The organism is Pseudomonas sp. GW821-FHT04C07 (genome assembly GCF_059420325.1).
The window spans coordinates 281660-395227 of the sequence record NZ_JBWKTM010000003.1; the positions used below are offsets into that span (position 1 = coordinate 281660).

The 113568-nt window shown below is 58.8% G+C and carries 103 protein-coding genes and 4 pseudogenes (2 of these 107 only partly in view); 47 read left to right on the forward strand and 60 right to left on the reverse strand.

The window, feature by feature from the left end:
• Positions 1-1892 carry the 5' portion of a GGDEF/EAL domain-containing response regulator gene (locus AC07UI_RS08025; protein WP_494991976.1) on the reverse strand. Its footprint begins 415 nt before the window's first position, so only the first 1892 of its 2307 coding nucleotides appear in the window; it begins with the start codon at positions 1890-1892; its stop codon lies beyond the left edge, outside the window.
• Positions 1893-2157: 265 nt separating this feature from the next.
• Between AC07UI_RS08025 and nosR the strand changes: the two genes are divergently transcribed.
• The 4 genes from nosR (at position 2158) to AC07UI_RS08045 (ending at position 5364) form a co-directional block, all read left to right on the forward strand.
• Positions 2158-3513, forward strand: coding sequence for a response regulator c-di-GMP phosphodiesterase, NosR family (gene nosR, locus AC07UI_RS08030; protein ID WP_494991977.1), 1356 nt, complete (start codon positions 2158-2160; stop codon positions 3511-3513).
• A gap of 203 nt (positions 3514-3716) precedes the next feature.
• Positions 3717-4154 (forward strand): NUDIX hydrolase, encoded by a 438-nt coding sequence (locus AC07UI_RS08035; RefSeq protein WP_494991978.1) that lies wholly within the window; start codon positions 3717-3719, stop codon positions 4152-4154.
• A 25-nt stretch (positions 4155-4179) separates the two neighbouring features.
• Positions 4180-4818, forward strand: a complete 639-nt coding sequence (locus AC07UI_RS08040; RefSeq protein WP_494991979.1) for a LysE family translocator — start codon at positions 4180-4182, stop codon at positions 4816-4818.
• A gap of 42 nt (positions 4819-4860) precedes the next feature.
• Positions 4861-5364 (forward strand): GNAT family N-acetyltransferase, encoded by a 504-nt coding sequence (locus AC07UI_RS08045; protein ID WP_494991980.1) that lies wholly within the window; start codon positions 4861-4863, stop codon positions 5362-5364.
• Between the two features lie 141 nt (positions 5365-5505).
• Here the strand turns inward: AC07UI_RS08045 and metR are convergent, their stop codons facing one another.
• A complete protein-coding gene (gene metR / locus AC07UI_RS08050; protein WP_494991981.1) occupies positions 5506-6423 on the reverse strand; it encodes a transcriptional regulator MetR in 918 nt (305 codons plus the stop codon).
• A 106-nt stretch (positions 6424-6529) separates the two neighbouring features.
• Here metR and metE point away from each other — a divergent pair, with 106 nt between their 5' ends.
• Both metE and AC07UI_RS08060 read left to right on the forward strand, forming a co-directional pair.
• Positions 6530-8842, forward strand: coding sequence for a 5-methyltetrahydropteroyltriglutamate--homocysteine S-methyltransferase (gene metE / locus AC07UI_RS08055; RefSeq protein WP_494991982.1), 2313 nt, complete (start codon positions 6530-6532; stop codon positions 8840-8842).
• A 246-nt stretch (positions 8843-9088) separates the two neighbouring features.
• Positions 9089-10123: an alpha/beta fold hydrolase gene (locus AC07UI_RS08060; protein WP_494991983.1), complete on the forward strand. Its 1035-nt coding sequence runs from the start codon at positions 9089-9091 to the stop codon at positions 10121-10123.
• 74 nt (positions 10124-10197) lie between these two features.
• Here the strand turns inward: AC07UI_RS08060 and AC07UI_RS08065 are convergent, their stop codons facing one another.
• Genes AC07UI_RS08065 through AC07UI_RS08090 form a run of 6 tightly spaced genes read right to left on the reverse strand, consistent with a single transcriptional unit; the run spans position 10198 to position 17465 of the window.
• Positions 10198-11595, reverse strand: a complete 1398-nt coding sequence (locus AC07UI_RS08065) for a sigma-54-dependent transcriptional regulator (protein WP_494991984.1) — start codon at positions 11593-11595, stop codon at positions 10198-10200.
• Positions 11585-13357: a sensor histidine kinase gene (locus AC07UI_RS08070; protein WP_494991985.1), complete on the reverse strand. Its 1773-nt coding sequence runs from the start codon at positions 13355-13357 to the stop codon at positions 11585-11587. Before AC07UI_RS08070 ends, AC07UI_RS08065 begins: the two co-directional genes overlap by 11 nt.
• Positions 13357-14481 carry a GNAT family N-acetyltransferase gene (locus tag AC07UI_RS08075; RefSeq protein WP_494991986.1) on the reverse strand — a complete coding sequence of 375 codons (1125 nt, stop codon included), beginning with the start codon at positions 14479-14481 and terminating at the stop codon, positions 13357-13359. Before AC07UI_RS08075 ends, AC07UI_RS08070 begins: the two co-directional genes overlap by 1 nt.
• Positions 14482-14495: 14 nt before the next feature.
• Positions 14496-15371, reverse strand: a complete 876-nt coding sequence (locus AC07UI_RS08080; RefSeq protein WP_494991987.1) for an alpha/beta hydrolase — start codon at positions 15369-15371, stop codon at positions 14496-14498.
• Positions 15368-16762 (reverse strand): aspartate aminotransferase family protein, encoded by a 1395-nt coding sequence (locus AC07UI_RS08085; protein ID WP_494991988.1) that lies wholly within the window; start codon positions 16760-16762, stop codon positions 15368-15370. The genes AC07UI_RS08080 and AC07UI_RS08085 overlap by 4 nt, the downstream gene beginning before the upstream one ends.
• Entirely contained in the window at positions 16755-17465 is a 711-nt protein-coding gene (locus AC07UI_RS08090; RefSeq protein ID WP_494991989.1) for an HAD-IB family phosphatase, read from the reverse strand. Before AC07UI_RS08090 ends, AC07UI_RS08085 begins: the two co-directional genes overlap by 8 nt.
• A 216-nt stretch (positions 17466-17681) precedes the next feature.
• Here AC07UI_RS08090 and AC07UI_RS08095 point away from each other — a divergent pair, with 216 nt between their 5' ends.
• Positions 17682-18449 carry a MipA/OmpV family protein gene (locus tag AC07UI_RS08095; protein WP_494991990.1) on the forward strand — a complete coding sequence of 256 codons (768 nt, stop codon included), beginning with the start codon at positions 17682-17684 and terminating at the stop codon, positions 18447-18449.
• 163 nt (positions 18450-18612) lie between these two features.
• On the opposite strand, the gene AC07UI_RS08100 is transcribed toward AC07UI_RS08095, so the two are convergent.
• The 9 genes from AC07UI_RS08100 to glpD all read right to left on the reverse strand — a co-directional run bounded on the left by AC07UI_RS08100 (position 18613) and on the right by glpD (position 27576).
• Positions 18613-18942: a GlpM family protein gene (locus tag AC07UI_RS08100; RefSeq protein ID WP_494992145.1), complete on the reverse strand. Its 330-nt coding sequence runs from the start codon at positions 18940-18942 to the stop codon at positions 18613-18615.
• Between the two features lie 30 nt (positions 18943-18972).
• Positions 18973-20298 carry a two-component response regulator AauR gene (gene aauR / locus AC07UI_RS08105; protein ID WP_494991991.1) on the reverse strand — a complete coding sequence of 442 codons (1326 nt, stop codon included), beginning with the start codon at positions 20296-20298 and terminating at the stop codon, positions 18973-18975.
• Positions 20295-22196 (reverse strand): two-component sensor histidine kinase AauS, encoded by a 1902-nt coding sequence (aauS, locus tag AC07UI_RS08110; RefSeq protein WP_494991992.1) that lies wholly within the window; start codon positions 22194-22196, stop codon positions 20295-20297. The genes aauR and aauS overlap by 4 nt, the downstream gene beginning before the upstream one ends.
• A gap of 143 nt (positions 22197-22339) precedes the next feature.
• On the reverse strand, positions 22340-23074 hold the full coding sequence (locus tag AC07UI_RS08115) for an amino acid ABC transporter ATP-binding protein (protein WP_494991993.1): 735 nt from the start codon (positions 23072-23074) through the stop codon (positions 22340-22342).
• On the reverse strand, positions 23071-23739 hold the full coding sequence (locus tag AC07UI_RS08120; RefSeq protein WP_494992146.1) for an amino acid ABC transporter permease: 669 nt from the start codon (positions 23737-23739) through the stop codon (positions 23071-23073). The genes AC07UI_RS08115 and AC07UI_RS08120 overlap by 4 nt, the downstream gene beginning before the upstream one ends.
• Complete coding sequence (locus AC07UI_RS08125) at positions 23736-24482, reverse strand: amino acid ABC transporter permease (RefSeq protein ID WP_494991994.1); 747 nt, start codon at positions 24480-24482, stop codon at positions 23736-23738. The genes AC07UI_RS08120 and AC07UI_RS08125 overlap by 4 nt, the downstream gene beginning before the upstream one ends.
• 193 nt (positions 24483-24675) lie before the next feature.
• A complete protein-coding gene (locus AC07UI_RS08130; protein ID WP_494991995.1) occupies positions 24676-25590 on the reverse strand; it encodes a glutamate/aspartate ABC transporter substrate-binding protein in 915 nt (304 codons plus the stop codon).
• A 172-nt stretch (positions 25591-25762) separates the two neighbouring features.
• Entirely contained in the window at positions 25763-26023 is a 261-nt protein-coding gene (locus AC07UI_RS08135) for a hypothetical protein (RefSeq protein WP_494991996.1), read from the reverse strand.
• A gap of 14 nt (positions 26024-26037) precedes the next feature.
• Positions 26038-27576: a glycerol-3-phosphate dehydrogenase gene (glpD, locus tag AC07UI_RS08140; protein WP_494991997.1), complete on the reverse strand. Its 1539-nt coding sequence runs from the start codon at positions 27574-27576 to the stop codon at positions 26038-26040.
• 571 nt (positions 27577-28147) lie between these two features.
• Here glpD and AC07UI_RS08145 point away from each other — a divergent pair.
• Entirely contained in the window at positions 28148-28420 is a 273-nt protein-coding gene (locus AC07UI_RS08145) for a hypothetical protein (protein ID WP_494991998.1), read from the forward strand.
• 103 nt (positions 28421-28523) lie between these two features.
• On the opposite strand, the gene AC07UI_RS08150 is transcribed toward AC07UI_RS08145, so the two are convergent.
• The 3 genes from AC07UI_RS08150 to AC07UI_RS08160 all read right to left on the reverse strand — a co-directional run bounded on the left by AC07UI_RS08150 (position 28524) and on the right by AC07UI_RS08160 (position 31807).
• Entirely contained in the window at positions 28524-29279 is a 756-nt protein-coding gene (locus AC07UI_RS08150; RefSeq protein ID WP_494991999.1) for a DeoR/GlpR family transcriptional regulator, read from the reverse strand.
• Between the two features lie 94 nt (positions 29280-29373).
• Positions 29374-30879 (reverse strand): glycerol kinase GlpK, encoded by a 1506-nt coding sequence (gene glpK, locus AC07UI_RS08155; RefSeq protein WP_494992000.1) that lies wholly within the window; start codon positions 30877-30879, stop codon positions 29374-29376.
• Positions 30880-30967: 88 nt separating this feature from the next.
• Complete coding sequence (locus AC07UI_RS08160; RefSeq protein ID WP_494992001.1) at positions 30968-31807, reverse strand: MIP/aquaporin family protein; 840 nt, start codon at positions 31805-31807, stop codon at positions 30968-30970.
• A gap of 382 nt (positions 31808-32189) precedes the next feature.
• Between AC07UI_RS08160 and ybaK the strand changes: the two genes are divergently transcribed.
• Both ybaK and AC07UI_RS08170 read left to right on the forward strand, forming a co-directional pair.
• The gene (ybaK, locus tag AC07UI_RS08165) at positions 32190-32660 is read left to right on the forward strand and encodes a Cys-tRNA(Pro) deacylase (protein ID WP_494992002.1); all 471 of its coding nucleotides are present in this window, start codon (positions 32190-32192) and stop codon (positions 32658-32660) included.
• 119 nt (positions 32661-32779) lie between these two features.
• Positions 32780-33562 carry a PhzF family phenazine biosynthesis protein gene (locus tag AC07UI_RS08170; protein WP_494992003.1) on the forward strand — a complete coding sequence of 261 codons (783 nt, stop codon included), beginning with the start codon at positions 32780-32782 and terminating at the stop codon, positions 33560-33562.
• A gap of 120 nt (positions 33563-33682) precedes the next feature.
• Here the strand turns inward: AC07UI_RS08170 and AC07UI_RS08175 are convergent, their stop codons facing one another.
• Entirely contained in the window at positions 33683-34792 is a 1110-nt protein-coding gene (locus AC07UI_RS08175; protein WP_494992004.1) for an ABC transporter ATP-binding protein, read from the reverse strand.
• Positions 34789-35709 carry an ornithine carbamoyltransferase gene (gene argF, locus AC07UI_RS08180; RefSeq protein ID WP_494992005.1) on the reverse strand — a complete coding sequence of 307 codons (921 nt, stop codon included), beginning with the start codon at positions 35707-35709 and terminating at the stop codon, positions 34789-34791. Before argF ends, AC07UI_RS08175 begins: the two co-directional genes overlap by 4 nt.
• A gap of 554 nt (positions 35710-36263) precedes the next feature.
• Here argF and AC07UI_RS08185 point away from each other — a divergent pair.
• Together AC07UI_RS08185 and grxD are read left to right on the forward strand one after the other, a co-directional pair.
• Positions 36264-38372, forward strand: coding sequence for a molybdopterin oxidoreductase family protein (locus AC07UI_RS08185; RefSeq protein WP_494992006.1), 2109 nt, complete (start codon positions 36264-36266; stop codon positions 38370-38372).
• 124 nt (positions 38373-38496) lie between these two features.
• Entirely contained in the window at positions 38497-38838 is a 342-nt protein-coding gene (gene grxD / locus AC07UI_RS08190; RefSeq protein ID WP_150643657.1) for a Grx4 family monothiol glutaredoxin, read from the forward strand.
• A gap of 210 nt (positions 38839-39048) precedes the next feature.
• Here grxD and bfr read toward each other — a convergent pair whose 3' ends face one another.
• Together bfr and AC07UI_RS08200 are read right to left on the reverse strand one after the other, a co-directional pair.
• Positions 39049-39519, reverse strand: a complete 471-nt coding sequence (gene bfr, locus AC07UI_RS08195; protein WP_494992007.1) for a bacterioferritin — start codon at positions 39517-39519, stop codon at positions 39049-39051.
• Between the two features lie 200 nt (positions 39520-39719).
• Positions 39720-39938 carry a bacterioferritin-associated ferredoxin gene (locus AC07UI_RS08200; RefSeq protein ID WP_489071701.1) on the reverse strand — a complete coding sequence of 73 codons (219 nt, stop codon included), beginning with the start codon at positions 39936-39938 and terminating at the stop codon, positions 39720-39722.
• A 316-nt stretch (positions 39939-40254) separates the two neighbouring features.
• On the opposite strand from AC07UI_RS08200, the gene AC07UI_RS08205 reads away from it, so the two are divergent.
• Positions 40255-40857, forward strand: a complete 603-nt coding sequence (locus AC07UI_RS08205) for a peroxiredoxin (RefSeq protein WP_494992008.1) — start codon at positions 40255-40257, stop codon at positions 40855-40857.
• Positions 40858-40931: 74 nt separating this feature from the next.
• On the opposite strand, the gene rnt is transcribed toward AC07UI_RS08205, so the two are convergent.
• Together rnt and pyrC are read right to left on the reverse strand one after the other, a co-directional pair.
• Positions 40932-41609 carry a ribonuclease T gene (rnt, locus tag AC07UI_RS08210; RefSeq protein ID WP_494992009.1) on the reverse strand — a complete coding sequence of 226 codons (678 nt, stop codon included), beginning with the start codon at positions 41607-41609 and terminating at the stop codon, positions 40932-40934.
• A complete protein-coding gene (gene pyrC, locus AC07UI_RS08215; RefSeq protein ID WP_494992010.1) occupies positions 41606-42652 on the reverse strand; it encodes a dihydroorotase in 1047 nt (348 codons plus the stop codon). Before pyrC ends, rnt begins: the two co-directional genes overlap by 4 nt.
• 170 nt (positions 42653-42822) lie before the next feature.
• On the opposite strand from pyrC, the gene AC07UI_RS08220 reads away from it, so the two are divergent.
• Together AC07UI_RS08220 and AC07UI_RS08225 are read left to right on the forward strand one after the other, a co-directional pair.
• Positions 42823-43731: a flagellar protein MotY gene (locus AC07UI_RS08220; RefSeq protein WP_494992011.1), complete on the forward strand. Its 909-nt coding sequence runs from the start codon at positions 42823-42825 to the stop codon at positions 43729-43731.
• Between the two features lie 129 nt (positions 43732-43860).
• Positions 43861-45078 (forward strand): argininosuccinate synthase, encoded by a 1218-nt coding sequence (locus AC07UI_RS08225; protein WP_494992012.1) that lies wholly within the window; start codon positions 43861-43863, stop codon positions 45076-45078.
• 441 nt (positions 45079-45519) lie between these two features.
• Here AC07UI_RS08225 and AC07UI_RS08230 read toward each other — a convergent pair.
• A pseudogene (locus AC07UI_RS08230) lies at positions 45520-45792 on the reverse strand (hypothetical protein); the annotation flags it as partial.
• 804 nt (positions 45793-46596) lie between these two features.
• Between AC07UI_RS08230 and AC07UI_RS08235 the strand changes: the two are divergent.
• Entirely contained in the window at positions 46597-47223 is a 627-nt protein-coding gene (locus tag AC07UI_RS08235; RefSeq protein ID WP_494992013.1) for a response regulator, read from the forward strand.
• Between the two features lie 21 nt (positions 47224-47244).
• Positions 47245-47445 carry a hypothetical protein gene (locus AC07UI_RS08240; RefSeq protein ID WP_494992014.1) on the forward strand — a complete coding sequence of 67 codons (201 nt, stop codon included), beginning with the start codon at positions 47245-47247 and terminating at the stop codon, positions 47443-47445.
• A 32-nt stretch (positions 47446-47477) separates the two neighbouring features.
• Here AC07UI_RS08240 and AC07UI_RS08245 read toward each other — a convergent pair whose 3' ends face one another.
• The 8 genes from AC07UI_RS08245 to metG all read right to left on the reverse strand — a co-directional run bounded on the left by AC07UI_RS08245 (position 47478) and on the right by metG (position 54566).
• The gene (locus tag AC07UI_RS08245) at positions 47478-47657 is read right to left on the reverse strand and encodes a PA3496 family putative envelope integrity protein (RefSeq protein ID WP_494992015.1); all 180 of its coding nucleotides are present in this window, start codon (positions 47655-47657) and stop codon (positions 47478-47480) included.
• A 107-nt stretch (positions 47658-47764) separates the two neighbouring features.
• The gene (nth, locus tag AC07UI_RS08250; RefSeq protein WP_489071710.1) at positions 47765-48403 is read right to left on the reverse strand and encodes an endonuclease III; all 639 of its coding nucleotides are present in this window, start codon (positions 48401-48403) and stop codon (positions 47765-47767) included.
• 25 nt (positions 48404-48428) lie between these two features.
• Complete coding sequence (locus AC07UI_RS08255) at positions 48429-49019, reverse strand: Rnf-Nqr domain containing protein (RefSeq protein ID WP_494992016.1); 591 nt, start codon at positions 49017-49019, stop codon at positions 48429-48431.
• Positions 49012-49623, reverse strand: coding sequence for an RnfABCDGE type electron transport complex subunit G (locus tag AC07UI_RS08260; protein ID WP_494992017.1), 612 nt, complete (start codon positions 49621-49623; stop codon positions 49012-49014). The genes AC07UI_RS08255 and AC07UI_RS08260 overlap by 8 nt, the downstream gene beginning before the upstream one ends.
• On the reverse strand, positions 49620-50615 hold the full coding sequence (locus AC07UI_RS08265; RefSeq protein ID WP_494992018.1) for an RnfABCDGE type electron transport complex subunit D: 996 nt from the start codon (positions 50613-50615) through the stop codon (positions 49620-49622). Before AC07UI_RS08265 ends, AC07UI_RS08260 begins: the two co-directional genes overlap by 4 nt.
• On the reverse strand, positions 50602-51801 hold the full coding sequence (rsxB, locus tag AC07UI_RS08270; RefSeq protein ID WP_494992019.1) for an electron transport complex subunit RsxB: 1200 nt from the start codon (positions 51799-51801) through the stop codon (positions 50602-50604). Before rsxB ends, AC07UI_RS08265 begins: the two co-directional genes overlap by 14 nt.
• Positions 51798-52385, reverse strand: coding sequence for an Rnf-Nqr domain containing protein (locus tag AC07UI_RS08275; RefSeq protein ID WP_494992020.1), 588 nt, complete (start codon positions 52383-52385; stop codon positions 51798-51800). The genes rsxB and AC07UI_RS08275 overlap by 4 nt, the downstream gene beginning before the upstream one ends.
• Positions 52386-52520: 135 nt before the next feature.
• Positions 52521-54566 carry a methionine--tRNA ligase gene (gene metG, locus AC07UI_RS08280; protein WP_494992021.1) on the reverse strand — a complete coding sequence of 682 codons (2046 nt, stop codon included), beginning with the start codon at positions 54564-54566 and terminating at the stop codon, positions 52521-52523.
• A 332-nt stretch (positions 54567-54898) separates the two neighbouring features.
• Here metG and apbC point away from each other — a divergent pair, with 332 nt between their 5' ends.
• Positions 54899-55993: an iron-sulfur cluster carrier protein ApbC gene (apbC, locus tag AC07UI_RS08285; protein ID WP_494992022.1), complete on the forward strand. Its 1095-nt coding sequence runs from the start codon at positions 54899-54901 to the stop codon at positions 55991-55993.
• 92 nt (positions 55994-56085) lie between these two features.
• Here apbC and AC07UI_RS08290 read toward each other — a convergent pair whose 3' ends face one another.
• Positions 56086-56844 (reverse strand): SDR family oxidoreductase, encoded by a 759-nt coding sequence (locus AC07UI_RS08290; RefSeq protein WP_494992023.1) that lies wholly within the window; start codon positions 56842-56844, stop codon positions 56086-56088.
• 164 nt (positions 56845-57008) lie between these two features.
• On the opposite strand from AC07UI_RS08290, the gene AC07UI_RS08295 reads away from it, so the two are divergent.
• The 9 genes and pseudogenes from AC07UI_RS08295 to AC07UI_RS08335 all read left to right on the forward strand — a co-directional run bounded on the left by AC07UI_RS08295 (position 57009) and on the right by AC07UI_RS08335 (position 63548).
• Positions 57009-57740, forward strand: coding sequence for a HugZ family pyridoxamine 5'-phosphate oxidase (locus tag AC07UI_RS08295; RefSeq protein ID WP_494992024.1), 732 nt, complete (start codon positions 57009-57011; stop codon positions 57738-57740).
• 65 nt (positions 57741-57805) lie between these two features.
• Entirely contained in the window at positions 57806-58279 is a 474-nt protein-coding gene (locus AC07UI_RS08300) for an FxsA family protein (RefSeq protein WP_494992025.1), read from the forward strand.
• A 256-nt stretch (positions 58280-58535) separates the two neighbouring features.
• Complete coding sequence (locus AC07UI_RS08305) at positions 58536-58829, forward strand: co-chaperone GroES (protein ID WP_047532658.1); 294 nt, start codon at positions 58536-58538, stop codon at positions 58827-58829.
• A gap of 48 nt (positions 58830-58877) precedes the next feature.
• Positions 58878-60521 (forward strand): chaperonin GroEL, encoded by a 1644-nt coding sequence (groL, locus tag AC07UI_RS08310; protein ID WP_494992026.1) that lies wholly within the window; start codon positions 58878-58880, stop codon positions 60519-60521.
• A gap of 220 nt (positions 60522-60741) precedes the next feature.
• Positions 60742-61425 carry a two-component system response regulator ColR gene (gene colR, locus AC07UI_RS08315; protein WP_489071723.1) on the forward strand — a complete coding sequence of 228 codons (684 nt, stop codon included), beginning with the start codon at positions 60742-60744 and terminating at the stop codon, positions 61423-61425.
• Positions 61415-62695 carry a sensor histidine kinase gene (locus AC07UI_RS08320; RefSeq protein ID WP_494992027.1) on the forward strand — a complete coding sequence of 427 codons (1281 nt, stop codon included), beginning with the start codon at positions 61415-61417 and terminating at the stop codon, positions 62693-62695. Before colR ends, AC07UI_RS08320 begins: the two co-directional genes overlap by 11 nt.
• A gap of 80 nt (positions 62696-62775) precedes the next feature.
• Positions 62776-63047: pseudogene (locus AC07UI_RS08325) on the forward strand (SAM-dependent methyltransferase); the annotation flags it as partial.
• An 82-nt stretch (positions 63048-63129) separates the two neighbouring features.
• Positions 63130-63321: pseudogene (locus AC07UI_RS08330) on the forward strand (lipopolysaccharide kinase InaA family protein); the annotation flags it as partial.
• Positions 63321-63548, forward strand: coding sequence for a hypothetical protein (locus AC07UI_RS08335; RefSeq protein ID WP_494992028.1), 228 nt, complete (start codon positions 63321-63323; stop codon positions 63546-63548). The pseudogene AC07UI_RS08330 and the gene AC07UI_RS08335, both read left to right, overlap by 1 nt.
• 60 nt (positions 63549-63608) lie before the next feature.
• On the opposite strand, the gene AC07UI_RS08340 is transcribed toward AC07UI_RS08335, so the two are convergent.
• The 10 genes from AC07UI_RS08340 to AC07UI_RS08385 all read right to left on the reverse strand — a co-directional run bounded on the left by AC07UI_RS08340 (position 63609) and on the right by AC07UI_RS08385 (position 77825).
• Entirely contained in the window at positions 63609-66632 is a 3024-nt protein-coding gene (locus AC07UI_RS08340; protein WP_494992029.1) for a multidrug efflux RND transporter permease subunit, read from the reverse strand.
• 14 nt (positions 66633-66646) lie between these two features.
• Positions 66647-67798 carry an efflux RND transporter periplasmic adaptor subunit gene (locus AC07UI_RS08345; RefSeq protein ID WP_494992030.1) on the reverse strand — a complete coding sequence of 384 codons (1152 nt, stop codon included), beginning with the start codon at positions 67796-67798 and terminating at the stop codon, positions 66647-66649.
• A 112-nt stretch (positions 67799-67910) separates the two neighbouring features.
• On the reverse strand, positions 67911-69008 hold the full coding sequence (locus tag AC07UI_RS08350; RefSeq protein WP_494992031.1) for a DUF1513 domain-containing protein: 1098 nt from the start codon (positions 69006-69008) through the stop codon (positions 67911-67913).
• A 14-nt stretch (positions 69009-69022) separates the two neighbouring features.
• The gene (locus tag AC07UI_RS08355; protein WP_494992032.1) at positions 69023-70087 is read right to left on the reverse strand and encodes an imelysin family protein; all 1065 of its coding nucleotides are present in this window, start codon (positions 70085-70087) and stop codon (positions 69023-69025) included.
• A gap of 41 nt (positions 70088-70128) precedes the next feature.
• Positions 70129-71556, reverse strand: a complete 1428-nt coding sequence (locus AC07UI_RS08360; RefSeq protein WP_494992033.1) for a di-heme oxidoreductase family protein — start codon at positions 71554-71556, stop codon at positions 70129-70131.
• 296 nt (positions 71557-71852) lie between these two features.
• Positions 71853-73196, reverse strand: coding sequence for an imelysin family protein (locus tag AC07UI_RS08365; RefSeq protein ID WP_494992034.1), 1344 nt, complete (start codon positions 73194-73196; stop codon positions 71853-71855).
• A gap of 285 nt (positions 73197-73481) precedes the next feature.
• Positions 73482-75533 carry a putative bifunctional diguanylate cyclase/phosphodiesterase gene (locus AC07UI_RS08370; RefSeq protein ID WP_494992035.1) on the reverse strand — a complete coding sequence of 684 codons (2052 nt, stop codon included), beginning with the start codon at positions 75531-75533 and terminating at the stop codon, positions 73482-73484.
• A 498-nt stretch (positions 75534-76031) separates the two neighbouring features.
• The gene (locus tag AC07UI_RS08375) at positions 76032-76628 is read right to left on the reverse strand and encodes a superoxide dismutase (RefSeq protein ID WP_494992036.1); all 597 of its coding nucleotides are present in this window, start codon (positions 76626-76628) and stop codon (positions 76032-76034) included.
• 187 nt (positions 76629-76815) lie between these two features.
• Positions 76816-77418 (reverse strand): LysE/ArgO family amino acid transporter, encoded by a 603-nt coding sequence (locus AC07UI_RS08380; protein ID WP_494992037.1) that lies wholly within the window; start codon positions 77416-77418, stop codon positions 76816-76818.
• 5 nt (positions 77419-77423) lie between these two features.
• A complete protein-coding gene (locus AC07UI_RS08385) occupies positions 77424-77825 on the reverse strand; it encodes an ACT domain-containing protein (RefSeq protein WP_494992038.1) in 402 nt (133 codons plus the stop codon).
• A 96-nt stretch (positions 77826-77921) separates the two neighbouring features.
• Between AC07UI_RS08385 and AC07UI_RS08390 the strand changes: the two genes are divergently transcribed.
• The 3 genes from AC07UI_RS08390 (at position 77922) to AC07UI_RS08400 (ending at position 80824) form a co-directional block, all read left to right on the forward strand.
• Positions 77922-78815, forward strand: a complete 894-nt coding sequence (locus tag AC07UI_RS08390; RefSeq protein ID WP_494992039.1) for a LysR family transcriptional regulator ArgP — start codon at positions 77922-77924, stop codon at positions 78813-78815.
• A gap of 71 nt (positions 78816-78886) precedes the next feature.
• Positions 78887-79879: an NAD-dependent epimerase/dehydratase family protein gene (locus AC07UI_RS08395; protein WP_494992040.1), complete on the forward strand. Its 993-nt coding sequence runs from the start codon at positions 78887-78889 to the stop codon at positions 79877-79879.
• Between the two features lie 105 nt (positions 79880-79984).
• Positions 79985-80824 carry an ATPase gene (locus AC07UI_RS08400; protein ID WP_494992041.1) on the forward strand — a complete coding sequence of 280 codons (840 nt, stop codon included), beginning with the start codon at positions 79985-79987 and terminating at the stop codon, positions 80822-80824.
• Between the two features lie 45 nt (positions 80825-80869).
• Here AC07UI_RS08400 and AC07UI_RS08405 read toward each other — a convergent pair whose 3' ends face one another.
• Together AC07UI_RS08405 and pobA are read right to left on the reverse strand one after the other, a co-directional pair.
• Positions 80870-82381 carry an MDR family MFS transporter gene (locus AC07UI_RS08405; protein WP_494992042.1) on the reverse strand — a complete coding sequence of 504 codons (1512 nt, stop codon included), beginning with the start codon at positions 82379-82381 and terminating at the stop codon, positions 80870-80872.
• A 77-nt stretch (positions 82382-82458) separates the two neighbouring features.
• Positions 82459-83643, reverse strand: a complete 1185-nt coding sequence (pobA, locus tag AC07UI_RS08410; protein ID WP_494992147.1) for a 4-hydroxybenzoate 3-monooxygenase — start codon at positions 83641-83643, stop codon at positions 82459-82461.
• 178 nt (positions 83644-83821) lie between these two features.
• Between pobA and AC07UI_RS08415 the strand changes: the two genes are divergently transcribed.
• The gene (locus AC07UI_RS08415) at positions 83822-84718 is read left to right on the forward strand and encodes a helix-turn-helix domain-containing protein (protein WP_494992043.1); all 897 of its coding nucleotides are present in this window, start codon (positions 83822-83824) and stop codon (positions 84716-84718) included.
• A 7-nt stretch (positions 84719-84725) separates the two neighbouring features.
• Here the strand turns inward: AC07UI_RS08415 and AC07UI_RS08420 are convergent, their stop codons facing one another.
• Together AC07UI_RS08420 and AC07UI_RS08425 are read right to left on the reverse strand one after the other, a co-directional pair.
• Positions 84726-84905: a hypothetical protein gene (locus tag AC07UI_RS08420; protein WP_494992044.1), complete on the reverse strand. Its 180-nt coding sequence runs from the start codon at positions 84903-84905 to the stop codon at positions 84726-84728.
• 191 nt (positions 84906-85096) lie between these two features.
• Positions 85097-86002, reverse strand: coding sequence for a LysR family transcriptional regulator (locus tag AC07UI_RS08425; RefSeq protein WP_494992045.1), 906 nt, complete (start codon positions 86000-86002; stop codon positions 85097-85099).
• 114 nt (positions 86003-86116) lie between these two features.
• Here AC07UI_RS08425 and AC07UI_RS08430 point away from each other — a divergent pair.
• A pseudogene (locus AC07UI_RS08430) lies at positions 86117-86582 on the forward strand (hypothetical protein).
• 86 nt (positions 86583-86668) lie between these two features.
• Entirely contained in the window at positions 86669-87283 is a 615-nt protein-coding gene (locus tag AC07UI_RS08435; protein WP_494992046.1) for an NAD(P)-dependent oxidoreductase, read from the forward strand.
• Positions 87284-87452: 169 nt separating this feature from the next.
• Here the strand turns inward: AC07UI_RS08435 and AC07UI_RS08440 are convergent, their stop codons facing one another.
• Positions 87453-88337: a LysR substrate-binding domain-containing protein gene (locus AC07UI_RS08440; protein ID WP_494992047.1), complete on the reverse strand. Its 885-nt coding sequence runs from the start codon at positions 88335-88337 to the stop codon at positions 87453-87455.
• Positions 88338-88494: 157 nt separating this feature from the next.
• Here AC07UI_RS08440 and AC07UI_RS08445 point away from each other — a divergent pair, with 157 nt between their 5' ends.
• The 6 genes from AC07UI_RS08445 (at position 88495) to AC07UI_RS08470 (ending at position 95936) form a co-directional block, all read left to right on the forward strand.
• Positions 88495-90132 carry a 5-guanidino-2-oxopentanoate decarboxylase gene (locus AC07UI_RS08445; protein ID WP_494992148.1) on the forward strand — a complete coding sequence of 546 codons (1638 nt, stop codon included), beginning with the start codon at positions 88495-88497 and terminating at the stop codon, positions 90130-90132.
• The gene (locus tag AC07UI_RS08450) at positions 90129-91577 is read left to right on the forward strand and encodes an aldehyde dehydrogenase family protein (protein WP_494992048.1); all 1449 of its coding nucleotides are present in this window, start codon (positions 90129-90131) and stop codon (positions 91575-91577) included. The genes AC07UI_RS08445 and AC07UI_RS08450 overlap by 4 nt, the downstream gene beginning before the upstream one ends.
• Positions 91578-91805: 228 nt before the next feature.
• Positions 91806-92909: an ABC transporter substrate-binding protein gene (locus AC07UI_RS08455; protein ID WP_494992049.1), complete on the forward strand. Its 1104-nt coding sequence runs from the start codon at positions 91806-91808 to the stop codon at positions 92907-92909.
• Positions 92910-93113: 204 nt separating this feature from the next.
• Positions 93114-94022: an ABC transporter permease gene (locus tag AC07UI_RS08460; RefSeq protein WP_494992050.1), complete on the forward strand. Its 909-nt coding sequence runs from the start codon at positions 93114-93116 to the stop codon at positions 94020-94022.
• A complete protein-coding gene (locus tag AC07UI_RS08465) occupies positions 94019-94867 on the forward strand; it encodes an ABC transporter permease (protein WP_494992051.1) in 849 nt (282 codons plus the stop codon). The genes AC07UI_RS08460 and AC07UI_RS08465 overlap by 4 nt, the downstream gene beginning before the upstream one ends.
• A 13-nt stretch (positions 94868-94880) precedes the next feature.
• A complete protein-coding gene (locus AC07UI_RS08470; protein WP_494992052.1) occupies positions 94881-95936 on the forward strand; it encodes an ABC transporter ATP-binding protein in 1056 nt (351 codons plus the stop codon).
• 123 nt (positions 95937-96059) lie between these two features.
• On the opposite strand, the gene AC07UI_RS08475 is transcribed toward AC07UI_RS08470, so the two are convergent.
• On the reverse strand, positions 96060-96983 hold the full coding sequence (locus tag AC07UI_RS08475) for an AraC family transcriptional regulator (protein WP_494992053.1): 924 nt from the start codon (positions 96981-96983) through the stop codon (positions 96060-96062).
• A 337-nt stretch (positions 96984-97320) separates the two neighbouring features.
• Between AC07UI_RS08475 and AC07UI_RS08480 the strand changes: the two genes are divergently transcribed.
• The gene (locus tag AC07UI_RS08480; RefSeq protein ID WP_494992054.1) at positions 97321-97686 is read left to right on the forward strand and encodes a putative quinol monooxygenase; all 366 of its coding nucleotides are present in this window, start codon (positions 97321-97323) and stop codon (positions 97684-97686) included.
• A gap of 9 nt (positions 97687-97695) precedes the next feature.
• Positions 97696-97968 carry a hypothetical protein gene (locus AC07UI_RS08485; RefSeq protein ID WP_494992055.1) on the forward strand — a complete coding sequence of 91 codons (273 nt, stop codon included), beginning with the start codon at positions 97696-97698 and terminating at the stop codon, positions 97966-97968.
• Here the strand turns inward: AC07UI_RS08485 and AC07UI_RS08490 are convergent.
• Complete coding sequence (locus AC07UI_RS08490; RefSeq protein ID WP_494992056.1) at positions 97961-98590, reverse strand: flavin reductase family protein; 630 nt, start codon at positions 98588-98590, stop codon at positions 97961-97963. The two genes, AC07UI_RS08485 and AC07UI_RS08490, sit on opposite strands and share 8 nt — an antisense overlap.
• A gap of 182 nt (positions 98591-98772) precedes the next feature.
• Positions 98773-99069 carry a hypothetical protein gene (locus AC07UI_RS08495; protein WP_494992057.1) on the reverse strand — a complete coding sequence of 99 codons (297 nt, stop codon included), beginning with the start codon at positions 99067-99069 and terminating at the stop codon, positions 98773-98775.
• A 374-nt stretch (positions 99070-99443) separates the two neighbouring features.
• Here AC07UI_RS08495 and AC07UI_RS08500 point away from each other — a divergent pair, with 374 nt between their 5' ends.
• Positions 99444-100199 carry a COG4705 family protein gene (locus AC07UI_RS08500; RefSeq protein ID WP_494992058.1) on the forward strand — a complete coding sequence of 252 codons (756 nt, stop codon included), beginning with the start codon at positions 99444-99446 and terminating at the stop codon, positions 100197-100199.
• 155 nt (positions 100200-100354) lie between these two features.
• Here AC07UI_RS08500 and AC07UI_RS08505 read toward each other — a convergent pair whose 3' ends face one another.
• The 4 genes from AC07UI_RS08505 to AC07UI_RS08520 all read right to left on the reverse strand — a co-directional run bounded on the left by AC07UI_RS08505 (position 100355) and on the right by AC07UI_RS08520 (position 106882).
• Positions 100355-101674 carry an MFS transporter gene (locus AC07UI_RS08505; RefSeq protein ID WP_494992059.1) on the reverse strand — a complete coding sequence of 440 codons (1320 nt, stop codon included), beginning with the start codon at positions 101672-101674 and terminating at the stop codon, positions 100355-100357.
• A 292-nt stretch (positions 101675-101966) separates the two neighbouring features.
• The gene (locus AC07UI_RS08510) at positions 101967-103301 is read right to left on the reverse strand and encodes a sigma-54-dependent transcriptional regulator (RefSeq protein ID WP_494992060.1); all 1335 of its coding nucleotides are present in this window, start codon (positions 103299-103301) and stop codon (positions 101967-101969) included.
• A complete protein-coding gene (locus AC07UI_RS08515) occupies positions 103295-105061 on the reverse strand; it encodes a sensor histidine kinase (RefSeq protein WP_494992061.1) in 1767 nt (588 codons plus the stop codon). The genes AC07UI_RS08510 and AC07UI_RS08515 overlap by 7 nt, the downstream gene beginning before the upstream one ends.
• Positions 105062-105358: 297 nt before the next feature.
• Positions 105359-106882, reverse strand: a complete 1524-nt coding sequence (locus AC07UI_RS08520) for a fumarate hydratase (RefSeq protein WP_057960547.1) — start codon at positions 106880-106882, stop codon at positions 105359-105361.
• A 392-nt stretch (positions 106883-107274) separates the two neighbouring features.
• Here AC07UI_RS08520 and AC07UI_RS08525 point away from each other — a divergent pair, with 392 nt between their 5' ends.
• Together AC07UI_RS08525 and AC07UI_RS08530 are read left to right on the forward strand one after the other, a co-directional pair.
• A complete protein-coding gene (locus tag AC07UI_RS08525; protein WP_494992062.1) occupies positions 107275-108381 on the forward strand; it encodes a GGDEF domain-containing protein in 1107 nt (368 codons plus the stop codon).
• Positions 108374-109312, forward strand: coding sequence for an iron-sulfur-binding ferredoxin reductase (locus tag AC07UI_RS08530; RefSeq protein ID WP_494992063.1), 939 nt, complete (start codon positions 108374-108376; stop codon positions 109310-109312). Before AC07UI_RS08525 ends, AC07UI_RS08530 begins: the two co-directional genes overlap by 8 nt.
• An 89-nt stretch (positions 109313-109401) precedes the next feature.
• Here the strand turns inward: AC07UI_RS08530 and pyk are convergent, their stop codons facing one another.
• A complete protein-coding gene (gene pyk / locus AC07UI_RS08535; RefSeq protein WP_494992064.1) occupies positions 109402-110853 on the reverse strand; it encodes a pyruvate kinase in 1452 nt (483 codons plus the stop codon).
• Between the two features lie 156 nt (positions 110854-111009).
• On the opposite strand from pyk, the gene AC07UI_RS08540 reads away from it, so the two are divergent.
• Both AC07UI_RS08540 and AC07UI_RS08545 read left to right on the forward strand, forming a co-directional pair.
• Positions 111010-111381: a tetratricopeptide repeat protein gene (locus AC07UI_RS08540; protein WP_494992065.1), complete on the forward strand. Its 372-nt coding sequence runs from the start codon at positions 111010-111012 to the stop codon at positions 111379-111381.
• Positions 111382-111509: 128 nt separating this feature from the next.
• A complete protein-coding gene (locus AC07UI_RS08545; protein WP_494992149.1) occupies positions 111510-111869 on the forward strand; it encodes a PilZ domain-containing protein in 360 nt (119 codons plus the stop codon).
• Positions 111870-112092: 223 nt separating this feature from the next.
• Here AC07UI_RS08545 and AC07UI_RS08550 read toward each other — a convergent pair whose 3' ends face one another.
• Positions 112093-112464 (reverse strand): DUF6124 family protein, encoded by a 372-nt coding sequence (locus tag AC07UI_RS08550; protein ID WP_494992066.1) that lies wholly within the window; start codon positions 112462-112464, stop codon positions 112093-112095.
• Between the two features lie 445 nt (positions 112465-112909).
• On the opposite strand from AC07UI_RS08550, the gene sbcB reads away from it, so the two are divergent.
• Positions 112910-113568 carry the 5' end (the start) of an exodeoxyribonuclease I gene (gene sbcB / locus AC07UI_RS08555; protein WP_494992067.1) on the forward strand. It continues 769 nt past the right edge of the window, so 659 of the gene's 1428 nt are visible here — the first part of the coding sequence; it begins with the start codon at positions 112910-112912; the stop codon falls past the right edge of the window.

The following is a 113568-nucleotide window of genomic DNA, read 5'->3' on the forward strand; positions in this document are numbered from 1 at the left end:
AGCACATCATTGTGGGTCCATTTGGTCTGGGCCAGGGTCGCTTCGGTGACGTCGAACCGCAGATCCCAAGGGCACAGGGTCCAGCGGGCGGTGGTCCGCAGGACGTCATAGATCAGGTCCGGGCCGCTCTTGAGCTGGGCCAGAGAGAGCTTGATCGCAATCACTGGTGGCGCCATGCCCTGGTCGCGCCATAGGCGCATTTGCTGGCAGGCCTGATCCAGAAGCCAATGCCCAAGGGCAATGATGGTCCCGGTTTTTTCCGCCGCCGGGAGGAATACATCGGCCTCCAGCAGCCCGCGCTCGGGGTGGTTCCAGCGCACCTGGGCTTCCATACCGAGGATTTTCCCCGAACTCAGATCGACTTCAGGCAAATAGTGCAGTTCGAGCTCGCCTTGTTCGATGGCCGTTTTCAAGTCATTGGCCAGGGTAATCCGGTCGACCACCTCCTGATTGATCTCCTCTGAGTGGAAGTGGTACTGGTTGCGGCCCTCCTCCTTTGAACGGTACAGCGCCATATCGGCCTGGATCAGCAAGTTATCGGCGCTTGCGCTGTCTGGTGTGTAGGTGCTGATACCGATGCTGACCGACACCCGAACATCGTTGCCATCCAGCGAGTGGGGCAGAACCAGCGCATCACGGACCTTCGCCGCCAGGGCCGCAGAATGGGTCGGGTCGCCCACGTCCAGCTGCAATATCGCGAACTCGTCGCCGCCCAGGCGCGCCACTACATCGTTTTCGCGTACGCAAGCCTTGATGCGCCTGGAGACTTCTTGCAGCAATAGATCACCCACCGGGTGGCCGAGGGTGTCGTTGATCCGCTTGAAGTGATCCAGATCCAGATAGAACATCGCAAAGGGTGCAGCGCCGCGTCGGGCCGCGGCAAAGGCCTGGTGCAGGCGCTCGATCAGTGTGGCGCGGTTGACCAGACCGGTCAGCCCGTCGGTACGCGCCAGCAGGAAGATCTTCTCTTCGGCCACCTTGCGCTCGGTGATGTCGATGATGATGCCTTCGACTTCCAGCAACCGACCTTCGTTATCGCGCACCGGGATATAGCGGTTTTCGACCCAGCGCCAGGCACCGCCGCCGGTGCGCATGCGGAACTCGATGGATGCGCCTGCGGCGTGGCGGTCCAGCACCCGGGCCATGGCGGCGTCGACTTTCTCCTGATCGTCGACGTGAATCAGCTCCTTGGCCCAATTCGCCGACGCGACCAGTTGGGCCGCGACGTGACCGAACTTGGTGATGTTGTGGGAGATATACATCAGCGGGAACGACGGCTCACCGCGCAGGCGATAAAGGATGGTCGGACTGTTCTGCACAATGATATTGGCGTCGGACAGTTCCCGGGTGCGCTCCTCGACTGCCTGTTCCAGCAGGTTCATTTTCATTGAGGCGTTTTCGGTCATCTGCCATTTGACCGTCAGTGCACTGGCCATCTGGCGAATTTCGATGGCATCGAAGGGTTTTTTCAGGATCAGCAGCCGGTCACCCAGGTCAAGACGCTCGGTGATGTCCTCCCACGAGTAGTCGGAATACGCGGTGCAGAGTGCGATTTGCAGCCTGGGGTCGGCCTGCCAGAGTCGCTCGATGGTTTCCAGCCCATCCCAACCGGGCGGCATGCGCATATCGATGAAGGCCATGGCGTACGGCAAGTCGTTGGCCAGCGCCGACTCCACCTTGTTCAGGGCTTCGAGGCCTTGAAACGCCGAATCGAGCAAAAAGCTCTGGAGGGGAGCGGCCACCGGGGAGCCGAACAGTGCCTCTTCGACGCTGCTCAGTGCGTCCTCATCAAGCGCTTGCGGGCTGAGGATCTTGTAAAAGTCCTGATGGATCGATGCGGTATCATCGACGATCAGGATTCGTCGGTTTACCGGCTCCTGCAACGCCTTCATTGGAATACACCAAGGAATACGGCCATTGTGCGCGTTGAATTCATATGGCATCCCTTCCTGTCGCGGACTTATGCGGGAGCAGATATTGGATCCTATTTTCTTGAGCATAGTCCGGCTCCTTTGGGTTCGCCGGGCGCTTGAGCTCAAATTGCCATCGAATTAGCTGAAAATCGTCTAGCCTTTAGCTCAAACCCACGCAATAGCCGATGTTTACCTTTCATTTGCCCAAAGAATGAACGTCCCAGTGTTGAATTGAGGTACTGCCATGGATGAGCAATCTGCGATGGCTTCGGCCTACAGACCCAAGGTTCTGCTGGTCGATGATGAAGAGTCGATCCTCAACAGCCTGCGCCGTCTGCTGCGCAGCCAGCCTTACGACGTGGTATTGGCCAATAGTGGCGCTCAGGCCCTGGAGGTCATGGGGCAGCAACCGATCGATCTGGTGATGACCGATGCGCGCATGCCCAATATGGATGGCGCCACCTTGCTGATGGAAATTCATCGGCGTCACCCTTCGACCATGCGCATTTTGCTGACCGGTTATGCGGATCTGACGATGATCATCAAAGCGATCAACGAAGGGCAGATCCATCGGTACATCAGCAAACCCTGGAACGATGAGGAAATGCTGTTGACCTTGCGCCAATCCCTGGCGCATCAGCATTCCGAGCGCGAACGGCTGCGCCTGGTGCAGTTGACCTGGGAGCAGAACGAGCAATTGAAGTCGCTCAACGCGACGCTGGAAAAGCATGTCGCTGCACGCACTGCTGAACTGCAGCAAACGGCGGACATGCTCGACCTGGCCTACGAAGAGCTCAAACACAGCTATGTCACGGGTACCGAAGTGTTCTCGCTGTTGGCCAATCTGCGTTTACCGAAGGCCAAGCAAACCAACCGGCAGATCATCGAACTGGTGCGCGTCTACTGCAAATCCCATGGGCTGGATGAGGCCACCAGTCGCGACCTGACCATGGCCGCGGCACTCTACAACATCGGTAAGTTGAGCTGGAGCGACAGCATGATGACGGCCCCCGCCGACTTGCTGCACCACACCGAGCGTGAGCGTTACCGGGGGTATCCGAAACAGAGTGAGTCGCTGTTGATGACTCTGGACCCGATGAAGGATGCGGCCCGCTTGATTCTTCACCATCAGGAGCGTTGGGACGGCAGCGGCTTCCCCGATCACCTCAAGGGCGAGGCGATTCCTTTCGGTTCGCGGCTGCTGAAACTGGCGGTGGACTTTATCGAGTTGCAGCGCGGGCTGATCCTCGAGCGGCAGATGAACAGTGATGAAGCACTGGTATTCATCCGCAACTACGCCGGCAAGCTTTACGATCCGGAGCTGGTGGAAGATTTCGTTCAAGTCTGCGCAGCGTACCTGAGCGATGTCACTGTCGGTGATCCTTCGGTCAAAGTGCTGAGCACCCGTGAACTGGCGGCCGGCATGGTGCTGGCACGCAACCTCAATGCCGACAACGGCATGCTCCTGCTCAATGCCGGCAAGCAGCTCAATGGGCCGCTGGTGGCGAAACTGATCGCCTTCGAAGCCATGGAGGGGGGCAAATACAGCATTTTTGTCAAAGTGCCGGAGGAGGTGGGGGGCTTGCAGCAGGTTGGTTAGACGTTGTTTGAGGTGGAGCGAGGTTGTGTGGGGGCGGGAAATCGTTGCCTGTCTCGAAAGCCAGCTCTCTCCCTTTTGGGGAACGGACTGGCTGTCATGACCCGCTCGAAGTTCGAACGACTGCGATACCCGGCTCCTCAATTGCCGACAAACTGAAACTCATGGGATCCTTGCGCCTTTGCGTCCCAGGCCATTTCTCACCCATGACTCTTCCATCATCCGCAACATTTTCCTCCATCATCCGCATTGCCGCGGCGCTCTTGATTGGTCCAGACGGTCGAACCCTGCTGGTACGCAAGCGCGGCACTCAGGCGTTCATGCAGCCGGGCGGCAAGATCGAAGTTCATGAACAACCGGTGGCGGCGCTGGCGCGTGAGCTTGCAGAAGAACTCGGATTGCGTATCGATACGACGGCAGCCCGTTACCTGGGCAAGTTCTGCGCTCCAGCCGCCAACGAGCCGGGTTCTGTGGTGGAAGCCGAACTTTTCCAGTTGAACATCGCCTCTGATGTGACTGCGGCAGCGGAAATCGAAGAGGTGGTCTGGATCGATCCGGCCACCGACGGCGGTCTGGTGTTGGCGCCATTGACACGGGACCTGATCTTGCCGTTTTATCGGGCATCACAAACGACCCCTGCCTGATCTTCAACGGACAAAGGACTGCTCCATGATTCCCACTCAAGACTTATTGCTGTTCGCCGCTGCTGCACTGCTGATGGTGCTCACGCCAGGGCCGAACATGATCTACCTGATTTCCCGTTCGATCTGCCAGGGCCGCAAGGCCGGCGTGACTTCATTGCTGGGGGTGGTGGCGGGATTCTTTGTGCACCTGTTCGCGGCTGCGGCAGGTTTGACGGCGGTGTTTCTCGCCGTGCCGATGGCTTATGAAATGCTGAAATGGGCTGGCGCGCTGTACCTGCTGTGGCTGGCCTGGCAGGCACTCAAACCGGGAGCGCGCTCGCCGTTCGAGGCCCGGCAACTGCCGCCGGACTCTTCCAGAAAACTGATCCTGATGGGCTTTCTCACCAGTGCCCTGAACCCGAAAATCGCGGTGTTCTACCTGTCGGTGTTTCCGCAGTTCATCAACCCCGAGCACGGCTCGGTGTTCAGCCAGAGCATCATTCTCGGCCTGACCCAGATCAGCGTGAGCTTTTTAGTCAACTTGCTGATCGCATTGTTTGCCTCTGGAATTGCAGCGTGGTTCGCCCACAACCCGCTGTGGCTGGCGGTGCAGCGCTACTTCATGGGCTTTGTGCTGGCCGCGCTCGCGGTGCGTTTGATGCTCGAACAACGTCGGACTGCCTGATAATCCACATGAGCCATTTTTCATTGCCGGTTTGAACGCGCCATGAACATCCAACGCCTGAACCAACGACACGCCGCGCAGTATCGGGCGTTGATGCTTGAAGCCTACGGTCTGCATCCCGAGGCGTTTACCTCCAGCGTCGCCGAGCGCGCCACAATGCCATTGGCCTGGTGGGAGTCGCGCCTGACCAGCGATCTGGATCTGGTGCTCGGCGCGTTTGAAGGCGACAACCTGGTGGGCATCGTCGGTCTGGCCTTCGAACCGCAGGAAAAAGCCCGGCACAAGGCCACGCTGTTTGGCATGTATGTATCCGCTGCGTCTCGTCATATCGGGTTGGGCTACCAATTGGTACAAGCCGCACTCGCCGAGGCGCGAGCGCGTGAAGGGTTGAAACTGATTCAACTGACCGTCACCGCCGGCAATGACGCGGCGTTAACCCTGTACCAACGCTGCGGTTTCGTGCAGTTCGGGCTCGAGCCGTTGGCGGTGAGGGTGGGTGTGGAGTACTTCGACAAGATCCATATGTGGCGGGAGTTGGGGGTGTAACTACGTATGATCGTTCCCACGCTCCGCGTGGGAATGCCTCATTGGACGCTCCGCGTCCGCTTCTGCGGTGACGCAGAGCGTCACGGGCTGCATTCCCACGCAGAGCGTGGGAACGATCTGCGTGGGGTTGCGCGCAGCTCTTTAGCGCACCGCACTCACTCCATCCAGGGTCGAGAATGAGGTGTCTTTGGCCGTCAGCAAGAAGTCGCGCATGTACGGCGCGTCCAGCATGTCGGCGCGAATACCCGCATACAGCGTCGCAAACAAGCCTTTTTCGCCTAACCGCTTGGCCTTCACATAACCCCGTGAGCTGTACTCATGCAGAGCCCAGTGGGGCATGCCGCACACGCCACGGCCGCTGGCCACCAACTGCATCATCATCACCGTCAGCTCCGAGGTGCGCACCTGTGCCGGTTCGATATCCGCCGGCTCCAGGAAACGGGTGAAGATGTCCAGCCGGTCCCTTTCCACCGGGTAGGTGATCAAGGTTTCACTGAGTAAATCTTCCGCCACGATGTACGGCTTGTTCGCCAGCCGATGCTGGTTGGCCACGGCGAGCATTGCTTCGTAGGTGAATAACGGCACATAAGTAATGCCCGCCAGCTCCAGCGGGTCGGACGTCACCACCAAATCCAGGTCGCCACGGGCCAGGGCGGGCAGGGGAGCGAAAGAGAAACCTGAAGCCAGGTCCAGCTCAACCTCCGGCCAGGCATCGCGGAACTGGTCGATGGTCGGCATCAGCCACTGGAAGCAGCTGTGGCATTCGATGGCCATGTGCAAACGTCCGGCAGTGCCACCGGCCAACCGGGCGATATCCCGTTCGGCACCGCGCAGCAGCGGCAAAGTGGCATCGGCCAGCTGCAACAGGCGCAGCCCGGCGCTGGTGAAACGCACCGGCTTGGTCTTACGCACGAACAGTTGCATACCCATGCGCTCCTCCAGCTCTTTGAACTGGTGGGACAACGCGGACTGGGTCAGGTGCAAGCGCTCGGCGGCTTCAACCAGGCTGTCTGCTTCGCGCAAGGCGTGCAGGGTCTTCAGGTGACGGATTTCCAGCACTGAGGCCTCCATGAGGAAAACTTGTGATCAATACGAAAAGATTGAGTTTGTCTCATGTTGCCTTGGCTGTCGACAATAGAGCCATCTTTTATGGAGGAATGCCGTCATGGCCCTGGCCCACAATCTTGGTTTCCCGCGCATCGGCGCTGACCGCGAACTGAAAAAAGCCCTTGAATCCTATTGGAAGGGCGACCTCGAGCAGAGTGCGTTACAAGCCATTGGCCGTGAACTGCGGGCCAGACACTGGCAACTGCAAAAGGATGCGGGTATCGACTTGCTACCAGTTGGCGACTTCGCCTGGTACGACCAGGTGCTGAGCCACTCGCTGACCTTCGGGGTGATCCCCGAGCGATTCGACAGCGTCAAGGATGCCCGTGGCCTGCCGACCCTCGATACGCTGTTCGCCATGGCTCGTGGCGCCACTGCCTCCTGCTGCGGCGGGGAGCATGCCAACGCGCAATACGCTCAGGAATTGACCAAGTGGTTCGATACCAATTACCACTACCTGGTCCCGGAATTCAGCGCTGACCAGCGGTTCAAACTGAGCTGGGAGCAGCTGTTCGAAGAAGTCGATGAAGCGCTGGCGCTGGGGCACAAGATCAAACCTGTGATCATCGGTCCGCTGACCTACTTGTGGCTGGGCAAGGCCAAAGGCAACGACTTCGACAAACTCGACCTGTTGGAGCGTTTGCTGCCGATCTACGGTGAAATCCTCGGTCGGCTTGCGGCCCAAGGCGTGGAGTGGGTGCAGATCGACGAGCCGATCCTGACCCTCGACCTGCCCCAGGAATGGAAAAACGCCTTCGAGCGCGCCTACCACATCCTGCAATATTCACCGCTGAAAAAACTTGTGGCGACCTACTTCAGCGGTCTGGAAGACAACCTCGGGCTGGCCGTCGGCCTGCCAGTGGATGGCCTGCACATCGATGCGGTGCGCGCTCCGGAACAGTTGGCGGCGGTACTCGACCGCCTGCCGACTTACAAAGTCCTTTCGGTGGGCCTGGTCAATGGTCGCAACGTCTGGCGCTGCGAGCTGGAACAGGCGTTGGAGCAACTGCAAGCTGCCCAGCAGCGATTCGGCGACAACCTCTGGGTGGCCGGCTCCTGCTCTCTGCTGCACAGCCCGGTTGACCTGGGCCGCGAAGACAAACTGGATGCCGAACTGAAAAGCTGGCTGGCCTTCGCCGTGCAGAAGTGTGGCGAAATCTCTGTGCTGCGCGATGCCTTGAACGATCCGCAAGACCCTGCGGTGCAAACCGCGCTGGCTGAGAGCCGCGCCGTACAGGCCAGCCGTGCCCGGTCGCCGCGCATTCACAAGGCAGAGGTTCAGGCCCGTATCGCCGCCATCAGCGCGGCTGACAGCCAGCGCCAATCGCCGTTCGCCCAGCGCATCGAGGTGCAACGTGCTCGTCTGAACCTGCCGGCGTTCCCGACCACCACTATTGGCTCGTTTCCGCAGACCGCCTCGATTCGTCTGGCGCGTCAGGCGTTCAGGCAAGGCAAGCTGTCCGCCAATGACTACACCGACGCCATGCGTAGCGAGATCCGTCACGCCGTGCAAGTCCAGGAACGCCTGGGTCTCGATGTGCTGGTCCACGGTGAAGCCGAGCGCAACGACATGGTCGAGTACTTCGCCGAGCAACTCGACGGTTACCTATTCACCCGCTTCGGCTGGGTCCAGAGCTACGGTTCGCGTTGCGTGAAACCGGCAATCATCTACGGCGACCTGAACCGCCCGAATGCCATGACCGTGGACTGGATTCAGTACGCCCAGAGCCTGACCGACAACGTCATGAAGGGCATGCTGACAGGGCCGGTGACCATGCTGATGTGGTCCTTCCCGCGCGAAGATGTATCGCGCAAAGTCCAGGCGCAGCAATTGGCACTGGCCCTGCGTGATGAAGTGGTCGATCTGGAAAAGGCCGGAATCAAAATTGTCCAGATCGACGAAGCCGCCTTCCGTGAAGGCCTGCCGTTACGTCGTGCGCAATGGCAGGAGTATCTGGATTGGGCAGTGGAGGCCTTCCGTCTCACAGCTTCGGGGGTTCAGGACCAGACCCAGATCCACACCCACATGTGCTACAGCGAATTCAACGACGTGATCCAGTCCATCGCAGCCATGGATGCCGACGTGATCACCATCGAGACTTCGCGCTCGGACATGGAACTGCTGGACGCGTTCGAGGCGTTCGACTACCCGAACGATATCGGTCCGGGCGTCTACGATATCCACTCGCCACGGGTGCCGGACACTGCCGAGATGATCAAACTGATGAGCGAAGCGGTCAAACGCATCCCCGCCGAACGACTGTGGGTCAACCCCGACTGCGGCCTGAAAACCCGCGCCTGGCCGGAAACTGAAGCGGCACTGGTGAACATGGTCGCGGCGGCGCGGCAGTTGAGGAGTCAGTTGGCGTAAAAGCCTTTTTGTTTGATCGTTCCCACGCTCCCGCGTGGGAATGCCTCAATAGACGCTCTACGTCCGCTCTTGTGACGCAGAGCGTCACGGGCTGCATTCCCACGCAGAGCGTGGGAACGATCAGCTCCTCTGATATTAGCAACCGCTCGGCAATCTTCATCAAACTGTCACGTAACTGTGGCAGCGCGCTTGATCAAAGTTCATCAGACTCGCGCTCTACTGGGTTTCTGCGTTTCGGTGTTTTTCATGCGTGCATTTTTTTTAAAGTCGGCATTTTTTCTGGTCGCACTGGTGTTCGGCCTGCCGGCTTTTGCGGCGTCACGGTGCGATGTCAACGTACCGACCCAACAGGTCGAGCTCAATCAGGTCAATCTGGCCTATCAGAGCATTGGCCGTGCCTCGGATCCGGCGTTGCTGCTGGTGATGGGGCTGGGCGGGCAGTTGATTCATTGGCCGGACGAGGTGGTCGTCGCGCTGTGTCAGCAGGGCTTTCGGGTGATCCGCTACGACAATCGCGATGTCGGGCTCTCTACCTGGCGCGAGCCACCTGCCAGCGCCAACCTGGCCTTTGAAGTGCTGCGCTACAAGCTGGGGTTGCCGGTGTCGGCGCCGTATACGCTCACGGACATGGCTGACGATGCGTTGGGCCTGATGGATGCCTTGCATGTGCAGCAGTTCCACGTGCTGGGTGCGAGCATGGGCGGGATGATTGCCCAGCATATGGCGGCCATGGCGCCGCAACGGGTGGAAAGCCTGACCCTGATCATGACCAGTTCCGGTGCCGAAGGCTTGCCGGCGCCGAGCGCGGCGTTGGTGCAGTTGCTCTCTCGGCGCAGCGCGCCGAACCGCGAAGTGGCGCTCGAGCAACAGGCGGATTTACTGGCGGCACTGGGCAGCCCGCAGGTGGCGGATGATCGGCAGGCGCTGCTGCATCAGGCCGCGGTGTCGTATGACCGGGCGTTCAACCCCGAAGGCGTGAAGCGCCAGATCATGGCGATCCTGGCTGAACCAAGCCGGGTGGCATTGCTCAATCAGCTGCGGGTGCCGACGCTGGTGGTGCACGGCACCGCCGACCCGTTGCTGCCGGTGATGCATGGCGTGCATTTGGCGGCGCATATCCAGGGCAGTCAGTTGAAGCTGATTCCCGGGTTGGCTCATCGCTTTCAGGAGGCGTTCAAGGCGCCGCTGCTGGCGGCGGTGTTGCCGTATTTGCAGAGCCATCGCGAAGATACATCGCATTGGGCACAGATTGATCCGGTGCTGACGCCGAACCTGTTGTAACCCAGAGACTGCTGATCGTTCCCACGCAGGAGCGCAGGAACGATCAAGTTATCGCGACAGGCGCGGAATGCCGCTCAGCGCACGATCTTGTCCACATGAATCCCGAGCTTCTTCAACCGGTACCAGAAACTGCGCTCGGAGATGCCGATCAGCTGCGCAGCGGCGGCCTGTACGCCGTTGCTCTGTTGCAGGGCGGCGAGGATGTAGTTCTTTTCCACTTCGGCCAGCGCTGCGTCCAGATCCTCAGGCACGCCGGTACCCTCGCTGAGAATCGCGCTGGCGCCGCTGCTGGAGGGTTGTGAGGCGAACAGATAGGCCGGCAGATCGCTGTCTTCGATGATGCTGCCGCAGGCAACGATGGTCGCGCGCTCCACGCAGTTTTGCAGTTCGCGGATATTCCCAGGCCAGGCGTAATTGGTCATGACCTGCAGCGCGCGCGGGCTGAAGCCGGTGATGCGTTTGCCAGCGGTGGCACCCAGGGTGTGGGCGAAATGGCGGGCCAGCGGCGCGATATCTTCGACCCGTTCGCGCAGGGCGGGCAGCGGGATAGGGAACACGTTCAGACGGTAGTAGAGGTCTTCGCGAAACTCTTTATTGGCCACCGCTTCCAGCAGGTTTTTGTTGGTGGCGGCGATGACCCGCACATCGACCTTGCGCTCGCGCGGGTCGCCCACCGGCTCGATCACGCGCTCCTGCAAGGCCCGCAGGATTTTCGCTTGCAAGGCCAGGGGCATGTCGCCAACTTCATCGAGGAACAGCGTGCCCGTGTCGGCCTGCATGAAGCGCCCCACGCGATCGGTCACGGCGCCGGTAAAGGCGCCTTTGCGATGGCCGAACATTTCGCTTTCCAGCAGGCCTTCCGGGATGGCCGCGCAGTTGACCGCGACAAAGGGTCTGTCGGCACGGTTGCCGTGTTTATGGATGGCCCGGGCAACCATTTCCTTGCCGGTACCGCTTTCACCGGTCAGCAGGATCGTAGCGTTGCTTTCTCGCACAGAGTCCACTGCTTGCAGTACTCGGCGAAAGGTCGAGCTGTTACCCACCAGGCTGTCGATCTGCTGGTGTTCGTCGAGCTCGGCGCGCATGCGCTGGTTGTCTTTGAGGATGTCGCGAAACTGCAAGGCTTTGCTGACGGTGATGTCCAGTTCGTCTATGTCGAACGGTTTGGCGATGTAGTCGAAGGCGCCATTGCGCATCGACTGCACGGCGTTTTTTACCGTGCTGTAAGCGGTCATGACGATCACTGGCAGTTGCGGAAAGCGTACTTTGATTTCCGCCAGCAACTGCGGCCCGTCCATGCCGGGCATGCGCCAGTCGCTGATCACCAGGTCGATGTCCTCCTGTTCAAGCACAGCCAGGGCGTGCAGGCCGTTGCCAGCGGTGAACACTTGAATGCCGTTCTGGTTCAGGGCTGAAGACAACAGGTCACAGAGCTTGGGCTCGTCGTCGACCACCAGAATATTATGCGTCATCGTTGTCCTCACCGCTGTCTTCGCCGTTGGCCGGAATGTACAGGCTGAAGGTGGAGCCGGCATCTTTTTCGCTGACGCATTCGATACGGCCGTCGTGGTTTTCCATGATCGAGAAGACTTTTGCCAGGCCAAGGCCGGTGCCGGTGGCCTTGGTGGTCACAAACGGGGTGAAAATACGTTCGATCATATCCGGTTCGATGCCTTGGCCGGTATCGGCAACACTGATGATTGTCTCTTCCTTGTCTGTGGCAATGCCCAGGGTCAAACGACCGCCTGCGGGCATGGCGTCGATGGCGTTGAGGATCAGGTTCAGGCAGGCCTGTTTGAGTTGCCGTGCATCGGCGTAGACGGTCGCGCCGGGTGCCTGATCGTCGATCCGTGCATCGATGTTATGGGTCGCCAGTTCCGGCGCGCAAAAACCGATCAGATCTTCCACCAACGGCCGGGCCAGCAGGGTCGAGCGTATCGGTGCGCTGGGTTTGGCAAAGTCGAGAAACTCGGTGATCAGGTCGTTGATCCGGCTGACTTCGCTGACCACATATTCCAGATGACGTTTGTCGGTCTCGGGCAGGTCCGCGCGGCGGTGCAATAACTGGGTCGCGGTCTTGATGATACCCAGCGGGTTGCGAATTTCATGGGCCAGGCCCATCGCCACTTCGCCAAGGGCGTGCAGGCGATCACGGCGGCGCAGCTGCGCTTCCAGATGGTGAAGTTCTCCGAGGCGTTCGGTCATGTGGTTGAAGGTACTGCTCAGTTCGGCCAGTTCGTCGCTGCCAGTGACGGCTAACCGTTGGCGATAATCGCCAGCGGTTACTGCCCGAACCCCCTCGGAGAGGCCGCGTAGCGGTCGGGTCAGACGCTGTGATACCAGCCAGCCAGCGCCCAGTGACAGGGCGCTCGCAATCACGAAAATCAGGATGAAAAGGTTACTTTGATTGACCAGCCCGACCAGGCTGGTGTGGCGTAGCAACCCGCTGAAGATAACACCCTGCAGTTCGCCGTGGTCGTTGAGAATCGGCCAGTAAAGTCCACTGACGCGGCTGGTGAACTGTTCGCTGGGTAGTTTGGTTTGACGTATGTTCGCCTCGATGTTGCTCGGTACTTGAGAGGGGTGATCCTCGAAGCGTTGGGTCGAGAATATCTCGGAGAACCCGTTGGCGTTGGACAGGTACAAGCGCAGGTCGAGGGAGTGAACGTCCGCCACACTGTTCAGGAAGCTGCTGTCCAGATAGCTGGCAACCAGCAGTTGGTAGTCTGCGCCGTCCTGATTGGTGTGGAAAACAGAGACCACCGCGCCAAAGAGGTCGCCATTTACTTTGAGTGTTTGCAATACCGCATTGGGCTCGGTGCTGAGTTGCGCGGTGATCTCATCGGGAACGGTGGAAAATACCACTTTGTGATCGCTCTCGCGGATCAGTGCGACTACGTCGATACCCATGGCGTCGGCAATATCTACCGTCAATTTGTCATGTTTGGCCGCTGAGCGCGAAGACGGCGGTCTGGTATAGCGAAGGAACAGTTGGGCGACCCGCGCATTGCTTCGCAGGATTTCTCCTATTTCGTCCTTGACGATCTTGGTCGACTCCTGCAACCAGATCCGCACGTTGCTATCGAAAATCTCTGACAGGGTCGTCGCCGCGAGTTCGGCAGCGATCATCGTCGGTACCACGCTGACCAGCCAGAACGCCAGGACCAGTTTGCGCTGGACGCTCCAGCGTGAAATGGCAAAGGGGCGTGAGGTACGGCGGTTTTTTCTGGTCATCAGGTTTCGCTTATCGCAGCAGCCATGGCGGGGTCGGATCGATCCGGTCGGACAAACGGTTTCACCAGTTTCAGCATTGTGTTGAGCAGCCAGTTGCGATGGCGGAAGAACAGCATGTTGCCCTGAAACTCACAGCCAAGCCGCAGCTTATTGGCGTAAGCGGCCTGGCCGCACTCATACAGTGGGATATTGTGTTGAATACAGTAGCCGACATTGGCCAGCCAACTACGCAAATACAGGTTGTGCTCACGACTGGATTCGATGTCGTGGGCGAAAAGCTTGTCGATCAGGCGTTGCTGGTCAATCAGTATCAGGTTGAACGCCACTAACTGCTCGTCGACCCAATACAGCACACAGGCCGCACGATCTTCGAGTTGTTTGAGGATGCCAGTGAAGTAGCGCGCCGGTAACCGCTCGATCTGCTGATCGCTGCGCGCCAGTGTCGCTTCGTACAACTGCATTATGCTCGGCAGAACGTCGTCAATGGAGCGCCGCCATTCGATCCGTGGCCCGGGGGCGCGAAGCTTGCGCCGCAGGTCCTTGCGGGTGGATTTGCCCAGAGATCCCAGGTACGCGTCGATCGAGCCGTATGGCACCGGTAGAAGCGCTGTCGGAAGGCTTGGCATCGCTTGAAAACCTGCCGCAAGGCAACTGGCGGCCCATTGCTCATCGTGACTGGGTGCATCTTTCACGGCCAGCAGGCCGATACCGAAACTATCGGCATCGCGGCGGGCCGAGCTGAGTAATTGCTCCAGCAAGGCTTGACGTCGATGCGCTGCAACATGGCTGGCGGTCCCGGCATTGCACCGCTCGGCCACAGGCGAGCCGATGACATAGAGGCGCAATTGCAGAATGCCCGGCCATAGTTGTTCCAGGCGTTCGGTGAAACGCTTGCCCACCCCTTGAACTCTAGTGCCGAGTCGATACCTGGTCATGAACGCTGGCGCCACGGCCAGTAGCGTCGAGCCCTCGTACAGGGCCAGGTAGCGCCACTGAAAGTCCTCTATTCCGGCATTCTCTACGGCAGCGTAATAATCCCAACCCTCCAGAGCATCCGGAAAGCAATCATTCCAGGCACTGCGCTCGATGGCCTGGATGGTCGAGAAGGCTTGGGCGGTGATCACGTCTTTTCCTTAAGTTACGCCAGCTGCCGATACTCTTCGCGCTCGGTCGGTTTCATGGAAAGCTGTTGGACAAAATCCGCACTCAGATCCACAACGCGGCGGTACTCCAGGTCGACCGTGATCATGTGATAGCAGTTGTCCAGCAGGACCTTGGTGACCGGGCCGCCGAGATGGCGTTCGACGTAATCGGCGTTCCAGCGGCTGGTGATATCGTCCTCTATGGAGTGCAGCACCAGGGCCGGTGTTTTGATCGACGGCATGCGCTTCTTGACCACGGCATTCATCCGGTGCAATTCGCGCACGGTGACACCTTCCATGGTCAACAGCCCGGCATTGCTGCTTTCGCCGTCTTTCATCTGACGTTCGACGATCGCTCGTAGACGCTCGTTCTTGATGCCATAGGGCGGCTTCTCTTCGAAGCTGCAGATGTGCACGCCAAACGGAATCTTCATCAACAAGGGGGTCAGGAACGCCAGCTTGTGGATGCTCCAGCCGTCGTAGCGCAGGGTGGTTGAGTACATCAGCAGGCCGCTGACCTGCCCCGGATGCTCGGAGGCGACGTACATGGACATGACCGCGCCCATGGACAGACCACCGACGAACACCTTTTCATGCCGCTGGCGTATGCCCACGAACGTCTTGCGTACACCTTCGTACCAGTCCTGCCAGCCAGTGGCTTGCAGGTCGGCATTGTCACCGCAGTGCCCGGCCAGGGTTGGCACGTATACCGTGCAACCCGATTTGGCCAAGCCGATGGCAACCCGACGCAACTCCGTCGGGGTGCCGGTCAGGCCGTGGATCAACAACACCGCGACCTCACCACTGCCGAGAACGAAACCGGCGCTACCTTCGCCGAGATCGATCTCGTCTTTTGAAACAGCGGGATTCATCGTTTCATGGCTCGGGCAAGCAGGCGGTCGAGCAGAGCAATACCCAGATCGATTTCCTCGTAGCTGATTTCCAGCGACGGGGCCAGGGTGATGACGTTCTTGTAGTAGCCGCCCACATCGAGAATCAGGCCCAGACGTTTGCCGTCGATTTCGATGTCGCCCTTCATGCCTTCCTCAACCATGAAGTCCAGGGTGGCCTTGTCCGGAGTGAAGCCGTCCGGACCGCAGATTTCGCAGCGCAGTGCCAGGCCCAGGCCGTCGACGTCGCCGATGATCGGGTAGCGCTTCTGCAGGTCCTGCAGACCGTCCAGGAAGTATTTGCCCTTGGCCATGACCATCGCACCGTAGTCGACTTCGCTGGTCATCTTGAACATTTCCAGGCCCACCGCCGTACCCAGCGGGTTGGAGGCGAAGGTGGAGTGAGTCGAACCTGGCGGGAAAACCTTCGGGTTGATCAGCTCTTCGCGAGCCCAGATGCCGCCCAGTGGGTTGAGGCCGTTGGTCAGTGCCTTACCGAAGACGATCACGTCCGGTTTGACGTCGAAGTGCTCGATCGACCACAGCTTGCCGGTGCGCCAGAAACCCATCTGGATTTCGTCGACCACCATCAGGATGCCGTGCTGATCCAGCACTTGCTTGAGCTCGCTGTAGAAGTTCATCGGCGGGATCACGTAGCCGCCGGTGCCCTGGATCGGCTCGACGTAGAAGGCTGCGTATTCGCACTGGCCGGTTTTCGGGTCCCAGACGCCGTTGTATTCGGTTTCGAACAGACGGGCGAACTGCTGCACGCAGTGGCTGCCGTATTCTTCCTTGGTCATGCCTTTAGGACCACGGAAGTGGTACGGGAACGGGATGAAGTTGGCGCGCTCGCCGAAGTGACCGTAGCGGCGACGGTAGCGGAAGCTCGAGGTGATCGACGATGCACCCAGGGTACGGCCGTGGTAGCCGCCTTCGAAGGCGAACATCAGGCTCTTGCCGTTGCTGGCGTTACGCACGACTTTGAGCGAGTCCTCGATGGACTGCGAACCGCCGACGTTGAAGTGCACGCGACCGTCCAGGCCAAACTTGTTCTTGGCATCGACCGCGATCATTTCCGACAGCTCGATCTTGCCTTTGTGCAGGTATTGGCTGGCGATCTGCGGCAGGGTGTCGATCTGTTGTTTCAGGGCGTTGTTCAGGCGCGGGTTGGCGTAACCGAAGTTGACCGCCGAGTACCACATTTGCAGGTCGAGGTAGGCCTGGTCGCTGGTGTCCCACACGTAGGAACCTTCGCAACGGCTGAAGATGCGTGGCGGTTCGATGTAGTGAACGGTGTCGCCGTAGGAGCAGTACTTGGCTTCTTTTTCCAGAAGAATCTGGTCTTCTGCGGTCGCGATTCGAATATCAGACATGATGGAAGAGTTCCTGTGTTTCGGAAGAGTGTTCAAGTGTGAAGGTGGTGGCGTTGGCGGCGCTGGCCGCTGGCAGTTTGGCCAGCAATGCAGGCAGTTCGGCGAAGCTGTCAAAGCGGGCGTAGGCAATGCCGTTGCGCTCGCAGTGTTCGGCCAGACGATCCTTGGCGAAAACGAAGTCGGCGCTGGAGGCCACGCACATGTCGGACTGGCCGTCACCGATCACCAGCACGCGCTTGCTGCTGGGGGTGGATTTGCATTTGCAATTGCCGGAGGCGGCGCGGCAGGCGTCGCTCGAATACGGGAAGTCGATGCGCCAGCTGTTGTGGTCGACCTGGCGCAGACGGTTGGCCAGGATCGGCAACAGGCTGACGTAGTTGCGCGCCAGAATCCGTGCGATGCCTTGCTCAATGCCGTCGCTGACCACTTCGATGGACGCGCCGAGGCCGATCACGTGGTCGACGAAGTCCGGGAAGTCAGGGTCGATTTCGATCGTGTCGAAATACGCCAGCAGCTCGGCAGGCGTGGCCTTGACCAGCGCCAGTTGGCGGCTCAGACATTCGCGCGAGCCGATGTGACCGTCCAGCCATTCCTGCTCGATGCTTTCCCAGATCGGGTCGGCGAAGCGTTCAAGGATGTTGTCGATCGCGTCGGTGCGGGATATGGTCCCGTCGAAATCACACACGATATGCCAGTCAATCATCTGCATTACCTATTTGCCAAGGGCGCGCTGTTGCGCTTGCCGGGGATAGAGCAGGGACTGTGCCAAGTGACCCTGGCCCATGGCTGGCGGGCTTTGGCCGGTAACCGGCAAGCTTGAAGCTACAATTTTTGTAGGTCTCTACAAAAAACATGAGTGCTTGCGCGCCGATGCCGCTCTGGGGATTGATGCACGCATGTATAGATAAGGAATCGTTCCATGTTCAGGGTTTTCACTGCTTTATTGGCCTGCCTGCTATGTCTTGGCGGCTTTTCGGTCAGCGCTCAGGCTGATGGCATTACCGGTGAGGCAGGGCTGGGCATCAGTTATCAACCCCATGACCCTAGTGGTAGTCGTTATGAAACGGCTCCGGTGCCGTATCTCGATCTGGACTGGGGGAATGTCAGCCTCAGCACTGACGATGGTTTGACCTGGAGTGCTTTCAAAGCCTCCGGTTTCAGGGCAGGTCCGTTTATCAATTACCTGCCGGGACGTAGCGCCAATGGCTCGATACAAGGGCTGCGCAATGTGCCGGATATGGCAGAGGTGGGCGGGTTCATCCAGTACAGTCCGCAAGATTTCTGGCGCGTGTTTGCCCAGGTCGGGCAGGCAGTGGGTGGCAACGGCGGGCAGGGCGGGCTGCTCGGACGCGTGGGTGGGGAGCTTGGCTATCCACTGGGTATGGGGATTATCGGCAGCAGCAACCTGACCGCGCACTTCGCCGATGGCCGGCAGACCCAGACCTTCTTTGGGGTCAGCGCCCAAGAGGCGCAGGCCTCGGGCATTCGCGAATACAACGCCAGTGGCGGTTTGCAGAACCTGGCGTTGACCCAAAGCCTGGATTTTCCTCTGGCGCAGCATTGGTCGCTGCTGACCAGTGCCAGCTGGATTCATCTCACGGGCTCAGCGGCGCAGAGCAGCATCGTTAAAGAAAAGGGCGACGCGAATCAGGGCGAAGCGCAAGTGGCAATCAGTTATAGATTCTGAAGGTGGCGGCGCTCTCGTAGCAGCAACTGTCTTCGGCTTCATCATTCATGAATGCAGGCCGAGCATGGGTTTGAGGGTAAATGCGAGGGCCGGGCCAGGGTGCAGGTCATTATGAAAACCTGTAGCAGCAACCGGTCGACGCTCGATTGCTCGCCAAGCGTTATCAGGCGTGAAACCGAACCCAAACACTCACCACCACCGTCGCCGCCATCAGCCACGCGACGGCTGCAACGGCCAACGACAACTCCAGGCGCAAACGATCGACCATCACATACAAGGTGGCCAGATAAATGAAGTAGGGAATGATCGACCACATGCCGAACACGATGGTGGTCTTCAGGTCGTCCACTGAGCGACCTTTGCCGACGATGTAGTGGGCGATCAGCGCAAAGGTCGGAAACAGTGGCACCAGCCCTGCGATGTAATAGTTTTTGGTCTTCGCCAGTGCCGCCAGAATAAGCACCACGGCGGCGCCCAATGTCGCCTTCAACAATAAATCCACAGTGTTCTCGCAGGTGTAGGGTTAGTGGCTCAAGCCGTATTTCTTGACCTTGTCGAACAACGTGGTCTTGGCCATGCCCAGTTCCAGGCTGGCCTGGGTCAGGTTGCCGCCGCTACGCTGCAAGGCATCGTTGAGCAGGTTACGCTCGAAGGCCTCGACCGCCTCGGCAAAACCCAGGCCTTGACTGACGCTGCTGCCGGATTTTTTGAACGCCGGCAGGCCGAGGGCAAAACGTTCGGCAACGTTACGTAACTCACGCACGTTGCCCGGCCAGTCATGACTCATCAGGTTCGACAGGGTCTGGTTGTCCAGCTCTGGCGCAGTGCGGTCAAAGCGCAGGGACGATTGCTGCAGGAAGTGTTCGAACAGTTGCAGGATGTCTTCACGGCGTTCGCGCAGCGGCGGCAGTTCCAGGGTCACCACGTTCAAGCGGTAATACAGGTCGCTGCGAAACTGGCTGGCCTTGCTCAATTCATCCAGATCTGACTTGGTCGCGGCAATCACCCGGCAGTCGACGGCGACGCTCTGGTTCGAGCCGAGACGTTCCAGGGTGCGCTCCTGCAATACCCGCAGCAGTTTGATCTGCAGGTTCAGCGGCATGCTTTCCACTTCGTCGAGAAACAGCGTGCCTTCGTGGGCATGTTCGATTTTACCGATCCGTCGTTTGCCGGCGCCGGTGAAGGCGTTGGCTTCGTGGCCGAAGATTTCGCTTTCGAACAGGTTCTCCGGCAGGCCGCCGCAGTTCAGCGCAACAAACTGCCGGGACTGACGGCGACTGAAGTCATGCAGGCAGCGCGCGACCAGTTCCTTGCCAGTTCCGGTCTCGCCTTCGATCAGCACATTGGCCGAGGTGTCGGCAACGTTGGCGATCAGCTCGCGCAGATTTTGCATGGCCGGCGAACGCCCGATGATCCGGCCTTCCAGTGAGTCGCGTTCGGCCAGCTGTCGACGCAGTGACCAGACTTCCCGAGCCAGGCTGCGCTGTTCCAGCGCACGCCGGGCCACGTCCACCAGACGCTCAGGGGAGAAGGGTTTCTCCATGAAGTCATAGGCGCCTTTTTGCATCGCGCCGACCGCCATGGAGATATCGCCATGGCCGGTGATCAGCACGACCGGCAGGCTGCGATCGCGGGCCTTGAGGCGGGTCAGCAGTTCCAGGCCATCGATGCCCGGCAGGCGAATATCGCTGATGACGATCCCGGCGAAATTGTCGCCGACTTGCGCCAGGGCTTCCTCGGCACTGCCGACGCCAATGCAGGGAATATCTTCCAGGGTCAGGGCTTGCTGGCAGCCGAGCAGGACATGGGGGTCGTCTTCGACGATCAGCACGGTAAGGTCGGTGTTCATAGCGGCTCGGCTTGAGTAGGGCTTACCAACGGTAAACTGAGGACGAAGGCGGTACCACCGCTGGCCGGGTGTTCGACGCCCAGATTGCCGCCAGTGGCAGCGGCCAGGCTCGCCGACAGGGTCAGGCCGAGGCCCAGTCCCTGTTCGCCAGGTTTGGTGGTGAAGAAAGGTTCGAACAAATGCTTGCGCGTCTCGGCGTCGATACCGTGGCCGTTATCGCGTACCCGCAGACGGTATTTGCCGTCGACGGTTTCACCTTCCAGCCATAATTCGGGCAACGGCTGCGCCTGCATGGCGTCCAGGGCGTTGCCGATCAGGTTGACCAGAATCTGTTCCAGACGGGTTTGATCGATTTGCACCTGTACATCGCTGAAACAGCGGTGCAGTTGCAGCTCGCTGTTTTCCAGGCGGCTGCCCAGTAACTGCAAGGCCGCGTCGACGGCTTTACCGAGGCTGGCCTGGCCCTGGTCATCGCCGCGACGGGCGAAGGAGCGCAAGCTGGCGGTGATGCGGCCCATGCGGTCGATCAGCTCGTTGATGGTTTTGAGGTTGGCACTGGCAGTGTCCAGCGCACCGCGCTCCAGGAAGCGCACGGTATTGCCCGAGAGGGTGCGCAGGGCTGCCAGCGGCTGGTTCAACTCGTGGGCGATGCTGGTGGACATCTGGCCGATGGCTGCCAGCTTTCCGGCTTGCACCAGTTCATCCTGGGCGCGACGCAAGGTTTCTTCGGCTTGTCGCCGTTCGCGTATCTGGCCCTTGAGGCGTTCGTTGCTGGCACGCAGGTCGGCCGTGCGTTCGGCGATCTTGCGCTCCAGCTGGTTGTTGGCTTCCTGCAAGGCTTCACGGGCAGCGAGGCGGGTGGCGATGACCTTGCGTCGTTCGTTCCAGGCAATCAGCAAAAACGCTAACAGGGCAAATGCCACGGCCACCAGAATCCCCTGGTTGATGGCTTCGCGTCGCAGGTCTTGCAGGGGCGTCAGCAGGGTGAAGTTCCACGGCGTATCGCTCAACGGACGAGTCTGCGACAGGTAGCTGATGTCCTTTTCATCCGACTCCAGTTCGGTGTTGGCGGGGAAAGTCAGTTTTTCCACGCCTTCGGCCAGGCGTTCGCGGGCCAGCGGTTGCAGTTCGTTGAGCGGGAACCAGTAATACTGCAGGCTGCGCGCCAGGCGTTCCTTGGTTTCATCACTGAGAGGGCGGACTGCCCTGAGCCGTCGCGCCGGGTCGCTGGAGAGGATGATGATGCCGTTTTCATCACTGACGAAGGCTTCCAGGCGCGCCCGCTGCCAGCGCTCCTCCATAGCTTCGAGGCGCACTTTGACCACCGCGACACCGATGATCTTGCCTTGCCGTTCCAGGCCGTGGGCCAGGTAGTAGCCGGGTTCGCCGTTGGTGCTGCCGATGCCGTAGAAGCGTCCCGGCTGACCGCGCACGGCGTTCTGGAAGTAGGCGCGGAAGGACAGGTCTTCGCCCAGGTAACTGTCGACATCGCGCCAGTTACTGGTGGCCAGTACGCGGCCAGTGGTGTCCATCACGTAAATGGCCCGACTGCGGCTGCGCCGGTTCAGGCCTTCGAGGTAATCATTGACCATCTGCCGGTGTTCGGGGGATGGCTCGGCCAGCAGCAGTGAGACACTGGATTCGAGTTCCAGCAGGCTGGGCAGGTAGGTGTATTTGCTGATCTCGCTTTCGACGGCGCGGGCGTGCAGTTCCAACTGACGCTCGCCGTTCTCGCTGAGGGTGCGAATCCCGTAGTGCTCGCTGGTCCAGAAGCCGATGTAACCCAGACCGATCATCAACAGGATGACCAGCGGTGGCAGGAACAGCTGGCGAATCAGGCGGGGTTTCACGGCGAGTGATGGCGGCGCGGCGCGATAGAGAGTTGGGTCGCATTTCATCACAGATGCCTTGGGTCAACCAGATGTAGGAGCGAGCTTGCTCGCGATAGCCGCGTAGCGGCGGGGTATCAGTCACCCCGGTTATCGTTGGCGTTCATCGCGAGCAAGCTCGCTCCTACAGGGGGTCGCGTATGCCTCGAAGATCAGTGCTGCAGAATCTTCTCTAGGAAGTGCTGGGCGCGGTCGGAGCGGGCGTTGATGTCACCGAAGAACTCTTCTTTGCGGCAGTCTTCGATGATCTGGCCCTGGTCCATGAAGATCACCCGGTCCGCCACTTTACGGGCGAAGCCCATTTCGTGGGTCACGCACATCATGGTCATGCCTTCGTGAGCCAGTTGCACCATCACGTCGAGTACTTCGTTGACCATTTCCGGGTCGAGCGCCGAGGTCGGTTCGTCGAACAGCATAACGATCGGGTCCATCGCCAGCGCACGGGCAATCGCCACACGCTGTTGCTGACCACCGGAGAGTTGGCCCGGGTGCTTGTGGGCGTGGGCGGAGAGGCCTACGCGCTCAAGCAGTTGCAGGCCTTTTTTGGTGGCTTCTTCCTTGCTGCGACCCAACACCTTGATCTGTGCGATGGTCAGGTTTTCGGTGATAGTCAGGTGCGGGAACAGTTCGAAATGCTGGAACACCATGCCAACGCGCGAGCGCAGTTTCGGCAGGTCGGTCTTCGGGTCGGCGATGGACGTGCCATCGACCACCACATCGCCTTTCTGGAACGGCTCCAGGGCATTGACGCATTTGATCAGGGTGGATTTGCCGGAGCCGGACGGCCCGCACACCACGATCACTTCGCCTTTTTTGACCTCAGTGCTGCAGTCAGTCAGTACCTGGAAGTCGCCATACCACTTGTTGACGTTCTTGATAGAGATCATACGGCAAACCTTTTTTGTAGACGCTTGACCAGCTGCGAGGCGGCAAAGCTGATTATAAAATACACCAGACCTGCGAAGACCAGGAACTCATTGGAGCGGCCGATGATGTCGCCACTGGCGCGCGAAGCATTGAGGAAATCCACCAGACCGACCGCGTAGACCAGCGAGGTGTCCTGAAACAGGATGATGCTCTGTTGCAGCAGCAGCGGGGTCATCTTGCGGAACGCTTGCGGCAGAATGATCAAACGCATCATCTGGCCATACGTCATGCCCAAGGCTTGGGCAGCGCCCATCTGGCCCTTGGGAATCGACTGCACGCCAGCCCGGACGATTTCGCAGAAGTAGGCCGCTTCGAACATCATGAAGGCCACGATGCACGAGGCGAACGCGCCGATCGGGGTGTCTTCGCCGGTGATCCAGCGCAGTACGAACGGCACCGCCAGGTAGAACCAGGTGATGACCAGCAGCAGCGGGATCGAGCGGAAGTAGTTAACGTAGGCGCCGGCAATGTTCGACAGCAGTTTACTGTGGGACAGGCGCATCAGCGCCAGGATTGTGCCGAGGATGATCCCGCCGCTGACGCCCAGGGCCATCAGCTTGAGGGTCATCACCATGCCGTTCCACAGGCCCGGTGTGGCCTGTACGATTCCACTGAAGTCCATTATTTACCCCCCACGGAAATCAGGCCGGGCACCGCGACTTTCTTCTCGACCATGCGCATCAGCAGCATCAGGCTCATGTTCAGCGTGAAGTAGATCAGGGTCGCCAGGGTGAAGGCTTCGAACAGGTTGGCGGAGAACTCGGCGGTCTGTTTGGTCTGCGCGAGCAGCTCCATCAGTCCGATCAGCGAGGCCACGGACGTGTTCTTGAAGACGTTGAGAAATTCCGAGGTGAGCGGCGGAATGATGATCCGGTAGGCCTGGGGCAGCAGCACATTCCAGTAGACCTGTGGCAGCTTGAAACCCATGGCACGGGCGGCTGATTCCTGGCCACGCGGCAGCGCCTGGATACCGGTACGCACTTGTTCGCAAACGCGAGCAGTGGTGAACAGGCCCAGGCAGACGACGACGCTGAGGAAGGCGGAGGTGGTCGGGTTCAGGTCCTGCTTGTACCAGTCCTGCAGGTTTTGCGGCAGTAGATCCGGTACCAGGAAGTACCAGATAAACAGCTGAACCAGCAGCGGCACGTTACGGAAGAGTTCCACGTAGCAGGTCGCGATGCCCGACACGACACGATTCGGTACGGTGCGCATGACGCCCAGAATCGAGCCCAGCAGCAGGGCGATGATCCAGGCCACGATGGCGATGGCGATGGTCCAGCCCAAACCGGTGAGGTACCAGTCGAGATAGGTCTCGCTGCCCACGCCGGTGGACTTGAAGAACACGCCCCAGTCCCAGTTGTAATTCATTAGGGTCTCCCCTCGGATTCAATCGATGTACAAGTGCCCGCCAGGGGAAGATCCATTCCCGCCCGACCTTGACGGTCAGGCACACACGAGCGGCTCGACAATCACCGGTTCGAGTGTTTCCAAAAATGCCAGCAGGGAGTGACAACCCCCTGAAAGGGCAGTGGCCCTCTCAGGAGATAAGGTTAGTCAGAAGTCAGGATTTCTTTTCGTCAGCCGCTTTGTCGGTCGGATTGGCGATCAGGGTCTTGAGCTCTTCGCTCATCGGGAACATCAGGTTCAGGTTCTTCGGCGGGATTGGCTGCATGAACCACTTTTCGTAGATCTTATTGATTTCGCCGGACTTGTAGGTCGCAACGATGGCGTCGTCGACAGCTTTCTTGAATGGCGCGTCGCCCTTGCGGACCATGCAGCCGTAGACTTCAAAGGACTGTGGAGTACCGGTCACGACCCAGTCGGTCGGCTTCTTGGCCTTGGCCATTTCACCTGCCAGCAAGGCGTCGTCCATCATGAAAGCAACGGCACGGCCCGTTTCCAGCATCTGGAAGGACTCGCCGTGGTCTTTGGCGGAGATAACGTTCATACCCATCTGCTTGTCGGCGTTCATCGACTTGAGGATACGCTCGGACGTGGTGCCAGCGGTGGTCACGACGTTCTTGCCTTTGAGGTCGGGGAAGTCTTTGTACGGCGAGTCTTTTTTCACCAGCAGCTTGGTACCGATTTCGAAGATGCCGACGGAGAAGTCAACTTGCTGCTGACGTTCGAGGTTGTTGGTGGTGGAGCCGCATTCCACGTCCACGGTGCCGTTCTGCACCAGCGGGATACGGGTTTGCGAGGTGACCAGGTTGTACTTGACGTTGAGGTTCGGCATGTCCAGGTCTTTTTTGATGGCTTCGACGATTTTCAGCTGAATATCGTGGGAGTAGCCGACCGGTTTGCCGGAAGCGTCTGCGATGTAGGAAAACGGAATGGAAGCGTCGCGATGTCCAAGGGTGATGGTGCCGGATTCTTTGATTTTCTTCAGTGTGCCGGTGAGTTCGGCTGCGAAAACTGGAGTGCTAATCAGAGCAACAGCGATAGCTGCGCCCAGAAGATGGGGAACGATACGCATCAAATTTTCCTCGACATTGTTTTTTTTATGAAGCCAGTTCATCGGCCTTTCTGTACTGCAAATACCTTGAGGGCTTCTGAAGTGTGGGCACATCAGGCATTCGTCCAAGAGTGTAGAGCATGACTCGTGCCAGACTGGTTTTAATTAGTCAGGCTGTTGATTTTAAAGATTATTATTTATTTAAGACGATGATTTTTCGGATGAAAAATCCGGCAAACCGAATCAGGCCATAAGGCGCGTTCGGAAAACCGAATGATTGATTGGCCTGTTTTTGATCGTTCCCACGCTCAGCGTGGTAACGCATCCAGTGACGCTCTGCGTGACAAGAACGGACGCGGAGCGTCCGGTCAGGCATTCCCACGCAGAGCGTGGGAACGATCTTGAAGCGGCTATGAAAACGCCCCTGAACCTTTCGGTTCAGGGGCGTTTTCATGCCCGGAAAAGCGATCAGGCCGCTTCGATTTTGCTGCGGTTCTGTTTGACCTTGTCCAGATACTGCTGCAATTGCTGCTGCTCTGCCTTGGTGGTGAACAGCCCCAGCTTGCTGCGGCGCCAAAGAATGTCCTGAGCGCTCACGGCCCATTCTTCGCTGCACAGGTAATCGACTTCGCGAGTGTAGAGGCCGCCACCGATGTGTTCACCCATGTCGCTCATGCTCTTCATGCCTTCCAGCAATCGCCAGGTGCGGCTGCCGTAGGTGGTGGCCCAGCGGCGGGAAATTTCAATCGGCAGCCAGTCGTACTGGTCGCGGATCAACGAGCTCAGCGCCTGCGGTGTGGTCATGTCCTCGCCGCCCGGCAGGGGGGCATGGGCGGTCCAGTCTGGCTTGATGTCTTTGAAATACGGTGCCAGTTGGGCCATCGCCGACTCGGCCAGTTTGCGGTAGGTGGTCAGCTTGCCGCCGAACACCGACAACAGCGGTGCTTGTTCAGTACTGCCCGACAGCGCCAGGGTGTAGTCGCGGGTGACGGCCGACGGGTTGTCGGATTCGTCGTTGCACAGCGGACGAACGCCGGAATAGCTGTGCAGGATGTCGTCGCGGCTGACTTGCTTCTTGAAGTGGGCGTTGACCACTTTGAGCAGGTAGTCGGTTTCACCTTCGGTGATCGCCACTTTGGCCGGATCACCTGTGTATTCGCGGTCGGTGGTGCCGATCAGAGTGAAGTGGTTGAGGTATGGAATGGTGAAGACGATGCGCTGATCTTCGTTTTGCAGAATGTGCGCGTGTTCGCCTTCATACAGCTTTGGCACGATCAGGTGGCTGCCCTGGATCAAGCGAATGCCGTACGGCGATTCCATCTTCAGGTCATCGCGGATGAACTTGGCGACCCACGGGCCGGCGGCGTTTACCAGCGCCTTGGCGCGGATCGAGAACAGGCTGCCATCAGCGCGTTCCAGCTGCAGGTGCCACAGGCCTTCGCTGCGACGGGCGCTGACACAGCGAGTCCGGGTGTAAACGTGGGCGCCTTTTTCGCGGGCGGCCATGGCATTCAGGACGACCAGGCGGGCGTCATCGACCCAGCAATCGGAGTATTCGAAGCCTTTGGTGATTTCGCTTTTCAGCGGGCTGTCAGGGCCAAACTTCAGGCTTTTGGAACCGGCGAGTTTTTCCCGCTTGCCCAGGTGGTCATAAAGGAACAGGCCGGCACGGATCATCCAGGCTGGACGCAGATGCGGGCGGTGCGGCAATACGAAACGCATCTGCTTGACGATGTGCGGGGCCTTGGCCAGCAGCACTTCGCGCTCGGCCAGGGCTTCGCGCACCAGGCGGAACTCGTAATGTTCGAGGTAGCGCAGGCCGCCGTGAATCAGCTTGCTGCTGGCGGACGAAGTGTGGCTGGCCAGGTCGTCCTTTTCGCAAAGGAACACCGACAGATCGCGACCGGCGGCATCAGCTGCAATCCCCACGCCGTTAATTCCACCGCCGATGACGGCGATATCGTAGACATCGGCAAGAGGAGGCATGGGCAAGGTAGAAGTGGGCATCGGCTGGCCTCAGGGGTCTCTTGGTATTTGAATTCGAACATTTGTGTTCGCTTTCGAAAATGGTAGCGCATAAACACAGGCGCAGCCAGCCAGCTTCGATTGAAAATACTGATCGAAGGACGCCAAAAGGAAAATTTTCGAACATTTAGACCACGGAGGGGCGCGCGAGCGGTCTATGTAGCGTAGGAGCTTGCTCGCCACAATTGACCGCGCTCCGCTGTAGGTCCTGCCGCAGGCTGCGATGTTTTTCGGGCCAGCACCGCACGTCCTGCACCCGCCTCGGAAATCCCACCACATCAACGCCTTGCACGGCCCGGAGGATGAAGCTTATAGTCCGCCGGTCGCCCATATGGCGATCGGGTTTGGCGACCCAGAGGATGATATGCAAAAGCTCTCTGCTTGCTTGCAGGCGTTTTTGCACCCGCAAGGCTGCTTTATGGTGGCTGTGCGCGGGAGACCTTCGGGTCTGCCGGTTACCATCCCCGGTTCGCCAACCTGCGTACAGCTGCCACCCTTTCGTTTGGCGACGATTGAGCGGTAGCTCTCTTCAATTCTGGATGGAGTTTTACCCATGAATCGATACATGCCAATCACCGGAGTCGACAACGACTTCCACGCCCTATTGATCGACACCGAAGCGCCCCTCGACGTACTGCACGAAACCGCTGACTACCGCATCCGCGCCGTGACCCAACTCCTGGAAAACCTCGCCATGCGCGAAGAGATCCACTCCGACACCGTGGTCCTGCACGACTTCGCCCGAGTCCTCGCTATCCCGCTACGCGACGGCTGCGATCTGCTGGACGTCATCGGACGGCGACTACGGGCGCAGATGGCACCATAAACAAAACGGGCAACCTCAGGGTCGTCCGTTCTTTTGATTGATTGCTGGGTGTGAGATCTGCCAATGATCGTTCCCACGCAGAGTGCGCCCGGTCTGTCGTGGCTTAAACCACTTCCAGCCGAATCTTGTGCTGACTCAGCAATTGCGCCAGCGCAGGCACTGGTGCCTGATCGGTGACCAGGCAATCGATCAGGCTGATCGGTCCCAATCGAACCATGGCGTTGCGGCCAAATTTACTGGAGTCGGCCGCCAGTATCACTTGGCGGGCATTGGCGATGATCGCTTGGGAAACCCGCACTTCCTGATAGTCGAAATCCAGCAGGCTGCCATCTTCATCGATGCCGCTGATACCGACCAGGGCGAAGTCGACCTTGAACTGATTGATGAAGTCGACGCTGGCCTGACCGACGACACCGCCGTCACGGCGCACATTGCCGCCAGCGAGCAGGACTTCGAAATCATCCTTGGCGCTGAGGATCGAGGCGACGTGCAGGTTGTTGGTGATCACCTTGAGCTGGGTGTGATTGAGCAGCGCCCGGGCGATGGATTCGGTGGTGGTGCCGATGTTTATGAATAGCGAGGCGTGATCGGGAATCTGCGCGGCGATGGCTTCGGCGATGCGTTGTTTCTCATCGCGCATTTGATCGGCACGCATGGCGTAGGCAGTGTTTTCTACGCTTGAATCGTAAGCTGCGCCGCCGTGATAGCGACGCAATAAATTCACTTCCGCCAATTGATTGATATCGCGGCGGATGGTCTGCGGTGTAACGACAAATAGCTGAGCCATTTCCTCTATGCTGACGTAACCGCGTTCGCGGACCAGCTCGAGGATTTGCTGCTGACGGGGAGGCAGATTCATGGGCTTCCTTGGGGCTGCCGTGCAAAATTTGCCCATGATGCCGCACGAATCCACTCCCTACCAGTTACATGCCGATACGAGTCCGTGCTCTGGCTTATTTAGCCTCCTCGTGCGGCTCCCAGTCACGGGTGCGGCTCACCGCTTTTTTCCAGCCGGCGTAGAGTTTTTCCTTCTCGGCTTCGGCCAGGTGAGGTTCGAACTCGCGTTCGATCACGGCCTTGCCGCGCAGCTCATCCAGGCTGCTCCAGAAGCCACAGGCCAGGCCCGCCAGATAGGCTGCACCCAGTGCGGTAGTCTCACGCATCTGCGGGCGTTCGACGTGAGTGCCGAGAATGTCCGCCTGAAATTGCATCAGGAAGTTGTTGGCAACTGCACCACCGTCGACGCGCAGGGCTTTGAGGCGTTCGCCGGAATCCTGTTGCATGGCGTCGAGCACGTCGCGGGTCTGGTAGGCAATCGATTCCAGGGCTGCGCGAATGATGTGATCCACGCGTACGCCACGGGTCAGGCCGAACAGCGCGCCACGGGCATAGGGGTCCCAATACGGGGCGCCCAGACCGGTGAAGGCCGGGACCAAGTACACGCCGTTGCTGTCTTTGACCTTGTTGGCAAAGTATTCGGTGTCGTGAGCGTCGTTGATGATTTTCAGCTCGTCACGCAGCCACTGCACGGTGGAGCCGCCATTGAACACTGCGCCTTCCAGCGCGTAGGCGACTTCGCCACGCGGGCCGCACGCGATGGTGGTGAGCATGCCGTGACTGGATTTCACGGCCTTGTCGCCAGTGTTCATCAGCAGGAAGCAGCCGGTGCCGTAGGTGTTTTTCGCCTGGCCGGGTTCGACGCACATCTGGCCGAACAGCGCGGCCTGTTGGTCGCCGGCAATCCCGCCGATAGCGATACCGCTTTTGGTATGGCCGTAGATTTGCGAAGACGACTTCACTTGCGGGAGCATCTCGCGCGGAATATCCAGCACCTCAAGCATCTTCGCATCCCACTCCAGGGTGTGGATGTTGAAGAGCATGGTGCGCGATGCATTGGTGTAGTCGGTAACGTGGGTCTTGCCGCCGGTAAACTTCCAGATCAGCCAGCTGTCGACGGTGCCGAACAGCAGTTCGCCGTTGCGAGCACGTTCGCGGCTGCCTTCGACGTTGTCGAGAATCCATTTCAGTTTGGTGCCGGAGAAGTACGGATCGGTAACCAGGCCGGTGGTTTCGCTGATGTACTGCTCATGGCCATCGCGTTTGAGCTGCTGGCAGATCTCGGTGCTGCGTCGGCACTGCCAGACGATCGCGTTGTAGATCGGGCGGCCGGTGGTTTTGTCCCAGACCACTGTGGTTTCGCGTTGGTTGGTGATGCCGATGGCTGCAACCTGATCGTGATGCAGGCCGGCTTGAGCCAGGGCTTCGACCATCACCGCACTTTGGGTGGCGAAGATTTCCATCGGGTCGTGTTCGACCCAGCCGGCTTGCGGGTAATGCTGGGCGAATTCGCGCTGAGCGGTACAGACCACGTTGGCGTCGCGGTCGAAAATGATCGCCCGGGAGCTGGTCGTACCCTGATCGAGGGCAATGATGTAGTTCTTGTTCTGAGTGTCGGTCATGTCGATTGCCTTGGACGAAATAAGGGAGTGGGGTGGGGCGCGAGATCAGGGTTGGGCAGGATTTCGCGCCGCCGGTTTCAAGAAATTCTTACATTGCGTCAATAGCGCGTTCTGCATCCTTTGTAGCAGGTATGGCGACGGGCAGATGACGAGCAATCAGCCCGCGATAGGCGGCAGCGCCAAGGCTGGCACCAACGATCGGGGCAAATACCGGAATCAGGAAGTAAGGAATATCGCGCCCGCCGGTGAAAGATATTTCACCCCAGCCCGCGAAGAAGGTCATCAGTTTAGGTCCGAAATCCCGAGCCGGATTCATCGCGAAACCCGTCAGCGGCCCCATCGAGCTACCAATTACGGCGATCAGCAGGCCAATCAGCAAAGGCGCCAGCGGACCGCGCGGCAGACCGTTGTTGTCATCGGTCAGAGACATGATCACACCCATCAAAATGGCGGTGATGATCACTTCAACCAGGAACGCCTGGCCAGTGGACAGGGCAGGGTTCGCATAGGTGGAAAACACCGATGCCAGTTCCAGGCTGGCCTGGGTGCCACGGATCATGTGATGGGTTTGTTCGTAATCGAAGAACAGGTTGCTGTAAAGCGTGTAAACCAACAACGCTGAGCAAAAGGCACCGGCGATCTGGGCGAAGATGTAAAACGGCAGCTTGCGCTTTTCGAAGTCGGCAAAAATGCACAGTGCAATACTGACTGCCGGATTGAGGTGCGCGCCGGAAATGCCCGCGGTCAGGTAGATCGCCATGCTCACGCCGACCCCCCAGATGATACTGATTTCCCATAAGCCGAAGCTGGCACCCGCGACCTTGAGCGCGGCGACGCAACCAGTACCAAAGAAAATCAGTAGAGCAGTACCCAGGAACTCGGCCATGCATTGGCTTGAGAGCGAAGGTTGTTGTAGAGCAGTCGTCATTGAAAACCTCGTTTATTGTTGTTGTCCGGCGCTTTTGGAAAGGCTCAGAGTGCGATTTTCACCAAGGCAAGAATCCCCATCTTTGCCTCGGCTTGCTGCTGGGTACGACTTTGGAACTGTTGGATCCATATTCAGATTCGAAAAAATATAGACAAGAAACACTGATGTCAAAGGTCGAAAGTGAACCATCGGTCATTTTTTAACTAACCGTCGTCAAAATGATCGCGTTACGGGTGTGCGAGGACGCTGCCAATGAGCAGGATGATGGCCGCTTGATTCAACGGTGAGCTGGCGTAACGGCGGTGCAATAGAGCCTTTTGCCAACCGATGACCTAGAATCTGTCATCAGCGATTTATTCCATTAGCCAAGCCTGGAGCTGCCATGACCCCCGCATTGGATTTGTTGAAAAAAGTTCGTGCCGAACATCGAGTGCACAGTTACGAACATGATCCGAAGGCGGCTTCTTATGGTCTGGAGGCGGCAGAAAAGCTGGGTCTCGATCCTGCTCAGGTGTTCAAGACGCTGTTGGCGGCCAGCGAAAAAGGGGAATTGTTGGTGGCAGTGGTACCGGTCGTCGGAAGTCTGGATTTGAAGGCGCTGGCCCATGCGGCGGGGGTGAAGAAAGTCGAGATGGCAGACCCGGCCGCTGCGCAACGGGCGACGGGTTATTTGTTGGGGGGGATCAGCCCGTTGGGGCAAAAAAAGCGTTTGCGGACTTTCCTCGATAACAGCGCACAACCTTTCGCAAGTATTTTTGTCAGCGCCGGGCGCCGGGGCCTTGAGGTCGAGTTGTCAGCGGCTGTGCTGGCCGAGCATACCCAGGCGACGTTTGCCGATATTGGCCGGGCTTGACCTCTGAACGACGGTCTTTGAATCGGCGCTGTATGGTGGAAATTAACCTGCTCTGTACCTAGTTCCGGATTGCGCCCGGGCGCATGCTCGCTGTCGCATATTCAAGGAGAGGTAGGGTGATGCAGTTTGAATTTCATCAGGTCGACGCGTTCAGCGATCGCCCGTTCAGTGGCAACCCGGCAATGGTCTATCGGCTTGATGTGTGGCTCGCCGATGAGTTGATGCAGAAAATCGCCGCCGAGCACAATCTGGCCGAAACCGCTTTCCTGGTGCGCGAAGTTCAAGGCTGGCATATCCGTTGGTTCACGCCGACCACTGAGGTGCCGCTGTGTGGGCACGCCACGCTGGCCAGCGCCTACGTCCTGTTCGAGGTTTATAGGGAGCCGGTCGAGCGGCTCGACTTCATCAGCAAGTCCGGCCCCCTGAGCGTCAGTCGTGAAGGTGAGCGGCTGTGGCTGGATTTCCCGGTGGTTGTGCCCCGCGAGGTTGGCGTGAAGCTGGAAGTGGAGCGAGCACTGGGCGTGGAGGTGGTGGAGGTTCTGGGTTCCAACGAATTGTTTGTGGTGTTGGAGTCCGAGCAGGCTGTCCTGGATTGCCAGCCCGACATGGTCGCTTTGGCCAAACTTGCGTGGCTGGGAGCGATCGTCACAGCGCCGGGCAACACGCATGATTTTGTCTCACGCTATTTTGCCCCGGCGATTGGAATCAACGAAGACCCCGTAACCGGTTCGACCCATTGCAGTCTGATTCCTTACTGGTCGCAGCGTTTAGGCAAGTCGAGCCTGACGGCGTATCAATGTTCGGCGCGGGGAGGGGAGTTGTTCTGTCGTCTGGAAGGGGATCGGGTGAAGATCGGCGGCAATGCCACGTTGGTGGCCAGCGGGAAGTTGATGCTGGGATAGGGAGGGGTCGTAGGAGCGAGGCTTGCCCGCGATGCAGGTGCCGCAGTGCTACCGATAACCGCGCTATCGTTCATCGCGGGCAAGAACCAGGCGTCCCCCCCCCTGCTCCTGCAAAAAGCATCAACTGGCGGTGCAATAACGCCGGACACCGGACTCCACCGCCGGGATCTGCGCCGCCGTGCTGCCCGAGGCCTGAAACAACACCAGATGTTCTGCCGCCACGCGAATGCCGACATCGGCCCCCACAGTATGATCGACATGGCTCGGGAAGATTGACTCCAGCTGGCTACCGGTCGGCAATTGCAGGCGATACAGCGTCGATGCGCCGAGGAAGGTTTTACCGATGATTCGCGCTTTCAGCTCACTTTCCGGTGCATAGACGATATCGTCCGGACGCAGTAACACGTCGACAGCGCCGCCAATGGGCCACGTATAAGCGCGGTTGCCGCGCAGTACACCCAGTTCGGTCTGCACCGATTCCGGGCTGAGTAACTGGCCGCGAATAAAATAACCCTGGCCGATAAAGCTCGCGACAAAGGGCGTCAGCGGCTCGTGGTAGAGGTTATACGGCGTGTCCCATTGCTCCAGTCGACCTTCTTTGAATACACCGACATGATCGCTGACCGCGAACGCTTCTTCCTGATCGTGGGTTACCAATATGGCGCTGGTACCACGAGCCTTGAGAATATCCCGCACCTCATGGCTGAGCTTGCGGCGCAGTTCACCGTCGAGGTTGGAGAAGGGTTCGTCGAGCAACAGCAATTGCGGCTCCGGCGCCAGTGCGCGAGCCAGCGCGACACGCTGCTGCTGGCCGCCCGACAACTCATGGGGAAAACGCTTGCCGAGGTTTTTCAGGTTGACCAGTTCGAGCAGTTCTTCGCTCACACGGTCCTTTTGCGGATGCTCGCGGATCCCGAAAGCGATGTTCTCGGCCACGCTCAAGTGCGGAAACAGCGCGTAGTCCTGGAACACCATGCCGATCCGTCGTTTCTCGGTCGCCAGGGTGAAACTGGCACTGGAGATGACTTCACCGGCCAGCTTGATTTCACCTTCATGCACCGGCTCGAAACCGGCAATCGCCCGCAGGGTAGTAGTCTTGCCGCAACCGGACGAGCCGAGCAGGCAACCTATATCCCCGGCATTGAGGTGCAGGTTGAGGTTCTGTACAACCCGTTGGTCTTGATAGCCGCAGGCCAGGTTGCGCAGGTTAAGCAGTAATGGCTGGCTCATGCGTGGTGGTATGCCGGTTCGACCAGAAATTCGAGCAGGGCCTTTTGTGCGTGAAGACGGTTTTCCGCTTGATCCCAGGCGACAGAGCGTTTGTCGTCGAGCAGGTCGAGGCTGATTTCTTCACCGCGGTGAGCAGGCAGGCAGTGCATGAACAGCACGTCCGGTGCGGCGATATCGAGCAGGGCGCGAGTCACCTGGAAGGGCGCGAACAGCGCGAGGCGCTTGGCGGTTTCCTCTTCCTGGCCCATGGAGGTCCAGACGTCAGTGCTGATCAGGTGAGCACCGATCGCCGCATCCCGAGGATCGCGGACGATGGTCACGCGATCGCCGGCCTTGGCGACGAATTCAGGGTTTGGCTCGTAACCTTGCGGGCAGGCAATACGCAGTTGGAAGTCGAACTGAATGGCCGCTTCTATATAACTGTTGCACATGTTGTTGCCGTCGCCGATCCAGGCAACGGTTTTGCCCTGGATCGAACCGCGGTGTTCAAGGAAGGTTTGCATATCGGCCAGCAACTGGCACGGGTGCAGGTCATCGGACAAACCGTTGATCACTGGCACGCGGGAATTGGCGGCGAATTCGGTCAGGGTGCTGTGGGCAAAGGTACGGATCATCACCGCATCGAGCATGCGCGACATGACGATCGCGCCATCACCTATCGGCTCGCCACGGCCCAATTGGGTATCGCGTGGCGACAGGAAGATCGCTTGGCCGCCCAGCTGGATCATGCCGGCTTCGAAAGATATACGGGTACGGGTCGAGGACTTCTCGAAAATCATCCCGAGAACGCGGTTTTTCAGTGGCTCGAAGAGTACGCCGCGGTTGCGCAGGTCCTTCAGTTCGATGCCTCGACGAATCACGCTGACCAGCTCTTCGGACGTGCAATCCATCAGGGAGAGAAAGTGCCTTGCGCTCATCATTAACTACCTTTTTGCAACAGACCGCAGATACTCAAAGCCGGGTTTATTCGAAAAACGGGCGAGACCTGCGGCGGAAGCCGCACGGGGCGACGAAATAGGGGAAGGCGCGATCTTGACATTAAATGTCGCGTCTTACCAATAGGGCTACGGTTTTTAGGGGAGTTCAGAGGTGCTACGAGGAGGTCGCGGTAGCGCTTTTGAAGCCTGTTTCCTGACAGTAGCCCAGCATTTGTACACTGCCCTCGAGCAGCTTGGCAATCAAACGGGGCGGGCAAGGCAGCGTAACGGTCGGTTTCTGACTCTTCAGCCGGGGTTAATGTGGGCAGGATCTATAAGGCAGGCCCGGCTGAAACATTTCCTAATGTAAAAAACCGGGCTCGACGAGCACTGGCGGCTGATCGGTGAGCCGGGCTTTTGCGGGGGGGGGCATCGGTTGGCCTGATATCCTTCGATTCACAAGACGAACGTCGCTGGCGCAGGAGTCGGTCAGGCACCATAGTTTTGCTCCCGCAGCCTGACGCTGGTTGCCTCGAATAAAATAGAGACTGGCCATGACCAAGACTCTCCATCACCGTGCCTGCCATCTGTGTGAAGCCATCTGCGGTTTGACCATCGAAACCACTGCAGTCGACGGCGCTGGCGTACAGATCACCTCGATCAAGGGTGACCCGCAGGACACTTTCAGTCGCGGTCATATCTGCCCCAAAGCGGTAGCGCTGCAAGATATCCAGAACGATCCGGACCGCCTGCGTCAGCCCATGCTCAGGGTTGGCAGCGAATGGCAGCCGATCGACTGGGATGAGGCATTTGCGCTGGTAGCCGAACGGCTTGGAGCGATTCAGGAGCGTCATGGCCTCAATGCCGTGGCGGTTTATCAGGGCAATCCCAGCGTGCATAACTATGGGCTGATGACCCACAGCAATTACTTTCTCGGTTTGCTGAAAACCCGCAACCGGTTTTCCGCGACCTCGGTCGATCAGTTGCCCCAGCACTTGAGCAGCCATTTGATGTACGGCCATGGCTTGTTGCTGCCGATTCCGGATATCGATCACACCGACTTCATGCTGATCCTGGGTGGCAATCCGCTGGCCTCCAATGGCAGCATCATGACCGTGCCGGATGTGGAGAAGCGCCTGAAGGCGATTCAGGCGCGGGGCGGCAAAGTTGTGGTAGTCGATCCACGACGCAGCGAAACGGCGGCCATCGCCGACCAGCATGTGTTTGTCCGTCCGGGCGGCGATGCGGCGCTGTTGTTCGGGTTGCTCAACACGTTGTTCGATGAAGGCCTGACTCGCGAGAGCCATTTACCTGTGGATGGTCTTGATGAGGTTCGCCAGGCCGTCAGCCGTTTCTCTCCAGAGGTGATGAGCGCGCTCTGTGCAGTTCAGGCCGGGCAGATCCGCCAGTTGGCGCGGGACTTCGCTGCCGCGGACAAGGCTGTCTGCTATGGCCGTATGGGCGTTTCCACCCAGTCATTCGGCACCCTGTGCCACTGGCTGGTGCAGCTGATCAATCTGGTGACCGGCAATCTTGACCGGGTGGGTGGTGCGCTGTGCACGGAACCTGCGGTGGACCTGGTGGCTTCGACCTCGGGTGGTCATTTCAATCTCTGGCAAAGCCGGGTCTCAGGGCGTCCTGAATATGGTGGTGAGTTGCCGGTGTCGGCGCTGGCCGAAGAAATGCTCACCGAAGGGGAAGGGCAGGTACGGGCGCTGATCACGGTAGCCGGAAACCCGGTGCTGTCGACGCCCAATGGCCGGCAACTCGAGCAGGCGCTGGACGGGCTGGAGTTCATGCTCAGCATCGACTTGTACATCAACGAAACCACCCGTTACGCCGACTTGATCCTGCCGTCGACGTCAGCGCTGGAGAATGATCACTACGACACCACGTTCAATATGTTTGCGGTGCGTAACGTCAGCCGTTTCAATCGGGCGATTCTGGCCAAACCCGAGGGGGCGTTACACGATTGGGAAATTTTTGTCGGCCTGGCTCAGGCCTTCGCAGCGAAGAGCGGCAAACAACTCAAACCAACCATTGCCCCGGCGCAAATGATCGACCGAGGGCTGCGTGCGGGTCTATATGGCGATGCTTCGACGTATAAATTGTCTGTCGCGACCTTGTTCGACTATCCCCACGGGATCGATCTTGGGCCGCTAAAAGCCAATCTTGGGCCACGCTTGAAGACTGCCAATCAACGCGTTCAGGCGGCGCCTGCGGCGATTCTGGCTGACCTGGAGCGTTTTGCCGCGCAGCAAGCGCCATCGGCCGATGAACTGCTGCTGGTCGGCCGTCGACATGTGCGCAGTAACAACTCCTGGATGCACAACTATCACCGCCTGGTGAAAGGCAAACCGCGTCATCAATTGCTGATGCACCCGGATGACCTGGCCAGTCGCGGCCTCAGTGATGGGCAGCGGGTGCGTGTCAGCTCACGGGTCGGAGCCATCGAAGTTGAAGTGTTGGCAAGTGTTGAGATGATGCCGGGTGTGGTCAGTCTGCCTCATGGTTGGGGACATGCGCGGCCAGGTGTGCAGATGGGGATTGCCAGCGGCCAGCCGGGTGCCAGCGCCAATGACCTTACTGATGAGCGACAGCTGGATGAGCTTTCGGGCAACGCAGCGTTGAACGGCGTGCCGGTCAAGGTGGCGGCTGCCTGAGTGCTGCTGGATGAAATCTGCGATGATGAGTGTCTGTCGGGGAGACCGAGCATGGCGCCCGGCTTTCCGTTACAATGCGCCACCGTGCCGACAACTGAGTCGGAAAGTTCAGCCGAGGTGCTTCATGGATATCATTGAAACTATTAAAGAGCAGATTGCCAACAACACCATTCTGCTTTACATGAAAGGCTCGCCGAATGCCCCGCAGTGTGGCTTCTCTGCGAAAGCCGCTCAGGCCGTCATGGGCTGTGGTGAGAAGTTCGCTTATGTGGACATCCTGCAGAACCCGGAAATCCGCGCCAACCTGCCAAAATACGCCAACTGGCCAACCTTCCCGCAATTGTGGGTCGGCGGTGAGTTGGTCGGCGGTAGCGACATCATGACTGAAATGGCCGCCGACGGTTCATTGCAGGCCACGATCAAAGCTGCTGTCGAAAAAGCCGCAGCGAACAAGACCGAAGCCTGACGCAATCCTGTAGGTGTAGGAGCCGAGCTTGCTCGCGATAGCCGCGTAGCGGCGGTGTATCAGTCTCGCCGCGTTATCGTTGACGTTCATCGCGAGCAAGCTCGCTCCTACAGGAGGGAGTGGATAATCACCGCGTTACATAGGCAATAAAAAGCCCCGCCTCTCGAAAGAAGGCGGGGCTTTTTGTTACGTCGAGATTTTGGCGCCAGGTTATTCGCCCATCTGCGATTGCAGGTAGTTCTCAAGACCGACTTTATCGATCAGGCCCAGTTGGGTTTCCAGCCAGTCGATATGTTCTTCTTCGGACTCGAGAATATCTTCCAGTAGTTCACGGCTACCAAAGTCACCAGTCACTTCACAGTGAGCGATGGCTGCCTTGAGGTCGGCGTGGCCGGTTCTCTCGATGCGCAGGTCGCACTCAAGCATTTCCTTGGTGTGTTCACCAATATGCAGCTTGCCGAGGTCTTGTACGTTTGGCAGGCCTTCGAGAAACAGGATGCGCTTGATCAGCTTGTCCGCATGTTTCATCTCGTCGATGGATTCGTGGTACTCGTGTTTGCCGAGTTTGTTCAGGCCCCAATCTTCATACATGCGCGCATGCAGGAAGTACTGATTGATCGCGACCAGCTCATTGGCAAGGATCTTGTTGAGATGCTGGATGACTGTAATGTCGCCTTTCATGATGGGAGTCCTGTCCTGTCTTCGCTGTATATAAAGCAGAGTTTGAGCCGCGCAATTACAAGTGTCAAACCTAAGTTATTGAATAATATATGAAAATTAATCGGAATAAGAATGTTTGTGTTCCGCGTCTTAGTGCTAAGCGATTGAATTCTAGGCATAAAAAAACCGGACATTAAGTCCGGTTCTTTCAAATACGTAATTTAAGCGGCGGAAAATTCTACTGGGTAGGGGATCGCGGCCTGGCTGCTTTGCAGTTCGGTCAGGGTTTCGCGTACCACTTGTTTGGCAAGGCATGCGCATTTGCCGCATTGGCTGGCAACACCGGTGGCTTGGCGCACCTCACGGTAGCTGCAGCAACCGTCAAAGATCGCATCGCGGATTTGCCCGTCAGTGACGCCTGTGCAGAGGCAGACATACATATGTGAGAACCGTCGCTGGTTATGGCTCAATTGCGATGGATCTTAATGTTAACGAGAATGATTGTCAAAGTGCTTTCTGAAAGCTTTGAGCTGGCATGGGGGTTGGCTGACGAACGGTATTGGAGCTTTGATGTTGATGCCTTCAAATGTCAGACCGGCTTTTTAACGTCGTTATAAAAACCGCTAAGGACAGGTCAAAAACGCGGTGTATGATGCTCGGTCCTTGCGAAGGGAGATCACGTCACAGAGTTGTCGCTGACCCGTGGCAGACTTGGCTGGATCTTGTCCTTCACTCCACCACACCAGGAGATATCCAATGAGCGTACTCGTAGGCAAACAAGCCCCTGACTTCACCGTCGCCGCCGTACTTGGCAATGGCGAGATTGTAGATAGCTTCACCCTGTCCTCGGCCATCAAAGGCAAATACGGCCTGGTGTTCTTCTACCCACTGGACTTTACCTTTGTCTGCCCGTCCGAGCTGATTGCTCTGGACCACCGCATTCCTGAATTCAAGGCGCGCAACGTTGAAGTAGTCGCTGTTTCCATCGACTCCCACTTCACCCACAACGCCTGGCGCAACACCCCGATCAATGCCGGCGGCATCGGTCAGGTTCAATACACCATGGCTGCAGACATGAAACACGAAATCTGCAAGGCCTACGACGTTGAGTCCGAAGGCGGCGTGGCCTTCCGTGGCGCATTCCTGATCGACGACAAAGGTGTTGTCCGTTCGCAAATCGTCAACGACCTGCCACTGGGCCGTAACATGGACGAACTGCTGCGTCTGGTCGATGCCCTGCAATTCCACGAAGAGCACGGCGAAGTTTGCCCGGCTAACTGGAAAAAAGGCGACAAAGGTATGACCGCTTCGCCAGAAGGCGTTGCTGCTTACCTGAGCGAGAACGCCGGCAAGCTGTAAGCTGCGCGTCACGCATAAAAAAACCGGCTGAGAGGCCGGTTTTTTTATGGGCGTGATTTCTTCAGGCGACGTGATCAGTCGTTAAAGTCTTCCCAGCCACCCATTTGTTTCCAGCGGTTGACGATGCCGCAGAACAGCTCGGCAGTCTTCTCGGTATCGTAGCGCGCCGAGTGTGCCTCGCGACCGTCGAAGTCGATATCGGCAGTCTGACAGGCCTTCGCCAGCACGGTTTGACCATACGCCAGACCGGCCAGCGTTGCAGTGTCGAAGCTGGAGAACGGGTGAAAAGGGTTGCGTTTCATGTCCAGACGCGCGACAGCGGCGTTGAGGAAGGCCAGATCGAAGCTGCTGTTATGCCCCACCAGAATCGCGCGTTTGCAGCCATTGGCCTTCAGGGCCTTGCGTACGCCGCGGAAGATGTCGGTCAGGGCCGTTTCTTCGCTGACCGCCATGCGCAGCGGATGATCGAGCTTGATCCCGGTGAACTCCAGAGCCGCTGCTTCGATGTTCGCGCCTTCGAAAGGCTCGACCCGGAAAAAATAGGTGTGTTCGGGGAACACGAAACCTTTTTCGTCCATGCCGATGGTGACTGCTGCGATTTCCAGCAATGCATCGGTGGCAGAGTTGAAACCACCGGTTTCAACATCGACGACTACCGGCAGGTAGCCACGAAACCTGGCCGCCATCGGATGGCGCGAACCGCCGCCACCGTTATGGCCGTCTTGGTCGTCGTCGAAATGGTCTTCACTCACGAGTGTTTCTCCAGCAGACGCCAGCGCAGTTTTTCACCGGCGCGCAGCGGGATTACAGACAGCTCGCCAAACGGCAGGCTGGTAGGGGCGGTCCACTCTTCGCGAACCAGGGTGATGCGGTCGGTGTTTGCGGGCAGGCCATAGAAGCGCGGCCCGTGCAAACTGGCGAAGCCTTCGAGCTTGTCCAGCGCATTGCGCTGTTCGAAGGCCTCGGCGTACATCTCGATCGCAGCATAAGCGGTGTAGCAACCGGCACAACCACACGCGGCTTCTTTGGCGTGTTGAGCGTGCGGTGCCGAATCGGTGCCGAGGAAGAACTTCTCGCTGCCACTGGTAGCGGCGTCGAGCAGTGCTTCCTGGTGGATATTGCGTTTGAGGATCGGCAAGCAATAGAAGTGCGGGCGAATCCCGCCAACCAGCATGTGGTTGCGGTTGTACAGCAGGTGATGGGCGGTGATGGTTGCGCCCACATTGGCGTCAGCCTCACTGACGAACTGGACGGCCTCGCGGGTGGTGATGTGTTCGAACACCACTTTGAGTGTCGGGAAGCGTTCCACGACCCGACGCAGGTGTTCGTCGATGAACAGCTTTTCACGGTCGAAGACATCGACGTCGCTGCGAGTGACTTCACCGTGAATCAGCAACGGCATCCCGACTTCGGCCATGGCCTCCAATGCGGGAAAGATCTTGTCGATGCTGGTGACACCAGAGTCCGAGTTGGTGGTCGCACCGGCCGGATAGAGCTTGGCAGCGTGGACGAAACCACTGGCCTTGGCCTCGCGAATCTCTTGAGGCTCGGTACGATCGGTCAGGTAGAGCACCATCAACGGTTCGAAACGGCTGCCGGCCGGGCGCGCAGCGAGAATGCGCTGGCGATAGGCATCGGCTTGCGCGGCGTTGCGCACCGGTGGTACCAGGTTGGGCATGATGATGGCGCGACCAAAGGTGCGCGCGACATCCGCAACAGTATTGGCTAGCACAGCACCATCGCGAAGATGTATATGCCAGTCGTCGGGACGCAGCAGGGTCAGGCGGTCGGACATTGGGGATTCCAGGCGGGTCAAACTGAAGGGAATGCTACCGGAAAAGACTCTCTCAGGCACTCGCTATCAAGTTTTGCAGCAAGCTTCCGATATCCCATAGGTGTGCTGTAAACAAGTGATATGCCGTAAACGTGTGTCGGTCTTTTGTGTAGAAGCCAGTGGAGCCTCCCGTGCGCCAGCGTTATTTAGCCTTGCTCAGTGTGTTTGTCAGCCTGCCCGCGATGGCTCTGACTTTCCAGACGCGTCTGGAGAGCATCGAGTGGAAGGTCGAAGGCGACAAGTTCGAGTGCCGTCTGACCCAACCTATTACCGATTTTGGCTCGGGTGAGTTTGTTCGGCGTGCAGGCGAGCAGGCGACGTTCCGCCTCAAGGCCTACAACTCGATGCTCGGTGGCGGCTCGGCGACCTTGTTGGCGGCGGCTGCGCCCTGGCAGCCGGGGCGCGGCGACATCAATCTGGGTTCGGTGAGAGCCGGCAGCGGCGATGTACTGTTTAACAGCTCGCAGGCGCAGGCCGGTCGATTGTTCAGTGGCCTGATGGATGGTCGTAGCCCGGTGGTTCGCCATTATTCCCGTGAGGGTCGTGTTTCCGAAGTTCGTTTGTTGCCGGTCAAATTCAATAAGGCCTACAGCGACTATCAAGCGTGCACAGCCAAGCTGTTGCCGATGAACTTCGAACAAGTGAAGCATGCCGAGGTCGGCTTTCCAGGCGGTGGCATTGACCTGGATGCGCAGGCCAAGGCCAGATTGCAGGTGGTGCTGGAGTTCCTCAAGGCTGATCCAACCGTCAATCACATCGAACTGGACGGTCACTCGGACAACAGCGGCAATCGTCTGACCAATCGCGATCTGTCGCGGCGCAGAGCCTTGGCGGTGATGGACTTTTTCAAGGCCAACGGCATCCAGGAGTCGCAGATCAGCATGCGATTTCACGGCGAGAGTTATCCTCTGGCGCCCAATACCAATCCCGCCAATCGGGCCAGGAATCGCCGGGTCAATGTTCAGCTTGAGCGTGTTGCACCTGCCGAAAAGCCGGCCCCCCAGATCAGCTCCACGGGCAATACCGCGGCGACGTCCTGAAACCGCTGTAATCGTCGCTCGCTCGACATAATCTGTCGCTTCATCGTCATAAGCTGTCGCGCCTCTGTAAAATATCCGGTTTGAGCGGTAGACTAGAAAGCTTTCCGTACAACCCGGTGGAGTAATGGCATGGCGGACGTAAACAAGGTCGTTCTGGCGTATTCCGGCGGCCTGGACACTTCGGTGATCCTCAAGTGGCTGCAGGATACTTATAACTGTGAAGTGGTGACCTTCACCGCTGACCTGGGTCAGGGCGAAGAGGTCGAACCTGCACGCGCCAAGGCACAAGCCATGGGCGTGAAAGAGATCTACATCGACGATCTGCGCGAAGAGTTCGTCCGCGATTTCGTTTTCCCTATGTTCCGCGCCAACACCGTTTACGAGGGCGAGTACCTGCTGGGTACCTCCATCGCTCGTCCGTTGATCGCCAAGCGCTTGATTGAAATTGCCAACGAAACCGGCGCCGACGCCATTTCCCATGGTGCAACCGGCAAAGGTAATGACCAGGTTCGTTTTGAACTGGGCGCCTATGCGTTGAAGCCTGGCGTCAAAGTCATTGCTCCATGGCGTGAATGGGATCTGCTCTCCCGTGAAAAGCTGATGGATTACGCTGAAAAGCACAACATCCCTATCGAACGCCACGGCAAGAAAAAATCCCCGTACTCGATGGATGCCAACCTGCTGCACATCTCCTATGAAGGTGGCGTGCTGGAAGACACCTGGACCGAGCACGAAGAAGATATGTGGCGCTGGACCAAGTCGCCAGAAGACGCTCCGAACGTTGCAACCTATCTTGAGTTGACCTATCGCAATGGCGATATCGTCGCTCTGGACGGCGTTGAAATGACTCCGGCCACGGTCCTGGCCACGCTGAACCGTATTGGCGGCGAAAACGGCATCGGCCGTCTGGATATCGTCGAGAACCGCTATGTCGGTATGAAGTCCCGCGGGTGCTACGAGACACCTGGTGGCACCATCATGCTGCGTGCTCACCGTGCAATCGAGTCGATCACCCTGGATCGCGAAGTCGCTCACCTTAAAGATGAGTTGATGCCTAAATACGCTAGCCTGATCTACACCGGTTACTGGTGGAGCCCTGAGCGTCTGATGCTGCAACAGATGATCGATGCCTCTCAGGTGCACGTGAATGGCGTGGTTCGTCTGAAACTGTACAAAGGCAACGTCATTGTCACCGGCCGTAAGTCCGATGAATCGTTGTTCGATGCCAATATTGCGACTTTTGAAGAGGATGGCGGCGCTTACAATCAAGCGGATGCTGCTGGCTTCATCAAGCTCAATGCATTGCGCATGCGTATTGCCGCAAACAAAGGTCGGAAGTTGTTCTGATTGCCTGAATGCGACTCAAGAAAATGGCCCTGCTGCACGCAGGGCCATTTTTTTTGCATGTTATGTTTAGTTCAAGCTGCCTTGTTCGGTGTGAACGCTTGAATGACGCTTGATGTGGCGTTGTTTTCATCCTGCCTCACGCAGAATTCGGGTTGTTCTACCCCGTCTTGATTCTGCTTTTGTTGCGTTGATCTGCCGGGTATCAACGGTGTGCCAGCGGTGCAGTGCCAAAGGCAAATGAAGAGTGTGATGTGCGAATAAATTGATATGCACAGGTGCGGCTTGTCCATGGCGTGATGAGTAGCGCTACTCCTGCTGTCGGAATATGTGGTTCTGTGGCGGGCATCCAGGCAACTATGCCGGTGGGCGGAAGTCTTTCTCCTTGTCGGCGGTGTGATTTTTCTGTTTAAGTAACTCAGGGCCTGGAGGGGTGGTTTTCACTCTTTCCGGACGAGCTGCATCGTCAATGATTTTGATGAAGTGCTTTCCTTTCTCGAAATCGGAAGGCGCGTACAGTGATTTGTAGTTGAAATTCAGCGTGGCAAAGAAAAGCAGTATCAGGACATAGGGGAAAGTAATCAGGAACCAGACATAGACTTGACGTTCCTCGTAGTCAAGAAATGGAAATGATACAGCTGCCGAAGCTTCTGTTAGCGCTGCGAAGATGGCAATGATGGTCATTGGGTTGGTTGTTTTCTTTCGGTGTCTATTCATTTTTATCTCACTTGATAGTGTTGTTTTTATATCCTTGATTTCACGTTGGTGGAGACGCAAGCAGCTAGATGGCTTGATTAAATGCGGCTGCCATCCAGCTCGACGTTACTTTGGGGTTTGCGTATAAATAGGGGATTCCCTTCAAGCGTTGAAGTCGGTACGGATTGCTCATTATCGATGCTCACGACAAGTATGGGCGTTGTGCAGGTTGGTGGTTTGGTTTTCTGTTGGGTTTTTATTGCTGCTTGTAATGATTTCAGGCCCGGTTTGACAATGGGCAGAACGGACGTAATAGGTGCGAGTAGGCGTCTGGCAGGTCAGTTCAGTACAGGGAGTATCCTGTGGGTTGTGCAGTGCCCATGCGGCTAGTCCGTCTTGTATTGGAAAGTTGATGCTGTGTATTACCTTGAGTGGTGAGATGCTTGAAGCGGCGGATTGTTGCCTGGAGTGAATTGTTTCTTTCCATTGCTAAATACCCATGGTTGCACTGAAGTGCAGGTGGCTGAGTGTCATTCAATAATAATCTGCCACAAAATAACTAACGACAATTCAGCCTGAATGATTCGACGAGCTTCCATTGTGGACGTCATGTGATACAAAAAAGATCGTCAAACCAAGGTGGGTAGCAGGCTGATTAAATTTTAAGACACATCCTTTTCGGTGTTTTTTTGTAGGGTAAATCCGTGTTGTTTGTAGGTATGGTCTCTGGGTGCTGGTGACCGGGGGGGGCACGATGCCAAGGGGGAAATGACTAGGCTATTGTGCAGACTCTAAAAAATCGAACAACGAAAATTGGACTTGCCCATGAATAAAGTGCTGATCGTGGATGATCATCCCGTCATTCGTCTGGCTGTACGCATGCTGATGGAGCGCCATGGCTATGAAGTCATCGCGGAGACGGATAATGGCGCGGACGCCTTGCAGCTGGCCCGTGAGCATGTGCCGGATATTGTTATTCTGGATATCGGAATTCCAAAACTTGATGGTTTGGAAGTTGTCGCGCGTCTGACTTCAACACCCCAGCCTTTAAAAGTGCTGGTATTGACCTCGCAGGCGCCAGGACATTTTTCCATGCGTTGTATGCAGGCCGGTGCCGCGGGGTATGTGTGCAAGCAACAAGATCTGACCGAACTGCTTAGCGCGATCAAGGCAGTGCTTTCCGGTTACAGCTATTTTCCCAATCAGGCGTTGCATACTGTGCGTTCGAGTTTGGGGAATGCCAGCGAAGCGGATATGGTCAACCGTCTTTCCGGTCGGGAAATGATGGTGCTACAACAACTTGCACGTGGAAAGACCAATAAGGAGATTGCCGATGGAATGTTTCTCAGCAATAAAACAGTCAGTACATACAAGACGCGCTTGCTGTTAAAGCTTAATGCCCGCTCATTGGTTGACCTGATTGAGCTTGCACAACGCAATGGTTTGGTTTGAGTCGCGATACGCGAGAATGTAATGACCGGTGTGGCGATGGCGGGTGGCATTGCGCGTTACTCGGTGTTCATCGGTTTATCCAGGTCTACCCGAGTACTCGCACAGCATGCTTTTCTCTTGGCGCCCTTGCAGATGCCACCTGTTTTCCATGACCGGTACTGCTCTATCGCCGACGGGATGTCCATGGGAAAAACGGTGGTCAAGGTGCTGGGCAGCCAATAAAAAAAGCCTCCGCTTCGGGAGGCTTTCAGGTGCTAAAGATCAAAATCGTAATCGGCCAATTGCTTTTGCAGACGGCGCTCTTCCAGAAGATTATCAATGGTGCGGCGTTTGCTCAGATTGGTCTTTGCCACCTCCACCACAGGCTCGGCATCCTCTGCTTCAACGGCGGTGAAGTCGTCTTCTACGTCCAGTTGCTCTTTACCAGCGCTCATAAGGTTAACTCCAGGCTAAGACTGCCGTTGGCGCTCCTTATAACGATAATCCGGTGGCGGGTAAAAAAGATTTTTTCAATCGATCGATCGTCAAAATCTATGCTTGCTCAATCGTCAGAGGTCTTGTGCTTGTATTCGCACAGGTCTTCTATCCGGCAGCTGCCGCAGCGTGGCTTGCGAGCCTGGCATACGTAGCGTCCGTGGAGGATGAGCCAGTGGTGCGAGTCGAGCAGAAATTCCTTGGGCACGAACTTCATCAGTTGTTTTTCCACCTCAACGACATTTTTCCCCGGAGCCAGTCCCGTTCGGTTACTGACCCGAAAAATATGCGTGTCGACGGCCATGGTGAGCTGGCGAAAGGCTGTATTGAGCACCACGTTAGCGGTTTTGCGTCCCACTCCGGGGAGTGCTTCAAGCTCTTCGCGTGTTTGCGGAACCTCACTGTTATGACGCTCTACCAGTAACCGGCAGGTCTCGATCACGTTCTTCGCTTTGCTGTTGTACAGGCCAATGGTCTTGATGTATTCCGACAACCCTTCGACACCGAGGGCATAGATCGCTGCAGGTGTGTTGGCAACCGGGAATAGTTTTGCTGTGGCCTTGTTGACCCCGACGTCAGTCGCTTGGGCGGACAAAATCACTGCAATCAACAGTTCAAACGGCGAGGAATAGGCCAGCTCGGTTTTCGGTTCCGGATTGTCCTCGTGAAGCCGGCGGAATATTTCCAGACGTTTTGCAGCGTTCATGGGTAGAGCGTTTCCTTGACGGCAGTCAGTGTGGTTTCGAAGAAGCGGCCCAGGCCTGTTTCGCGGCGATCAACAACCCTAGCAGGATAAAACCACCTGGCGCCAGAGTGAGCAGGCGTGGCCCCGTATCCTGAGCCCATAACCAAAGCTGCCAATGATTATCGGTGGATCCTGCCAACCACGACAGATGGGCACCCAGGGAACCCGTTCCCAGGACTTCTCGCAGCGTGCCAAGCGCAACCAGCAGCGCGCCGAACAGGCCTGACAGTCGTAGGCGGTCAGACATAGAGCACTGTTCGAAAAAACCGTTGAGCTCAAGCAGCACGCATTGAAGGGCAATCAGCCCAAGATAAATTCCCAGGCTTTGATGCAGTTCAAAAGCCCGGACTTGCAAGGCCAGTTCTGCACAACTGACGATCGTGGCAGCCAGCACGATATTGGCCATCAGGCGCAGGCTCGGGCTGAGCCAGGTCCGAATCGCTTTCATGGCCATGCCATAGATTGCGATGATCAGAATGGACATCAACCACAAACCGGTGGCCTTCACCAACGTGTCGCTGACGCCAATCAGTGGCGCGAGCGTCAGCGAATTGCGCAGTGTCGTGGTGTTAGTCATGAGCAGGCTTTCCTGTGAGTTGCGCCTGATGCTCGTCAAAATAACGCAGCGCCTCATGAATGGCACTTATCACCGACCGTGAGGTAATCGTTGCTCCGGCCATCTGATCAAACTGGCCACTGTCCTTTTTAAGTGCCCAGCCCGAATCGGGCGGATCATTGCGTGATTTGCCGGAAAAACTCTGCAGCCAAGGGTTTGGGGTCGTTGCAATTCGGCCTCCAAGCCCTGGGGTTTCTGACTGTTTGAGGGCTTTTACACCGAGTAGCTTGCCGTTTGCCCCGATCCCGATCAACAGCTCTATAGGGCCTGCGTAGCCCACCGTTTGACTGTGCAGAATCACCGCGCTGGGTTGACCGGATTGAGTCGCCAGATAGCCGCCAAGCAATCGGCTACTGCCAAGCTCTACGTCCGTGAGCGAGAGCGGCTGATCCAGTGGCTGATTGTCGTAGCTTCCCTGGGGCAGCATTTCCAACAGGTTACGGTTTTGTATTGCGCGTTGTTCTGCCGCGATGCGTGGCGTGGCGACTTGTTGCACCAAGAAGGTCGCAGTTGCACCCAGACCGGCCAGTAACACCAGAATCAGTATGCCGACATTTGTGTTCATGGCTCAGAAGGCTCCGGCTGGGGAGCGAAAAGGCGCTCTAGCGCGGGTACGGTGAGGTTCATCAACAACACGGCAAACGCCACGCCGTCTGGATAACCGCCCCAAGTACGAATCAGGTAGGTCAGCAGGCCAACGCCGGCTCCGAACAGCAACCTGGCTTTGGGGCTCCTGGCGCCAGAGACCGGCTCGGTGACGATAAAGAACGCCCCCAGCATGCTCGCGCCCGTCAACAGGTGGAACAGAGGAGAACCATGGGAGTCTGAGCCCGAGCCGTTCCAGCACAGCAGACTGATGATAAACAGACTGGCAAGCATGCCGACCGGGGCGTGCCAGCTGAATACCCGACGTTGCAGTAGAAACGCGCCGCCGGCGAGGAACGCCAGATTGACCCACTCGGCTCCTTTACCCCCAAAGTGACCGAACGCGGCATTGCCGGCGAACAGTTCGTCCATGGTCAGGCTTTTGTTGATCCGCACACTGTCCAGGGCGGTGGCCTGGACCCAGGCGTCGGGTGCCGAGGCGCTGAAACTGAAGCCCAATACCTGTTGCAAGCCACCGAGCAGATCCATGCCGTGGGAGGCCGGCCAGTGCGTCATCTGCTGCGGAAACGACACCAGGACCAGTGCGTAACCAAGCATGGCGGGATTGAACGGGTTTTTACCCACACCGCCATACAGGTGTTTTCCAAACAACAGCGCGAACGCGGTTGCGCTCAGCGTCAGCCACCATGGGCAGTAGGGCGGTAATGCCAGGGCCAGCAATGTCGCGCTGACCAGCGCGCTTCCATCGCTCAGAGAGGGCTTGAGGGGACGCCTGCGTAAACCGAGGACGGCAGCCTCAACGGCCAGCGCTGTGGAACCGGCCAGCAGCAAGTTGATCAGTACCCCCCAGCCGTACAACCACAGCAACACGAAAATCCCTGGCAGTGTTGCCAGCAGCACCAGCTTCATTGCCTGCTGAAGGCGCTCATCAACCCTTTCAAGAGGCGACATAAGCATTGACCTGACGCTCAGCTTCGCTCAGCCGGTTTCGAGCCTTGGTCAGGAGGTCTGCTGGTGTCTCGGGGTGTCGCTCAAGCTTGCTGACATCCGCTCGAGCGTAGGCCAATTCGGTTTTCAGCTGCCGCAGGCGATTATCGATGGGCCGTTTCTCGACCCGCAGCAGATCGGGAGCGGGTTGCTCACTGGCATTCTCGGCGCGGTGCAAAGCCTGCTCAGCTTCAGCCAGGGCAGTAGCCAACTGCGCAATTTGCTCGATCGATGCTTCGCTGCTCCGAGCTTTTTGCAGTTCGGCGCGGCGCATGGCCAATTGAATTTTCGCGCGCTTGAGGTCGGCGTCCTTGGCCGGAGCCGGCTGTGGCGCGAGTGTTGCGCTGCTCTCCAGCTGCGCCAACGCAAGTTCTGCGACCTCGAACTGTTGTTGCAGAATGATCAGTTGCGACTGCTGTTCAAAGGTTGGCGGATGCCCGAAGGCCTTCAGCGACTTGTTCAGTTGTGCGCGGCTCATTGCCAGTTCGATCTTGGCCTTTTTCAAGGCCGCATCGGCAGCGGCGGCTTTCTGCGCCTGAACCCGATCGATGGCTGCTTGAACCGGGTCGACTGACACTTCGCTGTGCTGCTGGGCGCGTGCGTGGCGTTCGGCCAGCTTTTGCTCTTCTTCGCGGCGCAGACGAGCGTTACGCTGTTCGAAACGATGACGCGCGTGATTGCGCTTCTTGGTCCGGGCGCGTTGTTCTTGCGGGCTGAACGCCAGCCCTCCGACAATCGGCACCACCGTGGCCAGCGGCAATGGATGCATTTCAATGCAATCTACCGGGCAGGGCGCCACGCAGAGGTCGCAACCGGTGCATTCGTCGATGATCACTGTGTGCATCAGCTTGGCCGCGCCGACAATCGCATCCACTGGGCAGGCCTGGATGCATTTGGTGCAGCCGATGCATTCGGCTTCACGAATAAAGGCAACTTGCGCAGGGGCCGATCCACGTTCCGTGTCCAGCTCCAATACCGGTACTTTCAGAAGATCGGCCAGCGCCGAAATGGTCTCACTGCCACCCGGTGGGCACTTGTTGATCGCCTCACCGTTGGCAATGCCTTCAGCGTAAGGTTTGCATCCGGGGTGGCCGCATTTACCGCATTGGGTTTGCGGCAACAGGGCATCTATGCGTTGAATCAGACTCATGTTTTGATCAGTCCGGTGAAACCGAGAAATGCCACGGCCATCAGCCCGGCGCTGATCAATTCGATCGGCAAGCCGCGAAAGGGCAGAGGGACGTCATTATTGAGGGTGCGCTGACGCAAGTCGCTGAATAGACTCAACACCAGCCAGAAGCCCAAGCCTGCGCCGAGGCTCAGCGCGATCGTATAGCCCAGGCCTTTGTCGCCCTGCGTGCTGAGCAGGACCAGGCCGAGGACGCCAGCATTGCCCACCAACAGAGGCCAGAGGCTGCTCAATGGCAGCTGTGGGAAACAGCGCGAAAGCAGGCTCAGGATTGGCCTGATCAGCAAAATGCTGAGGGGCAAAAAGACAAACAAACGCAGCGACGTCAATGCCAGCGGAACCAGCAGGTAATGGTAGAGCGCATAACCGAGGACGCAGCTGATCAGCATCAGGCAGGTTGTTGCGATGCCCAAAGCATGCACTTGCTGGCGCTCGGCACCCGGTTCGCGGATTGTCTGGAGCAGCGGATCGACGCCCAGCGGCCATTGCAATACGAAATTATTGATCAGGGCAGCGCTGATAAGCGTGAGAAGAAGGTCGGTCATGATCGTGCCGGGTTGAGCGAACAGGTCTGTAGCCTAAAGATTAGGCCTTATCCGGCAAGGAGGAAGGGCCCACCGGATATGAAAATCCCCCCGCCACGAAACGACATGGTGGGGGGATCAATCCAGCGCTGAGTCTTACTTGATACGCTGGCCTGGCTTGGCGCCGCTGTCCGGGCTGAGCAGGTAGATTTCTTCACCGCCGGGACCGGCGGCCATCACCATGCCTTCGGATATCCCGAAGCGCATTTTGCGCGGCTTGAGGTTGGCAATCATCATGGTCAAGCGGCCTTCCAGTTCGGCCGGGTTCGGGTAGGCGCTCTTGATGCCGGAGAATACGTTGCGCTGCTCGTCACCGATATCCAGGGTCAGGCGCAGCAGTTTGTCTGCACCGTCCACCGGTTCTGCCTTGAGGATCAACGCCACTCGCAAGTCCACGGCGGCAAACGCATCGAAATCAATCTCGGCCGACAGCGGATCCTTGAGCAATTCGCCATTACCTTGCGCAGCACCGGTGTCGGTCTGGCTGGCGGCCAGGTCTTCTTTCGAGGCGTCGGTCATGGCTTGTACTTTCACTGGGTCGATCCGTGTCATCAGCGGTTTGAACTCGTTCAGCTGATGGTTGCTGAGCAGGGTCGCGTGATCGTTCCAGGTCAGTGGTGCGACGTTGAGGAACGCCTCGGCGTCGGCGGCCAGCAACGGCAGCACGGGTTTGAGGAAAATCACCAGTTGGCGGAACAGGTTGACGCCCAGGGCGCAGATCGCCTGGACTTCGTCTTGCTTGCCTTCCTGTTTGTTCAGCGACCATGGCGCCTTGTCAGCGATCCAGGCGTTGGCACGGTCGGCCAGGCCCATGATCTCGCGCATGGCACGGGCGAAGTCGCGCGCTTCGTACGCTTCAGCGATGCTTGGCGCGGCGGCCAGGAACGCTTCGGTCAGCTCGGGCGCGGCGTTACCGGCCACCAGCACGCCGGCGTTGCCTTTGTGGATGAAGCCTGCACAGCGGCTGGCGATGTTGACCACTTTGCCGACCAGATCCGAATTGACCTTCTGCACGAAGTCTTCGAGGTTCAGGTCCAGATCGTCGACGCCACGGCTGAGTTTGGCCGCGTAGTAGTAACGCAGGTATTCCGGCGACAAGTGGTCCAGGTAGGTCCGGGCCTTGATGAAGGTGCCGCGGGATTTGGACATCTTCTGGCCGTTGACGGTCAGGTAGCCATGGACGTTGATCGCGCTCGGCTTGCGGTAGCCTGCACCTTCGAGCATTGCTGGCCAGAACAACGCGTGGAAGTTGACGATGTCCTTGCCGATGAAGTGGTACAGCTCGGCAGTGGAATCCTTGGCCCAGAACGCGTCGAAGTCCAGCTCCGGACGACGGGCGCAGAGGTTCTTGAAGCTCGCCATGTAGCCGATTGGTGCGTCCAGCCACACATAGAAATACTTGCCAGGCTCGCCTGGAATCTCGAAGCCGAAGTACGGCGCATCGCGGGAGATGTCCCACTGTTGCAGACCGGCGTCCAGCCATTCGGCGATCTTGTTCGCCACGGCGTCTTGCAGGGTGCCGCTGCGGGTCCAGCTCTGCAGCATTTCCTGGAAGTCCGGCAGCTTGAAGAAGAAGTGTTGCGAATCCTTGAGCACCGGTGTGGCGCCGGAGATCGCCGACTTCGGATCTTTCAGATCGGTTGGCGCGTAGGTCGCGCCACATTTTTCGCAGTTGTCGCCGTACTGGTCTTCGGTGCCGCATTTCGGGCAGGTGCCCTTGATGAAGCGGTCGGCCAGGAACATTTTCTTTTCCGGGTCGAAATACTGAGTGATCGAACGCGTGGCGATGTGCCCGGCGTCGCGCAGCTTCAGGTAGATCTGGCTCGACAGTTCGCGGTTTTCTTCGGCGTGGGTCGAGTGGAAATTATCGAAGTCCACCAGGAACTCGGCAAAGTCGGCGCTGTGTTCAGCCTGGACGTTGGCGATCAGTTGTTCCGGGGTGATGCCTTCCTTTTCCGCGCGCAACATGATCGCCGAGCCGTGAGCGTCGTCCGCGCAGACATAGATGCATTGATTGCCGCGATGCTTCTGGAAGCGCACCCACATATCGGTCTGGATGTACTCAAGCATATGGCCAAGGTGGATTGAACCATTGGCATAGGGCAGGGCGCTGGTGACGAGGATCTTGCGTGGCTCGGACATGGGGCTCGGCTACTTGATGAAACGGAGGTCGGCCACTATAAAGCGCCGGCGCACTTTTTTCACCCCGTGGAGTGTTATTCCGGTTCCTTGTAGCAGCTGGCGAAGCCTGCGTCCGGGCGCGTAGCGGTCGTAAAACCTGAATCCCGGTTCCTTCAGGAAAACCGGGATCAACAAATTGCGACTGCTACGCGCCCGGACGCAGGCTTCGCCAGCTGCTACAAGTTATATGTTCGGCTATATGATCCTTGTCTCATCCTGAAAGCATGCCGTCATAGCCATAGAACAGGTAGGATAGCCCCCTGATTTTCACAGTCTTGCTATCGGAGTTGCCCATGAGCGCAGTCAATCGCGCAGCGGTGGAAGCCGTCCTTCGCCAATACACCGACCCTTATCTGAACCAGGATCCGGTCAGCGCCGGTTGTGTCCGCGCCATCGACGTCCAGGGTGATCGCGTCACCGTTGAGCTTGAACTGGGTTATGCCGCCGGACTGTTCAAGAGCGGTTGGGCGCAACTGTTGCAACTGGCCATCGAAGGTCTGGATGGCGTGGTGACGGCCAGGGTCGACGTCACCAGTGTAATTGCCGCGCACAAGGCTCAGGCGCAGATTCCGGGTCTGGCCAACGTGAAAAACGTGGTGGCGGTGGCTTCCGGCAAGGGTGGCGTGGGCAAGTCCACCACTGCGGCCAACCTGGCGCTGGCGCTGGCGCGCGAAGGTGCGAAGGTCGGGATTCTCGACGCGGACATCTACGGACCGAGCCAGGGCATCATGTTCGGTATTCCGGAAGGTACCCGACCGAAGGTCAAGGATCAGAAGTGGTTCGTGCCGATTGAGTCCCACGGCGTCGAGGTCATGTCCATGGCCTTCCTGACCGACGACAACACACCGATGGTCTGGCGTGGGCCGATGGTTTCAGGCGCGTTGTTGCAGCTTGTGACACAGACAGCCTGGGGTGATCTGGATTACCTGGTTATCGACATGCCGCCAGGCACCGGTGACATTCAATTGACCCTGGCGCAGAAAGTCCCGGTGGCCGGTGCGGTAATCGTCACGACGCCGCAGGATCTGGCACTGTTGGATGCGCGCAAGGGCGTGGAGATGTTCCGCAAGGTCAACATTCCGGTGTTGGGCGTCGTGGAAAACATGGCCGTGCATATCTGTTCGAATTGCGGTCACGCCGAGCACTTGTTCGGCGAAGGCGGTGGCGAGAAGCTGGCCGCGCAATACGGGGTCGAGCTGCTGGCTTCGCTGCCGTTGTCGATAGTGATCCGCGAACAGGCCGACGGTGGCAAACCGACGGTCATTGCCGAACCTGACAGTCAGATCGCCATGGTCTATCAACAACTGGCACGTCACGTCGGTGCGCGGATCGTTTTGCAGGAAGCCGATGCGCCGGCGATGCCGAGCATCACCGTCAGCGACGATTAAATCGCTTCTGTAGGCGCTCGGCTTGCCGGCGATGGCGTACTCAAGCCCGCTATCGCCGGCAAGCCGGGCTCCTACAAGATCGTGATTTGACTTCAGATCCTCAAACCGCCATCCAATTCCAGGATCCGGCCGGTGTAGTAGTCGTTCTCGAAGATGTAGGCCGCCGAGTGGGCGATCTCATCAGGCTTGCCCATGCGCTTGAGCGCAATACCCGACGTCATTTTCTCCAGCGCTTCAGGTTTCATGCTCAGGGTCATCTCTGTTTCGATAAAGCCTGGCGCGATACCCGCGACACGAATCCCGTAGCGCGCCAGTTCCCTGGCCCAGGTCACAGTGGCTGCGGCGACACCGGCCTTGGCGGCGGAGTAGTTGGTCTGGCCAACGTTACCAGCGCGGGAAATCGACGAGATATTGATGATCGCGCCTTGAGTCTTCAGCTCAACCATCGTCGCCGCCACTTCGCGGGTGCAAAGGAAAACACCGGTCAGGTTGACGTCGATCACCGCCTGCCATTGAGCCAGGCTCATCCTGGTCATTTCACCGTCCTTGACCTTGATCAGCAGGCCATCGCGCAGGATTCCGGCATTGTTGATCAAACCGTGAATCGCGCCAAAATCTTCGGCTACCCGAGCGACCATGTGGGTCACTTGTTCTTCATTGGCGACGTTGCAAAGATAAGCCCGGGCTTCGACGCCGGCGGCCTCGCAGGCAGCCACAGCCAGATCGAGCTTTTCCTGGTTCAAGTCGACCAGTGCCAGCTTCGCGCCCTTGGCGGCGAAATACTCGGCCATGGAACGACCTAAACCCTGGCAACCGCCAGTGATAATGATTACTTTGTCAGTAAGTTGCATTCGCGTGCCCCTGGTAGCAGGTCAGAGTGGTTTCCTTCTACAAGGCCTCTCCTGCGCGCGTGATGTGGTTCGGCTGCATATGAGAACTGCCCCCGTTGGCGTTGCTGGAACTTTGCTCCAGGCGCCTGTCCATTTTCGACGGATTCTATATAAGGAGTCATAAATTGAGCATTGAAGCCGCTAAGCATGCACGAGAACTGCTGCTCAAGGAATACCGCGGAGTGTTGTCGACGCACTCGAAGGCCATGCCCGGTTTTCCTTTCGGCTCGGTGGTTCCTTACTGCCTGGACGAGCAGGGGCGGCCGCTGATCCTGATCAGCCGGATTGCCCAGCACACCCACAACTTGCTCAAAGATGCCAAATGTTCACTGCTGGTAGGCGAGCGTAAAGCCGAAGATGTACAAGCCGTCGGCCGCCTGACCTATCTGGCCGAGGCCGAAAAACTCAGAGAACCCGAGGTGATCGAGGCCGCCGCCGAACGCTATTACCGCTATTTCCCGGAGTCGCGCAACTATCACAAGGCCCATGACTTCGACTTTTGGGTCCTCAAACCGGTCCGCCATCGCTACATCGGCGGCTTCGGCGCGATTCACTGGGTCGATCAGCTCACCCTGGCCAACCCTTTTGCCGGCAAGGCGGAAGTAAGTATGGTCGAACATATGAACCGCGACCACGCCAAGGCTATCGCCCATTACGTCGAGTTGGCCGGATTGCCGAAAACCGTACCGGCACAACTGGCCGGAATCGACACCGAAGGCATGCATTTGCGCATCGGTCAGGGGCTGTACTGGTTGCCCTTTCAAGAGCCTTGTAATACCCCGACACAAGTTCGCGAAGCCTTGGTTTCTCTGGCTCACGCCGAGCATTGGCCAAAGAATGAAGGTGCCGATGCTTGAATTCACGAAATGGCGACGTCATCTAATGTGAACTGGAAGGCACTCTTCCGTTGAGGAACCATTTGATGCGCCCTTTTTTGTTGCTCTTTCTGCTGTTTCCGGTGCTAGAGCTGTTTGTGTTTGTCAACGTCAGCTCCGCCATCGGCTTCTTCCCGGCGTTGCTGTTGATCATTCTCGGCTCGATGCTGGGTGTCGTGGTGCTACGTGTCGCTGGTTTGGCAACGGCTCTGCGGGCACGTGAAAGCCTGAATCGCGGCGAATTGCCGGCTCAGCAAATGCTCGAAGGCCTGATGATGGCCCTGGGCGGCGGTCTGTTGATCTTGCCAGGTTTCATCAGCGACGTAGTTGGCTTGATCATGCTGCTGCCGATCACTCGCCGGCTGCTGGCCAACAAGATGCGTCAACGTGCCGAGGAACAGGCGATTCGTCAGCGTGCCTTTGCCGAGGACATGCAGGCTCACGGCGGGCCGACTCCAAAGCCGCCCCTGGGACGCCAGCCGAACGTGATCGAAGGTGAGTTCGAGCATCGCGATTCGTAACGGGTTTTACGTGTCGGCATGGCACCTTCGGGTGCCATGTTTGTTTTCAGGCAGATGCCAGGCGTAAAAAAATTCGCTCATCAGCCCTTGTAATAAGCTTATGCGCCCTTATCTAACGTTCACCGCAAGGTTTCTGGTGGTCACGCCAGACAGACTTCCGCGGTTCGCTTGGCGAGCCGCAACCGGCACCGCCGGATTTGCTAACCTGCCGGAATAGACACCGGCCGATGAAAACCACAATTAGGAGAGATCGACAATGAAGCTTCGTCCTCTGCATGACCGCGTCGTCATCCGTCGCAGCGAAGAAGAAAAGAAAACCGCTGGCGGTATCGTTCTGCCAGGTTCGGCTGCCGAAAAAGCCAACAGCGGTGAAATCCTCGCTGTAGGTACCGGCCGCGTGCTGGACAACGGTGAAGTACGTGCGCTGGCCGTGAAAGTGGGTGACAAGGTTGTGTTCGGCCCTTACTCCGGCAGCAACACTGTGAAAGTAGACGGCGAAGACCTGTTGGTAATGAGCGAGAACGAAATCCTCGCTGTTATCGAAGGCTGATTCCCGCTCAATTTCCCGCTACTACAAAGTATTTAAGGAATAACGATCATGGCTGCTAAAGAAGTTAAATTCGGCGATTCCGCCCGTAAGAAAATGCTCGCCGGTGTCAACGTCCTGGCTGACGCAGTAAAAGCGACCCTGGGCCCTAAAGGCCGTAACGTGATCATCGAGAAGAGCTTCGGCGCTCCGACCATCACCAAGGACGGCGTTTCCGTAGCCAAAGAAATCGAGCTGAAAGATCGCTTCGAAAACATGGGCGCGCAGCTGGTCAAAGACGTTGCCTCCCGTGCCAACGATGACGCAGGCGACGGCACCACCACCGCTACCGTTCTGGCTCAATCGATCGTCAACGAAGGCCTGAAAGCCGTCGCTGCCGGCATGAACCCGATGGACCTGAAACGCGGTATCGACAAAGCGACCATCGCTATCGTCAAAGAGCTCAAAGCCCTGTCCAAGCCTTGCGCTGACACCAAGGCCATCGCTCAGGTCGGCACCATCTCTGCCAACTCCGACAGCTCCATCGGCGACATCATTGCCGAAGCCATGGAAAAAGTCGGTAAAGAAGGCGTGATCACCGTTGAAGAAGGCTCTGGCCTGGAAAACGAACTGTCGGTTGTTGAAGGCATGCAGTTCGACCGTGGTTACCTGTCCCCGTACTTCGTCAACAAGCCAGAGACCATGACTGCCGAGCTCGACGGTCCGCTGATCCTGCTGGTCGACAAAAAGATTTCGAACATCCGTGAACTGCTGCCAGTACTGGAAGCCGTTGCCAAAGCCGGCCGTCCACTGCTGATCGTGAGCGAAGACGTTGAAGGCGAAGCCCTGGCGACTCTGGTTGTGAACAACATGCGCGGTATCGTCAAAGTGGTTGCCGTCAAGGCTCCAGGCTTTGGTGACCGTCGCAAGGCCATGCTGCAGGACATCGCTGTCCTGACCGGCGGTACCGTTATCTCCGAAGAGATCGGCCTGAGCCTGGAAAGCGCTACCCTGGAACACCTGGGTAATGCCAAGCGCGTAGCCGTGACCAAGGAAAACACCACCGTCATCGACGGTGCCGGCGTTGAGGCTGATATCCAGGCTCGCGTTCTGCAGATCCGTCAGCAAGTGGCTGATACTTCTTCGGACTACGACCGTGAAAAACTGCAAGAGCGTCTGGCCAAGCTGTCCGGCGGCGTTGCGGTAATCAAGGTTGGCGCTGGTTCCGAAGTTGAAATGAAAGAGAAGAAAGCCCGCGTTGAAGACGCCCTGCACGCTACCCGTGCAGCCGTTGAAGAAGGCGTGGTACCTGGCGGTGGCGTGGCACTGGTTCGTGCTCTGCAAGCGATCAGCGAACTGAAAGGCGAGAACGCTGATCAGAACGTTGGTATCGCTCTGCTGCGTCGTGCTGTCGAAGCTCCTCTGCGCCAGATCGTTGCCAACTCGGGCGACGAGCCAAGCGTAGTTGTCGACAAGGTCAAGCAAGGTGTCGGTAACTTCGGTTACAACGCTGCGACTGGCGAATACGGCGACATGATCGAAATGGGTATCCTCGACCCGGCTAAAGTGACCCGTTCGGCTCTGCAAGCGGCATCTTCGATTGCCAGCCTGATGATCACCACCGAAGCGATGATCGCCGAGATCCAGGAAGACAAACCAGCTGCTGGCGGCATGCCAGACATGGGCGGTATGGGTGGCATGGGCGGCATGATGTAAGCCAGCCTTACCCTGTACAAAAAAGCCCCGCCTGCGATAAGCAGGCGGGGCTTTTTTATATCCGCTGACTCGTCCTGAAATAGGTTTACATCTGTTTCAGGACTAGACAGTTTTGCAAGGCCCATGTCCAAAAGCGTCAATGACAGCCCTAGCCGTGAGTCATACTTGGCCTTAAGCTGCGCGAGCCAAGATGGCCGTTACTGTGTACGGAGGAGTGCCCATGCGAATTCTATTGGTTGAAGACAACCGCGATATCCTGGCGAATCTGGCCGACTACCTGGGGCTTAAAGGCTATACCGTGGATTGCGCGCAAGACGGCTTGTCAGGCCTGCACCTGGCGGCGACCGAGCACTACGACTTGATCGTGCTCGACATTATGTTGCCTGGTATCGACGGCTACACCCTGTGCAAACGGCTGCGTGAAGATGCTCGTCGCGATACCCCGGTGATCATGCTCACCGCTCGTGATCAACTGGATGATCGACTGCTGGGCTTCAAGTCCGGCGCCGATGATTACCTGGTGAAACCCTTTGCGCTGTCTGAACTGGCAGCGCGGATCGAGGCGGTCATGCGTCGTGCTCAAGGGGGCGGGCGACGGACTTTGCAGGTGGGGGATCTGAACTACGACCTCGACACCCTCGAGGTGACCCGCGAGGGACGTTTGCTCAAGCTCAATCCTGTGGGCCTCAAGTTGCTGGCGGTGCTGATGCAAAAGAGTCCTCACGTGCTGCGTCGCGAGATTCTTGAAGAAGCCCTGTGGGGCGACGACTGCCCGGACAGCGACAGTCTGCGCAGCCATGTTCACCAGTTGCGTCAGGTGATCGACAAGCCATTCGCCAAGCCGCTGTTGCAGACGGTGCATGGTGTCGGTTATCGCTTGGCCGAGGGGCGTGATGGAGTTTAAGCAGAGCCTTGCGCAACGGATCATCATCGCCTTTGCGTTGATGAGTGCATTGGTTGCAGGGACATTCGCCCTGGGCATCGTGGCAACGGTGCATCTGGTTGAAGCGAAGTTGATTTCATCAGTCCTGGGCGGTGATCTGCAGCGTCTGCTGTTGATGGACAGCATCGAGGACTGGAGCCACCGGCCGGAACCGGATCAGCTATTTTATTTCAGTGGCGGGCGTGGCGATTTTGAATTGCCCAAGGATTTGCGCAGCCTGGATGCGGGGTTTCACGAAGTATTTCGTGAGCATTTGTCGTATCACGCCATAGTCGAGATCGTCGACGGCAGGCGGTATGTGTTGCTGCAGGACCAGAGTGGTTTTGAAGACCGTGAACGGGTGCTGTTCGCAGTGGTGCTGGTGGGCTTTGTGCTGAGTCTGGCGCTAGCGGTGTTTCTTGGCTGGATCCTGGCGCGCAAGGTAATGGCACCGGTGGTGCGGCTGGCTCGCCAGGTTCGTCATCGCGATCAGTTGCTTGGCCTCGCGCCGCCATTGGCACCTGATTATGCCGCCGATGAGGTGGGTGAACTGGCGGTGGCCTTCGACGCTACCTTGGGGCGTTTACGCCAGGCGCTGAGTCGTGAGCGTCTGTTCACCAGCGACGTCAGTCACGAACTGCGCACTCCGCTGATGGTGTTGGCCAGTTCCTGCGAATTGCTGCTGGAAAATCCCTGCATCGACCAGCGTGGTCGCGCCCAGGTCGAGCGGATTGCCCGCGCCTGTGAAGACATGCGCGAGCTGGTCCAGACCTTCCTGATGCTGGCGCGTGCCCAGCGCGAAGATGCCAGCATGTCGCCCCAGCTGACCTTGAGTCGGGCAGCCGAGGATCTGATTGGTTTGTGGCGTGAACCCATTGAGGCCAAGGGGATTGAGCTGATCTATGACCCCGACAAACCGCTGGATACCCGCTATAACGCAACGTTCCTGCATGCGGTGATGGGCAACTTGTTGCGCAATGCGCTGCATTACACTGACAGTGGTTTTATCCGCCTGACCCTGGAACCTACCGGCTTTGTGGTAGAGGACAGCGGTGTGGGGATTCCCGAAGAAAAGCGCGAGGCGATGTTCGAGCCGTTCGTGCGTGGCAACGAAAAGCGTGGCGAGGGCCTGGGCCTTGGTCTATCACTGGTGCAGCGTATCTGTGAAAACCAGGGCTGGAGCGTCAGCCTCAGCACAATGGAACCCAATGGCTGCCGGTTCCACGTCGAGCTGAGCCAGGCCAAAGTCTGATTTTTTGTCATGCCCCGGGTTCTTCGGGGCACGCGTTTACCGCAGTTGTAATCGGGTAGCAGCCCAATGCTATCTCCTGTCGGCTTGCCCTGCTGCTGGCGTTTCAGCGGGTTACCCGCGACAGCGTCATTATCTCTCGTTGGGTCGATGGCAACTACAAGGCCTGGAAACGTAAGCGCATGGTGCAAAAGAGCAAGCAGGAAGCCGGGCAGCAAGGTTACCAAAATCGTTTTGTGCTATCGGCAGCTACGTAGACGAAAAATTCAAGCGAGCCGGCTTTCGCGTTCAGGAACATTTGGGCTTTTTCCCGCTCTACGCCATGTGGCGAATTCATGTATTACGCAAGAAGTAACAGGATGGCAGTGGAAGATGCATCAGAAATGGACGTCGCTCCTGAGGCGCGTTTCGACTATTTCTGGAGCCAGCGCGGGTAGGGTGAGGCCGCCACAGTCGAGGTGGCTTTACTGGATCTGGAGAAGTGCCGGCAACGTTTGACCCGTAAACGTGCTGCCCTCCACGACATGAAACAGCTACGCCGCCATTCGTCGTGGGGCCCTACAGACTGGCAGAAACTCAGCTATTTTTATACGACGGCGTTTGGCAGCGCTATCAAAGGTTTAGAGTAATGAAACTGGAAATTGCGCGAGGTTTGTTTTTAGCAGGAGCCTTGGCAGTTATTTCTCTGGCGGTGGCTGTTTGGGAGCAGCCACGCACCAAAGTCCTCAGTGCAGCGCACAGCGACGCGCATTGTCCCCTGCCTCGGGTAGCAAAGGCATCAGTTGCAACCAGCCCCGACAGTGATTTTTTGCTGTTCATGTTCGGTCTTTCTCAAGGAAAGAGGCCACAAAGTTGAAGAGAATAAAACCCAAATAAAAGGCCTCGCATTGCGAGGCCTTTTGTTTTCGGTTGTCGATTATTTGTCCGGCCTGGCCAGCAGGGTGTAAATACAAGGCAGCACGAACAAGGTGAACAGCGTTCCAATCGACATTCCAGTAGCGATCACCGTACCGATATCGAAACGACTGACGGCGCCTGCACCGGTGGCGATGATCAACGGCACCATGCCGAACACCATCGCCGCGGTGGTCATTAACACCGGTCGCAAGCGAATTGCCGCAGCTTCTTCTACAGCTTCTCGAGGTGACAGGCCCTTGTTCTTGCACAACTGGTTGGCAAACTCGACGATCAGGATGCCGTGCTTGCTGATCAGGCCGATCAAGGTCACCAGTCCGACCTGGGTATAGATGTTCATGCTCGACCAGCCAAGGAACAACGGGATCAGCGCGCCGCAGATCGACAGGGGGACTGTCATCAGAATCACCAGCGGATCACGGAAGCTCTCGAACTGTGCCGCCAGCACCAGGAAAATGATCGCCAGCGCCAGGGCAAAGGTCACCCACAGTGCACTGCCTTCCTGAACGAATTGCCGGGAAGAGCCACCATAATCGAAGGCATAGCCCGCAGGGGCTTCTTCCCGGGCGATCTGCCGTATGGTTTCGATGGCTTCGCCCATGCTGACGACGGGAACGCCCGAGATCGTCGCCGAATTGAGCTGCTGGAACTGATTCAACTGTCTTGGGCGGGCACGGTCGGTGATGGTGATCAAGGTCGACAGCGGCAGCAGTTCACCCTTGGCATTCTTTACGTAGTAGTTGCTCAGCCAGTCGGGATTGTCGCGGTAGGCTCGCTCGACCTGGGCGATGACCTTGTAGCTGCGGCCTTCGATAGTGAAACGGTTGATTTCCGCTTCACTCAGTAATATCGCCAGGGTGCCCCCCAGATCCAGCATCGAAACCCCCATTTGTGCTGCCTTGGCGCGGTCGATATCGACCACCACTTCAGGCTTGTCAAAGGCCAGATCGATGTCGAGAAAGGCGAACTTGCCGGATTCCAGTGCGCGCTTTTTCACTCTATTGGCCACTTGCAGCAGTGATTCGTAATCGTTCGGGGTGTTGACGATGAATGCGAACGGCAAGCCCTCACCGGTACCCGGCAAGGACGGCAGGTTGAAGCCGAACACCTGAAGCCCGGTGACGGCAGCGAGCTTGCGCTGAACCTCCGGGAGGATTTGCATCTGGGTCCGGCGGCGTTCGTTCCACGGTTTTAGCAGGAAACCCCCGATCCCTGATTGCACGCCGTTGAAGCCATTGATCTGGAACGATGAGTAGTACTCGGGAAATTTCTTGAAGATCGCAAGGAACTCATCGGTGTAGGCGTTGAGGTAGTCGAGGTTGGTCGGTTGCGGCGCGTTGGCTATCATGAAAATGACGCCCTGGTCCTCATTCGGTGCCAGTTCGGACTTGGTGAATTTCAGCAGAACCGGAATCAGGCACAGGACAATCACCGCGAACACCACCACCACCGGCCGCGTATTGAGCGTGCCATGCAGGATGCTTTGATAGTGGCGTTTGAGTCCTTCAAAGATCATATCCAGACGATGGGACAGGCCTGAGGGGTTCTCATCGTGGCGCAGGAGCAGAGCGCACATCATCGGCGAAAGGGTCAGGGCGACGACCCCGGAGATCACCACCGCACCGGCCAGGGTCAGGGCAAACTCCTTGAACAACGCTCCAGTCAGGCCTGTGAGAAAACCGATCGGCGCGTAGACCGCGGCCAGCGTAATCGTCATCGAAACCACCGGCATGGCGATTTCCCGGGCACCCTCAATGGCGGCGTCGAGCGGTGTCTTGCCTTCTTCGATGTGCCGGTGGATGTTTTCCACCACGACGATCGCATCGTCCACTACCAACCCGATGGCCAGCACCATTGCCAGCAGGGTCAGCAGGTTGATCGAGTAACCCATCAATTGCATGAAGAACATCACGCCGATCATCGACAGCGGGATGGTGACCACCGGAATCAATACCGAACGCAGGGAACCAAGGAACAGGAACACCACGACAATCACGATCAGCACTGCTTCAAACAGGGTTTTCACCACCTCATTGATCGATGCCTGAATAAACAGCGTGGCGTCGTAGGCGATCTCCGCTTTGAGGTTTGGTGGCAACTGGGACTCCAGCTGCGGCATGATCTTGCGCACTTCCTTGATCACGTCCAGCGGGTTGGCGGCGGGGGTGGCCTTAATGCCGATGTACACCGACGGAATGCCGCCGAAGGAGCTGATGGTGTCGTAGTTCTCTGCCCCCATTTCCACCCGTGCCACATCGCTGAGCAGTACCCGGCTGTCGCCGTCGATTTTCAGCGGGATGGCGGCGAAGGCTTCGGTGGATTTAAGCTCGGTATTGGCGTTGATACTGGTGACCACGTATTCGCCTTTCACCTCGCCAGCCGCCGAGAGAAAGTTGTAACGGCGTACCGCATCGGCCACGTCATTGGCGCTGAGGCCGTAGCCGGCAAGTTTGACCGGGTCCAGCCACAAGCGCATGGCGAACACCTGGTTGCCGAGAATCTTTGCTTCGGCCATGCCCGGCAGCGTCGCCAGTTTGGGCTGGATCACCCGCGACAGGTAGTCGGTGATCTGCGGGTTGTTCAGGTCCTTGCTGAAGAAACTGATGTACATCAGCGCCGAGGCGCCCGCAGCCTCCTTGCTCAGCACCGGGTCTTCGGCGTTCTGGGGCAGTTGGTTCTTGACCTCGTTGGCCTTGGCCAGCAGCTCGGTAAACAGCCGGTCGCTGTTGGAGCCGATTCGCGCGTAGATCGAAATCACCGAGAAATTCTGGCGACTGACCGAGGTTATGTAGTCGATGCCTTCGGCACTCGCCAGACTCTGCTGCATCGGTTGGGTGATGTAACCCTGGATGGTCTCGGCGTTAGCCCCGGGGTAGGCGGTGGTCACCGTGATCAGGGCGTTTTCCATTTGCGGATACTGGCGCAGCGGCAGCTTGCTCCAGGCCTGGAAGCCCAGCAGCACAATCAACAGGCTGACCACTGTGGCGAGTACCGGGCGGCGGATGAACGGATCGGTAAAAGCCATGGGGGATTCCTTGATCAGTAGGCGCGAGGCTGACTGGTCTGCTCGGCTGGCAAGGTCTTGTCGGTGCTGATGGCGATATGGGCGTCGTTGTCCAGTTTGATCTGGCCGGCGCTGACCACTTGTTCGCCGTTCTGCAGGCCTTTGGTGATGAGCACCAGCCCGTCGCGGTGCTCGCCGGTTTCGACAAAGCGTCGCTCGGCGATCAGCACCGGTTGCCCTTGGGCATCTTTCTCGACGCTGCCGTCGGCGGCTTTTTTCTGTGCAACCACAAACAGCGAATTGCCATAGAGGGTGTAGGTGATCGCGCTTTCCGGCACCACGATCTTCGGTTGTGGATCCGGCAGCAGGACTTGCAGGTTGGCGAACATGCCCGGTAGCAACTTGCCGTCTGGATTGGCCAGGGTCGCGCGCACCAGTACATTGCGGGTGGTATTTTCGACTTTTGGGTTGATTGCGCTGATGGTGCCGGGGAAGTTCTGCGTCGGATAGGCCGCGACGTTGACCTGAACCGGCTGGCCAAGGGCTATTTTCGGTACCGACTGTTCCGGTACGTAAAAGTCGACGTAGAGGCTGCTCAGGTCCTGCAAGGTGGCGATTACTGTGCCGCTGGGCAGGTAGTCGCCGACATCCACCTGACGAATACCGATGGTGCCGCTAAAAGGCGCGACGATGTGTTTTTTCTCCAGCGAAGCCTTGAGTTGATTGACCGTGGCTTTGTTCTTTTGCAATTGCGCCGTGAGCCGGTCGAATTCACCCCTGGAAATTGCCTGGCTGCCCACCAGTTGGCTGCCCCGGCCATAGTCGAGCTGGGCCAGACCGAGGTCGGCCTGAGCGGTTTCCAGCAGGGCACTTTCCACAGCGCTGTCGAGTTGCACGATAGGTTGACCGGCATTGACCTTCTGCCCGGACTGGAACTGCACGTCCTTGACCCTCCCGGCGATCTCCAGACTCAGGTTGACCCCTTGCAACGCCTTGAGGGTGCCAACCGTCGGCAGACGGTTTTGCCATGGGCGCTCAGTCGCGGTGGTCACAGCCACACTCACCGGAGGTTTCGGTACGGAGAACACCCGGATCTGCTGATAGGTGGAGAAGGCTTTGTAACCTGCGAGCAGCAGAACGATAAGCAGGACAATGCCCAGCATGATCAGCATGCGGCGACGCAGCATGTTCCGCTTCCTCGGAAAAATAGCTGAGAACGATGAGGTCTCGGGCAGATTACTCCGACTAGGGTGGTGATTCCAGACTCGTAGCAGCAGGCTTCGCCAGCTGCTACGGGGGTTAGATCAGATGCAGGTGGTTGTCCCAGAGCCCAGCAGGTAGCTCAAGGGGCTTTGTAACAAGCTGTGGCTGCCGACAATCGTAGAAACGGCAACGTCCCTGACCCGACGTGACGACAAAACCATCGGCCACCGCACCGACCCCGGCGCAGTCTGGCAAAGGCGCATCGAGGCGCACTTGAGCAGTGTCCAGATCCCAGATAAAGAAGCGGTTGCCCCGCGGCGCAGTGAGGGCGACCAGACGCAACTCGCTATGCACGGCGACGCTGGCGGTGTAGTGCCCCATCGCCTGCAACTGGTGTTCGGCGACCGGGAAGGCGACGAAGGGCTGACCGGGGCGCTTGATCGCCAGCAGTTCGGAAGATTCGTGGGCGTCGCCCATGAACTGTTGGCCGGCGACGATGGTGCCGTCGCTGGCAACACCCAGGTGGCGCACGCTGTTCATCTGCTGGGCGAGGGTTTCCTTGCTCAGCAGCGTACCGTCGCGCTGCATCAGCACCAGGCTTGGCTGCATGGCATTGAGGTTCATCTCGACCCGGCTTTCGGCCTCGGTACGGATTCCGCCATTGGCCACCACCAGGGTTTCACCATCAGGCATCCACGACACTTGATGGGGCCCGATGCCGTGGGTAGAAATCTCTGCGCTGTGCATCAGTCGCTCACCTTCGAATTTGTACACGCCGAGCAGGCCGCGACCCGGATCGGTGGTGTCGTTTTCGGTGGCGTAGAGCCAGTCTCCGCTCTTGTGAATCACTGCGTGACCGTAGAAGTGCCGGTTCGGTTGTGAGACGAGCGTTTGCAACAGCGTGCCGTCCCGAAGATCGATCAAGTAGCTCTCGGTCCCGGGGCGACGGGCGACGAACAGCGCAATCGGCAGCACAGGATGATTGATGATGTCATGGCAACGCTGACCGACCCGGGTGGCGAACACCTGGGTGCCGTCCAGACGATAACCGACGGCATAGTGCTTGCCGTCGCCATCGTTGCGCGCCGAAAGCAGCAATGGAGTTTTGTCCTTGTGCCGAAACAGCGTCCAGCCGCCCAGCGTCACTGCGCCAAGCAGCAAACTGCCTAAAGTAAGAGCCTGGCGTCGTAGCATGGAACTTACCCTCATCAGTCACCGTCGTTGGCGTTGAAGCCCAGCTGGATGCCCAGCGCCTTGGCCAGGTCGCTTTCGTGCAGGCGGTGGACGACATTGAGACTGTCGTAAAGATCATTGAGCTGTTGGCGACCGGCGTCGTCGGTCAGCATCTCGGTCAGTGAACGCTGGTTGCTGGCGAACAGTTTCAAGGAAGCGGCGTAGGCAGCATCGATCTTGTCGGCCAGCGGTTTCTGCTCGCTCGGCAACAGGCCGCGCAGGCCCTTGTTGTCGACACCGACCCAGACGGTTTGGGCGGCAGCGAGGCTGGCTTCCATGCTTTGCAGGGAGGAATGGCTGCGCCAGGCATCGGCCTGGAACGGCTGCGCGAAGCCCTTGCTCTGGCGACCCATTGGCGTGCCGAGTTTTTTCTTCAGGGTGTCCAGTGCGGTCACTTGAACCCGCAGCAGATCGGCGATCGCTTCGTGGGAGTCGGCGTAACGCTGATTCGGGAATTTGCTCAATTGCGCGAGCATGCCGTCGTTGCTGTTCCAGCGCGACAGGATCTCTTCGGCGAGGAGTTTCTGACGCTCGCCAATGGCCTTGAGCAGTGGGCAATAGCGGGCTTTCTGTGCGCTGTCGGCCATGTCGACCTTGCTGTCGAACAGAACGTATTCATAGGCCGAGAGGCCTTGCACGACAACGCTGGATTTGGCCAGAGCGGCGGCATCGATCTGCGGCTGCGCGGTCACCAGTTGCTCGACCTGACGGCCGACCAGATTCTTCTTGTCCGGCCAGAACTGCACCTGCCAGGAACGGTTACCCTCGGCCAGCGGGCCGATCAGCAGCGGCTGCAACTCGGCCCAGGCTTTTTGTGCGTGGAGGAAATCGGCGCGAGCGGTTTCCAGGCTTTCCTTGCCTTCACAGAAAGCCAGCGCACTGATTGCCAATTGGCGGTCGGCGTCGACCCAGCGGCTGTAGCTCGGCAGGATCACTTGCTTGGCGATGGCCGCCGAGGTGACTGCCTGTGGGTCCTGGGGCGAGCAGGCACCCAGGGCGAGCGCGGCAAGGCTGGTGAACAACAGTTTGGGACGGAACATTCGTGCTCCCTTCTTTTGGGGGAAAACTTATGGAAAACGCGTTATAGAGAATTCAGGAATGCCAGCAACGCGGCGCGTTGCTCGACATTGAAAGCTAAAACCTGTTGCTGAGCCGCCTGGGCTTCGCCGCCGTGCCAGAGAACGGCTTCGAGCAAATTACGGGCGCGGCCGTCATGCAGGAACTGGGTATGGCCGCTGACCGTCTGCGTCAGGCCGATGCCCCACAACGGCGGCGTACGCCAGTCGCGGCCAGTGGCCTGGAATTCGGTGCGATTGTCGGCCAGGCCGTCGCCCATGTCGTGCAGCAGCAAGTCGCTGTAGGGGCGAATGACCTGATTGGCCAGCTCAGGCTCTGCGGCATTCGCGGCAGTGGTGAATTTCGGTATGTGACAGGACTGGCAGCCCGCCTGATAGAACAGGCTTTTACCGGCCAGCACTTGCGGCGAGCTCACATCGCGGCGGGCCGGAACGGCGAGGTTGCGGCTGTAGAACAGCACCAGACGCAGGATGTTGTCGCTGACCTCCGGCTCGCCGTCCGGGCCATTTCCGTTGGGGGCTTGCAGGCAGGCGATTTGTGCAGGGGTGCAATCATCAACCGGTCTCAGGCTGGTGGTCAGGCCCATGTCACCAGAAAACGCGTGAGCGTTTTGTTGATTGAGATTGGGTTGGCCGGCTTTCCAGCCAAAACGTCCGAGAACGGTTTTTTGTTGCGCGTCATCCCAGACCCAGTTCGGTCGCCCGGCGATGCCGTTGCTGTCGTCGTCTCCCGGATCGGCATTGTGCAGAATCGCCGCATCGGGGATGGCTTCGAGCAGACCGAGGCCAATCATCGGCGGAGCTATGCGTGCAGAGAAACGCGTGTCCGGGTGCATCGCTCCGTAGCCGAGCCGGGTGATTGCAAGCCTGGGTTTACGCAACTCGACCTCGGTGCCGTCCTTGAAACGAACCGGCACGGGGTCGTAATCGACCCGCACTTTACCTTCCGGCGCGACGCCGGGTACCGCCATGTCTTGAAACTGTCCGCCGTAGACTGGCTCCGGCACGACACCGAGCTGCTCGATGACTTTGGCGTAGGCGGGGGCGTTGGGGATCGACAGACGTACCAGCATCGACACCGCGTTATCCGAGTCGGGTGTTGGCGGGTGACCGCGACCGTCCTTGATGTGGCAGTTTTGGCAGCCGTTGGTATTGAACAACGGACCCAGGCCATCGCGGGCGGTAGTGGTTGACGGGGCGATCACCCACGGGCTGCGAAAGAAGCTGTTGCCGACGCTGAAATCCAGACGTCGGGTGGGTGAAAGATTGGCCGAAGGCAGGGAGAAGGCGTTCTGATCGGTCTTGCTCACTGTCGCCCTGCCGCCCGAACGCGCTTCACCGGGCTCGGCCTTGGTGAAATGCGGAACGTCATCGCAGGCGCTCAGGCCCAGAGCCATGAACAGAGCGGACAAGCGAAGAGACAACGAGGGCATCAGACATCCTGCAAGACGAGCAAAACAAGGGCGCAAAGTCTATCAGGGTAGGGGAGTTTGAATAAGAGGGATTAGCGTTTGGTTTTATGTGGGGCAGGTTTTACCTGGAGACCGAGTCACGGCCATCGCAATACCCTGTGGGAGCGAGCTTGCTCGCGATGGGGCCATCAGTGCCAACATTGATGTTGAACGTGCGACCGCTATCGCGAGCAAGCTCGCTCCCACAGTGGTCTGCGTCAGGCGGGGACAAAAAAGGCGACTCGAAAGTCGCCTTTTTTTCACTCAGCCAGCGGTGATCAGAACTCGTGATCAGCGTTGTCCGGGTTCAGGTCGCTGATGCCCAGTTTGCCGGCCGCCTGTTCGATCGAGCCGGTCTGCTTGACCAGGGATGCAATGGCGTCGCGAACGATCTGATTGCCGGCAGTGTTGCCTGCGGCGATCAGTTGGTCATAGTGCTCACCCTTGTTGGCGTGATCGACCATAACCTGGATTTTGGCTTCGGTCGCAGCCAGATCGGCCTTCAGTGCGGTGTCGGTTGCCGGGTCGATTGCCGCCACCAGCGAGGACAGGCTGGCGCCAGTCATCTTGGTGCCGTCTGCGCGGGTGTATTCACCCAGGTAGACGTTGCGAATGCCTTTGGCATCGTAGAAGTGCGAGTTGTGGGTGTTGTCGCTGAAGCAGTCTTGTTCGTCTTCCGGGGAGTTGGCTTCCAGGGAGACCTTCATGCGCTCGCCGGCGAGTTCGCCGAGGGACAGGCTACCCATGCCGAAGAGCATTTTGCGCAGGCCGCTTTCGCCTGGCTCGGCTTCCAGGGTGGCGCGGTAGTTGTCGGCCACGTTCGGCTTCCAGTTACCGACCATTTCTTCCAGGTCGCTTACCAGCAGCTGGGTCACGGCTTTGAGGTAAGCGCGGCGACGATCATTGTGACCTCCAGTGGCGCCAGCGCCTTCCAGATAGTCAGAGGCCGGACGGTTGCCGGCGCCAGGGCCGGTGCCGTTCAGGTCCTGGCCCCAGAGCAGGAATTCGATGGCGTGGTAGCCGGTGGCGACGTTGGCTTCGGAGCCGCCCAGTTCATTGAGGCTGGCGAGTGTTTGCGGGGTGATGTCTTTCACGTCGACCTTGTCTTCGCCGACCTGAACTACGGTGTTGGCGATGATGTTGGCAGTCGCGCCCGGGTTGCCCAGTGCGTGTTCGTAGCTCTTGTCGACGTAGTCGATCAAACCTTCGTCCAGCGGCCAGGAGTTAACCTGTCCTTCCCAGTCGTCGATGATGGTGTTGCCGAAGCGGAATACTTCACTTTGCAGATAAGGTACGCGCGCGGCGACCCAGGCAGCGCGAGCGGCTTTCAGGGTCTCGGCGTCAGGTTTGGCAAGGAACGCGTCGATCGCGGTTTGCAGGGTTTTCGCGGTGGATTCGGCATCGCTGAAGACGGCGAAGACCATGTCGGCGTAATGCGCAACAACAGCTTTGGTCGCGGCTTCGTCAACTTTACCAGTGGTTGCGGCAGCAGCAGGGGCTGCAGTGCTGGCGGCCGGAACAGGCGCTTGAGGAGCGGCAGCCTTGTCTTTACCTTCGCCACAACCGGCGAGGGAAATAGCGATGGCCAACAGACTGGCGGTAGCCAGAGGCATACGAATCATGGCGAACATCCTGCTTGGATAGGGGTGGACAGGCGCGGCGGGCGCGCAAAACTGCGACATAATGCGAAAGATTTGCATTATGTGTAAAGGGTCGGCGTTGGAAATATTTCTTATTCGCGCGCCTGCATATGACCTGTAGCGGCTGCCGAAGGCTGCGTTCGGCTGCGCAGCAGCCGTGAAATCAGGCATTGCGTTGTGTCAGGCTAACCGCGGCCTCAGGATTTACGACTGCTGCGCAGCCGAACGCAGGCTTCGCCAGCTGCTACAGGTCCGCGTCGGCGCGTGTTACAGGATGGTTGCGTTACTGCGTTGGGCTTGCTTCAAATAAGCGCTCAACTCCCGCGCGGGCAGGGGCTTGCTGTAGAAATAGCCCTGACCTTCGTGGCAGCCTTCGCAGATGATGTAGGCCTCCTGTTCAGCGGTTTCGACGCCCTCGGCGATCACCTGCATGCCCAGGCTCTTGCCCAATTGAATGATCGCCCGAACGATGGTGGCGTCGTCGTCGTCATCGAGCAGGTCCTGGACGAAGCTCTTGTCGATCTTGATCTTGTCCAGCGGCAGGCTTTTGAGATAACTCAGGGAAGAGTAGCCCGTCCCGAAGTCGTCGATGGCAATCAGCGCCCCGGAACGACGCAAACTGAGCAAGTGCTGGGCAGCAGTGCTGATGTCTTCCATCAAGCCCGTTTCGGTGACCTCCAATTCCAGGCTGCGTGGCGGCAGGCGATAGATTTGCAGCAGGTTGTTGACCACCCGTGGCAACTCGGCGTGGTGCAGTTGCACGGTGGAGAGATTGACCGCCATGCGCAAATCCATGAAGCCCTGGTCATGCCATTCGCGTAACTGGCGGCAGGCCTGATCCAGCACCCATTCGCCGATGGCGATGATCGTGCCGTTCTGTTCGGCCAGCGGGATGAACAGGTCCGGAGGCACCAGCCCGTGTTCGGGGTGCTGCCAGCGAATCAAGGCTTCGACACCGACTACGCGGTGATCGCGGTAGCTGATTTGCGGTTGGTAGACCAGATAGAACTGCTCGCGAGTGAGGGCTTCGCGCAGGTCTTTTTCCAACTCGCGTCGGCGACGCATTTCGCTGTCGACGCTGGCGATATAGAACTGGTAACGATTGCGCGAACGAGTCTTGGCCAGGGTCATGGTCTGCTCGGCTTTCTGTAGCAGCTTCTCGGTACTGTTGCCATCCTCCGGGAACAGCGTAATGCCGATGGTCGCGCGCAGGCGAATCTCCTGATGATCGAGGGCGAACGCTGCTTCGAGGTCATCGAGAATGCTTTGTGCCAGCTCGGCGGCTTCGTAAGGCTGTTCGATATTGGCCTGAACCAGTGCGAACTGGTCGCCGCCCAAGCGGGCAAGGGCCCCCAGGCGGCCGCTGTGAGCGCGCAGGCGATCGGCCAAGGCGAGTAGCAATTGATCGCCGGTCTGGTAGCTGAATTGTTCGTTGATGCCCTTGAAGTCATCGAGGCCGACACAGAGCACTGCAACCCGCCGTTGCAGGCGGCCTGCATCCACCAGAATCTTGTCCAGTTGTTGCTGCAATTGCTGACGGTTTGGCAGACCTGTAAGGAAGTCGTACTGGGCCATGCGCAGCAGACTGTTTTCCGCTTCATGGCGCAGGTGGGTGTTGCGTTCGATCGAGGCCAGCAATTGATTGGCGGTGTTGATCCAGATGCCCAGCTCGTTTTTCTCGTGGCCCTTGAGCTGCGGAATCTTGTGTTCGCTAGGGCGGTCCGGGTTTATCTCGGTCAGGTGTTCGATTATTCGCGACAGGGGCTTGGTCAGCAGCCAGTGGTAAACCAGGTACAGCACCAGGCCCATGGCCAAGGCGCGAAGAACTCCGGAAATAAAGATGATCACCGAACTGATGATAAAGCCCTGGCCGTACGTCGCAGTGTCGAGGGTTATGCTCAGGTCGCCGTAATACTCGCTGTACGGGCCGCGGCCTACCAATTGGGTGGTAAAGGTGCGTTCCTGGCCCAGGATCAGGTCGGTCAACCAGCGGCTGGGTGATTGCTGCAGTTCGCGGTTCTTTTCCGCAAGCATGGTTTCGTTGGGATGGCCGATGGACGCCATCCGCACGGCGTCATCCTGAAACAGGCCTTCGATTACTTGCATGCCCATTTCCCGATCCAGGCTGTACACCGCCTGGGTCGATGGGTCGCGGAACATGTCGAGGATGCGCTGGGCATCGTTAGCCACCGCCTGCCGTGTCTTGTAGGCATCGAAAACGATTTGCGCGCAGCTCAGAACCACGCCGACGATCAATGCCGACAGCAGCACCACCCGGAGCAACTTCACCGACAAGCTGTTTTTGAGTTCCAGCTTCAAATGGCTTTTCCTTGTTCCGTGCGGGTAGCATCAAGTTGCCATGAGTATTGGCAATCCTGCGATGGCAGTCAAAGGGACAATCAAGCACAGGAGATTTCGCCTGTGTGCCAGGCCAAAATGCAGTTTTTGGCTTGTTCAGGCGATTAGTACTGTGTCGGTAGCAACCCTGTGCAACTTGAGGGGCGTGCGAGAATTTTCCCCGAGCTTTGATGTTAGCGCGCCATGGCGCAGGGGCAAGGGCAAATTGGATCCTTGTAGGAGCGAGCTTGCTCGCGATGGTCGTTAACGATAACGCGTGTTTTCTGAATAAACGCGTTGCCCTTCAGTCCATCGCGAGCGAGCTCGCTCCTACAGGGCCGCAGCGCTCGCTTAACTGACTGGCATTAGGGCAAGCCCGCTCCCACAAGGTGGGTGCAGTACCGCGGAAAATGGGTAGGTTTCTCACCCAAAACCCATAAAAAACCCGGCAAATGCCGGGTTTTTTGACTGGCGCGAAGCTTAAGCGGTGAAGGTTTTGCCTTCGAACTGCTCAGCCACGAACTTCCAGTTGACCAGGTTCCAGAACGCTTCGACATACTTCGGACGCAGGTTGCGGTAGTCGATGTAGTAAGCGTGTTCCCAGACGTCGCAGGTCAGCAGCGGGGTGTCGCCGCTGGTCAGCGGGTTGCCGGCGCCGATGGTGCTGGCCAGGGCCAGGGAACCGTCAGCCTTTTTCACCAGCCAGCCCCAGCCGGAACCGAAGGTGCCGATGGAGGTTTTGCTGAATTCTTCTTTGAACTTGTCGAACGAACCGAAAGCCGCGTTGATGGCTTCAGCCAGTGCGCCGGTTGGTTGACCGCCGGCGTTTGGCGCCAGGCAGTTCCAGTAGAATGTGTGGTTCCAGACCTGAGCGGCGTTGTTGAAGATACCGCCCGAAGAAGTCTTGACGATTTCTTCCAGGGTCTTGCCTTCGAACTCGGTGCCTGGCACCAGGTTGTTCAGGTTCACGACATAGGTGTTGTGGTGCTTGTCGTGGTGGTATTGCAGAGTTTCCTCTGAAATGTGCGGCTGCAGGGCATTGTGTGGATAAGGCAGCGGCGGCAGTTCGAAAGCCATGATGATTCTCCTAATCAGATCAGTTGCGGTGAGCGCAAGGCCGATCACGGGCGGCCAGACAAGCGCCGGGGAGTTTGTACTCTTTGCGGCGCAGGTTTTGGATCATAGCACCGGGGGTGCGGCATAACCACGCAACAACTGTGTGGAATAGAGGTTTGAAGGGGGGCCCTTAAGCCTTTTTGAATAATCAGCCTGCCGTGATTAATTGAATGGCCACAGTGAACATCATGATCGCCACCAGCAGGTCGAGGATTCGCCAGGTGCCGGGACGCGCCAGCCATGGTGCCAGCCAGGCGGCGCCAAGGGCCAGGGTGAAGAACCACAACAATGACGCGCTGGCCGCGCCGACCACGTAGGCACTTGGCACGGTTTGTTGTGCCCCGAGTGAGCCGATCAACAACACGGTGTCCAGATACACATGGGGGTTGAGCAAGGTCACTGCCAGTGCGCTGAGCATCACCGCCCGAAGCGAACGCACCGTCTGGTTTTCGGCCTGTTTCAGACTTTGCCGGGAAAACGCCCGACGCAGCGCCAGGCTGCCGTACCACAGCAGGAAGGCCGCGCCGCCCCAGCGGGCGATCGCCAACAGCAGCGGATTCTGCGCCAGGAGGGTCGCCAGCCCAAAGACTCCGGCGGCGACCAACAAGGCATCGCAGGTCACACACAACGCGGCCACTGGCAGGTGATGCTCGCGCCGCAGGCTTTGCGCCAGGACGAAAGCGTTTTGCGTGCCGATCGCCATGATCAGCCCCGCCGCGACCAACAGGCCGTTCACATAGCTTTGCCACATAGGGTTTACTCCGCGCCCGCCGCCAATTGCCGCAGCACCGTCATGGCGCGTTGGGCATCGGCCTGGCCGACAAACAAATGATCGTGGTAGTAACCGGCAATCACGTTGCAACTGATCCCGGCTTGCCCCAACGCACCGGCGAAAGCCGCGGTGAGGCCGACGGCTTCGAGTGCCGAGTGCACGTTCAAGGTGATCCACGCCGCTACATAATCGAAACTGAAGCCGGCCTTTTCGGCTTGCCCGCGCTCGAGGATGAGCGTCAAACCTTCCTGCTCACGGAAACTGCCGATGACGTCGCAGTCCTTGGGCAACTGGCCGTCGCCAAGGGTGCAGAACACGTACTCGCCAGCGTTCAAATGCGGGCTCATGCTGCGCAGCAGGGTTGCCAGAGTGGTTTCACCAGCCATGAAATGTGTCCTTGATCGAAGAGGCTTGCTGGTCATTCTCCGGTCGGAAGCTGTATAAGAAAAACCAATATTGCTGATCGCTCATTAGGAAAACTGATGTTCGACTATAAATTGCTATCCGCGCTCGCCGCGGTGGTCGAGCAGGCCGGCTTCGAACGGGCTGCTCAGGTACTGGGCTTGTCGCAATCGGCCATCTCGCAGCGGATCAAACTACTGGAAGCGCGAGTCGGTCAGCCGGTGCTGGTGAGGGTCACGCCGCCCGCGCCAACCGAGATTGGCCGACGCCTGCTCAACCATGTGCAGCAAGTGCGTTTGCTCGAGCGTGACTTGCAAACGCTGGTGCCGGCGCTGGATGAAGAAGGCTTGCCGGAACGTCTGCGCATCGCCCTTAACGCCGACAGCCTGGCGACCTGGTGGGCAGAGGCCGTGGGTGATTTTTGCGCCGAGCAGCATCTATTGCTGGATCTGGTAGTGGAAGACCAGACCGTCGGCCTCAAGCGCATGCGTGCCGGTGAAGTGGCGGCCTGTGTGTGTGCCAGCGAGCGGCCGGTGGCCGGGGCGCGCAGCCTGTTGCTGGGGGCCATGCGTTATCGTGCCCTGGCCAGTCCGGCCTTCATCGCCCGGCATTTTGCGCAGGGCGTGCGGGCTGAGCAATTGGCGCGCACACCGGCTTTGGTGTTCGGCCCGGATGATTTTCTCCAGCATCGCTACCTGGCTTCATTGGGTGTCGAGGGCGGTTTCGAGCATCATTTGTGTCCGTCATCCGAAGGGTTTATTCGACTGACCGAGGCGGGACTCGGCTGGGGGCTGGTGCCGGAGTTGCAGGTCCGTGAGCAGTTGGAGCGCGGAGTGTTGGTGGAGCTTTTGCCAGATAAGCCGATTGATGTGCCGCTGTACTGGCATCATTGGCGCAACGGCGGGCAATTGCTCGGGCAGTTGACCGAGCATCTGGCACGATCATCAAAGCAATGGCTGGTGCCGTTGGAGTGATTGAAAGCGTCAGGACTTCAGGTAATACGCAGTGCGATATGCATGAAAAACGAAAGAAATCGGAGCAAGTCATGAAAATTCTGGTCACCGGCGCAAGCGGCTTCATTGGCGGGCGCTTTTCGCGTTTCGCCCTGGAGCAGGGCCTGGATGTGCGGGTCAACGGGCGTCGGGCCGAGGGTGTCGAGCATTTGGTGCGTCGTGGCGCCGAGTTTGTCCAGGGCGACTTGAGTGATCCAGAGCTGGTTCGCGATTTGTGCCGCGACGTTGACGCTGTGGTGCACTGCGCTGGCGCGGTTGGGCTGTGGGGGCGTTATCAGGATTTCCATCAGGGCAATGTGCTGGTCACCGAGAATGTGGTCGAAGCCTGCCTGAAGCAGAACGTTCGGCGGCTGGTGCATCTGTCGTCACCATCGATCTATTTCGATGGCCGTGACCATCTGGGGCTGACGGAAGAACAGGTCCCGAAACGCTTCAAGCATCCCTATGCCGCCACCAAATACCTGGCTGAGCAAAAGGTCTTCGGAGCTCAGGAGTTTGGCCTCGAAGTGCTGGCACTGCGCCCACGGTTCGTCACCGGTGCCGGTGACATGAGCATCTTCCCGCGGCTGCTGAAAATGCAACGCAAGGGTCGCTTGGCCATTGTTGGTAATGGCCTGAACAAGGTCGATTTCACCAGCGTACAGAACCTCAACGAGGCGTTGCTCAGCAGTTTGCTGGCCACAGGCTCCGCACTGGGCAAGGCCTACAACATCAGCAACGGTACGCCGGTGCCGCTGTGGGATGTGGTGAACTACGTGATGCGCCAGATGGAAGTCCCGCAAGTGACTCGTTACCGTTCCTACGGTCTGGCCTACAGTATCGCGGCGTTGAACGAAGGGTTTTGCAAGCTATGGCCAGGTCGTCCGGAGCCGACGCTGTCGCGCCTGGGCATGCAGGTGATGAGTAAAAATTTCACGCTGGACATCAGCCGCGCCCGCCATTATCTGGACTATGAGCCCAAGGTCAGCCTGTGGACGGCCCTCGATGAATTCTGCGGGTGGTGGAAGGCCCAGGACATTCGCTGAAATAAACACTGAACCGAGTTTGGCGTTCAGGGTCGATCAATGCTGCGAGTAGCGGTTTATACTCGGGGGCATTAAGCCATTACTGCGGTTCAGAAAGGTTGACTCATGTCCATGCGTAACGATGCAAACGACGACTTCGATGATGTTCCAAGCCTGCGTGCCGACACCGATGATGACTTCCCGACCACCGCTGCGGCCCGCGAGCGCACCAGCGTGCATTCGCGGCCTGCTTCGGTGGTCAAGGTCAAAGGTCCGGGCACCGGGCCATTGTGGGCATTGGTCGGGGCTTTGCTCTTGGCGTTCGCCGGCCTTGCCTGGTGGAGCTTTCAGCAGATCTCGTTGATGGAGCAACAATTGGTCGCAACTCAGGAAAGTTTTGCGCGCATCAGCGAGGAAGCGGCGGGGCGTTTGCAGGCTATTTCCGGCAAGGTGGTCGCCAGCGAATCCAGCGTCAACAGCGGCAGCGAAGCATTGAAGTTGCAGATCAAGCAGCTTGAAGGCAAATTGCTTGAGCAGAACAAGCAACAGCAGGGCGTCGCAGGTCAGGCGACTGAGCTGGACAAGCGCCTGGCGCAAATGACTGCGCAGACCACCGAACAGCAAGCCGCCAATACCCAGTTGCAGGCCCAGGTGAAATCCCTGAGCAGCGAACTGGCCGCCCTGAAAAGCAGCCAGACCGACACGAGTAAAGTCGACGCTGAAATCAAAGCTCTCAGCGCTGACATCGCCGCGATGAAAAAACAGGGTAACCCGAGCGCCGCCATCGAGCGCCTGGAGCAGGAAATGATCGTCCTCAAAAGCCAGCAGGACAACCGCCCGGCTGCACCTCAGGGTGGCGGTAGTACCGCGGAGTTCGACACCTTCCGTGGCCAGGTCACGCGTAACATCAACACCCTGCAAAGCCAGATCCAGAACCTGCAACAGCAGATCAACGCCCGACCTTAATGGAGAGTTTGATCGTTCCCACGCGGGAGCGCGGGAACGATCATCTCAAAGCTGACGATCTTCCCGCCCCCGCAGCAACCTGTTCGGCATGGCGATCGCCGCCGCCAGCCCGAGCAGCGACACCGCCGCGCTGACCATCAGCAAATGCCGGAAGGTCAGCAGCAACTCCCCACGCAGCGCATTTCGAGCCGGACCTGGTGCGGCTTTCAAACCATCGAGCAGGACATTCCCCGAGCTGCCCTCGGTAATCGGCGCCGAGCCGGTCAGGTGGGCGAAGCTTGCGTCTTGCAGCAAGGCCAACAGCAATGCTGACATCAATGCCACGCCCACCGCACCACCCAGCGAGCGAAACAGGTTGGTGGTGCTGGTCGCCACGCCGATGTCCCGCTGCTCCACCGAATTCTGCGCGCCCACCAGTGAGGTCGGGAACTGCATGCCGGCGGCGATCCCGCAGAGCAGCATGAACAGGCTACTGAGGACTACCGCTTGTGGCGGGCTGAAGGCCATGCCGAGAATGGTGAAGGGGGTGAGCAGGGCGCCGGTGAGGATCATCGGTTTGTAGCGTCCGGTCACCGACGTCCGGCGCCCGGCGAAATAGGCCCCCATCGGCAAGCCCATGGCCAGTGGCAACAGGTGCAGCGCGGCACTGTCGGCACCCGCGCCGGTGACGCTCTGAAAGCGTAACGGCATCAGCACGATCAGTGAGATGGCCTGGAAACTGGTGGAAAAAATCGTGCACCAACAGAGGACCGCGTTGCGGTTGGCAAACAAATGCATGGGTAGCAAGGGCTCGCGTGCCCGTCTCTCATGCAGGACGAACAGCGTCAGCACCACCACGGCTCCGGCCAGCAAGCCGAGCACTTCGTTGTCGCGCCAATAATGACCCTGACCGATCTCGGTGATGCCCAGCAGCAGTGAGCTCAGGCCGATGATCATCAGGATTGTGCCAAGGTAGTCGATGACCGGTTTGCGCTGTGGCACCGGCAAGCCGACCAGCGTGCGATGGGCCACCAGCCAGGCGCCGAGACCCAGCGGCAGGTTGATCAGAAACACCCAGCGCCAGGACAGGTACTCGGTCATGTAACCGCCGAGCACGGGACCTGCGACACTGGCCACCGCGTACATGCTGCTGAAATAGCCTTGATAGCGTCCACGTTCGCGGGGAGGAATGATGTCGCCAATGATCGCCTGACTCACCGAGATCATTCCGCCAGCACCGATGCCCTGGAGTATCCGCGCCAGCACCAACTGCTCCATGCTCTGGGCCATGCCGCACAACGCCGAGGCCAGGGTGAACAGGCCCATGCCGAACAGCATCAGCCGACGGCGCCCATAAAGGTCGCCGAGCTTGCCGTAAATCGGCACCGCCACGGTCATCGCCACCATGTAGCCGGAGATGACCCAGGCCAGCAGGCTGACATCCTTGAACTGCGCCGAGATGGCCGGCATCGACACGGCGACGATGGTTTGGTCCAGCGCACCGAGGAAGATCGCCAGCATCAGGGCGATCAACACGCTGCGAATGGCCGGTTTGGTAGGCTGGTTGAGATTGGTCACAGTGAAACCTGCGGGCAGTGGTTGACCCGCAGGTTGCTCGGCAAGCGGGAGTACGCGTTAGTGTACTCGATAGGCTCCTATTCGATAGCCTCGTAAGGAAGCCCGACATAATTTTCTGCAATGGTTTTTCGACCGGCTTCGGAGCCGACGAAATACTCCAGTTCGGTCTGCGCAATACGTTGGCTGAAGGCATCCGTGTCAGGGAAATTGTGCAGAATCGAGGTCATCCACCAGGAGAAACGCTCGGCTTTCCAGACTCGTCGCAGGCAGATCCCGGAGTACTTCTCCAGCAAGTCGACGCGTCCTTCGCGGTAGACCTTGAGCAAAATGTTGAACAACGTGCTGACATCGCTGGCGGCCAGGTTCAACCCCTTGGCGCCGGTGGGCGGGACAATATGCGCCGCGTCACCGAGCAGAAACATCCGCCCATGCTGCATTGGCTCGACCACGAAACTGCGTAACGGCGCGATGCTTTTCTCGATGGACGGGCCGGTCACCAGGTCGTTGGCTAACGCCTCCGGCAGGCGTGATTTGAGCTCATCCCAGAAGCGTTGATCCGGCCAGTCCTGGACCTTCTCTTCGGCAGGCACTTGCAGGTAATAGCGGGTTCGGGTCGCCGAACGCATGCTGCACAAGGCAAAACCGCGCTCGTGCCTGGCGTACACCAGCTCATCGTTGACCGGTGGCGTGTCGGCGAGGATACCCAACCAGCCGAAAGGGTAGACCCGTTCGAATACCTTCAGTGACTCGGCGGGAATCGACTGCCGAGCGATGCCATGAAAACCGTCGCATCCGGCGATGTAATCGCAGTCCAGGCGCCAGGTTTCTCCGTTCTTTTCGAATGTCAGATAAGGCTGGTCGGTTTTCATGTCGTGGGGCTGAACGTTGCTCGTCTCATACAGTGTCATCGCCCCTGCAGATTGCCGTGCGGCCATCAAATCGCGGGTGACCTCTGTCTGACCGTAGATCATTACGGTCTTGCCACCGGTGAGCGATTGCAGATCGATGTGCACCTGGCGTCCGTCGAAGGCCAGCTCGAAACCGCCATGAACCAGGCCTTCTGCGTCCATTCGCTGGCCGACTCCAGCCTGACGCAGGAGCTCGACCATGCCTTGCTCCAGGACTCCGGCGCGGATCCGGCCCAATACGTAGTCCGGGCATTGGCGCTCGAGAATGACGGTGTCGATACCGGCGTTGTGTAGTAACTGACCGAGCAACAGGCCGGCCGGACCGGCACCGATAATGGCAACTTGAGTCTTCAGCATTTTCATTGTTTTTATGGCTCGCAAGCTTCACACGAACAAATCGGTGAATGGGTTCTGAGTACTTGCATTTTTCACTTCAGACCCCGTCAAATGAAGGTGAAAACTGAGCCGATAGCTGTACATTTCGCCAATCGGTGCGATTATCGCCCAACTCTCCGAGGTCTGGATTGCGGTTATGAACAAGCCTGCCCTTTCTTCGATTCCAGTGTTCAAACTCTATGGTGAAAGCCTGGACTGGCCGACACCGGATTTACTGCACTGTGAAACCATCTCCAAACGCAGCCGTGAGCATCAGTGGGAAATCAAACCGCACCGGCATGCCGATCTGTGTCAGTTGTTGTTTGTTAATAAAGGTCACGCAGAGCTTGAGATAGAGGGTAAGCGCACACTGCTGGCGAAGTCGGCGGTCCAGATTCTGCCGCCGCTGTCAGTGCATGGTTTTCGTTTTTCGGAAGACGTCGAAGGCTATGTAGTAACCCTGGCCGCGCCGCTGGTGGCGTACCTTCAGGCGCAGCTGGGCAATTCGCTGAATGCCCTGGCGGTGGCCGAAAGTTACCCGGCAGGAGCCGACAGCGACTACCTGAACAGTCTGTTTTCGGCATTGCAAAGCGAGTACGTGGGCCATCAGCCCGCGCGAGAAATGCTCATGCACTCGCTGGTCAGCGTAATCCTGGTGTGGGTCAGTCGCCAGGTGATCCAGCGCCGTACCGCGAGCCAGCGCCCACAGCGTGCGCGCGAATACCTCAATGGGTTTATCCAGCTGGTCGAAGAGCATTATCGCGAACACGTTAAGGTCGAAGACCTGGCGCATAAACTGGGGATTTCCGTCTCGCATCTCAACGGCACCTGCCGTGAGCTGGCCGGTCAGCCTGCCTTGCAGATCATGCATGAGCGCCAGTTGCTGGAGGCCAAGCGGCTACTGACCTACACCAGCATGACCATCTACGAAATGTCCGATTTCTTGGGATTCTCCGATCCAACCAACTTCACACGCTTGTTTCGGCGGCGAGTGGGGATCTCTCCCAAAGCGTTTCGCGACAGGTTGAAGGCCGATCAGAATAGCGAAGCGTAGGCTCTCGTTATTTGAGTGCGTTCAGGGTCGCGTTGTGCGGTATGCAGCGCTCGAAGTTGCAGCTTGCCGATGCGGCCTGCGGTTGCTGACGGGCCTGTTCGACACGGTAGGCAGCGGTTCCGTACAGCACGAGCGAAGCGGTGCAGGCGATGAAGATAGCGAGGTATCTTCGGGTTTTGATGTTCATGGCGCTGACCTCTGAACGAGTACCCACCATTTAAGGGAGTACTACTATCAGCATAGGTCAGCCGCAGTGAGTTGCTATGGAGGTGGGCCACACCTTTGACGGGTGTTTAGCGCGAATCTTCTGTCTGGCATGCACTTGTGGCGAGCGGGCAAGCCCGCTCGCCGCAGGTTATGTGTTTCGATTTTATGAGCTTAAAGCCCCACATCCCACTGCGGTTGCTCCGGAAACCTCAACACCAGAAAATCCAGCATGCTGCGCAACGCCGCCGGCATGTGTTTGCGTGAGGCGTAGACCGCGTACATGTTCATTTGCCGTGGCTCGGCGCCGGGCAGCAGGCGGACCAGTTCGCCGCTGTGAATATGCACTCCGGCTTGATAGCTGGGCAGCATCGAAATCCCGGCTCCGGCGATGGTCGCTCGCAGCAGGGTGCTGGCCTCGTTGGCGCTGATGTTGCCCTGCACCGGTACCGAAACCTGTTCCCCGTCCTGCTCGAAGTGCCAAAGGCTTTTGCCGAAGTAGGAGTGGGTCAGGCAATTGTGCTGGCTGAGCTCTTCCACCCGCTGCGGCGCCGGGTGCTGGCGCAGATACTCGGGGGAGGCGCAGATTACCGAGCGGCACACGGTCAGTCTGCGGGCAATCAGGTTCGGGTCCAGGTCGTTGCTGGTGCGGATCGCCAGGTCTATACGCTCATCCACCAGGTTCACCGTGCGGTCGAGCATCTGCAGGTCGATGCTGACACCGGGGTAGCGTTTGACGTACTCGGCCACGGCGTCGGCCAGTTGCGCCTGACCGAATGAAGTGCTGACGCTGATGCGCAGCAAGCCTCGCGGGGCATTGTCCGGCTCGCTGACAGCAGCCTGCATGTCGGCCGACAAATCGAGCATCTGTCGGCAGCGCGGCAGGGTTTCGCTACCGGCGGCGGTCAGGCTCAACTTGCGGGTGGTGCGGTGCATCAACCGTGCTCCGACCCAATCTTCCAGCTCCGCCAGATACCGTGAAACCACCGGCCGCGAGAGGTCCAGATGATCGGCGGCGGCGGACTGGCTGCCGAGGTCGACCACTGTGACGAAGACCCGCATTGCTTGAAGACGATCCATGATTTGCCCGCTTTTAGAAACAAACTATGTTCAAGCATCGCATTTTTTGGAGCGAGTGAGGCAACTAAGCTCTGTCCATCGTCACTCACGACGAACAGATCTCAGGAGCGACACATGATCGGATTTTCTTCAATCAAGCGCATTTTGCTGGCCACCGCGACCTTGGGTTTCGTCGCCCATGCAGCGGCGGCGGAGCCGGCGCTGACCCTGGACGTCTACAACCCGGGTACCGCGGCGATCTTCCCGGTCACTTCGGTGCTGGTCAGTGGCAAGAAAGAAGCGATTCTGGTGGACGCGCAGTTCGGCAAATCCCAGGCCGAGTTGGCTCAGCACCCTGAAAATCATCGATGGCCTGAAACCCAAGACCATTATCCCGGGCCATTACCTGGGTGAGAGCGCCCGTTCAGTCGCCGCGGTGCATTTCACCGCCGACTACATCAATGCTTTTGATGAAGAATCCGCCAAGGCCAAGAACTCGGCCGAGCTGATTGAAACAATGAAAAAGCGTTACCCGGATCTTGGCGAAGAAAGCTCCCTGGAGCTGAGCGCCAAAGTCGCTAAAGGCGAAATGAAGTGGTGAGTCAACGTACCTGATCGTTCCCTCACTCTGCGTGGGAATGCAGCCCGTGACGCTCTGCGTCACATATCGGAACTGGAGAACTGTTCATGAGCAAGATCGCAATCATTGGTGCCACCGGCCGTGCCGGCAGCCAACTGTTGGAAGAGGCTTTGCGTCGCGGTCATAGCGTTACCGCCATCGCTCGCGATACCTCAAAACTCGGCCAGCGTGCCGGTGTCATCACCAAGAACGTTGACGTTGCCGACGGCGCAGCGTTGCAAGCGGCTGTTGCCGGTCATGATGTGGTGATCAGCGCGGCACACTTTTCGACGATCCCGGCCAACGCGATTATCGAGCCTGTGAAAAAGGCTGGCGTGAAGCGTCTGCTGGTGGTCGGCGGTGCCGGCTCCCTGCTGCTGCCCAGCGGTAGCAAAGTCATCGACGGTCCGGGCTTTCCCGATGAGTACCGGGCTGAAGCCAGTGCCGGTGGTGTCTACCTCGATACCTTGCGTGAGGAAAAGGACCTGGACTGGACCTTTCTTTCACCTTCGGCGCTGTTTGTCGAAGGCGAGCGTACCGGCACCTTCCGCGTGGGCAAGGATGACCTGCTGGTGAGCGCCGAAGGCAAGAGCTGGATCACCTTTGCCGACTACGCGATTGCAATGATCGATGAGATTGAAACCCCCGCGCATTCCCGCCAGCGGTTTACGGTTGGGTATTGATCGTTTAGGCGCCGCGTTACCTATGTAGCAGCTGGCGTAGCCTGCGTTCGGCCGCGCAGCGGTCGCATTCCGGCAAATGCGTTTTGTCTGAAGAAACGCGATGACCGGTTTTACGACTGCTGCGCAGCCGGACGCAGGCTGCGCCAGCTGCTACAAAATACGCGTCGACTCATACCTGACGCTCCTGAGCCTGCTCCACCAGCCAATCCATCAATTCGCGCAACTGCGCCGACGGCTCCGGCCGCTCCGGGTAGACCAGATAGTAGGCCTGCCCGGTGCGCACTTTCAGTTCAAATGGCATGACCAGCCGCCCGGCGCTCAGGTCTTCGCCGATCAATGACCAATCGCCGATCGCCACACCTGTTCCTTGAGAGGCGACGGACATCGCCAGGTCCAATGTATCGAAATGCTGTCCTTTGCCGATGTTGCTGACGCGGGTTCCCGCCGCCTTGAGCCAGGCTTCCCAATCCCGCTCATCGCGAGTGGGGTGCAGCAGCATGTGCTGTTCCAGATCGGCGTGAGCCTTGAGGGGCGTCGTCCCGTTGAGCAATTGCGCTGAGCAGACCGGTGTCAGTTGTTCATCGAACAGATGATGGAAGGCCGCGTTGCTCGGCGCTGCACCATAGACCACTGCCGCATCGAATTCTTCGCGACGAAAGTCCACGGCGTGCTGCACGGTGGTGGTCAGCTCCACCGGCACGTCCGGGCGTTCCTTTTGCCACTGCAACAGGCGCGGCAGCAGCCAGCGCATCATGCAGGTCGGCGCCTTGAGTTGCAGGGCTTCGCGCTTGGCGCCGACGTGTTCGACGGCTTCGTCGATCAGGTTGAAGACCTGTTGAATGCGCGGATACAACTCACGTCCTTGTGCGGTCAGGCTCAGGCCTCGGGCCTGGCGCTGGAACAATGCATAACCGAGATGGCTCTCCAGTCCGGCGATCTGTCGGCTCACTGCTCCCTGAGTAATGTGCAGCAGGTCCGCCGCCCGAGTGAAGTTGCAGCACTGGGCGGTAATCAGAAAGGTATGCAGAGCAGGCAAGGGGGGAAGACGTTTCATGGGTGCTCAGGCATGAGTGGAGGACATGCCTAGTATGACTATTTTTGGTTTGTCACCGCTATACGCCGACAGTTCCAATTGCGTCACCTTTGTGCCCCGGCGCGTGCCTGAAAACGCCATCGGGGTGCAGTTTCAGCTAATAAGAAGGGCAGCAAAAATGGCGACGTGCGGCGAAGTATTGGTCAAGTTACTCGAGGGTTATGGCGTCGAGCAGGTGTTCGGCATTCCGGGTGTACACACCGTTGAGCTGTATCGCGGGCTGGCCCGCTCGAGCATCAACCACGTCACGCCACGCCACGAACAAGGCGCCGGTTTCATGGCCGATGGCTATGCCCGCACCAGTGGTAAACCGGGTGTGTGCTTCATCATCACCGGCCCTGGCATGACCAACATCACCACCGCCATGGGCCAGGCCTACGCTGACTCGATTCCGATGCTGGTGATCTCCAGCGTGCAGTCGCGCAGCCAGTTGGGCGGCGGGCGCGGCAAGCTGCATGAGCTGCCGAACCAGAGCGCGCTGGTAGGTGGTGTGGCGGCGTTTTCCCATACGCTGATGTCCGCCGCCGAATTGCCGGGTGTACTGGCGCGGGCATTTGCCCTGTTCCAGGCCGGGCGTCCGCGTCCGGTACATATCGAAATTCCTCTCGACGTTTTGGTCGAAGACGCCGATGACTTGCTCACCAGTCAGCCCGTCAGCATCGCCCGCGCCGGTGCAGCGCCTTCAGCCGTCGCGCAGATGAGCCAATTACTGGCCACCGCCAAACGTCCGCTGATCCTCGCGGGCGGCGGTGCCATCGATGCGGCAGCCGAACTCACTCAGCTGGCCGAACTGTTGGACGCACCGGTGGCGTTGACCATCAATGCCAAGGGCATGCTGCCCTCGCGCCATCCGCTGTTGATCGGTTCGACTCAATCGCTGGTCGCCACTCGCGCACTGGTGGCGGATGCCGACGTAGTACTGGCTATCGGCACTGAATTGGCCGAGACCGATTACGACATCACCTTTGCCGGTGGCTTCGAGATTCCCGGCGCCTTGTTGCGCGTCGACATCGACCCGGACCAGACCGTACGCAACTACCCGCCGCAGGTCGCATTGGTGTCCGACTCGCAAACGGCGGCGCAAGCCTTGCTGACGGAACTTGGCGGACACACCCTGGCCGAGCGTCGCTCCGACTGGGGCCATGCCCGCGCAGCCACGTTGCGTGCCGAGCTTGAGACCATCTGGGACGCACCGACCCGCGCCCAGACCCTGTTCCTGGAGACTGTTCTGCACGAGCTGCCCGAAGCGGTGTTTGTCGGCGATTCGACCCAACCGGTGTACACCGGCAACCTGACATTCAACCCTGAGCAACCGCGTCGCTGGTTCAACTCGTCCACCGGTTACGGCACCCTTGGCTACGCCTTGCCGGCAGCCATTGGCGCCTGGCTCGGTGGCGGTTCCGAGCGCATTGCGCGCAGACCCGTGGTGTGCCTGATCGGCGACGGCGGGCTGCAATTCACGTTGTCGGAACTGGCCTGCGCGGTGGAAGCGCAAACACCGGTCATCGTGTTGTTGTGGAATAACCAGGGCTACGAAGAGATCAAGAAATACATGGTCAACCGCGCCATCGAACCGGTGGGCGTGGACATCTACACCCCGGACTTCATTGGCGTGGCCAAGGCTTTGGGGTGTGCAGCAGAAGCCATCGACGGTGTCGACGCACTGCGTGCCGCGTTGCGGGCAGCCATTGATCGTCAACGTCCGACCCTGATCGAAATCGACCAGAGCACCTGGATGCAGGCGGTGCAAGCATGAGCAGCCAGGAAATCTTGAATGGCTTGTATATCGACGGCCAATGGCGCGCGGGTAGCGAACGTTTGCCGGTGATCAACCCGGCCACGGAAGAACCGTTGGCCACCGTGAGCGGTGGCGATGGGCAAGCGGTCGAGCAAGCGGTAAATGCTGCCAGCGCTGCGTTTTTGCAGTGGGCTAAAACTCGCGGCTCTGAGCGTGGCGCAGTGCTGCGCAAGATCGCCAGCGGCGTGCAGGCACGCCGTGAGCACTTGATGCAGCTGCAGTCGAGCAACAACGGCAAACCGCTGTTCGAAGCGGGCATCGATGTTGATGACGTGATTGCCACCTTCGAGTATTACGCAGGACTTGCCGAGGCGATGGACGCTCAGCAGGACCGTGCCGTGGCTTTGCCGAGCGAGGACTTCGCTGCCCGTGTACGCCGTGAGCCTTGCGGCGTGGTGGGCTTGATCGTGCCGTGGAACTTTCCGATGGTCACCACCGCCTGGAAGCTCGCCCCGGCGTTGGCGGCCGGTTGTTGCGTCGTGCTCAAACCGTCGGAAGTTACACCGCTGCCGGAACTGGAATTGGCAGCGATCATTGCCGAGAGCGGCTTGCCCAACGGCGTGTTCAACCTGGTCTGCGGCACCGGCCTGGCGGTCGGTGCACCGCTGGCGGCTGATTCACGAGTGGCGAAAATCTCCTTCACCGGCAGCAATGCAGTGGGCGTTCAGGTCATGCAGCGAGCGGCGGAAACCGTCAAAGGTGTGAGCCTGGAGCTGGGCGGCAAGTCTTCGCTGTTGGTGCTCGCCGATGCCGATATCGAGTTGGCGGTGGAGTTGGCCAGTGGCGGCGGATTTTTCAACGCCGGGCAGATGTGCTCGGCCACCAGCCGTGTGCTGGTGGCCGAGGAGCTGGCGGACGAATTCCTGGTGCGGCTCAAGGCGCGTGCCGAAGGAATTCGCGTGGCAGACCCGTTTGACCCGGATGTGGAGATGGGCTCGCTGGTCAATCAGGCGCAATACCAGCGGGTGCTTGGGCACATCGATCGTGGGCTGAGCGCTGGCGCCAGGCTGATTTGCGGTGGTGAGCGACCAGAAAATGTGCCACGCGGATATTTTTTACGGCCGACGATCTTCACCGAAGTGCCCCTCGACAGTGCGTTGTGGTGTGAAGAGATCTTTGGCCCGGTGATTTGTGTGCGCAGTTTTGCCAGCGAAGAAGAGGCGATCGACCTGGCCAATGACAGTGAATTCGGTCTGGTGGCCAGCGTGGTCAGTCGCGATGGCGAGGCTGCCGAGCGGGTCGCCAACGCCTTACAGGCCGGGTTGGTGTGGATCAACGCGCCGCAAGTGATATTCCCGCAGACGGCCTGGGGTGGCTACAAACAGAGCAGCATCGGCCGCGAGTTAGGGCCGTGGGGCATGCAGGCGTTTCAGGAAATAAAACACGTGATTCGCGCCATCTGACGGCCCGAAAACGGTCCACGCATGCCTCGAAACGAGGCATGCGTTTGGCACATGGCTTCAATGACAAATTTTCGATTGTTGCGCGTTCTGCGCAACCTCAGGATGAACCAGCCGACTTAGCTACACCCCGTGATCTACGGGAGTTAGAGCTAGATCGATCACCGGGCGCCTGGATGCGACCAACCTCATACCTACAACTCATACCTACAAGAAGAAAGGGAGTCCGTAATGGGCGAGCATGATCTGAACAGAAGACAGTTCATCAAAACGGTGGGAGTGGCTTCGGTTGCCGCGGCAGCCATGAGCATGCCGTTTATCCGGGCCAATGCCAGCGATACGCGCTTTCAGGGCAAGACCCTGCGCCTGCTGACCTGGTCGGATGACACCGGGCTGGCGGCACTGCGCAATATTGCCGCGACCTTCGAAGCCAAGACTGGCGCCAAGGTCATTGCTGACCGTACCGGCAGCACCTCGGAAATGGTCGCCAAACTCAAGGCCGGTGGTGATCGTCCGCAATACGACATCATCACCTTGGCGGGTGTTGGCGCTGAAGGCCTGGCCGCCGCCGGTCTGCTGGAAAAACCCGATCTCAACCGCATTCCCAACCTGGTCGACGTGCCGGAGAAATACCGCACCGGTGCCAACGGCCACGGCATCGGTTACCTGCTCTGGTGCAACAGCCTGATCTACAGCACCCGCACCGTGAAGCAAGCCCCGGACAGCTACGCCTCGTTGTGGGATGCGGACATGGCGCCGAACATTTTCCTGCCGCCGCCGAACTGGACCGAGGCCATGGACCTGATCATCATCGCCGCCAAACTGGCCGGTGGTGACGAGCACAACATCGAGCCGGGCTTCAAGAAACTTGCAGAGCTCAAGAGCCGTGTGGTGACGCTGGGTGAAAACCCCAACCAGATCGCTGAATTGTTCCGCACCGGTTCGCTGGATATGGGCGGTCTTTACGCCCCGGCGTTTTTCCCTAAACAGATTCGGGATCCGGCCTACGGTCTGGGTGCCACCTTCGGCATGAAGGAAGGCTTCTACACCGACCTGATGCTCTCTGTGATGCCGAAAAATCGTCCCGGCGATACCGATCTGGCCTACGCCTTTATCAACCACTCTCTCGACCCGCTGGTGCAGGGCAAGATGGCTGAAGATATCTTCAACGGCCCGGTCAACGCCAAGGCCATCATCTCCGCCGAAGCGCGCAAGAGCCCGTACATCCTTACGCCGGAGCAGATTGCCGACAAGGCGATCATGCACGACAACGCCTTCCTGGCCACCGTGCATGACCAATGGATTCGTCGTTACACGGAAATCTTTTCTTCCTGAGCCAATAGGTCTGGATTTGTCCCGCTGACCGCGAAGCAATGAAGATCCCTTGTAGGAGCGAGCTTGCTCGCGATAGCGGACTTGCAGTCGACATCAATGTTGACTGGTAGGCAGTCATCGCGAGCAAGCTCGCTCCTACACTGCTCAGCATCAAGACAAGTCCAGTCCCCAGGTTTCCTGCTTTCCATTGACGAGATCATTGCTATGGAACACCAATCCCTGACCCACCCGGTCGGCGCCGCGAACGTGCGCCCGGCTCGCGGTGTTTCGCCGACCACCCGCGCCTGGTTTTTCCTCACACCGTCGATGTTGTTTCTCGGCGTGTTGATTGCCGCCAGCCTGCTGGTGCTGCGCATGAGCGTGGGCACCAAGGGCGCGGAATGGACCGGCTTCAGCCTGGCCAGTTATGCCCAATTGCTGGAACCCTATTACCTGAAGTCATTGCTGCTGACCTTGCGCCTGGCCTTGTTCAGCGCAGTGATCGCGGTGTTGCTGGCGATCCCGGTGGCTTACACCATGTCGCGCCTGACATCGCCTTTGGTACGCCGGATATTTCTAGCCGCGGTGCTGTTGCCATTGCTGGTCAACCTGCTGCTGCAAAGCTACGGCTGGCTGGTGATCCTCGGGCCGGGCGGGATGCTCAATCAGGCGCTGATGGGCCTGGGCCTGATCAAGCGTCCGATCATGATGTTGTACAACCAGAACGGTGTGTTGATGGGGCTGGTGCAGACCGCATTCCCATTGGCGGTGTTGCCGATTGCCAGCGCTATGCGCGGCGTTGCCCGCACCTACGAAGAGGCCGCCGCGACCCTGGGCGCGAGCCGCTTGCAGGTGTTCCGCCAAGTGGTATTGCCTATGAGCCTGCCGGGGATTATTACCGGCGCGACGCTGGTGTTTGCCTACAACGCCAGCAGCTTCGTAGTGCCTTTGTTGCTCGGTGGTCGACGGGTGCCGATGCTGGCGGTAATGGTTCATGACCAGATTGCGCCGCTGATGAACTGGCCTGCCGCATCCGCCGCAGGGGTGGTGTTGATCGTCACCACGTTGGCAATCATGACCCTCTCCGAATACATCACGGGCCGTCGTCGGCGCATGCTGGAGGCTTCGCAATGAGCACGCTAATCAAGAAGCGCCAGTCGCTGCTTCCCGGAGACACCGGGCGGTTCGCCGGGGTCCTTTCAGGCTTCATTCTGCTGCTGGCGGTATTGCCGATCCTGACCATGATCGTCATGTCTTTCAGTGGCGCCTCGAATCTGGACTTCCCGCCCGGCAGCTACAGCCTGCAATGGTACAAGGCGGCGTGGAATACCTTTGTTTCGCCGGACACCAGCGATGTATTGAGCCTGGGCAAAGCCATGACCACCAGCCTGATGGTGGCGTGCCTGACCATGGTTTTCGCGACCGTGATCGCGGTGCCGGCGGCTTATGCATTGACCCGTTGCGAGTTCCGCGGCAAGGCCGTGGCGCTGCAGCTTATGTCTTTGCCCTTGGTGTTCCCGATGGTGGTGTTGGGGCTGGCGTTGCTGCTGGTGTTCGACAGCCTGCCGTTCCAGATGACCACCTCGCGGCTGGTGATTGCCCACGTCATCCTGGCGTTGCCGTTCGTGGTGAAAAACTGCACGGCGGCGATGCTGTCCATCGGCAGCGAAGTCGAAGAGGCCGCGCAGATGCTCGGTGCTTCACCGCTGCGGGCGATTGTCGATGTGGTGGTGCCGTTGATGAAGTCGGGGATTCTCGCCGGGATGCTGCTGGCCTTCATCGTCTCGTTCAACGAATTCACCGTGACCTATTTCCTCTACACCATCGATGTGATGACCGTGCCGATCTGGATGTACAGCCGCACCGTGTCGTCGCTGGACCCGACCGTTTTCTCGTTCGCCGTGCTGATCGTGCTTATCGACTTTGTCCTGATCTGGGCACTGGAGAAGCTGGTCGGTGAAGGTGGCGTTTCCTTTTGATTTGAGGTGCAACATGACTGGACTGATTCTGGAAAACGTCGAGAAACATTACGGCACGGCGTGCGCGGTAAAGGATGTCAATCTGCATTTGCCCGAGGGCAAACTGGTGTGTTTTCTCGGCCCTTCGGGCTGCGGAAAAACCACCTTGCTGCGAATGATCGCCGGGCTGGAAACCCTGACTGGCGGCGAGATTCGTCTGGACGGTGAAGACATTGGCCATACCCCGGCGCACCAGCGCAACTTTGGCATGGTCTTTCAGTCCCTGGCGCTGTTCCCGCACATGACCGTTGGCGAGAACATTGCCTACCCGCTGAAACTGCGTGGGGTCAGCAAGGCCGATCAGCAGGCGCGGGTCACCGAGTTGCTGCAACTGATTCAATTGCAAGAGATGGTCGACCGGCCAGTATCGAAACTCTCCGGTGGTCAGCGCCAGCGCGTGGCGATTGCCCGGGCGATTGCCTCGCGCCCGAAAATCCTTCTGCTCGACGAGCCGCTGTCGGCACTGGACGCCAAGTTGCGCGAATCGATGCAGGTGGAAATCCGCCAGCTGCAGCAACGCCTGAACATCACCACCATCATGGTCACCCATGACCAGCGCGAAGCCATGACCATGGCCGATATCGTGGTGGTGTTGGGCGAGCATCGGGTACAGCAGGTCGGTACGCCGATCGAAATCTATCGGCATCCGGCCAACGAGTTCGTCGCCGACTTTATCGGCACAGGGAACATTTTCCCGGCTACCGCGTTGGGGAATGGGCAGATAAGTTTGCCGGGCGGCGACTCGCTCAATGTGCCGATTTGCAGCAGCATCGTGGTCGGTGAGAAGGTCAAAATGCTGGTGCGCCCTGAGGATCTGCAACTGTCGCAACCTCAGGCGACAGCGGGCAACCGCCTGCTGGGCAAGGTGACGTTCGTTCGCGATATTGGCGCGACGATTGAAACCACGGTCGAGTGTTCCGGGGTTTCGCTGACGGCGCTGAGTACACCGTGTCAGGGGATTGGCTTGAGTATCGGCAACCCGGTGTCAGTGACGATTCCGGCCGAAGCATGTCGGGTGTTGGGGGCGTAGCCGATAATTGTATGTGGGGCTGCTGCGCAGCCCATCGCTGTAGGAGCGAGGCTTGCCCGCGATACAGGCGCCGCGGTTTGTCTGGCTGACCGCATCATCGTTCATCGCGGGCAAGCCTCGCTCCTACGACCGCAACCGCGCCAAATCCCGTAACGGCGGCGCGCCGAACAACCGGCTGTACTCACGGCTGAATTGTGACGGGCTTTCATAGCCCACCCGATAGCCCGCCGCCGACGCATCCAGCCCTTCAGCCAACATCAAGCGCCGCGCCTCTTGCAGGCGCAGTTGCTTCTGATATTGCAGCGGACTCATTGCGGTCATCGCTTTGAAGCGGTGGTGCAGGGTCGAGACGCTGAGGTTCACTTCCCGCGCCAGATCATCAATGCGCAAAGGCTGCTCATAATTACCGTTGAGCCATTTGATCGCCTGGCTGATTCGATGGCTCTGGCTGTTGGCGATGGCGATTTCATACAGACGATAGCCCTGATGGCTGCGCAGTAACCGATAGAGAATTTCCCGGCGAATCAGCGGCGCGAGCATGGCGATGTCTTTCGGGTTGTCGAGCAGACGGGCCAAACGCAGCACCGCGTCGAGCATCGGTTGGTCGAGTCGCTCCACATAGAGGCCACGCCCGGTGGGGCGGGTTGGCACGCCCATGGGGCCCGCATCGGCAATCAACGCGGTAATCTCTGCCGGGTCGATATCCAGGCGCAAGGCCAGGATCGGATGCTCTGGCGAAACATCGACTATCCGACCGCTCAACGGCATCGAGACCGAGACCACCAGGTAGTTGAGCGGATCATAGTTGAAGTGTTCGTCAGCCAGGCGCACTTCCTTGCGGCCTTGGGCGAGGATGCACAGCGCCGGTTGGGCAAGCACCGGAGCGAAGTCGTGGGAGCAGCTATGCCGCGACACAAACAACGAGCCGATGGCCGTCGTGTAGGTGCCATCTTCACCGGTGTTGCGGCGGATGATAGTGGCCAGTTCCGCGCGCTGTTTTTCCATGTCGGCGTCCAGCGGGGCTTGGGTGTGATCGAGCGATGACATGGGTGACATCCTCTGCGAAGCTTTTCGGATGGGCACAGCTTAAGTTTGTGCAAGGCCGGGTGGTAGGCAATTGCTGCATAAAACTTGCCTGATCCTGCTTCGGGTTAAAAATCAGAGTAGATACAACGGGTTCGGCGTGGAGAAAGTTGCTTGAAACACGACTGTCACGTTTGTAGCGTGGATTTCCCACCGACCTGCGCAATCGGAGCGCTGGCGCAGGATTGTGCAATAAGCCGGCAGGAATCGACTAACGGCCCGTGCGCCGGGCGCTTAATCTTTGATCCTGTCGCAGCCCGTCTCAAGGCTGCAGATCGTCTACACCTTGGGAGGATCAACGATGTCCACGCATATTCCCGTCAGTCATATGGTTTTTGCTCGGGCCCGCGCCGGACGCTCGATGGAGTTAGGCGTGCGTTTGAGCAGCCTGATCGAAACGACCCGTCAGGCACCCGGTTGCCTGCATTTTGCCCTGCAGCATTCATTGTGCGACCCAGAGCTGTGGCTGGTGTCCGGTTTCTGGATCAACCATCAGGCCATGACTGCCTACTTCGGTACCCCTGCCATGGAAATTTTCGCCGAGCTGGTGCAGGAGTTGGTGGTCAACAGCCTGGACTTTCATACCTTCAGTGATGTCTCGACAGCTCAGGCCCAGGTTGAGTACGCGCAACTGAACTTACCTGCGATGCACAAGCTGGCCAGTTGAAGGTTTAGAATGGCCGACTTTCAATTGGCCAGGATCCGCGACATGGCACGTAAAGAGTTTGCGCAGTTCGAAGCAGTTTCCGCTGTTGTACCGGGTGAGGGTGGTTACAGCGCCGCTATCGCCGTCAAGGCCCTGGGTGGTTCAGGCGCCCCGCGTTTTCATAAAGTGCTCGAAGACCAGAAATTCAAGACCGCCCATGACGCCGATCAGGCTGCCGCGCAAAAGCTTGAACAGTTGATCGACGTGAGTGAAGACGGCGAATTGTCCTGGGAAACTATTTGACCGCCCCCGGGCGGAACATTTTGAACAAGGCCTCAGGCCCCAGCTGGAAATAATCCGCCGGCCCGCCGCCGCGCAGAATCGGCTCTGCCGCGGCGGTATCGTAGATCCCATCCTTGAGCAGCCACTTGGCGATATGCACGGCGACCACTTCGCCGAGAATCAGCCAGCTGGGCACCAGCTCCTTGTCTGAGCGTTGCAGTTGAATGATCTGCGTGACCTTGCATTCGAAGGACACGGGGCTTTCGGCTACCCGTGGCACAGCGATGACTTTCGAGGCGACCGGTGTGAGCCCGGCCAGTTCGAACTCGTTCACCTCAGCGGGCACTGTCGCGCAACTCTGGTTCATCCGCTCGGCCAGCGGGCGGGTCGCCAGGTTCCAGGCGAACTCGCCGGTCTGCTCGATATTGTTCAGGCTGTCTTTGCGCCCGACGCTGGAAAATCCAATAATCGGCGGAATGTAGTTGAACGCATTGAAGAAGCTGTAGGGCGCCAGGTTCAGGCGGCCTTGGGCATCCTGCGAGGAAATCCAGCCGATAGGACGGGGGCCGACGATGGCATTGAAGGGGTCATGGGGAAGGCCATGGCCCTGGGCGGGTTCGTAGTAATGGATATCGTCAGACATCGCGCGGGGTTCCTGAGGTGGGACTGGAAGGGGAGTCGGTCATAGTGCAGGGCGCCGCAGGTTATTTCCAGCGTAGGGGCTTCGATTGGGGGACGGTGATCTTTGCAGAGGGTGTTCATCTTTTCTATCCCCAAAAACGATTAAGCCCGGCAGAAGCCGGGCTGTGATACCGCGATTGAGTGTTAGCTGACAGTGGCAGAGCCGGTGCGGTCGTAGCCATCGGCAGCGACGGTGGCGGAACCAGTGCGGTCGTAGCCGTCAGCGGCAACAGTGGCAGAGCCGGTGCGGTCGTAGCCATCGGCAGCGACGGTGGCGGAACCAGTGCGGTCGTAGCCATCGGCAGCGACGGTGGCAGAGCCGGTGCGGTCGTAGCCATCAGCAGCGACGGTAGCAGAGCCGGTGCGATCGTAGCCGTCAGCGGCGAAGGTGTTGGCAGCCAGTACGGAGAGGATAGTGGCGATGACCAATTTGGTTTTCATGGCGGTTACTCCGGTTCGTTTGCGTGTTGTACGTTGAGCATGAAATTCATACTACGCTTGTGAACTTGATTGAAAAGTGCAAATTCATGCTTAAAGCAATCGCTTTAATAGATATATGTAGTAACGCAATTGGCAGCTTTCCGATGTGGCCTGGTCAGCTAGCGTATGACGCTCTACGTCGACTCATATCAGTCGCAGCGTGTGGTCCGGGCATTAACTGATCATTAATTGCGCAGAAATCCTTAGAATCTGTTGTTCTATGGATTTTTCATTCCGTACTTACCTATTTTTCACTGTTACCCATTCAGTCTCCGCCCGGGCCAAAACCATTGAAACTGGCTATCTGAAATCCGAGCTTTGGAGCACTGCATCGAATGAACAAACTTCCTCAGATCACCTTGGCGTTCTGGGTCATGAAAATCTGCGCGACGACCTTGGGGGAAACCGCCGGGGATTTGCTGTCGATGACCCTGAATGTCGGCTACGCCATTAGTTCGATGATCCTGATCAGTGTGTTTCTGCTGACGCTGGTGACGCAGTTGTTTTCGAAGACCTACAACCCGGTGCTGTACTGGATCGTGATCCTCTCGACCAGTACCGCCGGCACCACCATGTCGGACTTCATGGACCGCACTTTGGGTCTGGGCTATGCCACGGGTTCGATGATTCTGATTGCGATTCTGGTGACGATCTTCGCCCTCTGGCGCCTGAGCGGCGACTCGCTGAACGTGAGCAAAATTCAGACTTTTCGTGGTGAGATGTTCTATTGGATGGCGATTCTGTTTTCCAACACCCTGGGCACTGCCCTCGGTGACTTCCTGGCCGACGACTCCGGCCTGGGTTTTGCCGGTGGAGCGCTGTTCATAGGCTCGACGATTGTGCTGGTGGTGTTGGCGCGATACTTCACCAAAATCTCGTCAGTGCTGTTGTTCTGGATTGCCTTCGTCTTGACGCGTCCGTTCGGCGCAACCCTGGGCGACTTCCTGACCAAACCCCATGAAAAGGGTGGCCTGGACTTCGGCACCGTCGGTTCGTCGCTGGTGTTGGCGGGGATTCTGGTGCTGATGATCGTGGGGGCTTCGTACGTTCAGAACAAGTACGTGCGTCAGGGCGCTGCCGAGCTGTCCTGATTGGCTTGATATTGCGTCGTGGCCATCGCGGGCAAGCCTCGCTCCTACGGGGGAGCATGTCTCTGTAGGAGCGAGGCTTGCCCGCGAAGAATTCACTACGGTCTCACAGACAAAAACGCGCAAAGGCATTGCACCTTTGCGCGTTTTTTTGCCTGTCAGTCCGTCTCGATTCGCGAGTGTTTGCGGGTTTCTTTCATGGTCACGTACACCAGCAGCGAAACGGCGATGCAGGCGGTGACGTACCAGTAGTAACCGGTTTCCATGCCGATACTCTTGAACCACAGCGCGATGTATTCAGCGGTGCCGCCGAAGATCGATACGGTAAGGGCATAAGGCAGGCCGACGCCCAGGGCGCGGATTTCGGTCGGGAACAATTCGGCTTTGACCACGGCGTTGATCGAGGTGTAGCCGCTGACGATGATCAGCGCGGCCATGATCAGGAAGAACGCGCCCCACCAGGTCTGGACCGTGTGCAGAGCGGTGAGGATCGGTACGGTGAACAAGGTGCCGAGAATGCCGAAGGCAATCAGGATCGGCCGCCGCCCGACTTTATCCGAAAGCCCGCCAACCACTGGTTGTAGACACATGAACAGGAACAATGTGGCCGCCGAGATGGTGGTGGAGTCAGAGATGCTCATGCCAACCGTGTTCACCAGGTACTTCTGCATGTAGGTGGTGTAGGTATAAAAGGCCAACGTACCACCCATGGTCAGGCCGACCACAGTCATCAGCTCTTTGGGATGGCGCAACAGGGTGCGCATCGCACTTTCTTTGGACTTCTCCTTCCTGGAGAACGACTCGGTTTCTTCCATGCCTCGACGCAGATACAGCGCGACAACCGCACACAGCGCGCCAATGGCGAACGGGATGCGCCAGCCCCAGTCGTACAGCTGTTCAGTGGTCAGGGTTTGTTGCAGCACGATCAGTACCGCCAGCGCGATGAGCTGACCGGAGATCAGCGTGACGTACTGGAAGCTGGAGAAGAAACCACGACGTTCCTTGGTTGCCATCTCGCTCAGGTAGGTCGCTGAGGTACCGTACTCGCCGCCCACGGACAGGCCCTGCAGCAAGCGGGCGAACACCAGCAGAATTGGCGCGCCGACGCCGATGGTTTCATAACCGGGGCTCAAGGCGATGATCAGTGAGCCGAAGCACATCAACAGCACCGAAGCCATCAACGCAGCTTTGCGGCCTTTGCGGTCGGCATACAGTCCCATCAGCCAGCCACCGATCGGGCGCATCAAAAAGCCCACGGCGAAGATCGCAGCGGTGTTCAGAAGCTGTGCAGTGGTGTCGCCTTTAGGGAAGAACGCTTTGGCGAAGTACAGCGAGAAGGCCGCGTAGACGTACCAGTCGTACCACTCGACCATGTTGCCGACAGAACCGCTGAAAATCGATTTGATACGGCTGGAAGTGGTTCTTTCTTTTGCCGGCGCAGCCGCCGACCCAAGTGGCAGGGTGTTTGAGTTATCCATAAAGGATCCTTCGTCTAATTGTTTTTGTGGAGCGCGCCGAAACGCAGCCTGGGAGGGCTATAGCAGGAGCTGTGCCAGGACGAAGAAGCTTGGTTTAGAGGGGTTGTGGTGATTTCGTAAGCGAAAATCCGCTTATGAGGCGGGGTGCAGTGAGCGGAAAATAGCCGATTGATCGTTCCCACGCTCTGCGTGGAGATGCCTCACTGGACGCTCTGCGTCCTCTTCGGCAGTGACGCAGAGCGTCACGGGCTGCATTCCCACGCAGAGCGTGGGAACGATCGGCCCGGGAAAATCACTCATCCTTCAAAAACATCTCTCGCGCCAACCCATGGCGCTGCATTTTTTCATTGAAAGTCCGGCGTGGCAGCTGCAATTCGGCAAGCAGCGCTTTGATATCACCTTTGTGCCGTGTCATGGCAGCCCTGAGGCAGTGTGCTTCGAAGGCTTCCTGCTGGGCAGCGAGGGACTGGCCCGGTTCGATGCCTTCAGGCTCCGGTTCACTGAGCCCAAGCACCTGACGTTCGGCGACGTTAGCCAGTTCACGGACGTTGCCCGGCCAGTCGTGGCTGAGCAGACGGCTCAGTTGCGGACCGCTCAGTGGCGGGAAACTGCGCCCCAAGCGTTGCGCTGCACTGTAGGCGAAATGCTCGAACAACAACGGGATGTCTTCGCGCCGTTCGCGCAAGGGCGGCAGGCGCAATTCAGCGACGTTCAGACGATAGGCCAGGTCTTCACGAAAACGCCCGGCGCGGGCTTCATCCAGCAAGTCGGGTTTGGTCGCAGCAATGATTCGCAGATCAACCCGGATGCTCTGGTTGGAGCCCAGCCGTTCCAGTTTCTGCTCCTGCAGCACCCGCAGCAGTTTGACCTGCTGGGCCAGCGGCATGCTTTCGATCTCATCGAGAAACAGCGTACCGCCGTCGGCGTATTCGAGCTTGCCGATGCGCTTGCCTTGAGCGCCGGTGAAGGCGCCGCTTTCGTGGCCGAACAGCTCGGCTTCGAACAACTGCTCGGGGATCGCCGCACAGTTCAGCGCCACAAAAGGCCTGTCAGCCCTGGGGCCAAAATCGTGCAGGCAACGGGCGACCAGCTCCTTGCCGCTGCCGGTTTCGCCACGAATCAGCACGTTGACCGGCAACGCCGCGAGGTCCAGCACTTGTCGACGCAAGGTCTGCAGACCACGGGAAACACCGAGCAGGCTGGCGTCGAGTTTGGCGCGGTTGTCGGCCTGCTCGTGCAAGGCGCGGTTTTCCAGTACCAACCGACGTTTATCCAGCGCCCGGCGCAGGCTGCCGAGCAAGGTCTCGGGGCTGAAGGGTTTTTCCAGAAAATCGTAGGCGCCGTCGCGCATGGCTTCCACCGCCATCGGCACGTCGCCATGGCCGGTGAGCAGGATCAGCGGCAGATCGGGGTCCAGCGCCTGGACCTTACCGAGCAACTCCAGGCCACCCATGCCGGGCATGCGCACGTCGCTGAGAATCACCCCGGGGAAATTCCTCGGCAGTTGCGCCAGGCACTCTTCGGCGCGACTGAACAGTTGCACCACAAAACCCGAGAGGCTTAGCCATTGCTCCACGGCGCTACGGATGCTGGCTTCATCGTCGACCACAATCACCGAGTTCAACATGGGTTTTGCGCCTCCAGAGCGATAGGCAGGGTCAGGGTGAAGATCGCGCCGCCTGGGTGATTGCCGGCAGCGAGGCGACCGCCGTGTTCGTGGACGATGGCGTAAGATACTGCCAGCCCGAGACCGAGGCCGTCACCCACCGGTTTGGTGGTGAAGAACGGGTCGAAGACATTCGCCAGATTCTCTTCAGTTATACCGCCGCCGCTGTCGGCAACCGTCAACCGCCACAGAGGTGGATCGGACTCGATGCGGATTTCCAGGCGCTTGAGCGGCTTGTCCCTCATGGCATCCAGCGCATTGCGCAGCAGGTTGATCAGCACCTGCTCCAGACGAATCGCATCGCCACGTACCCAAGCCGGGCGGGTCAGGTGTAACACGCTGCTGACGTTTTCGTCGCGCATACGAGCGTCGAGCAGGTGCAAGGATTGATCGACCACCGCCGCCAGGTCCAGCCGCTCGCGCAAACCGCTGGGGCTCTTGCGGGCGAAGGTCTTGAGATGGCCGGTAAGGGCGGCCATGCGCGTCAGCATGTCATCCAGCGGGGTGATGGCTTTATAGGCGTCGTCTATCCGGCCGTGATCCAGCAGCAGGCGCAACGTCGCCAGCTGCATGCGTTGAGCGGTCAGCGGCTGGTTGATTTCATGGGCCAGCGCGGCGGACATCTGCCCGAGGGCGGCGAGTTTGGCTGATTGCACCAGGCCGTCCTGAGCGGTGCGCAAATCGCGGGTGCGTTCTTCCACCAGTTTCTCGAGTTCTTCACGGCTGCGCTGACGCAGGCGGGCCAGGCGCCAGCGCTGGTTGAGGAACAGCAGCAAAAACACCAGTGTCAGCCACAGACCGGCCGCTGCCAGCCCGGCGTTACGGCTGTCTTCGATGGCGGCCTGCGGGCGACGCAGCAGGTGCAGCGTCCAGCCTTCAGCGGTCAGCGGCAGCGATTCCCACAGGTAATCGGCCGTACCGTCCGGACCCTCGACACGGGCCAGGTAACTGTTTTCGTCGAAGTGCCGCAGGGCGCGGTGTTCGAGTGGGGTCAGTGGTTGCTTGTCGTATTGGCGGGTGGCTTTGAGCTCGCTGCGGTCGTTGTCCGACAGCGGCTGCAACTGGCGATAACGCCAGCCGGGTTGGTTGGCGATGAAGACGATGCCGCGGGCGTCGCTGACCAGCAGGATGTCGCTGCCCTGACGCCATTCGCGCTCAAGTTCGGGGAACTCAAGTTTCACCACCATTGCGCCGAGAAACTCGCCGCTGTCGCCGGTCACTGCGCTGGACAGAAAATAACCGGGGATGCCGCTGGTCACGCCCACTGCATAAAAGCGACCGGCGCCCTGGCTGCGGGTTTGGCTGAAGTACGGACGGAAACCATAGTTATGGCCAACATAGCTGCTCGGTAGCCGCCAGTTACTGGCGGCCACGGCCCGACCAGTGCGGTCGAGCAGTTCCAGCGTGGAAGACTGTGCGGCGCCGTTGATGCGTTCCAGTTTGCGGTTCAGCGTGTCTTGCTGGCTTGGGTTGACCGAGCCGTTTAACGCTGAACTCAGTTCCGGATCCAGCGCCAGCACGGAGGGCAGGGTGCGATAACGTTCGATCAGGGTGTGCAGGGAGTTGGCATACAGCGCCAGTTGCTCGTTGGCGCGCACGGCGTCGTCCACCAGCGCCTGGCGTTCGGCGTGACGCATGGCCAAACCGGCGGCAAGGGCTGCACCGGCGATGATCAGCAGCGTGTACAGCGCCAGGCGCATGGAGCGGGAAGTCACGAACATACTGGATGAACAGGTGTGATAGGAGGGGGGCACCATAACATGAGCGCAGATGAAGGCCTCGTTTCGAAACCCGTAGCAGCTGACGAGTTTTGCGAGGCTGCGTTCGGACGAAGCGGTCGTAAACAAGTCGCTGCGGTGCGTCAGATAAACCGCGTCTGCCGGACTACGACTGCTGCGCAGCCGAACGCAGCCTCGCGGAGCTCGTCAGCTGCTACGTAAGTCGCGTCGGCAATGAAAAACGGCCGGGCTGTCGATGACAACAGCCCGGCCGTTTTTTAGATCTGGAGGTTTAAGTACTTATTGCACTTCTACCGCCAGGCTTTCACTGATCTTCTTCTGCCAGATGGCAGGACCAGTGATGTGCACCGACTCGCCCTTGCTGTCGACCGCAACGGTCACCGGCATGTCTTTGACGTCGAACTCGTAGATCGCTTCCATGCCCAGTTCGGCGAAGGCCACCACGCGGGATTTCTTGATCGCCTGGGCCACCAGATACGCAGCGCCGCCAACGGCCATCAAGTACACGGCTTTGTGGTCCTTGATCGCTTCGATCGCAGTCGGGCCGCGCTCGGATTTGCCGATCATGCCCAGCAGGCCGGTCTGCTCGAGGATCTGCCGGGTGAATTTGTCCATCCGCGTCGCTGTGGTCGGGCCCGCCGGGCCAACCACTTCTTCGCGCACCGGATCGACCGGGCCGACGTAGTAGATAAAACGACCTTTGAGGTCTACCGGCAAGGTTTCACCCTTGTTCAGCATCTCGACCATGCGCTTGTGCGCAGCGTCGCGACCGGTGAGCATTTTGCCGTTGAGCAGGACAGTTTCGCCCGGCTTCCAGCTCTGCACGTCTTCCGGGGTCAAGGTGTCGAGGTTGACTCGACGAGCCGACGGACCAGCTTCCCAGACGATTTCCGGGTAGGCGTCCAGCGGTGGCGCTTCCAGCGAAGCCGGGCCGGAACCATCGAGTACGAAGTGTGCGTGACGGGTGGCGGCGCAGTTGGGGATCATGCACACCGGCAGGGACGCGGCGTGGGTCGGGTAATCCATGATCTTCACGTCGAGCACGGTGGTCAGGCCACCGAGGCCCTGGGCACCGATGCCCAGCTGGTTGACCTTCTCGAACAGCTCCAGACGCATCTCTTCGATACGGTTGGACGGGCCGCGCTTTTTCAGCTCGTGAATGTCGATGGATTCCATCAACACTTCCTTGGCCATCACCGCAGCTTTTTCGGCGGTACCGCCAATGCCGATGCCGAGCATGCCCGGTGGGCACCAGCCAGCACCCATGGTCGGGACGGTCTTCAGGACCCAGTCAACGATCGAGTCGGACGGGTTGAGCATGGCCATCTTCGATTTGTTCTCGGAGCCGCCGCCCTTGGCCGCCACGTCCACTTCCACGGTGTTACCGGGGACGATGGAGTAGTGGATGACCGCCGGGGTGTTGTCCTTGGTGTTTTTACGAGCGCCCGCCGGGTCGGCGAGGATCGAGGCACGCAGGACGTTTTCCGGCAGGTTGTAGGCGCGACGCACGCCTTCGTTGATCATGTCGTCCAGGCCCATGGTCGCGCCATCCCAGCGCACATCCATGCCAACGCGTACGAACACGGTAACGATGCCGGTGTCCTGGCAGATCGGGCGGTGGCCAGTGGCACACATGCGCGAGTTGATCAGGATTTGCGCCATGGAGTCGCGGGCTGCCGGCGACTCTTCACGCAGGTAGGCCTCGTGCATGGCCTGGATGAAATCCACGGGATGGTAGTAGGAAATGAACTGCAGGGCGTCAGCAACGCTCTGAATCAGGTCGTCTTGCTTGATCACGGTCATGAGTCGCGCTCCTCTATAAGACGGGAACATTTAATAAGGTGTCTTCAGTCTGGTTGGATCTGGTCACTGAAAACACCTTTTAAGGCACGCCGGGCATGCTGGCGCGACGCTAAAAAGGCGCGGCAGTATACCGCGCCAAACGCTCGGGCACACCCGCCGGTAGATAAACGAAAGTCGCATAAGAGAAGCTGTGGCAAGGAATGCCTATGCTAAGGATATCCCTGTAATAGAGGGATACCTGTGATGAAGGGATACCTGTGATGAAGAAATACCTGTGTTCGACCGGCCATCCAAAATTTGAATAGTCATTTTTCAACCACGACACTAAAGTGGCACGTGGCCTGTAGGGTAGGAAACCCGGTTCAGCCTCCTTTCGCACGGTGAGTCAAAGATTGACCCATAAAGCCATACAGAGTCTGTTGCTCAAGCGCTTTACCCTGGCGGCGGGTACCTATGGGCTGGCATTGCTGCTGCTTTGGCTGGCCATTCTCAGTGGTCACTACCGCGCCCCGGTGAGCGGCGCAGTGATTGCCACGGCGCTGTTGGTACTCAGTCAAGCTGCCTTGCTCGGGGTATTTCTCAGCGAACGAAACCTGTGCTTTGCCGACCCCAGCCTGACTGAGGTGCAAATAGTGCTGGGCCTGGTCTGGCAAACCTGGTTCATTACCCAGCTCGACATGGCTCGCGGCGCGTTCCTGGTGTTCTACGTGCTGATCCTGTTGTTCGGTCTGTTTCATTTGCCACGCCGGGTGTTCGTGCGCTGTGCGGCGCTGGTTTTTTTCAGTTTTGCCGGGATCAATCTCTGGGAAGGCTACCACTTCGAATTGGCCGATCCCCCGCTGGCGGCACTGCAAGTCTGCATATTGTTTATCGTTCTGGTGTGGCTCACGCTTTATGCCAGCTACGTCCAGGCATCCCGCCAGCGCATGCGCCAACGTCGCTTCGCGTTGCAGGCCCACCAGGACACCCTGCGCGGGATGATGCGTCAGCTCGAAGATCTGGTGGCCACCGACGAACTCACCGGCCTGTTCAACCGCCGGCATTTTCTGCGCCTGGCTACCCGCGAGTTGCATAACATGGAAGTCGACGTGATCCATGGCCTGGCATTGATCGACCTGGATCATTTCAAACGAATCAATGATGTTCACGGGCATGCAGCGGGTGATCAGGTGTTGCAGGCATTTGCCGCCGTCGCCACGGCCTGCCTGCGCGATGGAGATGTACTGGCCCGTTATGGTGGTGAGGAGTTTGTCGTGTTGTTGCCCGATTGTGATGCCGAACGCCTGACCTCTTGCTGTGAGCGTCTGCGTATCGCCTTCACCGATGTCGAGTTGGTTGGTCTGAGTGTGCACGGCCTGAGCCTGTCGGCGGGGATGACCCTGCTTGAACTGGGCGATGATCTGGATGATGCCCTGCAGAGTGCGGATCAGGCGCTTTATCGCGCCAAGCGCGACGGCCGCAATCGCTGCGCTGCTGCCTGGGAAAACATCGATGCCTGAGTTACGGGTAGGTGAGCGACAGTGGTCGGTGGAGGCGGGGAGCAACCTGCTTGACGCTCTGAACCAGGCCGGTGTCCGTGTCCCATACAGCTGTCGCGCCGGTAGCTGCCACGCATGCCTGGTGCATTGCGTTCAAGGCCAGCCCAGCGACAACCGACCCGATGCATTGGCCGATGACCAGCGTCAGCGTGGCTGGCGACTGGCCTGCCAGTGTCAGGTCGTCGAGGATTTGCAGATCGAAACCTTCGACCCGGCGCGTGATGGCTTGCCGGCTGAGGTGGTGGGTATCGATTGGTTGTCCATGACGGTACTGCGCCTGCGTTTGAAACCCGAGCGACCTTTGCGCTACCGGGCCGGGCAGCATATGGTGTTGTGGACTGCCGGCAATGTGGCGCGGCCGTATTCGCTGGCCAGCCTTCCGCAGGAAGATCGTTTCCTCGAGTTCCACCTGGATTGCCGGCACAGCGGTGAGTTCAGTGACGCGGCCCGCCAACTCAGGATCGGTGAGCCGTTGCGCCTCGGCGAGTTGCGCGGTGGTGCCTTGCAGTACGACCCGGACTGGCAAAGCCGGCCCCTTTGGCTGCTGGCGGCAGGCACCGGTCTTGGGCCGTTGTTCGGTGTGCTGCGTGAGGCCTTGCGTCAGGATCATCAGGGTGCCATCCGCCTTATTCACCTGGCCCATGACGCCAGCGAGCATTATTTGGCCAAGCCATTGGCCGCACTGGCTGCAAACCATCCTAACCTTACGATCGAGTTGCTGACAGCGGCTGAGCTGCCTGCGGCTCTGGCGCAACTGCGGCTGGTTTCCCGGCAAACCGTGGCCTTGGTCTGCGGGAGCCCTGACAGCGTCGACGCCTTTTCCCGGCGCCTGTACCTGGCGGGGCTACCGCGCAATCAACTACTGGCCGATGTGTTCGTGCCCCGTGGTTGAGCGCTGATTGTCATTTCGATCAGACACCCAAAACCAAAAAAGCCCCGGAGTCTGCACTGCGGGGCTTTTTGTTTTCAGCGGTCTGAGTCTCAGACCATCGGGTCGCCGACGTGCAGGATCTTCATGCCGTTGGTGCCACCGGTGGTGTGGTAGCTGTCGCCTTTGGTCAGGATCACCCAGTCGCCTTTCTCGACCACTCCGAGTTTGAGCAACTCGTCGATCGCGGCCTGGCTGACTTGCTCAGGCGGCAGCGATGCCGGGTCGAACGGTACGGTGTAGACGCCACGGAACATGGCCGCACGGGCCTGGGTTTCGCGGTGTGGGGAGAACGCGTAGATCGGGATGGACGAGCGGATCCGCGACATGATCAGCGGCGTGTAGCCACTCTCGGTCAAAGCGATGATCGCTTTCACGCCCGGGAAGTGGTTGGCCGTGTACATGGCTGCCAGGGCGATACTCTGATCGCAGCTTTCGAACACTTTGCCGATGCGGTGGCTGGAGGTTTTGCTGGTCGGGTGCTTTTCAGCGCCGATGCAAATCCGTGCCATGGCCTGGACCGCTTCGAGCGGGTAAGCGCCGGCGGCACTTTCGGCCGAGAGCATCACTGCGTCGGTGTAGTCGAGCACGGCGTTGGCTACGTCGGACACTTCTGCGCGGGTCGGCATCGGGTTCTGGATCATCGACTCCATCATCTGGGTCGCAACGATTACCGCTTTGTTGTGGCGGCGTGCGTGCAGGATGATCTTCTTCTGAATGCCCACCAGCTCTGCGTCACCGATTTCCACGCCGAGGTCGCCACGGGCAACCATCACCGCATCGCTGGCGCTGATCAGGCCGTCGAGGGTTTCGTCGTCGGCCACGGCTTCAGCACGCTCGATCTTCGCCACCAGCCAGGCAGTACCGCCGGCTTCGTCGCGCAGTTGGCGAGCGTATTTCATGTCGGCTGCGTCGCGTGGGAAGGATACCGCCAGGTAATCGACTTCCATTTCCGCGGCGAGCTTGATGTCGGCCTTGTCTTTCTCGGTCAGGGCTGGAGCCGTCAGGCCACCGCCACGACGGTTGATGCCTTTGTGGTCCGACAGTGGGCCGCCGATCAACACGGTGCAATGCAGCGCATCAACGGTCGCGGTGTCGACACGCATGACCACACGGCCATCGTCGAGCAGCAGTTCGTCGCCGACGCCGCAATCCTTGACCAGGTCCGGGTAGTCGATACCGACGACTTCCTGAGTGCCTTCGGTCAGCGGATGGCTGGTGGAGAAGGTGAACGTGTCACCGACTTTCAGCTCGATGCGCTTGTTGGCGAATTTGGCGATACGGATTTTCGGACCTTGCAGGTCACCCAGTAGCGCGACGAAACGGCCGTGCTTGGCGGCGATGGAGCGCACCAGCTTGGCGCGAGCTTTATGCTCGTCGGGGGTTCCGTGGGAGAAGTTCAGCCGGGCGACGTCCAGGCCAGCCAGAATCAGCTGTTCGAGAACTTCCGGCGAGTTGCTGGCAGGGCCAAGGGTAGCGACGATTTTAGTACGACGTACGGACATGCAGAGACTCCTGAGTTCAAGCGCAACGAGAGGCTACTATGCTCCGAAGTTGTAGTCATTGTTCGTTTGCACTACTTATTCGTTTGTTTGTTGAACGAACATTCCTGAAGATTTTCGGGTGTGGGTCGATACACTGCTCAAGACAGGAGAACCCCCATGCGATTCGTACTCATTGCCGCTCTGGCCCTCAGTGTTGTCGGCTGCACCCGTTGGTCGATGGACCACCACCTGGACAATGCCTATCGCGATTATGATCGCGGTAATTGCGAGAGCGTAATGCTCGAGCTGTCCAAGGTCGACCGCGAGAGCCGCTCACGGCGCTATGTGCAGCCCGAAGTGTCGATGTTGCGCGGGCAATGCCTTGAGCGTCAGAAACTGTTTGTCGATGCCGCGCAGACCTACCAGTTCATCATTACTCAGTACCCGTACAGTGAGTACGCATTCCGCGCCCGTGCACGGCTTGAAACCTTGCAGCAGCTGGGTCATTACCCAAGCCATAGCGCCGCGCTGGTGAGTCCGGCCACGTAGTCAAGATGTTTGTCATCTGAACACCTGGCCGGCGGCGAGCGTTCAGCTACCCTATCGGATAGACAGGGTTAGCAATCCGAAGCAGTAGTGCGGTCATGCTTAATGACCTTTCTATAGCGATACTCAGCATGTTCACCGACCGCCGGATCGAGCGGCATCAACTGCCGTATTTTTTAAGGGTGTTCAATAGCGTCACTGACAAACTGATTGGTTATCTGGGCAACGTTTCCGAGGACGGGCTGATGCTCATCAGCCAGTTACCGATGATGATCGGCGCCGACTTCGAACTGCGTCTGAAGATCCCGGCCAGCGACGGCTGCCTGCAGGTGATCGATGTCACAGCCTGTTGCCTGTGGTGCCATGAAGACGCAACCCCGCATCACTACGATGCCGGGTTTGTCGTACTCCAGGCCCCGGCTGAATACAGACAACTGGTCAGCGCCTTGACGCAGTATTTCAGCTTCCATTCGTTGTCGGCTTCGGCGTAAGGGCTCGATAAAGGACGTAGCGCTGATCCCGTAGCAGCTGCCGAAGGCTGCGTTTGGCTGCGCAGCAGACGCAATTGCCGTAACGCAATCCTGAGCATGGATTGAATCGCCTGGATCACGGCCGCTACACAGCCGAACGCAGCCTGGCGGCAGCTGCTACGCGATCAAGCCCCTTCAATTCCGGCGCGCCTGCGATTAACGCGGGGGCGCTCGCTCTACTTGCCTACGCCTTCACCGAATGCTCGCGATCCAGTGCTTTTTCGACCAACAACAACCCCAACTCCATCAGGCTATAAATCGCCAGCGCGAGGTTGCGGTGTTTGCCTTCCAGGTCATCGGACAAATCCAGGCTCAGGGTGCTGGCCGAGCAGAAGGTTTCGTAGGTGTGGGCCATCAAGGCTTCGGGGTTGATGTCCGGGGCGACAGTGAAGAACTGGGGCGGACGCTCGTCGCTGGAACGCGGTTTGCCTGATAGCGGCGGGGTCAGATAGTGATCGAGGGCCCGGTGCGCGGCTTGGTGGAGATTTTTCGAATCGAGGGCTTCGTAGGGCGAAACGTTTGGGGTTTCGGGTGGATTGGGGGTTACTTTGAACATCGGTTGGTTCCTTGAGTGGGGCTGCCACCGCCTCGCTACTAAACGAAGGGGTGGCGGCTGTACGCAGGTTAGTAGACCGGGGAACCAAGCAAAGCCGGCGCGCCCGAGGGCGCCCTGCGCACAGCCACCATCAAGTGCAGGCGATAGGGAAGCCTGACTGAGTGAAGCTAATGCAACTTGCCTAATTAACCACGGGCTACTAAACCCGATCGCTGATGGGCAGCGACAGGAGAACCTTAGTGGCGTGGGGCAAGGCGCACAAGCGGGGCGATTCTGGCGGATGTGTAGGCAGTGGCGCAAGGTTGTGTAGTCGCGTTTGCGAGGGGCAAACGACATAACCCTGTATGACAGACAATGTAGCTGCTAACGATTGAATGCAGACATCGCTGGTCGGGCCAGCCTGTGAACGCCTAGACTTTGCCGGTCTTTAGATCAGGAATAGCCCGTGACCTCCATCTTCTGGTACGACTATGAAACCACCGGCATCAACCCGCGCTGCGACCGCCCGTTGCAAGTGGCAGGGATCCGTACCGATGCCGAGCTCAATGAGATAGGTGAACCGGTCAATCTCTACTGCCAGCCAAGCGACGATATCCTGCCGCATCCGGCGGCCAGCATGATTACCGGCATTACCCCGAGCCGACTGGCTGAGCAGGGCCTGAGCGAAGCCGACTTCATGACCCGGGTCCATGCGCAATTGGCGGCCCCCGGTACCTGTGGTGCTGGCTACAACACGCTGCGTTTCGACGATGAAGTGACTCGCTACAGCCTGTACCGGAATTTTTTCGACCCATATGCCCGCGAGTGGCAGGGCGGTAACAGTCGCTGGGATCTGATCGATGTGGTTCGCGCCGCCTATGCGCTGCGCCCGCAAGGCATTGTCTGGCCTGAGGAGGAAGGCCGTGTCACGCTGAAACTTGAGCGTCTGACGGCTGCCAACGGCATCGACCATGGTCAGGCTCACGATGCATTGTCCGATGTACGGGCGACGATTGCCCTGGCGCGGTTGATTCGCGACAAGCAGCCGAAGTTGTATGACTGGTTGTTCCAGTTGCGCAGCAAGCAACGGGTCATGGACCAGATAAAGCTGTTGCAGCCGATGGT

Excerpts from the sequence above, each read along its gene's own strand:
- argF (WP_494992005.1), bottom strand. The coding sequence starts at position 35,709 with ATGAGCGCAAGGCACTTTCTCTCCCTGATGGATTGCACGTCCGAAGAG.
- AC07UI_RS08495 (WP_494992057.1), bottom strand. The coding sequence starts at position 99,069 with ATGAAAACCAAATTGGTCATCGCCACTATCCTCTCCGTACTGGCTGCC.
- AC07UI_RS08550 (WP_494992066.1), bottom strand. The coding sequence starts at position 112,464 with ATGTTCAAAGTAACCCCCAATCCACCCGAAACCCCAAACGTTTCGCCC.
- AC07UI_RS08125 (WP_494991994.1), bottom strand. The coding sequence starts at position 24,482 with ATGAATTACAACTGGGACTGGGGCGTGTTCTTCAAGTCCACCGGCGTG.
- AC07UI_RS08365 (WP_494992034.1), bottom strand. The coding sequence starts at position 73,196 with ATGATTCGTATGCCTCTGGCTACCGCCAGTCTGTTGGCCATCGCTATT.
- aauS (WP_494991992.1), bottom strand. The coding sequence starts at position 22,196 with ATGAAATGCGACCCAACTCTCTATCGCGCCGCGCCGCCATCACTCGCC.
- AC07UI_RS08275 (WP_494992020.1), bottom strand. The coding sequence starts at position 52,385 with ATGACCGACCTTCTTCTCACGCTTATCAGCGCTGCCCTGATCAATAAT.
- metE (WP_494991982.1), top strand. The coding sequence starts at position 6,530 with ATGGCCCTGGCCCACAATCTTGGTTTCCCGCGCATCGGCGCTGACCGC.
- AC07UI_RS08400 (WP_494992041.1), top strand. The coding sequence starts at position 79,985 with ATGTCCATGCGTAACGATGCAAACGACGACTTCGATGATGTTCCAAGC.
- AC07UI_RS08380 (WP_494992037.1), bottom strand. The coding sequence starts at position 77,418 with ATGTGGCAAAGCTATGTGAACGGCCTGTTGGTCGCGGCGGGGCTGATC.
- AC07UI_RS08170 (WP_494992003.1), top strand. The coding sequence starts at position 32,780 with ATGCAGTTTGAATTTCATCAGGTCGACGCGTTCAGCGATCGCCCGTTC.
- AC07UI_RS08485 (WP_494992055.1), top strand. The coding sequence starts at position 97,696 with ATGGCCGACTTTCAATTGGCCAGGATCCGCGACATGGCACGTAAAGAG.
- AC07UI_RS08090 (WP_494991989.1), bottom strand. The coding sequence starts at position 17,465 with ATGATTGACTGGCATATCGTGTGTGATTTCGACGGGACCATATCCCGC.
- AC07UI_RS08475 (WP_494992053.1), bottom strand. The coding sequence starts at position 96,983 with ATGTCATCGCTCGATCACACCCAAGCCCCGCTGGACGCCGACATGGAA.
- bfr (WP_494992007.1), bottom strand. The coding sequence starts at position 39,519 with ATGAAAGGCGACATTACAGTCATCCAGCATCTCAACAAGATCCTTGCC.
- AC07UI_RS08500 (WP_494992058.1), top strand. The coding sequence starts at position 99,444 with ATGAACAAACTTCCTCAGATCACCTTGGCGTTCTGGGTCATGAAAATC.
- AC07UI_RS08340 (WP_494992029.1), bottom strand. The coding sequence starts at position 66,632 with ATGGCTTTTACCGATCCGTTCATCCGCCGCCCGGTACTCGCCACAGTG.
- AC07UI_RS08135 (WP_494991996.1), bottom strand. The coding sequence starts at position 26,023 with ATGAAAACGCCCCTGAACCGAAAGGTTCAGGGGCGTTTTCATAGCCGC.
- AC07UI_RS08200 (WP_489071701.1), bottom strand. The coding sequence starts at position 39,938 with ATGTATGTCTGCCTCTGCACAGGCGTCACTGACGGGCAAATCCGCGAT.
- AC07UI_RS08265 (WP_494992018.1), bottom strand. The coding sequence starts at position 50,615 with ATGTCGCCTCTTGAAAGGGTTGATGAGCGCCTTCAGCAGGCAATGAAG.
- AC07UI_RS08040 (WP_494991979.1), top strand. The coding sequence starts at position 4,180 with ATGATTCCCACTCAAGACTTATTGCTGTTCGCCGCTGCTGCACTGCTG.
- aauR (WP_494991991.1), bottom strand. The coding sequence starts at position 20,298 with ATGAACACCGACCTTACCGTGCTGATCGTCGAAGACGACCCCCATGTC.
- rsxB (WP_494992019.1), bottom strand. The coding sequence starts at position 51,801 with ATGAGTCTGATTCAACGCATAGATGCCCTGTTGCCGCAAACCCAATGC.
- AC07UI_RS08145 (WP_494991998.1), top strand. The coding sequence starts at position 28,148 with ATGAATCGATACATGCCAATCACCGGAGTCGACAACGACTTCCACGCC.
- AC07UI_RS08290 (WP_494992023.1), bottom strand. The coding sequence starts at position 56,844 with ATGCAACTTACTGACAAAGTAATCATTATCACTGGCGGTTGCCAGGGT.
- AC07UI_RS08235 (WP_494992013.1), top strand. The coding sequence starts at position 46,597 with ATGAATAAAGTGCTGATCGTGGATGATCATCCCGTCATTCGTCTGGCT.
- pyrC (WP_494992010.1), bottom strand. The coding sequence starts at position 42,652 with ATGTCCGACCGCCTGACCCTGCTGCGTCCCGACGACTGGCATATACAT.
- AC07UI_RS08390 (WP_494992039.1), top strand. The coding sequence starts at position 77,922 with ATGTTCGACTATAAATTGCTATCCGCGCTCGCCGCGGTGGTCGAGCAG.
- AC07UI_RS08060 (WP_494991983.1), top strand. The coding sequence starts at position 9,089 with ATGCGTGCATTTTTTTTAAAGTCGGCATTTTTTCTGGTCGCACTGGTG.
- AC07UI_RS08460 (WP_494992050.1), top strand. The coding sequence starts at position 93,114 with ATGGAACACCAATCCCTGACCCACCCGGTCGGCGCCGCGAACGTGCGC.
- AC07UI_RS08360 (WP_494992033.1), bottom strand. The coding sequence starts at position 71,556 with ATGCCCTCGTTGTCTCTTCGCTTGTCCGCTCTGTTCATGGCTCTGGGC.
- nth (WP_489071710.1), bottom strand. The coding sequence starts at position 48,403 with ATGAACGCTGCAAAACGTCTGGAAATATTCCGCCGGCTTCACGAGGAC.
- AC07UI_RS08375 (WP_494992036.1), bottom strand. The coding sequence starts at position 76,628 with ATGGCTTTCGAACTGCCGCCGCTGCCTTATCCACACAATGCCCTGCAG.
- AC07UI_RS08255 (WP_494992016.1), bottom strand. The coding sequence starts at position 49,019 with ATGACTAACACCACGACACTGCGCAATTCGCTGACGCTCGCGCCACTG.
- AC07UI_RS08130 (WP_494991995.1), bottom strand. The coding sequence starts at position 25,590 with ATGCGTATCGTTCCCCATCTTCTGGGCGCAGCTATCGCTGTTGCTCTG.
- AC07UI_RS08470 (WP_494992052.1), top strand. The coding sequence starts at position 94,881 with ATGACTGGACTGATTCTGGAAAACGTCGAGAAACATTACGGCACGGCG.
- AC07UI_RS08455 (WP_494992049.1), top strand. The coding sequence starts at position 91,806 with ATGGGCGAGCATGATCTGAACAGAAGACAGTTCATCAAAACGGTGGGA.
- AC07UI_RS08440 (WP_494992047.1), bottom strand. The coding sequence starts at position 88,337 with ATGAAACGTCTTCCCCCCTTGCCTGCTCTGCATACCTTTCTGATTACC.
- AC07UI_RS08185 (WP_494992006.1), top strand. The coding sequence starts at position 36,264 with ATGACCAAGACTCTCCATCACCGTGCCTGCCATCTGTGTGAAGCCATC.
- AC07UI_RS08240 (WP_494992014.1), top strand. The coding sequence starts at position 47,245 with ATGACCGGTGTGGCGATGGCGGGTGGCATTGCGCGTTACTCGGTGTTC.
- glpK (WP_494992000.1), bottom strand. The coding sequence starts at position 30,879 with ATGACCGACACTCAGAACAAGAACTACATCATTGCCCTCGATCAGGGT.
- AC07UI_RS08415 (WP_494992043.1), top strand. The coding sequence starts at position 83,822 with ATGAACAAGCCTGCCCTTTCTTCGATTCCAGTGTTCAAACTCTATGGT.
- AC07UI_RS08350 (WP_494992031.1), bottom strand. The coding sequence starts at position 69,008 with ATGCTACGACGCCAGGCTCTTACTTTAGGCAGTTTGCTGCTTGGCGCA.
- glpD (WP_494991997.1), bottom strand. The coding sequence starts at position 27,576 with ATGCCCACTTCTACCTTGCCCATGCCTCCTCTTGCCGATGTCTACGAT.
- colR (WP_489071723.1), top strand. The coding sequence starts at position 60,742 with ATGCGAATTCTATTGGTTGAAGACAACCGCGATATCCTGGCGAATCTG.
- AC07UI_RS08480 (WP_494992054.1), top strand. The coding sequence starts at position 97,321 with ATGTCCACGCATATTCCCGTCAGTCATATGGTTTTTGCTCGGGCCCGC.
- AC07UI_RS08545 (WP_494992149.1), top strand. The coding sequence starts at position 111,510 with ATGTTCACCGACCGCCGGATCGAGCGGCATCAACTGCCGTATTTTTTA.
- AC07UI_RS08490 (WP_494992056.1), bottom strand. The coding sequence starts at position 98,590 with ATGTCTGACGATATCCATTACTACGAACCCGCCCAGGGCCATGGCCTT.
- AC07UI_RS08385 (WP_494992038.1), bottom strand. The coding sequence starts at position 77,825 with ATGGCTGGTGAAACCACTCTGGCAACCCTGCTGCGCAGCATGAGCCCG.
- apbC (WP_494992022.1), top strand. The coding sequence starts at position 54,899 with ATGAGCGCAGTCAATCGCGCAGCGGTGGAAGCCGTCCTTCGCCAATAC.
- pyk (WP_494992064.1), bottom strand. The coding sequence starts at position 110,853 with ATGTCCGTACGTCGTACTAAAATCGTCGCTACCCTTGGCCCTGCCAGC.
- nosR (WP_494991977.1), top strand. The coding sequence starts at position 2,158 with ATGGATGAGCAATCTGCGATGGCTTCGGCCTACAGACCCAAGGTTCTG.
- AC07UI_RS08305 (WP_047532658.1), top strand. The coding sequence starts at position 58,536 with ATGAAGCTTCGTCCTCTGCATGACCGCGTCGTCATCCGTCGCAGCGAA.
- AC07UI_RS08335 (WP_494992028.1), top strand. The coding sequence starts at position 63,321 with ATGAAACTGGAAATTGCGCGAGGTTTGTTTTTAGCAGGAGCCTTGGCA.
- AC07UI_RS08510 (WP_494992060.1), bottom strand. The coding sequence starts at position 103,301 with ATGTTGAACTCGGTGATTGTGGTCGACGATGAAGCCAGCATCCGTAGC.
- AC07UI_RS08175 (WP_494992004.1), bottom strand. The coding sequence starts at position 34,792 with ATGAGCCAGCCATTACTGCTTAACCTGCGCAACCTGGCCTGCGGCTAT.
- AC07UI_RS08245 (WP_494992015.1), bottom strand. The coding sequence starts at position 47,657 with ATGAGCGCTGGTAAAGAGCAACTGGACGTAGAAGACGACTTCACCGCC.
- AC07UI_RS08085 (WP_494991988.1), bottom strand. The coding sequence starts at position 16,762 with ATGTCTGATATTCGAATCGCGACCGCAGAAGACCAGATTCTTCTGGAA.
- AC07UI_RS08420 (WP_494992044.1), bottom strand. The coding sequence starts at position 84,905 with ATGAACATCAAAACCCGAAGATACCTCGCTATCTTCATCGCCTGCACC.
- AC07UI_RS08160 (WP_494992001.1), bottom strand. The coding sequence starts at position 31,807 with ATGACGACTGCTCTACAACAACCTTCGCTCTCAAGCCAATGCATGGCC.
- AC07UI_RS08115 (WP_494991993.1), bottom strand. The coding sequence starts at position 23,074 with ATGATCTCTATCAAGAACGTCAACAAGTGGTATGGCGACTTCCAGGTA.
- AC07UI_RS08345 (WP_494992030.1), bottom strand. The coding sequence starts at position 67,798 with ATGCTGCGTCGCCGCATGCTGATCATGCTGGGCATTGTCCTGCTTATC.
- metG (WP_494992021.1), bottom strand. The coding sequence starts at position 54,566 with ATGTCCGAGCCACGCAAGATCCTCGTCACCAGCGCCCTGCCCTATGCC.
- AC07UI_RS08045 (WP_494991980.1), top strand. The coding sequence starts at position 4,861 with ATGAACATCCAACGCCTGAACCAACGACACGCCGCGCAGTATCGGGCG.
- AC07UI_RS08035 (WP_494991978.1), top strand. The coding sequence starts at position 3,717 with ATGACTCTTCCATCATCCGCAACATTTTCCTCCATCATCCGCATTGCC.
- AC07UI_RS08205 (WP_494992008.1), top strand. The coding sequence starts at position 40,255 with ATGAGCGTACTCGTAGGCAAACAAGCCCCTGACTTCACCGTCGCCGCC.
- AC07UI_RS08465 (WP_494992051.1), top strand. The coding sequence starts at position 94,019 with ATGAGCACGCTAATCAAGAAGCGCCAGTCGCTGCTTCCCGGAGACACC.
- ybaK (WP_494992002.1), top strand. The coding sequence starts at position 32,190 with ATGACCCCCGCATTGGATTTGTTGAAAAAAGTTCGTGCCGAACATCGA.
- AC07UI_RS08395 (WP_494992040.1), top strand. The coding sequence starts at position 78,887 with ATGAAAATTCTGGTCACCGGCGCAAGCGGCTTCATTGGCGGGCGCTTT.
- grxD (WP_150643657.1), top strand. The coding sequence starts at position 38,497 with ATGGATATCATTGAAACTATTAAAGAGCAGATTGCCAACAACACCATT.
- AC07UI_RS08450 (WP_494992048.1), top strand. The coding sequence starts at position 90,129 with ATGAGCAGCCAGGAAATCTTGAATGGCTTGTATATCGACGGCCAATGG.
- AC07UI_RS08080 (WP_494991987.1), bottom strand. The coding sequence starts at position 15,371 with ATGAATCCCGCTGTTTCAAAAGACGAGATCGATCTCGGCGAAGGTAGC.
- AC07UI_RS08355 (WP_494992032.1), bottom strand. The coding sequence starts at position 70,087 with ATGTTCCGTCCCAAACTGTTGTTCACCAGCCTTGCCGCGCTCGCCCTG.
- AC07UI_RS08260 (WP_494992017.1), bottom strand. The coding sequence starts at position 49,623 with ATGAACACAAATGTCGGCATACTGATTCTGGTGTTACTGGCCGGTCTG.
- AC07UI_RS08070 (WP_494991985.1), bottom strand. The coding sequence starts at position 13,357 with ATGACCAGAAAAAACCGCCGTACCTCACGCCCCTTTGCCATTTCACGC.
- AC07UI_RS08445 (WP_494992148.1), top strand. The coding sequence starts at position 88,495 with ATGGCGACGTGCGGCGAAGTATTGGTCAAGTTACTCGAGGGTTATGGC.
- AC07UI_RS08520 (WP_057960547.1), bottom strand. The coding sequence starts at position 106,882 with ATGACCGTGATCAAGCAAGACGACCTGATTCAGAGCGTTGCTGACGCC.
- AC07UI_RS08435 (WP_494992046.1), top strand. The coding sequence starts at position 86,669 with ATGAGCAAGATCGCAATCATTGGTGCCACCGGCCGTGCCGGCAGCCAA.
- AC07UI_RS08225 (WP_494992012.1), top strand. The coding sequence starts at position 43,861 with ATGGCGGACGTAAACAAGGTCGTTCTGGCGTATTCCGGCGGCCTGGAC.
- AC07UI_RS08065 (WP_494991984.1), bottom strand. The coding sequence starts at position 11,595 with ATGACGCATAATATTCTGGTGGTCGACGACGAGCCCAAGCTCTGTGAC.
- AC07UI_RS08425 (WP_494992045.1), bottom strand. The coding sequence starts at position 86,002 with ATGGATCGTCTTCAAGCAATGCGGGTCTTCGTCACAGTGGTCGACCTC.
- AC07UI_RS08505 (WP_494992059.1), bottom strand. The coding sequence starts at position 101,674 with ATGGATAACTCAAACACCCTGCCACTTGGGTCGGCGGCTGCGCCGGCA.
- groL (WP_494992026.1), top strand. The coding sequence starts at position 58,878 with ATGGCTGCTAAAGAAGTTAAATTCGGCGATTCCGCCCGTAAGAAAATG.
- AC07UI_RS08095 (WP_494991990.1), top strand. The coding sequence starts at position 17,682 with ATGTTCAGGGTTTTCACTGCTTTATTGGCCTGCCTGCTATGTCTTGGC.
- AC07UI_RS08300 (WP_494992025.1), top strand. The coding sequence starts at position 57,806 with ATGCGCCCTTTTTTGTTGCTCTTTCTGCTGTTTCCGGTGCTAGAGCTG.
- AC07UI_RS08540 (WP_494992065.1), top strand. The coding sequence starts at position 111,010 with ATGCGATTCGTACTCATTGCCGCTCTGGCCCTCAGTGTTGTCGGCTGC.
- AC07UI_RS08320 (WP_494992027.1), top strand. The coding sequence starts at position 61,415 with ATGGAGTTTAAGCAGAGCCTTGCGCAACGGATCATCATCGCCTTTGCG.
- AC07UI_RS08150 (WP_494991999.1), bottom strand. The coding sequence starts at position 29,279 with ATGAATCTGCCTCCCCGTCAGCAGCAAATCCTCGAGCTGGTCCGCGAA.
- AC07UI_RS08530 (WP_494992063.1), top strand. The coding sequence starts at position 108,374 with ATGCCTGAGTTACGGGTAGGTGAGCGACAGTGGTCGGTGGAGGCGGGG.
- AC07UI_RS08515 (WP_494992061.1), bottom strand. The coding sequence starts at position 105,061 with ATGTTCGTGACTTCCCGCTCCATGCGCCTGGCGCTGTACACGCTGCTG.